Origin of the sequence: Streptomyces sp. NBC_00285 (assembly GCF_036174265.1) — a bacterium.
Lineage (GTDB): Bacteria > Actinomycetota > Actinomycetes > Streptomycetales > Streptomycetaceae > Streptomyces.
Genome location: NZ_CP108055.1, coordinates 2,116,287 through 2,229,670, shown reverse-complemented (window position 1 = coordinate 2,229,670; position 113,384 = coordinate 2,116,287). Strand labels below are relative to the sequence as shown.

Annotated in this window: 103 protein-coding genes, 7 tRNA genes and 1 pseudogene; 75 read left to right on the top strand and 36 right to left on the bottom strand. The window is 70.8% G+C overall.

All coding sequences use genetic code 11. The features are described 5' to 3' along the window. Positions 1-620 precede the first annotated feature (620 nt). Both OHT57_RS10180 and OHT57_RS10175 read left to right on the top strand, forming a co-directional pair. Positions 621-1,670, top strand: coding sequence for a terpene synthase family protein (locus tag OHT57_RS10180; RefSeq protein WP_328745780.1), 1,050 nt, complete (start codon positions 621-623; stop codon positions 1,668-1,670). Between the two features lie 58 nt (positions 1,671-1,728). Beyond that, positions 1,729-3,090: a cytochrome P450 gene (locus OHT57_RS10175; RefSeq protein WP_328745779.1), complete on the top strand. Its 1,362-nt coding sequence runs from the start codon at positions 1,729-1,731 to the stop codon at positions 3,088-3,090. Between the two features lie 96 nt (positions 3,091-3,186). Here OHT57_RS10175 and OHT57_RS10170 read toward each other — a convergent pair whose 3' ends face one another. Continuing rightward, positions 3,187-4,767, bottom strand: coding sequence for an amino acid permease (locus tag OHT57_RS10170; RefSeq protein WP_328745778.1), 1,581 nt, complete (start codon positions 4,765-4,767; stop codon positions 3,187-3,189). A gap of 212 nt (positions 4,768-4,979) precedes the next feature. Here OHT57_RS10170 and OHT57_RS10165 point away from each other — a divergent pair, with 212 nt between their 5' ends. The 3 genes from OHT57_RS10165 (at position 4,980) to OHT57_RS10155 (ending at position 7,535) form a co-directional block, all read left to right on the top strand. Then, positions 4,980-5,594: a PadR family transcriptional regulator gene (locus tag OHT57_RS10165; protein ID WP_328745777.1), complete on the top strand. Its 615-nt coding sequence runs from the start codon at positions 4,980-4,982 to the stop codon at positions 5,592-5,594. A 178-nt stretch (positions 5,595-5,772) separates the two neighbouring features. Then, a complete protein-coding gene (locus OHT57_RS10160) occupies positions 5,773-6,762 on the top strand; it encodes an ATP-binding cassette domain-containing protein (RefSeq protein ID WP_328745776.1) in 990 nt (329 codons plus the stop codon). Beyond that, positions 6,759-7,535, top strand: coding sequence for an ABC transporter permease (locus OHT57_RS10155; protein ID WP_328745774.1), 777 nt, complete (start codon positions 6,759-6,761; stop codon positions 7,533-7,535). The genes OHT57_RS10160 and OHT57_RS10155 overlap by 4 nt, the downstream gene beginning before the upstream one ends. 54 nt (positions 7,536-7,589) lie before the next feature. On the opposite strand, the gene OHT57_RS10150 is transcribed toward OHT57_RS10155, so the two are convergent. After that, on the bottom strand, positions 7,590-8,435 hold the full coding sequence (locus OHT57_RS10150) for a siderophore-interacting protein (RefSeq protein ID WP_328745773.1): 846 nt from the start codon (positions 8,433-8,435) through the stop codon (positions 7,590-7,592). A 91-nt stretch (positions 8,436-8,526) separates the two neighbouring features. Next, positions 8,527-9,456 carry a 5'-3' exonuclease gene (locus tag OHT57_RS10145; RefSeq protein WP_328753165.1) on the bottom strand — a complete coding sequence of 310 codons (930 nt, stop codon included), beginning with the start codon at positions 9,454-9,456 and terminating at the stop codon, positions 8,527-8,529. Positions 9,457-9,652: 196 nt separating this feature from the next. Here OHT57_RS10145 and OHT57_RS10140 point away from each other — a divergent pair, with 196 nt between their 5' ends. From OHT57_RS10140 to OHT57_RS10125, 4 genes are all read left to right on the top strand, one after another. Continuing rightward, positions 9,653-10,702 (top strand): quaternary amine ABC transporter ATP-binding protein, encoded by a 1,050-nt coding sequence (locus OHT57_RS10140; protein ID WP_328745772.1) that lies wholly within the window; start codon positions 9,653-9,655, stop codon positions 10,700-10,702. Further along, the gene (locus tag OHT57_RS10135) at positions 10,695-13,310 is read left to right on the top strand and encodes an ABC transporter permease/substrate binding protein (RefSeq protein ID WP_328745771.1); all 2,616 of its coding nucleotides are present in this window, start codon (positions 10,695-10,697) and stop codon (positions 13,308-13,310) included. The genes OHT57_RS10140 and OHT57_RS10135 overlap by 8 nt, the downstream gene beginning before the upstream one ends. 292 nt (positions 13,311-13,602) lie before the next feature. Continuing rightward, on the top strand, positions 13,603-14,172 hold the full coding sequence (locus OHT57_RS10130) for a helix-turn-helix domain-containing protein (RefSeq protein ID WP_328745770.1): 570 nt from the start codon (positions 13,603-13,605) through the stop codon (positions 14,170-14,172). Continuing rightward, positions 14,169-14,885 carry a helical backbone metal receptor gene (locus tag OHT57_RS10125; RefSeq protein WP_328745768.1) on the top strand — a complete coding sequence of 239 codons (717 nt, stop codon included), beginning with the start codon at positions 14,169-14,171 and terminating at the stop codon, positions 14,883-14,885. Before OHT57_RS10130 ends, OHT57_RS10125 begins: the two co-directional genes overlap by 4 nt. On the opposite strand, the gene OHT57_RS10120 is transcribed toward OHT57_RS10125, so the two are convergent. Next, positions 14,797-15,921: a TDT family transporter gene (locus OHT57_RS10120; protein ID WP_328745767.1), complete on the bottom strand. Its 1,125-nt coding sequence runs from the start codon at positions 15,919-15,921 to the stop codon at positions 14,797-14,799. The two genes, OHT57_RS10125 and OHT57_RS10120, sit on opposite strands and share 89 nt — an antisense overlap. Positions 15,922-15,991: 70 nt before the next feature. Between OHT57_RS10120 and OHT57_RS10115 the strand changes: the two genes are divergently transcribed. Next, a complete protein-coding gene (locus OHT57_RS10115; RefSeq protein ID WP_328745766.1) occupies positions 15,992-16,918 on the top strand; it encodes a LysR family transcriptional regulator in 927 nt (308 codons plus the stop codon). A 67-nt stretch (positions 16,919-16,985) separates the two neighbouring features. Here the strand turns inward: OHT57_RS10115 and OHT57_RS10110 are convergent, their stop codons facing one another. Together OHT57_RS10110 and OHT57_RS10105 are read right to left on the bottom strand one after the other, a co-directional pair. Continuing rightward, on the bottom strand, positions 16,986-17,690 hold the full coding sequence (locus OHT57_RS10110; RefSeq protein WP_328745765.1) for a gamma-glutamyl-gamma-aminobutyrate hydrolase family protein: 705 nt from the start codon (positions 17,688-17,690) through the stop codon (positions 16,986-16,988). Positions 17,691-17,757: 67 nt separating this feature from the next. Next, on the bottom strand, positions 17,758-18,495 hold the full coding sequence (locus OHT57_RS10105; protein WP_328745764.1) for a FadR/GntR family transcriptional regulator: 738 nt from the start codon (positions 18,493-18,495) through the stop codon (positions 17,758-17,760). A 95-nt stretch (positions 18,496-18,590) separates the two neighbouring features. Here OHT57_RS10105 and OHT57_RS10100 point away from each other — a divergent pair, with 95 nt between their 5' ends. The 4 genes from OHT57_RS10100 to OHT57_RS10085 are packed head-to-tail and all read left to right on the top strand — an operon-like array spanning position 18,591 to position 22,907. Then, a complete protein-coding gene (locus OHT57_RS10100) occupies positions 18,591-19,949 on the top strand; it encodes a glutamine synthetase family protein (protein WP_328745763.1) in 1,359 nt (452 codons plus the stop codon). A 10-nt stretch (positions 19,950-19,959) separates the two neighbouring features. Further along, positions 19,960-21,342: an aldehyde dehydrogenase family protein gene (locus OHT57_RS10095; protein WP_328745762.1), complete on the top strand. Its 1,383-nt coding sequence runs from the start codon at positions 19,960-19,962 to the stop codon at positions 21,340-21,342. Continuing rightward, entirely contained in the window at positions 21,339-22,130 is a 792-nt protein-coding gene (locus OHT57_RS10090) for a 3-oxoacyl-ACP reductase (protein WP_328745761.1), read from the top strand. The genes OHT57_RS10095 and OHT57_RS10090 overlap by 4 nt, the downstream gene beginning before the upstream one ends. A gap of 21 nt (positions 22,131-22,151) precedes the next feature. Further along, positions 22,152-22,907 (top strand): DUF2510 domain-containing protein, encoded by a 756-nt coding sequence (locus OHT57_RS10085; RefSeq protein WP_328745760.1) that lies wholly within the window; start codon positions 22,152-22,154, stop codon positions 22,905-22,907. Here OHT57_RS10085 and OHT57_RS10080 read toward each other — a convergent pair whose 3' ends face one another. After that, positions 22,908-24,110: an amino acid deaminase/aldolase gene (locus tag OHT57_RS10080; RefSeq protein ID WP_328745759.1), complete on the bottom strand. Its 1,203-nt coding sequence runs from the start codon at positions 24,108-24,110 to the stop codon at positions 22,908-22,910. Positions 24,111-25,560: 1,450 nt separating this feature from the next. Between OHT57_RS10080 and OHT57_RS10075 the strand changes: the two genes are divergently transcribed. Both OHT57_RS10075 and mycP read left to right on the top strand, forming a co-directional pair. Continuing rightward, a complete protein-coding gene (locus OHT57_RS10075) occupies positions 25,561-26,418 on the top strand; it encodes a hypothetical protein (protein ID WP_328745758.1) in 858 nt (285 codons plus the stop codon). Then, positions 26,415-27,599 (top strand): type VII secretion-associated serine protease mycosin, encoded by a 1,185-nt coding sequence (gene mycP / locus OHT57_RS10070; protein WP_328745757.1) that lies wholly within the window; start codon positions 26,415-26,417, stop codon positions 27,597-27,599. The genes OHT57_RS10075 and mycP overlap by 4 nt, the downstream gene beginning before the upstream one ends. A gap of 16 nt (positions 27,600-27,615) precedes the next feature. Here mycP and OHT57_RS10065 read toward each other — a convergent pair whose 3' ends face one another. Beyond that, the gene (locus tag OHT57_RS10065) at positions 27,616-28,596 is read right to left on the bottom strand and encodes a serine hydrolase (protein WP_328745756.1); all 981 of its coding nucleotides are present in this window, start codon (positions 28,594-28,596) and stop codon (positions 27,616-27,618) included. A 150-nt stretch (positions 28,597-28,746) separates the two neighbouring features. Between OHT57_RS10065 and OHT57_RS10060 the strand changes: the two genes are divergently transcribed. Next, on the top strand, positions 28,747-29,478 hold the full coding sequence (locus OHT57_RS10060) for an SseB family protein (RefSeq protein ID WP_328745755.1): 732 nt from the start codon (positions 28,747-28,749) through the stop codon (positions 29,476-29,478). Between the two features lie 30 nt (positions 29,479-29,508). Here OHT57_RS10060 and OHT57_RS10055 read toward each other — a convergent pair whose 3' ends face one another. Beyond that, entirely contained in the window at positions 29,509-29,874 is a 366-nt protein-coding gene (locus OHT57_RS10055; protein ID WP_328745754.1) for a DUF1844 domain-containing protein, read from the bottom strand. A 339-nt stretch (positions 29,875-30,213) separates the two neighbouring features. Here OHT57_RS10055 and infC point away from each other — a divergent pair. From infC to OHT57_RS10005, 10 genes and pseudogenes are all read left to right on the top strand, one after another. Beyond that, positions 30,214-30,934, top strand: a pseudogene (gene infC / locus OHT57_RS10050) (translation initiation factor IF-3). 109 nt (positions 30,935-31,043) lie between these two features. Next, the gene (gene rpmI, locus OHT57_RS10045; RefSeq protein WP_328745753.1) at positions 31,044-31,238 is read left to right on the top strand and encodes a 50S ribosomal protein L35; all 195 of its coding nucleotides are present in this window, start codon (positions 31,044-31,046) and stop codon (positions 31,236-31,238) included. A gap of 101 nt (positions 31,239-31,339) precedes the next feature. Further along, positions 31,340-31,723, top strand: coding sequence for a 50S ribosomal protein L20 (gene rplT / locus OHT57_RS10040; RefSeq protein WP_328745752.1), 384 nt, complete (start codon positions 31,340-31,342; stop codon positions 31,721-31,723). Between the two features lie 98 nt (positions 31,724-31,821). Continuing rightward, the gene (locus OHT57_RS10035) at positions 31,822-32,673 is read left to right on the top strand and encodes a TrmH family RNA methyltransferase (RefSeq protein ID WP_328745751.1); all 852 of its coding nucleotides are present in this window, start codon (positions 31,822-31,824) and stop codon (positions 32,671-32,673) included. Between the two features lie 49 nt (positions 32,674-32,722). Beyond that, entirely contained in the window at positions 32,723-33,841 is a 1,119-nt protein-coding gene (locus OHT57_RS10030) for a sensor histidine kinase (protein WP_328745749.1), read from the top strand. A gap of 217 nt (positions 33,842-34,058) precedes the next feature. Then, a complete protein-coding gene (gene pheS / locus OHT57_RS10025) occupies positions 34,059-35,180 on the top strand; it encodes a phenylalanine--tRNA ligase subunit alpha (RefSeq protein ID WP_328745748.1) in 1,122 nt (373 codons plus the stop codon). Beyond that, positions 35,180-37,678 carry a phenylalanine--tRNA ligase subunit beta gene (gene pheT, locus OHT57_RS10020; protein ID WP_328745747.1) on the top strand — a complete coding sequence of 833 codons (2,499 nt, stop codon included), beginning with the start codon at positions 35,180-35,182 and terminating at the stop codon, positions 37,676-37,678. Before pheS ends, pheT begins: the two co-directional genes overlap by 1 nt. Positions 37,679-37,898: 220 nt before the next feature. After that, positions 37,899-38,972 carry a PP2C family protein-serine/threonine phosphatase gene (locus OHT57_RS10015; RefSeq protein ID WP_328745746.1) on the top strand — a complete coding sequence of 358 codons (1,074 nt, stop codon included), beginning with the start codon at positions 37,899-37,901 and terminating at the stop codon, positions 38,970-38,972. A 279-nt stretch (positions 38,973-39,251) separates the two neighbouring features. Then, a complete protein-coding gene (locus OHT57_RS10010) occupies positions 39,252-40,592 on the top strand; it encodes a transcriptional regulator (protein ID WP_328745745.1) in 1,341 nt (446 codons plus the stop codon). A gap of 73 nt (positions 40,593-40,665) precedes the next feature. Further along, complete coding sequence (locus OHT57_RS10005) at positions 40,666-41,211, top strand: NUDIX hydrolase (protein WP_328745744.1); 546 nt, start codon at positions 40,666-40,668, stop codon at positions 41,209-41,211. A 24-nt stretch (positions 41,212-41,235) separates the two neighbouring features. On the opposite strand, the gene OHT57_RS10000 is transcribed toward OHT57_RS10005, so the two are convergent. Together OHT57_RS10000 and OHT57_RS09995 are read right to left on the bottom strand one after the other, a co-directional pair. Next, positions 41,236-41,493 carry a hypothetical protein gene (locus OHT57_RS10000; RefSeq protein WP_328745742.1) on the bottom strand — a complete coding sequence of 86 codons (258 nt, stop codon included), beginning with the start codon at positions 41,491-41,493 and terminating at the stop codon, positions 41,236-41,238. 225 nt (positions 41,494-41,718) lie between these two features. Continuing rightward, positions 41,719-42,594: a 3-hydroxybutyryl-CoA dehydrogenase gene (locus OHT57_RS09995; RefSeq protein WP_328745741.1), complete on the bottom strand. Its 876-nt coding sequence runs from the start codon at positions 42,592-42,594 to the stop codon at positions 41,719-41,721. 182 nt (positions 42,595-42,776) lie between these two features. Between OHT57_RS09995 and OHT57_RS09990 the strand changes: the two genes are divergently transcribed. Beyond that, complete coding sequence (locus OHT57_RS09990; RefSeq protein ID WP_328745740.1) at positions 42,777-44,003, top strand: glycoside hydrolase family 10 protein; 1,227 nt, start codon at positions 42,777-42,779, stop codon at positions 44,001-44,003. A 1-nt stretch (position 44,004) separates the two neighbouring features. On the opposite strand, the gene OHT57_RS09985 is transcribed toward OHT57_RS09990, so the two are convergent. Beyond that, a complete protein-coding gene (locus OHT57_RS09985; protein ID WP_328745739.1) occupies positions 44,005-44,199 on the bottom strand; it encodes a DUF1918 domain-containing protein in 195 nt (64 codons plus the stop codon). A 90-nt stretch (positions 44,200-44,289) separates the two neighbouring features. Then, the gene (locus OHT57_RS09980; protein WP_328745738.1) at positions 44,290-45,201 is read right to left on the bottom strand and encodes a DMT family transporter; all 912 of its coding nucleotides are present in this window, start codon (positions 45,199-45,201) and stop codon (positions 44,290-44,292) included. Between OHT57_RS09980 and OHT57_RS09975 the strand changes: the two genes are divergently transcribed. The 3 genes from OHT57_RS09975 (at position 45,200) to OHT57_RS09965 (ending at position 47,791) form a co-directional block, all read left to right on the top strand. Then, positions 45,200-46,663 carry an aminotransferase-like domain-containing protein gene (locus OHT57_RS09975; RefSeq protein ID WP_328745737.1) on the top strand — a complete coding sequence of 488 codons (1,464 nt, stop codon included), beginning with the start codon at positions 45,200-45,202 and terminating at the stop codon, positions 46,661-46,663. The two genes, OHT57_RS09980 and OHT57_RS09975, sit on opposite strands and share 2 nt — an antisense overlap. Before the next feature lie 19 nt (positions 46,664-46,682). Beyond that, on the top strand, positions 46,683-47,123 hold the full coding sequence (locus tag OHT57_RS09970; protein ID WP_328745736.1) for a GNAT family N-acetyltransferase: 441 nt from the start codon (positions 46,683-46,685) through the stop codon (positions 47,121-47,123). Positions 47,124-47,197: 74 nt separating this feature from the next. Next, positions 47,198-47,791 (top strand): histidine phosphatase family protein, encoded by a 594-nt coding sequence (locus OHT57_RS09965; protein ID WP_328745735.1) that lies wholly within the window; start codon positions 47,198-47,200, stop codon positions 47,789-47,791. Between the two features lie 70 nt (positions 47,792-47,861). On the opposite strand, the gene OHT57_RS09960 is transcribed toward OHT57_RS09965, so the two are convergent. Beyond that, entirely contained in the window at positions 47,862-48,332 is a 471-nt protein-coding gene (locus OHT57_RS09960; protein WP_328753163.1) for a DUF6314 family protein, read from the bottom strand. A 149-nt stretch (positions 48,333-48,481) separates the two neighbouring features. Between OHT57_RS09960 and OHT57_RS09955 the strand changes: the two genes are divergently transcribed. Next, the gene (locus tag OHT57_RS09955; protein ID WP_328745734.1) at positions 48,482-50,959 is read left to right on the top strand and encodes an alpha-L-arabinofuranosidase C-terminal domain-containing protein; all 2,478 of its coding nucleotides are present in this window, start codon (positions 48,482-48,484) and stop codon (positions 50,957-50,959) included. Here OHT57_RS09955 and OHT57_RS09950 read toward each other — a convergent pair. Then, positions 50,946-51,386, bottom strand: a complete 441-nt coding sequence (locus OHT57_RS09950; RefSeq protein WP_328745733.1) for a carboxymuconolactone decarboxylase family protein — start codon at positions 51,384-51,386, stop codon at positions 50,946-50,948. The two genes, OHT57_RS09955 and OHT57_RS09950, sit on opposite strands and share 14 nt — an antisense overlap. A 260-nt stretch (positions 51,387-51,646) precedes the next feature. Between OHT57_RS09950 and OHT57_RS09945 the strand changes: the two genes are divergently transcribed. Further along, positions 51,647-54,292, top strand: a complete 2,646-nt coding sequence (locus OHT57_RS09945; protein ID WP_328745732.1) for a YfhO family protein — start codon at positions 51,647-51,649, stop codon at positions 54,290-54,292. Between the two features lie 113 nt (positions 54,293-54,405). Here OHT57_RS09945 and OHT57_RS09940 read toward each other — a convergent pair whose 3' ends face one another. Then, on the bottom strand, positions 54,406-54,789 hold the full coding sequence (locus OHT57_RS09940) for a hypothetical protein (protein ID WP_328745731.1): 384 nt from the start codon (positions 54,787-54,789) through the stop codon (positions 54,406-54,408). A 167-nt stretch (positions 54,790-54,956) separates the two neighbouring features. Between OHT57_RS09940 and OHT57_RS09935 the strand changes: the two genes are divergently transcribed. The 6 genes from OHT57_RS09935 to OHT57_RS09910 all read left to right on the top strand — a co-directional run bounded on the left by OHT57_RS09935 (position 54,957) and on the right by OHT57_RS09910 (position 61,433). Next, positions 54,957-56,474, top strand: coding sequence for a hypothetical protein (locus OHT57_RS09935; protein ID WP_328745730.1), 1,518 nt, complete (start codon positions 54,957-54,959; stop codon positions 56,472-56,474). Between the two features lie 128 nt (positions 56,475-56,602). Then, positions 56,603-57,631 carry an N-acetyl-gamma-glutamyl-phosphate reductase gene (gene argC / locus OHT57_RS09930; RefSeq protein WP_328745729.1) on the top strand — a complete coding sequence of 343 codons (1,029 nt, stop codon included), beginning with the start codon at positions 56,603-56,605 and terminating at the stop codon, positions 57,629-57,631. After that, positions 57,628-58,779: a bifunctional glutamate N-acetyltransferase/amino-acid acetyltransferase ArgJ gene (gene argJ, locus OHT57_RS09925; RefSeq protein WP_328745728.1), complete on the top strand. Its 1,152-nt coding sequence runs from the start codon at positions 57,628-57,630 to the stop codon at positions 58,777-58,779. The genes argC and argJ overlap by 4 nt, the downstream gene beginning before the upstream one ends. After that, entirely contained in the window at positions 58,776-59,684 is a 909-nt protein-coding gene (argB, locus tag OHT57_RS09920) for an acetylglutamate kinase (protein ID WP_328745727.1), read from the top strand. The genes argJ and argB overlap by 4 nt, the downstream gene beginning before the upstream one ends. After that, positions 59,681-60,868: an acetylornithine transaminase gene (locus OHT57_RS09915; protein ID WP_328745726.1), complete on the top strand. Its 1,188-nt coding sequence runs from the start codon at positions 59,681-59,683 to the stop codon at positions 60,866-60,868. The genes argB and OHT57_RS09915 overlap by 4 nt, the downstream gene beginning before the upstream one ends. A 19-nt stretch (positions 60,869-60,887) precedes the next feature. After that, positions 60,888-61,433, top strand: coding sequence for an arginine repressor (locus tag OHT57_RS09910; protein WP_328745725.1), 546 nt, complete (start codon positions 60,888-60,890; stop codon positions 61,431-61,433). Between the two features lie 75 nt (positions 61,434-61,508). Here OHT57_RS09910 and OHT57_RS09905 read toward each other — a convergent pair whose 3' ends face one another. The 5 genes from OHT57_RS09905 to OHT57_RS09885 all read right to left on the bottom strand — a co-directional run bounded on the left by OHT57_RS09905 (position 61,509) and on the right by OHT57_RS09885 (position 66,424). Continuing rightward, entirely contained in the window at positions 61,509-62,309 is an 801-nt protein-coding gene (locus tag OHT57_RS09905; RefSeq protein WP_328745724.1) for an FAD:protein FMN transferase, read from the bottom strand. After that, positions 62,302-63,108: an FMN-binding protein gene (locus OHT57_RS09900; protein ID WP_328745723.1), complete on the bottom strand. Its 807-nt coding sequence runs from the start codon at positions 63,106-63,108 to the stop codon at positions 62,302-62,304. The genes OHT57_RS09905 and OHT57_RS09900 overlap by 8 nt, the downstream gene beginning before the upstream one ends. 29 nt (positions 63,109-63,137) lie before the next feature. Then, a complete protein-coding gene (locus OHT57_RS09895; protein WP_328745722.1) occupies positions 63,138-64,520 on the bottom strand; it encodes a ferredoxin reductase family protein in 1,383 nt (460 codons plus the stop codon). A gap of 76 nt (positions 64,521-64,596) precedes the next feature. Then, on the bottom strand, positions 64,597-65,055 hold the full coding sequence (locus OHT57_RS09890; protein WP_328745721.1) for an FMN-binding protein: 459 nt from the start codon (positions 65,053-65,055) through the stop codon (positions 64,597-64,599). A 19-nt stretch (positions 65,056-65,074) separates the two neighbouring features. Beyond that, positions 65,075-66,424, bottom strand: coding sequence for a ferredoxin reductase family protein (locus OHT57_RS09885; protein ID WP_328745720.1), 1,350 nt, complete (start codon positions 66,422-66,424; stop codon positions 65,075-65,077). Between the two features lie 150 nt (positions 66,425-66,574). Here OHT57_RS09885 and OHT57_RS09880 point away from each other — a divergent pair, with 150 nt between their 5' ends. Both OHT57_RS09880 and OHT57_RS09875 read left to right on the top strand, forming a co-directional pair. Next, complete coding sequence (locus OHT57_RS09880; protein ID WP_328745719.1) at positions 66,575-67,315, top strand: response regulator transcription factor; 741 nt, start codon at positions 66,575-66,577, stop codon at positions 67,313-67,315. After that, positions 67,312-68,790 carry a sensor histidine kinase gene (locus tag OHT57_RS09875; RefSeq protein WP_328745717.1) on the top strand — a complete coding sequence of 493 codons (1,479 nt, stop codon included), beginning with the start codon at positions 67,312-67,314 and terminating at the stop codon, positions 68,788-68,790. The genes OHT57_RS09880 and OHT57_RS09875 overlap by 4 nt, the downstream gene beginning before the upstream one ends. A 53-nt stretch (positions 68,791-68,843) precedes the next feature. Here the strand turns inward: OHT57_RS09875 and OHT57_RS09870 are convergent, their stop codons facing one another. After that, positions 68,844-69,431, bottom strand: coding sequence for a pyridoxamine 5'-phosphate oxidase family protein (locus OHT57_RS09870; protein ID WP_328745715.1), 588 nt, complete (start codon positions 69,429-69,431; stop codon positions 68,844-68,846). Between the two features lie 130 nt (positions 69,432-69,561). Beyond that, positions 69,562-70,440 (bottom strand): hypothetical protein, encoded by an 879-nt coding sequence (locus OHT57_RS09865; protein WP_328745714.1) that lies wholly within the window; start codon positions 70,438-70,440, stop codon positions 69,562-69,564. Positions 70,441-70,637: 197 nt separating this feature from the next. On the opposite strand from OHT57_RS09865, the gene argH reads away from it, so the two are divergent. From argH to OHT57_RS09845, 4 genes are all read left to right on the top strand, one after another. Further along, positions 70,638-72,080, top strand: a complete 1,443-nt coding sequence (gene argH, locus OHT57_RS09860; protein ID WP_328745713.1) for an argininosuccinate lyase — start codon at positions 70,638-70,640, stop codon at positions 72,078-72,080. Positions 72,081-72,237: 157 nt separating this feature from the next. Further along, positions 72,238-73,209, top strand: a complete 972-nt coding sequence (locus OHT57_RS09855; RefSeq protein ID WP_328745712.1) for an aldo/keto reductase — start codon at positions 72,238-72,240, stop codon at positions 73,207-73,209. A gap of 82 nt (positions 73,210-73,291) precedes the next feature. After that, complete coding sequence (locus tag OHT57_RS09850; protein WP_328745711.1) at positions 73,292-73,843, top strand: TetR/AcrR family transcriptional regulator; 552 nt, start codon at positions 73,292-73,294, stop codon at positions 73,841-73,843. Continuing rightward, positions 73,840-75,363, top strand: coding sequence for an MFS transporter (locus OHT57_RS09845; protein WP_328745710.1), 1,524 nt, complete (start codon positions 73,840-73,842; stop codon positions 75,361-75,363). The genes OHT57_RS09850 and OHT57_RS09845 overlap by 4 nt, the downstream gene beginning before the upstream one ends. A gap of 112 nt (positions 75,364-75,475) precedes the next feature. Here the strand turns inward: OHT57_RS09845 and OHT57_RS09840 are convergent, their stop codons facing one another. Further along, positions 75,476-76,147: a lysophospholipid acyltransferase family protein gene (locus tag OHT57_RS09840; RefSeq protein ID WP_328745709.1), complete on the bottom strand. Its 672-nt coding sequence runs from the start codon at positions 76,145-76,147 to the stop codon at positions 75,476-75,478. 379 nt (positions 76,148-76,526) lie between these two features. Here OHT57_RS09840 and OHT57_RS09835 point away from each other — a divergent pair, with 379 nt between their 5' ends. From OHT57_RS09835 to OHT57_RS09825, 3 genes are all read left to right on the top strand, one after another. Then, positions 76,527-77,699 (top strand): glycerophosphodiester phosphodiesterase, encoded by a 1,173-nt coding sequence (locus OHT57_RS09835; protein ID WP_328745708.1) that lies wholly within the window; start codon positions 76,527-76,529, stop codon positions 77,697-77,699. A gap of 74 nt (positions 77,700-77,773) precedes the next feature. Then, complete coding sequence (locus tag OHT57_RS09830; RefSeq protein WP_328745706.1) at positions 77,774-78,280, top strand: sigma-70 family RNA polymerase sigma factor; 507 nt, start codon at positions 77,774-77,776, stop codon at positions 78,278-78,280. Positions 78,281-78,325: 45 nt separating this feature from the next. Continuing rightward, positions 78,326-78,823 (top strand): GNAT family N-acetyltransferase, encoded by a 498-nt coding sequence (locus OHT57_RS09825; RefSeq protein ID WP_328745704.1) that lies wholly within the window; start codon positions 78,326-78,328, stop codon positions 78,821-78,823. 34 nt (positions 78,824-78,857) lie between these two features. On the opposite strand, the gene OHT57_RS09820 is transcribed toward OHT57_RS09825, so the two are convergent. Together OHT57_RS09820 and OHT57_RS09815 are read right to left on the bottom strand one after the other, a co-directional pair. Beyond that, a complete protein-coding gene (locus OHT57_RS09820; protein ID WP_328745702.1) occupies positions 78,858-79,289 on the bottom strand; it encodes a hypothetical protein in 432 nt (143 codons plus the stop codon). Next, positions 79,270-79,629, bottom strand: coding sequence for a hypothetical protein (locus OHT57_RS09815; RefSeq protein ID WP_328745700.1), 360 nt, complete (start codon positions 79,627-79,629; stop codon positions 79,270-79,272). The genes OHT57_RS09820 and OHT57_RS09815 overlap by 20 nt, the downstream gene beginning before the upstream one ends. A 69-nt stretch (positions 79,630-79,698) precedes the next feature. Between OHT57_RS09815 and OHT57_RS09810 the strand changes: the two genes are divergently transcribed. From OHT57_RS09810 to OHT57_RS09770, 9 genes are all read left to right on the top strand, one after another. Beyond that, the gene (locus OHT57_RS09810; RefSeq protein WP_328745699.1) at positions 79,699-80,349 is read left to right on the top strand and encodes an HAD family hydrolase; all 651 of its coding nucleotides are present in this window, start codon (positions 79,699-79,701) and stop codon (positions 80,347-80,349) included. A 318-nt stretch (positions 80,350-80,667) separates the two neighbouring features. Then, on the top strand, positions 80,668-81,699 hold the full coding sequence (locus OHT57_RS09805) for a methionine ABC transporter ATP-binding protein (protein WP_328745698.1): 1,032 nt from the start codon (positions 80,668-80,670) through the stop codon (positions 81,697-81,699). Further along, the gene (locus tag OHT57_RS09800; RefSeq protein ID WP_328745696.1) at positions 81,696-82,421 is read left to right on the top strand and encodes a methionine ABC transporter permease; all 726 of its coding nucleotides are present in this window, start codon (positions 81,696-81,698) and stop codon (positions 82,419-82,421) included. Before OHT57_RS09805 ends, OHT57_RS09800 begins: the two co-directional genes overlap by 4 nt. Positions 82,422-82,486: 65 nt before the next feature. After that, entirely contained in the window at positions 82,487-83,311 is an 825-nt protein-coding gene (locus OHT57_RS09795; protein WP_328745694.1) for a MetQ/NlpA family ABC transporter substrate-binding protein, read from the top strand. A gap of 151 nt (positions 83,312-83,462) precedes the next feature. Beyond that, positions 83,463-84,101 (top strand): GNAT family N-acetyltransferase, encoded by a 639-nt coding sequence (locus tag OHT57_RS09790; protein ID WP_328745693.1) that lies wholly within the window; start codon positions 83,463-83,465, stop codon positions 84,099-84,101. A 94-nt stretch (positions 84,102-84,195) separates the two neighbouring features. Further along, complete coding sequence (gene cbiE / locus OHT57_RS09785; RefSeq protein WP_328745692.1) at positions 84,196-85,407, top strand: precorrin-6y C5,15-methyltransferase (decarboxylating) subunit CbiE; 1,212 nt, start codon at positions 84,196-84,198, stop codon at positions 85,405-85,407. A 366-nt stretch (positions 85,408-85,773) separates the two neighbouring features. Continuing rightward, positions 85,774-89,706, top strand: a complete 3,933-nt coding sequence (cobT, locus tag OHT57_RS09780; RefSeq protein ID WP_328745691.1) for a nicotinate-nucleotide--dimethylbenzimidazole phosphoribosyltransferase — start codon at positions 85,774-85,776, stop codon at positions 89,704-89,706. Positions 89,707-89,918: 212 nt separating this feature from the next. Further along, positions 89,919-91,160, top strand: coding sequence for a uroporphyrinogen-III C-methyltransferase (gene cobA, locus OHT57_RS09775; protein ID WP_328745689.1), 1,242 nt, complete (start codon positions 89,919-89,921; stop codon positions 91,158-91,160). Positions 91,161-91,224: 64 nt separating this feature from the next. Next, positions 91,225-92,043 carry a TrmH family RNA methyltransferase gene (locus tag OHT57_RS09770; RefSeq protein WP_328745688.1) on the top strand — a complete coding sequence of 273 codons (819 nt, stop codon included), beginning with the start codon at positions 91,225-91,227 and terminating at the stop codon, positions 92,041-92,043. Between the two features lie 91 nt (positions 92,044-92,134). Here the strand turns inward: OHT57_RS09770 and OHT57_RS09765 are convergent, their stop codons facing one another. After that, complete coding sequence (locus tag OHT57_RS09765) at positions 92,135-93,544, bottom strand: serine/threonine-protein kinase (RefSeq protein WP_328745687.1); 1,410 nt, start codon at positions 93,542-93,544, stop codon at positions 92,135-92,137. Positions 93,545-93,740: 196 nt separating this feature from the next. On the opposite strand from OHT57_RS09765, the gene OHT57_RS09760 reads away from it, so the two are divergent. The 4 genes from OHT57_RS09760 to OHT57_RS09745 all read left to right on the top strand — a co-directional run bounded on the left by OHT57_RS09760 (position 93,741) and on the right by OHT57_RS09745 (position 96,142). Next, the gene (locus tag OHT57_RS09760) at positions 93,741-94,016 is read left to right on the top strand and encodes a hypothetical protein (RefSeq protein ID WP_007380750.1); all 276 of its coding nucleotides are present in this window, start codon (positions 93,741-93,743) and stop codon (positions 94,014-94,016) included. Between the two features lie 197 nt (positions 94,017-94,213). Then, positions 94,214-94,393, top strand: coding sequence for a hypothetical protein (locus OHT57_RS09755; RefSeq protein ID WP_328745686.1), 180 nt, complete (start codon positions 94,214-94,216; stop codon positions 94,391-94,393). Positions 94,394-94,802: 409 nt separating this feature from the next. Then, positions 94,803-95,750, top strand: a complete 948-nt coding sequence (locus OHT57_RS09750; RefSeq protein WP_328745685.1) for a phosphotransferase family protein — start codon at positions 94,803-94,805, stop codon at positions 95,748-95,750. A gap of 80 nt (positions 95,751-95,830) precedes the next feature. Then, entirely contained in the window at positions 95,831-96,142 is a 312-nt protein-coding gene (locus OHT57_RS09745; protein WP_328745684.1) for a TFIIB-type zinc ribbon-containing protein, read from the top strand. A gap of 48 nt (positions 96,143-96,190) precedes the next feature. Here OHT57_RS09745 and OHT57_RS09740 read toward each other — a convergent pair. The 5 genes from OHT57_RS09740 to OHT57_RS09720 all read right to left on the bottom strand — a co-directional run bounded on the left by OHT57_RS09740 (position 96,191) and on the right by OHT57_RS09720 (position 96,660). Next, a tRNA-Val gene (locus tag OHT57_RS09740) sits at positions 96,191-96,262 on the bottom strand. Positions 96,263-96,294: 32 nt separating this feature from the next. Next, a tRNA-Val gene (locus OHT57_RS09735) sits at positions 96,295-96,366 on the bottom strand. 34 nt (positions 96,367-96,400) lie between these two features. Continuing rightward, positions 96,401-96,472 (bottom strand) — tRNA-Val (locus OHT57_RS09730). A 1-nt stretch (position 96,473) separates the two neighbouring features. Next, positions 96,474-96,547, bottom strand: a tRNA-Cys gene (locus OHT57_RS09725). A 40-nt stretch (positions 96,548-96,587) separates the two neighbouring features. After that, positions 96,588-96,660 (bottom strand) — tRNA-Gly (locus tag OHT57_RS09720). A 178-nt stretch (positions 96,661-96,838) separates the two neighbouring features. Here OHT57_RS09720 and OHT57_RS09715 point away from each other — a divergent pair. The 3 genes from OHT57_RS09715 (at position 96,839) to OHT57_RS09705 (ending at position 99,592) form a co-directional block, all read left to right on the top strand. Next, positions 96,839-97,885, top strand: coding sequence for a chorismate-binding protein (locus OHT57_RS09715; protein ID WP_328745683.1), 1,047 nt, complete (start codon positions 96,839-96,841; stop codon positions 97,883-97,885). Continuing rightward, the gene (locus tag OHT57_RS09710) at positions 97,882-98,703 is read left to right on the top strand and encodes an aminotransferase class IV (RefSeq protein ID WP_328745682.1); all 822 of its coding nucleotides are present in this window, start codon (positions 97,882-97,884) and stop codon (positions 98,701-98,703) included. Before OHT57_RS09715 ends, OHT57_RS09710 begins: the two co-directional genes overlap by 4 nt. Before the next feature lie 61 nt (positions 98,704-98,764). Continuing rightward, the gene (locus OHT57_RS09705) at positions 98,765-99,592 is read left to right on the top strand and encodes a GNAT family N-acetyltransferase (protein WP_328745681.1); all 828 of its coding nucleotides are present in this window, start codon (positions 98,765-98,767) and stop codon (positions 99,590-99,592) included. A 7-nt stretch (positions 99,593-99,599) separates the two neighbouring features. On the opposite strand, the gene OHT57_RS09700 is transcribed toward OHT57_RS09705, so the two are convergent. Then, complete coding sequence (locus tag OHT57_RS09700; RefSeq protein ID WP_328745680.1) at positions 99,600-100,121, bottom strand: DsbA family protein; 522 nt, start codon at positions 100,119-100,121, stop codon at positions 99,600-99,602. A gap of 272 nt (positions 100,122-100,393) precedes the next feature. Here OHT57_RS09700 and OHT57_RS09695 point away from each other — a divergent pair, with 272 nt between their 5' ends. Both OHT57_RS09695 and OHT57_RS09690 read left to right on the top strand, forming a co-directional pair. Next, complete coding sequence (locus OHT57_RS09695) at positions 100,394-100,843, top strand: hypothetical protein (protein WP_328745679.1); 450 nt, start codon at positions 100,394-100,396, stop codon at positions 100,841-100,843. Between the two features lie 156 nt (positions 100,844-100,999). After that, entirely contained in the window at positions 101,000-101,152 is a 153-nt protein-coding gene (locus OHT57_RS09690) for a hypothetical protein (protein WP_328745678.1), read from the top strand. 68 nt (positions 101,153-101,220) lie between these two features. Here OHT57_RS09690 and OHT57_RS09685 read toward each other — a convergent pair whose 3' ends face one another. After that, on the bottom strand, positions 101,221-101,781 hold the full coding sequence (locus OHT57_RS09685) for a CGNR zinc finger domain-containing protein (RefSeq protein ID WP_328745677.1): 561 nt from the start codon (positions 101,779-101,781) through the stop codon (positions 101,221-101,223). A 304-nt stretch (positions 101,782-102,085) separates the two neighbouring features. Beyond that, positions 102,086-102,499 carry an SsgA family sporulation/cell division regulator gene (locus tag OHT57_RS09680; protein ID WP_004002642.1) on the bottom strand — a complete coding sequence of 138 codons (414 nt, stop codon included), beginning with the start codon at positions 102,497-102,499 and terminating at the stop codon, positions 102,086-102,088. A gap of 191 nt (positions 102,500-102,690) precedes the next feature. Between OHT57_RS09680 and OHT57_RS09675 the strand changes: the two genes are divergently transcribed. The 7 genes from OHT57_RS09675 to OHT57_RS09645 all read left to right on the top strand — a co-directional run bounded on the left by OHT57_RS09675 (position 102,691) and on the right by OHT57_RS09645 (position 110,301). Beyond that, entirely contained in the window at positions 102,691-103,152 is a 462-nt protein-coding gene (locus OHT57_RS09675; RefSeq protein ID WP_328753162.1) for a TIGR02611 family protein, read from the top strand. A gap of 77 nt (positions 103,153-103,229) precedes the next feature. Beyond that, a tRNA-Val gene (locus tag OHT57_RS09670) sits at positions 103,230-103,301 on the top strand. A gap of 436 nt (positions 103,302-103,737) precedes the next feature. Next, the gene (locus tag OHT57_RS09665) at positions 103,738-105,027 is read left to right on the top strand and encodes an extracellular solute-binding protein (RefSeq protein ID WP_328745675.1); all 1,290 of its coding nucleotides are present in this window, start codon (positions 103,738-103,740) and stop codon (positions 105,025-105,027) included. 14 nt (positions 105,028-105,041) lie between these two features. Beyond that, positions 105,042-105,998 carry a carbohydrate ABC transporter permease gene (locus OHT57_RS09660; RefSeq protein WP_328745673.1) on the top strand — a complete coding sequence of 319 codons (957 nt, stop codon included), beginning with the start codon at positions 105,042-105,044 and terminating at the stop codon, positions 105,996-105,998. Beyond that, positions 105,995-106,867, top strand: coding sequence for a carbohydrate ABC transporter permease (locus OHT57_RS09655; RefSeq protein WP_328745672.1), 873 nt, complete (start codon positions 105,995-105,997; stop codon positions 106,865-106,867). The genes OHT57_RS09660 and OHT57_RS09655 overlap by 4 nt, the downstream gene beginning before the upstream one ends. Before the next feature lie 10 nt (positions 106,868-106,877). Next, entirely contained in the window at positions 106,878-107,474 is a 597-nt protein-coding gene (locus OHT57_RS09650) for a hypothetical protein (RefSeq protein ID WP_328745671.1), read from the top strand. Positions 107,475-107,565: 91 nt separating this feature from the next. Then, positions 107,566-110,301: an exo-rhamnogalacturonan lyase family protein gene (locus OHT57_RS09645; RefSeq protein WP_328745670.1), complete on the top strand. Its 2,736-nt coding sequence runs from the start codon at positions 107,566-107,568 to the stop codon at positions 110,299-110,301. Positions 110,302-110,371: 70 nt separating this feature from the next. Here OHT57_RS09645 and OHT57_RS09640 read toward each other — a convergent pair whose 3' ends face one another. Continuing rightward, the gene (locus OHT57_RS09640; RefSeq protein ID WP_328745668.1) at positions 110,372-112,723 is read right to left on the bottom strand and encodes an SCO7613 C-terminal domain-containing membrane protein; all 2,352 of its coding nucleotides are present in this window, start codon (positions 112,721-112,723) and stop codon (positions 110,372-110,374) included. 95 nt (positions 112,724-112,818) lie between these two features. Between OHT57_RS09640 and OHT57_RS09635 the strand changes: the two genes are divergently transcribed. After that, a complete protein-coding gene (locus OHT57_RS09635; RefSeq protein WP_328745667.1) occupies positions 112,819-113,265 on the top strand; it encodes an SRPBCC family protein in 447 nt (148 codons plus the stop codon). Positions 113,266-113,304: 39 nt separating this feature from the next. After that, positions 113,305-113,376, top strand: a tRNA-Val gene (locus tag OHT57_RS09630). Positions 113,377-113,384: the final 8 nt, after the last annotated feature.

Genomic DNA, 113,384 nt, shown 5'->3' with positions numbered 1-113,384 from the left:
GATTGCGTGATCACCTTCGCGCTCCCGTGCGCCCCCACGCGATCACTTGTAGGTGCGTGAGGGCCTTGCGTCTACTGGGAGTCGTCCGCGCCACTCCATGGTCCTGTCTCGCGGGAGTCGCCATGGTCATCGCTCAGCTGCCAGCCTCCCCTCTCGACTTCCCCCGGATTCATCCGATGCCGTGTGTCCTGTGCGGGTGCACGGTCGACGGCCGCGGTGGTCCGGAACAGCCGTCCGGTGGTCCGGACCTCGGCCGATCCGGCCCGCCGAGCGGTCATTGTCGTTCCGGCGGCCGTCCGGTCGGGCATTGACACCCTCGCGGCCGGATCGACGGCGCCCACTTCCGATGGGGACCGAACTGCGATGTGATTAAAGGGCGTACGACTTGAGCCGGCGCGTTCAGTTCGCGCCGTCACGGAAGGGGGAACCCATGCCGTCGCCCACCGTGGACGTCCGCTCGGAGGCCTCCCGTGAGCGGCCGCGCCAACAGTGCGGACGGCGACGTCCTCGCGCGGCCCCGCTCGCCCAGCAGCTCTCCGGATTCTCCCCGCGAGAACCGACAACCTCCCAACCATCAGCCCGCGTCAGTCAGTTCCGGCGCGACAGACTTGGAGGACCCAGTGCTCGCCACGATTCCGACGTATGCGGAGCCAACCCCGCCGGCCGTCAGCCCTTACGCCCAAAGGATCGAGGAATACGTCCACTCACTCGGGTGGAGCCTCGGGCTGACAGAGACAGAGGGTGGCCGGGAGCGGCTGGGGGCGGGTTACGGGAACTTTGTCGCCTGGACCTATCCGGAAGCCTCGTTCCGCGATCTCTGTCTCTGCGCGGAATGGCTTTTCTTCACCTTCATCCTGGACGACCTGCACACGCTGAAGGTCTATGACGCTCCGGAAGCCTGGGTGCCGGTCCACCGCCGCCTGATGGACATCATCACCGACGGAGAAGACCCCGCCCCGCCACGGGAACGAACTCCTTTCACCAAGGCGCTCACCCATCTGTCCATTCGCACCCGCGAAAGGCTTTCGCCAGGGCTGCGCGGGCGGCTGAACCGGCACCTGGACCTGTTCTTCCAGGGATTCGCCGAGGAATCCGCGAACCGGTTCCGTGGCACTCCCCCCGGGATCGACAGTTTCACCCATACCAGGCGACTCTCCGTGGGTATGGAGTTCGGCTTCGATCTCGTCGAACTCAGCCAGCGGGTCGAGGTGCCTCAGGACATATACGAGACAAGCCTGTTCAGGGAGATCGTCGACGCCGCGAGCGATGTGGTCGCGTGGCAGAACGACCTGCACTCCATTCACCTGGACAAGCGGCGCGGTGACTTCCACAACGTGGTCATCGTCATGCAGCACGCCGACAAAATGTCCTTCCAGGAAGCCGTCGACGTGACCGTCGCCAAGGTGCAGGAGCGAGTGGCCGACTTCCTGGCGGCGGAGGAGCAGTTGTTGCCCTTCCTGACGGGCCGTGGCGTACCGCGCGGCGCCTGCGAGGACATTCTGCGGGTCACTGCCGGAATGCGGCAGTGGACGAACGGATGCCTGCACTGGTACCGGAACACCACCCGTTATGTGATCCCCACCGCGTCGGGTGAGCTGGATCAACAGCACGACCACCTGCAGGTGTTGCTCCCGAGCCTGGACGACGTACCCCACCAGAGTTGTGGTTGACCAGCCGCTCCACGATCCCGGCACCATCCTCGATCGACGAGAAGGGGAACAACGCGCTATGGCCAAGAACCATGGAGGCATCACCCGCGCTCCGGGGGCACTGCCGGTCGTCGGACATCTCTTCCCGCTGCTGCGTGACCCGCTGCGTTTCCTGAACACCCTTCCTGCCCACGGCGATCTGGTGCAGATCCGGCTCGGGCCGCAGACGGCCGTCGTGGTCTGCAAGCCCGAACTCGTTCAGCAGGTCCTGCTGAACGACCGAATATATGACAAAGGCGGCCCCATCATAGAGCGGGTCGGAAACGCGCTCGGGGACGGCATCGCCTCCTGCCCGCACAGTGCGCACCGGCGCCAACGACGCAGCTTGCAGCCGGCTTTCTCACGCACGTGCCTGCGTGAGTACGCCGACATCATGACCGACCGGATCGATACGCTCACCACCGGCTGGAGCGACGGGCAGACCATCGAAGTGGGCGAGCAGATGTACGCCCTCGCGAGTGACACCATCGCCCGGACGCTGTTCACGGCCGAAGCGGCGGCGCCCGCTGTGGACACCGTGAGCGCCTGCCTCCCGGACATCTTCCGAGGCATCTACCAGCAGGCTGTCCTCCCGCCGCTGCTGCGCCGTCTGCCCCTTCCGTCGAACGTCCGCTACGAACAGGCCCGCAACCGGGCGTGGGCCGCGGTCAGCAAGACCATCAGCCTGTACCGACAGGACGGTGAGGCCCACGGCGACGTCCTGTCGATGCTCCTCGCGACGCGTGACGACGCGGGAGAGGGCCTCGGCGACGCGGAGATCCACGCCCAGATCATGACGCTGCTCGTCGCCGGCATCGACACCACCGCGGTGGCCCTCACCTGGGCCGTCCATCTCCTGTCCCAACACCCCGATGTCCAGGAGCGACTGCGCGCCGAGACGGCCGAGGTCCTCGGTGCCCGAACCGCCACCTGGGACGATCTCCCCCGGCTCGACCTGGCACGCAGGGTCATCACGGAGACCCTGCGCCTGTATCCCCCCGGGTGGATCTTCACTCGGACGACCAGTGCCGAAGCCCGGCTGGCGGACGCCGTGATCCCGCCCGGGACCACCCTCGTCTACAGCCCGTACCTCATTCACCACGACGCACGGTTCAATCCGCGGCCCGACAGTTTCGATCCCGACCGATGGCTTCCGGAGCAGGAACACGAGCGAGGCACACTCATCCCGTTCGGGGGCGGTGCCCGCAAGTGCCTCGGCGACAACTACGCGATGACCCTGGCGACACTGGCCCTGTCCACGATCGTGACCCACTGGCGACTCGCGCGCGGTGGCCTTCAGGAGCCGACCATCGAACCCCGTATGACCCTGACCCCTCACAGGGTCCAGGTCCGGGTGGAGGGCCTGAGGAGTGAGCAGGCGGCTGAGAGCGTCCGCCAGTAGGCCACGGACTCGGTGGTGCGGGCGGCTGCCGTCGCCGGTCCGTCCGGACTCCGCCCTTCCGCCCGGGTCGGGGTGAAGGGCGGAGCCGTGCCCCCGCTACGGCTGTGGAACCGATGCCGCAGGAGGCACAGGGAGTGCCGTCTCCGGCGCGGCGTGCCCTCGTCGTGACCCCCAGAGCCGGTACAGGGCTCCGAGTCCGACCGTGACCACCAGGAACAGCACCGTGAACCACTGGAAGTACCAGTGCCCGCCCGCCGGGTCGTACACCTCCGCCCGGGGCCAGGCCAGGTTGACGGTCATGAGGAGGCCGTAGAGCAGGGCCAGGGCGTTGACCGGGATGCCCCAGCGGCCCAGGGAGAAGAGGCGGGCGCCTGTCTCGTCGGTGCCCTCCGAGGTGAACTCGCCTCGTATGCGCCGGATCAGCAGCGGCCCGGTGACCATCGCGTACGCCAGGTACAGCATCACGATGCACGTCGTGCCGATGGCCAGGAACGCCTCGGGGGACGCGAAGTTGAGCAGGAGCAGGGCGGCGGCGAGGACGCCGACGGCGAGTGCGGGCGCGGTGGGCATGCCCGTGCGGGGGTTCACGCGCGAGAGGCGGGCGCCGAACGGGAGCCGGCCGTCGCGGGCCATGGAGAAGAGCATGCGGCAGGCCGCCGTCTGGATGGCCAGGGTGGCCACCGCGATCGCCACCACCACGTCGGCCAGCAGGACCTTGCCGACCCCGTCGCCGAGGCTGCTCGTGAGGACGTAGCTGAGGCCGTCGACCGACAGGTGGCCGTCGCTGAGGCTGGGGGCCGCCAGCAGGCCGGCCAGGACGATGAGGCCGCCGAGGAGGCCGGCCGCGGCGAGTGCGGTGAGGATCGTGCGGGGTGCGGTGCGGCGCGGGTCGCGGGTCTCCTCGCTCATCTCGCCCGCGCTGTCGAAGCCGATCATCACGTAAGCCGCCGTGAAGGAGCCGACGAGCAGGGCGCCGAGCAGGCCCGACTGGGCCGCGCCCGTGGTGTGGAAGGTGATCGTGGGCGTCCGCTCGGAGTGGGTGAGCAGCAGCACGATGATGAGGACCGCGCCGATGATCTCGGCGGTGACGCCGACCCGGTTGATCAGGGACATCACCCGGTTGTCGACGACGTTCACGACGGTCGTGAGGACCAGCAGGATCACGCCGAGGACCGCCGCGTTCGCCGCGCCGTCCGCCGACGTGGGCGCCGGGTCGGTGCCGATCAGCTGGAAGCCCGGCCAGATCGCCGGCAGCACCATCTGCAGGGCCAGCGCGGCCGCTCCGACGACCACGATCTGGCCGATCACCATGATCCAGCCGGCGAACCAGCCGAAGGTGGCGTTGGAGAGCCGGGACGACCACTGGTAGATCGCGCCGGAGATGGGGTAGCGCGCCGCCAGTTCCGCGAAGCACGCCGCCACCAGCAACTGCCCGGCCAGCACGATCGGCCAGGCCCAGAAGAAGACGGGGCCGCCGAACGCGTACCCGAAGGCGAAGAACTGGAAGACGGTCGTCAGGACCGAGATGAAGGAGAACCCCGCCGCGAAGGACGCGTACCGGCCCAGGCTGCGGTGCAGCTCCTGGGGGTAGCCGAACTCGGCGAGGGAGCGGTCGTCGGAGGGGGCGGAGGAGTGCGGGGGATCGGGGCGGACGTCGGAGGGGGTGGTCGTCGTCACGGCGGCACCTGCCTTGGGCGCGGAATTCCTGTCGGGTGACAGAAATTAGGGAGAGGCTGTTTCGGGTGCGTGACGTGACCGTGTCCAGGTCGCACCCAAGTCCTCACGCCGCTGCGCGAGGCCTCTCAACGCGATACATCGTGTCTATTGACGACCTCTCGGAACTCGCGATATGTTCGGCCACGGATATTCGGATACGAGGTGAATCGGCGATGCAGCGACGCAAGCTCCGCAACCCCCTGGCTCTCGCCGTGCTGGCCACGCTGTGGCAGAAGCCGATGCACCCCTACGAGATCGCCCAGACCCTGCGCCGCCAGGGCAAGGACTCCAGCACGAAGATCAATTACGGCTCGCTCTACACGGTCGTCCAGAGCCTTGAGAAACACGGCTTCGTCGAGGTCACGGACGTGGAGCGGCAGGGCAACCGGCCCGAGCGGACCGTCTACGGCATCACCGAGGCCGGGCGGCAGGAGACGACCGAGTGGATGTCCGACCTGGTCGCCTTCCCGGCCAAGGAGTTCCCGATCTTCGAGACCGCGCTCTCGCTGCTCGGCGTGCTGCACCCCGACGAGGTGGTGCCGCTGCTGGAGGAGCGGCTGGACGCGCTGGAGGTCCAGGCGGCCGGCGGCCGGGGCGCGCTGGAGAAGCTGTACGAGACGCTGCCCCGGCTCTTCCTCGTGGAGAACGAGTACCAGCTCCACATGGTCGAGGCGGAGGCGGCGTGGGTCCGCGGCTTCCTCGACGAACTCAGAAAGGGCACGCTGTCCGGCATCGAGGAGTGGAAGGGATACCACGAGCCGGGATCCGGACAGGACGTCGTGACCTGAACAAGAACAGGCCCCGGCACGGCTGTTGGAGCAGCCCGCCGGGGCCTCGAACCCCGAACTGAATCCGCCGTGAGGCACATCCAGGCCATCGAGGTGCGGCACACCCAGGATAGCCCGGTGCTCCTCACGCGGATCAGTTGTCATCCGCTCAGCCAGGAGACCCAGGAGACCAGCTGTCATGAACACCCGTGCGCCCGCGATCGAGGCGCGTCAACTGATCAAGACCTACGGCGCTGAGGTCACCGCCCTCAACGGCATCGACGTCGTCGTCGAGCGGGGCAGCGTCTTCGGCCTGCTCGGACCGAACGGCGCCGGCAAGTCCACCACCGTCAAGATCCTCACCACCCTGGCCCGCCCCGACTCCGGTTCGGCCACCGTCGCGGGCCACGACGTGCTGCGCCACCCGGACCGGGTCCGCCGGGCCATCGGCGTGGTCGCCCAGGGCTCCGGCACCGACCCGGTCGCCACCGGCCGCGAGAACCTCCAACTCCAGGGCAGGCTCTACGGATTGAAGGGCGCCGCGCTGGACCGCCGGGTGGACGAGCTCCTGGAACGCTTCACGCTCACCGAAGCGGCCCGGCGTCCGGTCAAGGGCTACTCGGGCGGCATGCGACGCCGGCTCGACGTCGCCCTGGGCCTGGTGCACCGGCCCGAGGTGCTCTTCCTCGACGAGCCGACCACCGGCCTCGATCCCGAGGCCCGCTCCGCGATGTGGGACGAGATCGGCCGGCTCGCGGGGGAGGAGGGGCTGACGATCCTGCTCACCACGCACTACCTCGAAGAGGCCGACCGGCTGGCCGAACGCGTGGCCGTCGTGGACCGCGGCCGGATCGTCGTCGAGGGCACCCCGGACGCGCTCAAGGGTGAACTCCGCGGCGACGCCGTGCACCTGGAGCTGCGCGACGCGCTAGGTGACGCGGGCGGCACGCTGCTGACCGCCGCCCTGCGCGCGGTGCCGGGCGTCCACGAGGTACTGGCCGACGGACACCGCGTCAGCGTCCGCGCCGACGACGGGGCGGCCGCCGTACCCGCACTGCTTGCCGCCCTGGAGCGGGCCGGGGTCAAGGTCGCCAGCGCGACCGTCGCCCGTCCGTCCCTCGACGACGTCTATCTGCGCTACGCGGGCCGCCGATACTCGGACGCCGCAGACCTGGTGGGTGCCCGATGAGCATCGCCGTCTCCCAGACCTGGTACATGACGCAGCGTCAACTCATGGTGTTCGTACGGCAGCCCGCGTACGCGATCATCACCCTGATCCAGCCGGTGATCTGGCTGTTCCTGTTCGGCAGCCTCTTCAGGAAGGTCGTCGAGCTCGGCGGCTTCGGCACCACCTCGTATCTCGACTACCTCGTCCCCGGTGTGGTCGTGATGAGCGCGCTCGGCTCCAACATGTGGGCCGGCATGGGCACGTTGGAGGAGATCCAGCGCGGGACCCTGGACCGCTTCCTGACCACTCCGGTCAGCCGGGGCGCCCTGATGAACGGCAACGTCGTCAACAACGGGCTGGTCACCGCCTTCCAGTCGGTGGTCATCGTGCTGCTCGGGCTGCTGGGCGGCGCCGACTACCCGGGCGGCATCGCCGGGATCGCCGTCCTGGTGCTCGCCGCGGTCCTGCTGGGCACCGTGTTCGGGGCGCTGTCCAACGCGCTCGGCATGCTGGTGCGGGAGCGGGAGTCGATCATCGGGATCAACACCTTCCTGCTGCTCCCGCTGACCTTCCTGTCCAGTGCCTTCATGGCGCCCTCGCAGATGCCGTCCTGGATGCGGCACGTCGCCGACTTCAATCCGCTGAACTGGGCGATGGTGGCGGGCCGTTCGGCCCTGTCCGCCGACCCCGACTGGGGTGTCGTGCTGGGGCGCGGGGGAGCGCTGCTCGGCCTCGCGGTCGTGGCGGTGTGGCTGTCGATCCGGACGTTCAGGTCGTATCAGCGGTCCGTGTGAACGCGCGAAAGGGGCGGCACCCGCAAAGGTGCCGCCCCTTTCGGGAACCTGTGTCTAGGCGGCCGGTGCCGACCCCTCCTGCTCCGCCTCGATGCGCGCGTTCCACTCCCGCTTGGACTCCTGCCAGCCGTCCTCGTTGTGGCCCAGGCGCCAGTAGCCGGAGATCGACAGGTCCTCGCGCGGGATCTCACGCTCGACCCGCAGCAGATGACGCAGTTGCTTCACGAAGTGCGCCTCGCCGTGGACGAAGGCGTGCGGCCGGCCCGCCGGGAACTCCAGGGCACGGACCGCCTCCACCAGAGCCTCGCCCACAGGCCTGGAGCCGCGGTGCAGCCAGACGACGTCCACGTCGGAGTCGATCTTCTGCTCCTCCTCGGGCCCGGAGACCTCGATGAAGGCGTGTGCGCGGGCGCCGTCGGGCAGCGACTCCAGGGAGCGGGCGATCGCCGGCAGCGCGCTCTCGTCACCGACGAGCAGATGCCAGTCGGCGTCGAGGTCGGGGGCGTAGGCCCCGCCCGGGCCCATGAAGCGCACGGTCTCGCCGGGCTGCACCCGCATCGCCCAGGGGCCGGCGAGGCCCTCGTCGCCGTGGATCACGAAGTCCAGGGACAGTTCGCGGTGCTCGGGGTCGAAGTGGCGCACGGTGTATGTGCGGGTCACGGGCCACTGCTCGCGCGGCAGTTCCTCGCGGATCCGCTGGATGTCGAAGGGCTCGGGGTAGGTGACACCGTCGGGCGGGAACAGGAGCTTGACGTAATGGTCGGTGCAGGTGTCCGCCGCGAAGTCGGCGAGTCCGTCGCCGCCGAGCACCACGCGCTGCATGTGCGGCGTGAGGCGTTCGGTGCGGACGACCTGCGCGGAGCACGGTTTCCGCGGCTTGCGTCCTGGTCCTTCTGCCATGGCGGCCTCCCGAATCAATGCTTAGGCTTACCTAAGTTAGCATCCGCCCCCCTGGCGATGGCATGCCACTCGTGGAAAGTGAAAGCAATATCTACGTGTTGAGCGTCGCCATCAGCCGCTGCAATGATCCCCCCAACCCCCAGCGGGCTGCCAGCTTCTCCAGTTCCGCGAGGTCGCGTGGCGTGCGCGGCAACGCGGTGTCCACCCGCGGCAGCGGGACGTCGTCGGCGACCTTGATCACCTTCGGTGCGACCGCGACGTACGGCCGCGACTCGTCCAGCCGCTTGCGCTGCGACGGCGTGAGCTTCGCCTTCGGGTCGTCGACCGCGGCCATGATCCCGGCCACGTCGCCGAACTCGGCGAGCAGCTTGGCCGCCGTCTTCTCCCCGATGCCGGGCACGCCCGGCAGGCCGTCGCTCGGATCGCCGCGCAGCAGCGCCAGATCCGCGTACCCGCGGCCGTCGACGCCATACTTCTCGCGCAGCCACGCCTCGTCGGTCAGCTGGAGCGTGGCGACACCCTTGAGCGGATACAGCACCCGCACCCCGCGCGCGTCGTCCACCAGCTGGTACAGGTCGCGGTCGCCCGTGACGATGTCGACCGGGCCCTCGGCCAGGCCGGTGAACGTGCCGATCACGTCGTCCGCCTCAAATCCGGCCACGCCCACGCGCGCGATGCCGAGCGCGTCCAGGACGGCCTCGATGACCGGCACCTGCGGCGAGAGCGTGTCCGGCACCTCCTCCTCGTCCGGGCCGCTCTCGCGCTCCTCGGCGACGCGGTGCGCCTTGTAGGAGGGGATGAGGTCGACCCGCCACTGCGGGCGCCAGTCGGCGTCCATGCAGGCCACCAGCGCGTCGGGACGATGGTCCTTGACCAGCCGGTCGATGAATTCGAGGAGCCCGCGCACGGCGTTCACCGGCGTGCCGTCCGGCGCCTTCACCGACTCCGGTACGCCGAAGTAGGCACGGAAGTAGAGCGAGGCGGTGTCGAGAAGCATCAGTCGTCCGGTCACGTCTCGCATCATGCCGTACGCCACTGACACAGGCCGTCGGCGCGCAGTTCGACGGGCGGGTGTGAGCGTCCTGTGAACTGGAACACCTGTGTGTTTGGCCGAAAGGCATCAGGGCAGGCGCCGCCTCGGAGCGAGGCAGGTTGCAATTTCAACTGTTTCCGGCCCTTCGTGTCCCCCCCCAGTGGTCGAGAGGCGAGAGGTGTCCGTGTCGTCACGGCTTGAGGCAGAGCAGTTGTACAAGGTCTTCGGAAGACGGCCGCAGGAGGCCGTCGAACGGCTCCGCGAGGGCGCCGACCGGGAGGGACTGCGCGCCGACGGCACCACCGCCGCCGTGATCGACGCCTCGTTCACCGTGGACCCGGGCCAGATCTTCGTGGTCATGGGACTGTCCGGCTCCGGCAAGTCCACCCTGCTGCGGATGCTCAACGGCCTCCTGGAACCGACCGCCGGCCATGTCCGCTTCGACGGCCAGGACCTCACCGCGCTCACCGACCGCGAACTGCGTGCCGTACGTGCCCGGAAGATCAGCATGGTCTTCCAGCACTTCGCGCTCTTCCCGCACCGCAGTGTCCTGGAGAACGCCGCCTACGGCCTCGCCGTGCAGGGCGTCGCCAAGGCCGAGCGCATCGAGCGGGCCACGCAGGCCTTGGAGATGTGCGGCCTGGGGGGCTGGGAGAAGTCCTGGCCCGACGAGCTCTCCGGCGGCATGCAGCAGCGCGTGGGACTGGCCCGCGCCCTCGCCACCGACGCCGACCTGCTCCTCATGGACGAGTCCTTCAGCGCGCTCGACCCGCTGATCCGCCGTGACATGCAGGACCAGCTCCTCCAGCTCCAGCAGACCCTGAAGAAGACCATCGTCTTCATCACCCACGACCTGAACGAGGCCATGCGCCTCGGCGACCGCATCGCCGTCATGCGCGACGGCCGGATCGTGCAGACCGGCAGTGCGGAGGACATCCTGGTGCGGCCCGCCGACGACTACGTCGCCTCCTTCACCAAGGATGTCGACCGCTCCCGCGTCCTGACCGCGTCCGCCGTCATGGACATCGACGTCCGCGGCGACGAGGCCGACTGCGGCTGCGCGAGCGACTGCGAGACCGCGACGCCCGACACGCCGTTCACCGAACTCTGCGCGATCAGCGCCCGCTCGACACACCCGGTGGCCGTCCTGGACGAGCACCGCGCACTCGTCGGCGTGGTCCGGCAGCAGCGCCTGGTCGGTTTCATCGGCGACGCGGAGGCGGCCCATGCCTAGGATCCCGCTCGGCGACTGGGTCAACGACACCGTCGACTGGCTGCTCGACCACGTGTCCTGGTTCTTCGACTTCCTCAAGACCGTCTTCACCGGCACCTACGACGGCATCGACGCCGTCCTCCAGGCGCCCCATCCCCTGCTCCTCGCAGGCATCTTCGCCGTGATCGCCTTCTGGCTGCGCGGCACCCTCGCCGGCCTGCTCACCTTCGCGGGATTCGCCTTCATCGACTCCCTCGAACTGTGGGAGGACGCGATGACGACCCTCTCGCTGGTCCTCGTCGCCACGATCATCGCGCTGGTGATCGCCGTCCCCGTGGGCATCTGGGCGGCCCGCTCCGACAGGGTCAGCGGAATCGTCCGCCCCGTCCTGGACTTCATGCAGACGCTGCCCGCGATGATCTACCTCATCCCGGCGATCCTCTTCTTCGGCACCGGCGCCTCCGCGGGCATCGTCGCCACCCTGATCTTCGCGCTCGCCCCCGGCGTCCGCATGACCGAGCTCGGCATCCGCCAGGTCGACAAGGAACTCGTCGAGGCCGCCGAGGCGTTCGGCACCAGCCCCCGCGACACCCTCCTGCGCGTCCAGCTGCCGCTCGCGCTGCCCACCGTCATGGCCGGCGTCAACCAGGTCATCATGCTCGGCCTGTCCATGGCCGCGATCGCCGGCATGGTCGGCACCGGCGGCCTCGGCGGCGACGTGAACGAGGCCATCGGCCAGCTCAACGTCGGCCTCGGCTCCGAGGCCGGTGTCGCCATCGTGATCCTCGCCATCTACCTCGACCGCATGACCGGCGCCCTCGGCACCCAGGTCTCCCCGCTGGGCCGCCGCGCCGCCGCCAAGGCACGCGTCGCGCACGGCGGGCTGAAGATCTGGTCCTACCGTCCGCACCCCCGGATCGCCGCGATCGGCGTCGTGGTGCTCGCCCTCGTGGCGGGCGGCATGGGGATCTTCGGCGGCACCTCCGGCGAGGCCACGGCCGTCTCCGACGGCAAGGACGTCGGCCAGGGCAAGAAGATCAGCATCGGCTACGTCCCCTGGGACGACGGCGTCGCCTCCACCTTCCTCTGGAAGGAGATCCTGGAGCAGCGCGGCTACCAGGTGGACGCCAAGCAGCTCGACGCGGGCCCGCTCTACACCTCCCTCGCCGCGGGCAACGTCGACTTCATGACGGGCGCCTGGCTGCCCACGACCCACGAGCAGTACTGGAAGAAGTACGGCGACAAGCTCGACGACCTCGGCTCCTGGTACGACAAGACGTCTCTCGAGCTGAGCGTCCCGTCGTACATGAAGGACATCGACTCCCTGGCCGACCTGAAGGGCAGGGCCTCCGAGTTCGGCGGGAAGATCACCGGCATCGAGTCCAGCGCCGGTGAGACGGCGCTGCTCAAGAGCAAGGTCCTGAAGGCGTACGGCCTGGACAAGGAGTACAAGGTCGTCGACAGCTCCACGCCGGCGATGCTGGCCGAGCTCAAGCGGGCGTACGCGCAGAAGGACCCGATCGTCGTCACGCTCTGGTCGCCGCACTGGGCGTACAACGACTACGACCTGAAGAAGCTCAAGGACCCCAAGGGCGCCTGGGGCTCCGGCGACGGCATCCACACCGTCGGCCGCAAGGGCCTCGCAGCCGACGACCCGGTCGTCGCCCAGTGGCTGAAGGACTTCAAGCTGGAGGAGAAGCAGCTCACCGGCCTGGAGGCCGAGATCAACAAGGCCGGTCAGGGCAGGCAGCAGGACGCCGTCCGCACCTGGCTCAAGCAGAACCCCGGTGTGGTCGACAAGCTGGCACCCGTCAAGGACACCGGTACACCGGCCGAGGCCAAGCGCCCGATCGACGTGGCCTGGTTCCCCTGGGACGAGGACATCGCCGTCACGTATCTCTGGAAGAACGTCCTGGAGGCCCGCGGCTACCGGCTGAACCTCAAGCAGATGGACGTCGGCCCCGTCTACACCGGCCTCGCCTCCGGCGACCTGGACCTCAACTTCGACGCCTGGCTGCCGTACGCCCAGAAGAACTACTGGGACGAGAGCAAGGACAGTCTGAAGGACCTCGGCACCTGGTACCGACCGACGTCCCTCGAAGTCGCCGTGCCGTCGTACGTCAAGGGCGTGAAGAGCTACGAGGATCTCAAGGGCAGGGCCTCGGAGTTCGACGGGAGGATCATCGGGATCGAACCGGGCACCGGCGAGATGAACCTCCTCAAGAACAAGGTCCTGCCGGGCTACGGCCTCGACAAGGAGTACGACGTCGTCGACGGCTCCACGCCGGCGATGCTGGCCGAGCTCAAGCGGGCCTACGCCAGGAAGCAGCCCGTCGCGGTTGTCCTGTGGTCGCCGCACTGGGCGTACAGCACGTACGACCTCACCAAGCTGAAGGACGACAGGAAGCTCTTCGGCGAGGGCAACACGATCCGCACCATCTCCAACGAGAAGTTCCCCGGCCGGTACCCGCAGCTCACCCGGTGGATCAAGGGTTTCCACATGAGCGAGGACGAGCTGGGCACCCTGGAGAGCGAGATCAACACGTACGGTCAGGGCCACGAGGAGCAGGCGGTCGCCGCCTGGCTCAAGAAGCACCCCGGGGTGGTCGCGCGGATGACAGGGTCATAACCGCTCCGAGACCACGGTAAGGATCCGGCCAACCACATAGAGCTACGCCATCGCCCGAACTCCGATGCCGACTAGGGCACTTGGACGGCTCGCGGTGGACGAGTGACCGAAACCCGGCCCCCTGGCAGTTTGCAGGGGGCCGTTCGGCTGGCGTGAACTGTGAGGTACGGTCGCACGCCGTATGACGTCGATGTGACGGCCGCGTGAAACGGTTTGCCGAACATGCGTAGGGTGCAGACAACTCATCAGGAGACGTGTCACAGGACCGACGAGCGTAGGAGGGAGCCGGGCCATGGGCGACCACAAAGAACAGCCCCTTCGGGTGGGCGCGGCCGTGCGCCGCAGGCGCCGCGCGCTGGAACTCACCCTCGCCGTCGTGGCCGAGCGCAGCGGCCTCTCGGTCCCCTTCCTGAGCCAGATCGAGAACGAACGCGCCCGGCCCAGCCGTGGCTCCCTGGAGAAAGTCGCCGACGCCCTGCGCACCACGGCCGTCGAACTCCTCGCCGCCGCCGACCCGGCGTGCAGCGTCGACGTCGTGCACGCGGAGGGCCCGGAGCCGGACTGTGCGCCCCGGATGCGCTCCCTGGTGCGCGGCCACCATCAGATGCACGCCCAGGAGTTCACCGGCGACCACGACGCGGGACGCGAATTCCAGTACCGCAACGACCAGTTGATGTACGTCGCCGACGGCGCGGTGGATGTCGAGGCCGAGGGCCGCGCCTACCGCCTGGGCCGCGGCGACACCCTCTACCTCACCGGCGGAGTGCGGCACCGCTGGCGCGCGACCGTGCCGGACACCCGGGTGGTCGTCGTCGCCGTGGCCGAGAACGTCGAGGCGGTCCAGGACCGGCCGCGGCAGTGAGGGTCGTCTCGCTGGTCCCCTCGCTGACCGAGGCGATCGCCCGCTCGGCACCGGACGCCCTCATCGGCGCCACCGACTGGTGCACCGAGCCCGCGGACCTCGACGTCACCCGGATCGGCGGCACCAAGAACCCGAAGCTCGACCGGATCGTCGCCCTCGCCCCCGACCTGGTGATCGCCAACGAGGAGGAGAACCGGGAGCCCGACCTCGCGGCACTGCGGGAGGCGGGTCTTGAGGTCCTGGTCACCGAGGTGCGGGACGTCCCGCAGGCATTCCGGGAACTGGCGAGGGTCGTGAAGGCGTGTGGCGCCCTGCGACCGCGCTGGCTGGACGAGGCGGAGGAGGCCTGGTCGGCCTTGGCGGCCCCCTCGCGCCGGACGACGGCGGTCGTGCCGATCTGGCGGCGGCCGTGGATGGTGCTGGGCCGGGACACCTTCGCCGGCGACGTGCTGTCCCGCCTGGGCGTGGACCACGTGTACGCGACGCACACGGACCGCTATCCGCGGATCCCGCTGGAGGAGCTGCGGGCGGCGGCACCGGACGTGGTCGTCCTCCCCGACGAGCCGTACCGCTTCACGCCCGACGACGGCCCCGACGCCTTCCCCGGCCTGCCCTGCGCACTCGTCAGCGGACGGCACCTGACGTGGTACGGACCCTCACTGGCACAGGCGCCGAAGGCACTGGGCGAGGCCCTGCGAGCAGCGCACCGCTGAGGACTCCGCGCGCGGTGTGCACGGCGGCCGTGAGCCAGGCGGCGACGAGGACGCCGTACAGCGCGACGGCGAGCGCGTCGTAGACGACGAGCCCCGTGTGCCGGGCCAGCGCCTCCGCCCCCGTGACACACGTGCCGACCGGGAAGGTGAACGCCCACCAGGTCATCGAGAACCCCATGCCGCGCCGCCGGGCCCTGATCACATGCGCGGTGGCGAGCCCCAGCCACAGCAGCGCGAACCCCATGACGGGGACGCCGTAGAGGACCGCGAGGACGGCGAAACCCTGGCTGCAGGGGGCCGGTACGACACCGGGGGCCACATCGGCGAACCTGCCGACAGCGGTGGTCGACTGACCGAGCGGGCCGAGGACCAGGAACAGGGTCGGGGTGAGGGCGAGGGGGAGCGGCCCGCCGGTGACGATTCGCGCGAACACCAGCGGCAGCATGGCCCAGGTCGCCAGCAGGCTGAGCCCGAACATCGCGACACAGGCCATGAGCAGGGTTGCGCGGGCCTGACCGGCCGGCAGATGCGGCACCAGGAGTGGGCCGAGCGCGGCCGACACCATGGGCGCGACGAGGGGCAGCAGCCACACCGGCGTGGCGTGCTGCGCCTGCGCCTTGTGTCCTGTGGCCATGAGGTACGGCACGGCGACGGCGGCCGCGAGCCCCACGACCGTGCCGGCGGTGAACAGCACGGTGTCGAGAGCGACCGCGGCCCCGGTGCCGATCCAGTACCGGCCGACGGTGAGGGCGCCCCCGCCGACGGCGAGCAGGGCCATCGCGAGGCAGCCGTAGAAGGGGGCGACCGTAGGGTCCAGGAGGTGGGCGCGGGCCTGGTCGGCGTGGTGGCGCCAGTGCAGGGCGCGGGCGCACAGCAGGGTGACGAGCAGCAGGAGCGACAGGAGCCAGACGGCGGCGCAGATCGTGCGCAGGCCGGGGAGGTGCACGGGGAGCGAGTTGCCCGCGGTGGCGACGATCGCGGTGCCCATGACGGCGGCGTACCAGTTCGGCCCGAGGTGACGGACGGCGGTGACCATGACTCCACACTCCCGTGGGGAGAGGGCCGGGACCAGGGAGTATGGCTCTATGAGGGCATAAGCTGTCTTTATGAGCGGTGTGGAGGAGCGCGGGACGGCCGGGGGCGGCGGGCTGTCCCATCGGGTGCCCGATCTCGGGGCGCTGGAGCTGCTGCTGGCCGTGGCGCGGCTGGGGAGCCTCGGCGGGGCCGCCCGGGAGCTGGGGATCACCCAGCCCGCGGCGAGCAGCCGGATCCGTTCCATGGAACGGCAGTTGGGGGTGGCCCTGGTAGACCGCTCGCCCCGCGGCTCACGCCTCACGGACGCCGGGGCGCTGGTGACGGACTGGGCGCGACGCATCGTGGAGGCTGCGGCGGCCTTCGACGCCGGGGCGCAGGCGCTGCGGGTCCGCCGCGACTCCCGTCTGCGGGTGGCGGCGAGCATGACCATCGCGGAGTACCTGCTGCCGGGGTGGCTGCTGGCGCTGCGCGCGGGGCGTCCCGACACGGCGGTGTCCCTGCAGGCCGGCAACTCCTCGACGGTGGCCGAACGGCTGCTCGCCGACGAGGCGGACCTCGGCTTCGTGGAGGGCCTGACGGTACCGACCGGACTGGACTCCGTGGTGATAGCCCACGACCACCTCATCGTGGTGACGGCACCGGGGCATCCATGGGCCCGCCGCCGGCGTCCCGTGGCGGCGGCCGAACTGGCCACGACGCCGCTGATCCTGCGCGAGGAGGGCTCCGGTACACGTCAGGTGCTGGACGCGGCCCTGGGGGGCCTGGCGCGCCCCCTCATCGAACTCTCGTCCACCACGGCGGTGAAAGCGGCCGCGGTGAGCGGAGCGGGCCCCGCGGTGCTGAGCGAACTGGCGCTGGGTGAGGAGCTGGCGATGCGCCGGCTGGTCCGGGTGCCGGTGGAGGGGGTGTCGCTGGCCCGGGATCTGCGGGCGGTGTGGCCCACGGGACACCGGCCGGTGGGACCGGCGAGGGATCTGCTGTCGCTGACGCGCGCGTGACCTTTTCTCGCCCCCGCCGCCCCTGCCCGTCCCGTCCTTCGGGGCTCCGCCCCCGGGCCCCCGCTCCTCAAGCGCCGGAGGGGCTGACCTCGGCCGAAGCTTTGACGAGGGCCTGCATCACCCGAAGGTCCTCGCCCATCTCCGGATGCCACTGCACCCCCAACACCCAGTGCGGGTCAGGGAGTTCGACGGCCTCCACCGTGCCGTCCGAGGCGTGTGCCGACGGGAGCAGGCCGGCTCCGAGGCGGTCCACCGCCTGGTGGTGGAAGGTGGGTACGGAGGTCTCCTCCGGGGCGATGTCGCCGTACACCGTGCCCGGTACGGGCTTGACCGGGTGCCGGCCGAAGACTCCCGGCACCTCCGCGTGGCCGTCGATGTGCTGGACGAGTGTGCCGCCGAGCGCGACGTTCAGGAGCTGCATGCCCCGGCAGATGCCCAACAGCGGGACGCGGGCCGCCAACGCCGCCTCGATCAGGGCCAGTTCCCAGGCGTCCCGGGCGCGCGCGGGCGGACCGGTGCGCGGGTGCGGTGCGGCGCCGTAGCGGACCGGCTCGACGTCGGGGCCGCCCGCGATCACCAGACCGTCCAGCCGGGCCACCGTCGCCGCCGCGTGCTCCGGGACGTCCGGTGGGAGCATCGCGGCCAGTCCGCCCGCCTGCTGCACCAGCCGCGGATACCCCGCCGGCAGCAGCGCCGCCTCCAGCTCCCAGACGCCCCAGCGCGCCCCGGCCTCCAGATACGTGCTGACGCCGATCAGCGGTCGTACGGTCACACGGCCCTCCCAGGCTTGCAATGGCGCACGACCATACCTTTGCGCCTCGGGGCGGCGAGAAGCAAGGTCACGCCAGGAACCCGCGCAACAGTGCCGCCGTCCCCGCGCAGTGCTCCCGCATCATCTCCCGCGCGCCGTCGGCGTCCCCGTCGAGCACCGCCTCGACCAGCGCCGCGTGCTGGCGCTGGGAGTGCTCCAGATTGCGGACCAGGAGCGGGATGCAGTCGAGGAGGTCGTTCACCGAGGCCCGTACGGCCGCGTACTGCGCGGTCAGGGTCGGCGATCCGCACAGTTCGGCGATCGTCAGGTGCAGCAGCGTGTCCAGGCGCCGGTAGTCGGCCAGCGGCGCCTCCTGGGTGGCCGACAGCGCCTCCCGCAGCCGCTGTGTCTGCTCGGCGGTGAGGCCGTGCGTCGCGCACAGCCCCGCCGCGCCCACCTCCAGCACCTCCCGGAAGCGCAGCACGTCCTCGATGTCCGCCTCGGCGATCCGGCGCCGCAGCTCGTCCTCGCCGACCGCGTCCCGCGCGCGGGGCAGCACGAACGTGCCCCCGTACCGGCCGCGCCGCGACTCCACGAGCCCCTGGTCCTGCAGCACCTTCAGCACCTCGCGCAGCGTCACCCGGCTGATCCCGAGCCGTTCCGCGAGCTCCCGTTCGGCCGGCAGCCGCTCACCCCCCGGTACCAGCCCCAGTCGCACGACCTGCAGGATCTGCTCCAGCGCCTCCTCGAAGCCGTTGCCCGCCCTGACCGGCCGCAGTACCGGCGCCAACAGGTCGTCCGGGCCGCCGTCAGCGTCCACCGACATATGGCCGAGCCCCCTTCCCAAGCAATGGTTCAGAGCAATACCTTATGGCTCCCGGCCCGGTCGGAAAAACGCGCAGCAGCCGAAGGAGCTCTCCCGTGGCAGACCGCACACCCCCGCTCAGCGTCGAGGAGCTGCACGCCCTCGTCGCGAGCGGCGAGATCGACACCGTCGTCCTGGCCTTCCCCGACATGCAGGGCCGGCTCCAGGGCAAGCGGATCGCCGCCCGCTTCTTCCTCGACGAGGTACTCCACCACGGCACCGAGGGCTGCAACTACCTCCTTGCCGTCGACACCGAGATGAACACCGTCGACGGCTACGCGATGTCCTCCTGGGACCGCGGCTACGGCGACTTCGCCATGCACCCCGACCTCGGCACCCTGCGCCGCGTGCCCTGGAACGCCGGTACGGCCATGCTGATGGCCGACCTCGGCTGGAACGACGGCTCGCCCGTGGTCGCCGCCCCACGGCAGATCCTGCGCCGCCAGCTGGAGCGCCTCGCCGAGCACGGCTTCACCGCCCAGGTCGGAACCGAGCTGGAGTTCATCGTCTTCAAGGACACCTACGAGCAGGCCTGGGACGCCAACTACCGGGGGCTGACGCCCGCGAACCAGTACAACATCGACTACTCGGTGCTGGGCACCGGCCGCATCGAGCCCCTGCTCCGCCGAATCCGCAACGAGATGGCCACCGCAGGCCTCACCGTCGAGTCCGCCAAGGGCGAGTGCAACCCCGGCCAGCACGAGATCGCCTTCCGCTACGACGAGGCCCTGGTCACCTGCGACCAGCACGCCGTCTACAAGACCGGCGCCAAGGAGATCGCCTCCCAGGAGGGCGTGTCCCTCACCTTCATGGCCAAGTACAACGAGCGCGAGGGCAACTCCTGCCACATCCACCTCTCGCTCGCCGACGCCGCAGGCAACAACGCGATGGCGGGCCCGGACGGCATGTCCGACGTGATGCGGTACTTCCTCGCCGGACAGCTCGCGGCCCTGAGGGACTTCTCGCTGCTCTACGCCCCGAACATCAACAGCTACAAGCGGTTCCAGCCGGGCTCCTTCGCCCCCACGGCCGTCGCCTGGGGCCACGACAATCGCACCTGCGCCCTGCGGGTCGTCGGCCACGGCCGCTCCATGCGCTTCGAGAACCGGCTGCCCGGCGGTGACGTCAACCCGTACCTCGCGGTCGCCGGACTGGTCGCCGCCGGCCTGCACGGCATCGAGCAGAAACTGGAGCTGCCCGAGGCGTGCCCCGGCAACGCCTACACCGCCGACTACGCCCACGTCCCGACCAACCTGCGCGAAGCCGCCGAACTCTGGGAGAACAGCCCGATCGCCCGGGCCGCCTTCGGCGACGAGGTCGTCGCGCACTACCGCAACATGGCCCGCGTCGAGCTCGAAGCCTTCGACGCGGCGGTCACCGACTGGGAGCTGCGCCGCTCCTTCGAACGTCTGTAGAGGTCCTTCGTTGTCCCCGTCGCCTTACGAGCATGAGCTGACCGTCCTCAACCCGGCCACCGAGGAGGTCGTCGCCACCGTCCCCGCCGCCACCGCGGCCGACGTGGACGCCGCCGTCACCAGAGCCGCCCGGGCACAGGTGAAGTGGGCCGCGGCGGCCCCCGCCGACCGGGCCCGGCTGCTGCGCCGGTTCGCCGACGTCGTCGACGGGCACGTCGAGGAACTGGCCCGGCTGGAGGTCCGCGAGGCCGGCCACCTCCTCGGCAACGCCCGCTGGGAGGCCGGCAACGTCCGAGACCTCCTCGCCTACGCGGCCGGGGGAGTGGAGCGGCTCAGCGGCCGCCAGATCCCGGTGCCCGGCGGCCTCGACATCACGATCCTCGAACCGCTCGGCGTGGTCGGCGTCATCGCGCCCTGGAACTTCCCCCTGCCGATCGCGGCCTGGGGCACGGCCCCCGCACTCGCCGCCGGCAACGCCGTCCTCCTCAAGCCCGCCGAGACGACCCCGCTGACCGCCCTGCGGCTCGCCGAACTCGCCCTGGAGGCAGGGCTCCCGGAAGGGCTGTTCCAGGTACTGCCCGGCCACGGCCCGGTCGCGGGCACCGCCCTCGTCGAACACCCCGGCGTCGCGAAGATCGTGTTCACCGGGTCCAGCCGCACCGGCCGCGACGTCATGGAACGCTGCGCCCGCCAGATCAAGCCGGTCACCCTCGAACTCGGCGGCAAGAGCCCCAACATCGTCTTCGCGGACGCCGACCTCAAGACCGCCGTGGACCCCTTCTCCTTCCTCGACAACTCCGGCCAGGACTGCTGCGCCCGCACCCGCATCCTCGTCCAGGAGTCCGTCTACGACGAGGTCCGGGAACTGCTCGCCGACTCTCTGCAGGCAGTGGTCGTGGGCGACCCGGCCGACGAGAAGACCGAGATGGGACCGCTGATCTCCCGCCAACAGCTGGACCGGGTACGGTCGTTGGTGCCCGCCGACGCCCCCGGCCTGCGGGGCAGCGCGCCCGACGGACCCGGCTTCTGGTTCGCGCCGACCGTCCTCACCGGCGAGGCACCCGACTCCGAGGCCGCCCGCGAGGAGATCTTCGGCCCCGTCGCCGTCCTGCTGCCCTTCACCGACGAGGCGGACGCGATCAGACTCGCCAACGACAGCCCCTACGGCCTCTCCGGTTCCCTGTGGACCCGCGACCTGGGCCGCGCCCTGCGCCTCTCCCAGGCCGTCAAGGCGGGCAACCTGTCCGTCAACTCGCACTCCAGCGTCCGCTACTGGACCCCCTTCGGCGGCTACAAACAGTCCGGACTCGGCCGTGAGCTCGGCCCGGACGCCCTGACCGCCTTCACCGAAACCAAGAACGTCTTCATCAGCACGGAAGGCCCCGCCCAGTGACCTCTTCGACCGATCAGATCGTGTGCCGTCGCCTTGTCGGCCGTACGGCCGTCATCACCGGAGCCGGCAGCGGCATCGGTCTCGCCACCGCCCGCCGGCTCGCCTCGGAGGGCGCCCACGTCGTCTGCGCCGACGTCGACGAGACCCGCGGCAAGGCGGCCGCCGACGAGGTCGGCGGGCTCTTCGTCAAGGTCGACGTCACCGACCCGGAGCAGGTCGAGGCCCTGTTCAAGACGGCGTACGACACCTACGGCAGCGTCGACGTCGCCTTCAACAACGCGGGCATCTCCCCGCCCGACGACGACTCCATCCTGGAGACCGGCCTGGAGGCGTGGAAGCGCGTCCAGGAGGTCAACCTGACCTCCGTCTACCTCTGCTGCAAGGCCGCGATCCCCTACATGCGGCAGCAGGGCAAGGGCTCCATCATCAACACGGCGTCCTTCGTGGCCCGGATGGGCGCCGCCACCTCGCAGATCTCCTACACCGCCTCCAAGGGCGGGGTGCTCGCCATGTCCCGTGAACTGGGAGTGCAGTTCGCCCGCGAAGGCATCCGCGTCAACGCCCTGTGCCCGGGCCCCGTCAACACCCCGCTCCTCCAGGAGCTGTTCGCCAAGGACCCCGAGCGGGCCGCCCGCCGCCTGGTCCACATCCCGGTCGGCCGGTTCGCCGAGCCCCAGGAGATCGCCGCCGCCGTCGCCTTCCTGGCCAGCGACGACTCCTCCTTCGTCAACGCCAGCGACTTCCTCGTGGACGGCGGCATCTCGGGGGCGTACGTCACCCCGCTGTAGGTCTCGTCCTACAGTGCCAAAATGAGCAGGACGCTCCCGCCCGGCTGGTACCCGGACCCAGGCGCTCCCCATCTGGAGCGCTGGTGGGACGGGACGGCCTGGACGGACCACCGGCGCGCCCCTGAGGCCCCCGGCCCGCCGAGAGCGGCCGGCGGGGCCTCGGGGCGCGCCAAGGCCGTCGCCCTGACGGTCTCCGGAGTCGTCCTCGTCACCGCGATCGTCACCGGGGCGTACTCCCTGGCCCGGGGCGACGGGGACGTCGTCGTGGCGGACCCGCGCCTCGTGGTCGACAAACTCGACGGCATCAGCCTGCCGTTGCCCGACGGCTGGGCCCCGTCGAAGTACGTCACCCGCGACAACGTGGTGATGACCACCGGCGGCGGCAGGATCTTCACCCGCACCCTGCCCGCGAACTCCGGGAAGTCCCCGGCCTCCCTCGCCACGAAGGACATACCGCAGGCCGCCGCCACCGCCTACGGCGACCATGAGCCCGGCCGGGGCCCCGGCGGCGGTATCGAGAGCCGCCGGGTCCTCAGATCGGAGCGGGTCTCGGTCGCGGGATGCGCCGGATACCTGGTGCGCCGGCGGGTGAGGACGGCCGAGGGGCCCGGTGGTTACGTCCAGTCACTGGCCTTCACCCCCGGCACCGGCCGAGGCTCCCCGGCCGCGGCCGCCGTCATCGTCCGCTTCGCCTTCGACGACGGTCCGGACGGACCGCCGCTCACCGACATGGACCGGATCACCGAGGGGATCCGGCCGGCCGGCCACGAACGCTGACTACAGGAAGGTGTGACCTTCCCCGCGGTACGTCGGCACGGTCGCCGTCACCACGTCCCCCTCGACGAGCCGCAGCACCTCGAACCGCTCGCACAGCTCACCGGCCTTGGCATGCCGGAACCACACCTTGTCGCCCAGCAGCAGATCGTCGGCGGGCGCGCCGAGCAGCGGGGTCTGCACCTCGCCGGGCCCCTCCTGCGGGTCGTACTTCAGCCCCTCCGGCAGATACGGCACGGGCAGCCGGTCCGGGCCTGCCGCGCCGGAGGCCGGGTAGCCGCCGCCGAGGACGGTCACGACACCCACCCCCGGCCTGCGCACGACCGGCATGGCGAAGAGGGCGGCCGGACGCCCGCTGAAGGACGTGTAGTTGTCGAACAGCCTCGGCACGTACAGCCCCGACCCGGCACCGATCTCCGTGACGGAGTCCTCCGCGGCGGTGTGCTGCACACTGCCGGTGCCGCCGCCGTTGACGAACTCGAGGTCCGGCACGACGGCCCGCACCGCGCGCACCACCGCGGCCCGCCGCTCGGCGAGTTCCCGGCGGGCGGTGGCCTGCATCAGCCGTACGGCCCTGGAACGCAACGGCCGTCCGGCGACCGCGTCCCCGACACCGGCGATGTGCCCCTCGTAGGCCATGATCCCGACGACCTTGAAGCCGGGGCGCCGGGCCACCGCGCGAGCCATGTCGGCGACCTGGGCGGCGGAGTGCAGCGGCGAACGCCGGGCACCGACCCGCACCCTGCCGCCGAGAAGCTTCAGCGAGGTGTCCAACTCCAGGCAGACCCTGATGACTTCGGTGCCGCCGGTGCGGGCCTCGTCGATGAAGGCGAGCTGGGAGGGGTCGTCGACCATCACCGTCACGGCGGCGGCCAGCTTGGGGTCGGCGGCGAGTTCGGCGTATCCGGCACGGTCGGCGGACGGGTAGGCGAGCAGGATGTCGTCGAAACCGCTCCGGGCCAGCCACAGGGACTCGGCGAGGGTGAAGGACATGATCCCGGCGAATCCGTCCTTCGCCAGGACACGTTCGAGCAGTGCCCGGCAGCGTACGGACTTGCTGGCGACGCGAATCGGTTTGCCCCCCGCCCGGCGGACGAGGTCGTCCGCGTTGGCATCGAAGGCGTCCAGGTCGACGATCGCGAGAGGAGCGTCGAGAAGAGCGGTGGCCCGGTCGTACCGGGCTCGGTCGGCGGCGCGCGCAGTCATGAACGCAGCCTGCCAGACAGGATTACCGCAGGGTAGGGGGACGTTCCGGGCAGATGCCCCCGGCCTGGCGGACTGGTTCCCGTTCGCCCAGGAACAACCCGTAGAGTGACGCGCACGCACGCAGGGCTGTTCGCCCCCCGTCGCCGCCGCGCCGGGATGTCGGCCCTCCCGTGCGGGTATGCGTGCCCGGACGGCCGTCTTCCATGTCGGTGACACCGGCGAGGGGCCCGCGCACGACAGAACGGCCCGGACATGAGGAAACGGGGGGCGCATGAGCACGGAAGCACGCCGCGCCTCCATTCCCCCGCGCCCGACGACACCGCCACGGCCGGCTCAGCCGCCGACGGCCGGCGAGGGCGAGCCGGGTTTCGGGGCGTCCGGGGAGCCGGGTGGGCGTGTGACGAACGACTCCGACTGGCAGGCGTTCGGCGAGCGCGGCCGACGGAGCGCCGGGGCGCCTGGCCGGCCGGTGTTCGCAGGGTTCGACTGGCAGGGGTCCGGTGACGATGCGGGGGAGCGGGCCGCCGGTGACTCCGGTCGACAGGACGCCGACGCCACGGCGCCCCGCACATTCGCCGACATGAACAGGGGACGGGAGTTCGGCGTACCGAACGCCGAGCCGTTCCGGACACCGTCCTCCGCGGGCCGGCCTCCGATACGCGCGACGAACGACGCCGGCTCCGTCCCGACGCCGGCCGCCGGTGACGCGTCCGCCCCTCGGCGTCCCGGCTCCCCGAACCCGCAAACCCCACCGCCCGGCAGCGTTCCGCCTCCGCCCCCGGCCTCGGCCCGCTTCCCTGACACCGCCCCGGACGCCGAGTCCCGTCCGACGAACGCGGCGCCTCCCGCCGGGCCCGGTCAGAGCACCGGCAGCCCGTCCGGTGCCGTGCCGCCCCGGCCGAGTTCCGAACCCTCGGTCCCCCCACGCCGTACCGGCGGCGCCCCCGCCGAGACCGCGTCGGAGACGACCTTCCGGATAAGGCCCGTTCCGGCGGGACCGCCGTCCGGTACGAAACGCACGGGCTCGGCCTCTGGCGGCACCCCCGTGCCCGAGTCCCGTCCCGGTTCCGGGCCCGGCCGTATCGGTGGCTCCGCCTCGACGGGTCGGCCGCCCGCGCCTCCCGCCTCGGGTGGCACCGCGGTACCGCCCGTGCCCGAGTCCCGTCCCGGTTCCGGGCCCGGTCGTGCCGGAGCCGTATCCGAAGGGCGGCAGCCGGGTGCGCCCGCTCGTCCCGGGTTCCCGCCGCGTTCCGCACGCCCGGCGTCGGCCTCCGGCGCCCCGCGCACGCCTTCGGTCGGCCCGCCGACCACACCTCGCGCCCCGGCGGGCTCCCCTTCCGTACCCCCGGCCCCCGCAGCCCCGCCCCGCACGCCCCCGGCGGCGCCCGGTGGAGGCTCCCAGAACGCGGCCCCCCTGTCTCCCGACCCCTCCCTCTCGTGGAGCGCCCCCATGCCCCCGCATGCCGGAACTCCCGGCAACGGACGGCCTGTTGTGTCGTTCGGGGAGCCCGAGGTGGGCTACGAGGACCGGCCGCGTCCGCGACCGTGGGGGCTGCGGATTCCGGCACGGATCGTCGCCGTGGCCGCCTGTGTCGTGCTCGGTCTCGGTCTCATCGGCGGTGCCGTGACCGGGAGTTGGCTGATCGGGGACTCGGGCGACGACAGCGGGCGCGACAGCTTCGCCGAGGCCGGTGAGCTGTGGCACAGCGTTCCCGTCGACAAGCTGTTCCCGCCGACCGTCGACGGCCAGGGCGCCGGACCCGGCGGAGCCGACCGCACATGGACACGAATCGCCGTCGCCCCCGACAGCGGCTGCAAGGACGCCTTCGACCCCCTGCTGCGCAAGGCCCTCGCCCCCGTCGGCTGCGAACGCCTGCTGCGCGCCACCTACACGGACGCCACCCAGAGCTACGTCACCACCGTCGGCCTCCTCTTCACCGATGCCGACGCCACCGTCATGCGCGCCCTCGGCGCCCGCTTCAGCAAGGAGGGCCTGGACACCCGCGCCGACCTGATGCCCCTGCCGTACGCGGCGAAGAACAGCCTCGCCGCCGACTTCGGGGCCCGGCAGCGGGCCTCCTGGACGATCTCCGTCCTCACCGACGCCCCCGTCGTCGCCTACGCCGTCTCCGGCTGGGCGGACGGCCGTACCGTCGACTCCCCGGAGCCCGCCGAGAAGGCCATGACCTCCGGTGACACGAGCCCCACCGCCCAGGCGGGCCTCGGCAACGAGGCCCAGGGCCTGGCCGACCGCGTCGAACGCGCCCTGCGCAAGATCGTCACCTCGCCCCCGGAGCAGTCCTCATGAGCGCAACCCCCCGCCGGGCAGGTCTTCTGAGCGTCCTCCTCGCCGCCTCCGTCGCCCTCGTCCCGCCCACCGTCGCGCACGCCGACGGCATACGGGCCAAGCAGTGGGCCCTGGACGCCATGCACACCCAGGAGGCCTGGCGGACGACCAAGGGGGCGGGCGTCACCGTGGCCGTGCTGGACACCGGCGTCGAAGCCGACAACCCCGACCTCGTCGGCAACGTCCTCGCCGGCAAGGACATGATCGGCTTCGGGGCCACCGAGGGCGACCGCACCTGGGCCCGGCACGGCACCGCCATGGCCGGCATCATCGCCGGTCACGGACACGGCGTCGGCAACGGCGACGGCGTCCTGGGCATCGCCCCCGAGTCCAGGATCCTCCCGGTCCGCGTGATCCTGGAGGACGGCGACCCCGCCCGTACCAAGGCCCGCAACACCCGCGGCAACGCCCTCGCCGAGGGCATCCGCTGGGCCGCCGACCACGGCGCCGACGTCATCAACCTCTCCCTCGGCGACGACTCGGCCTCCGCGCACCCCGAGGCCGGCGAGGACGACGCCGTCCAGTACGCGCTGAAGAAGGGCGTCGTCGTCGTGGCCTCGGCCGGCAACGGCGGCGACAAGGGCGACCACATCTCCTACCCGGCCGCCTACCCGGGCGTCATCGTCGCGACCGCCGTCGACAAGTACGGCACTCGCGCCTCCTTCTCCACCCGTCGCTGGTACGCCACGGTCGCCGCCCCCGGCGACGACGTCGTCATCGCCGACCCCGACCACAAGTACTACGAAGGGTGGGGGACCAGCGCCGCCTCCGCGTTCGTCTCCGGCGCCGCCGCCCTCGTCAAGGCGGCCCACCCGAACCTGACGCCCGCGCAGGTCAAACGGCTCCTGGAGGACACGGCCCGCAACGCCCCCTCCGGTGGCCGCGACGACTCCCGCGGCTTCGGTTTCATCGACCCCGCGGCGGCGCTCAAGGCCGCGGACCGCCTCAAGCCGGAGGACCTGCAGGCGGCCTCCTACGGCGACAAGTACTTCGGCTCCGGCCCCGACACCGCCGACTCGCAGGACGACACGGCCAGTTGGGCGGCCCCCCTCGCGGGCAGCTTCGGCGGCCTCCTGCTGATCGCCGCGGTACTCCTGTGGCGCGCCCGCCGCGGCCCCCGCCGCTCCTACGAGGGTTTCTAGGCAGGGCGCACCTCGGTCACCGGACGACGGCCGCGGACGTGGCGTTCGGCGACGCGGACGCACCGGTGAACACCGACACGGCCGCCTTCGCCGCCGCCTCCACCAGCGAGATCCCCTTCGCCTGCGTCGCGTTGCCGTTCGACAGCACGGCCACCAGATAGTCGTGGCCGTCCACCGTGACCCGTCCGACGCTGTTGATGTCCCACAGCCCGGTCGTGCTGCGGGGCAGCCAGCCGTTCTTCAGCGCCCAGCCGGAGCCGTCCGCCGCGGCCGAGACACCCCAGTGCTGATCGGCCTCTATCCGACCCATCAGGCCCTGGAGATACGACCGTGAGCCCTCGCTCAGCTCCGAGTCGTCCCCGAACACCTGCTGGAGCAGGGTGAGCTGGTCGGCCGCCGTGGTCTGGGTGAGCCCCCACAGCGCGCCGTCGCCGCCCTCGGTGCCGGTCAGCCCCAATGTCTCGTTGGCGGCGTCGAGCCCTGAGGCCTTCCCGATGATGCTCCACAGCGCGGACGCCGACGCGTTGTCGCTGTTCTCGATCATCGTGGTGGCGTACGCCTTCTCCTGCGTGCTCAGCTTCGTGCCCGCCTCCTGGTGCCGGAGCAGCAGCGCCGCCAGGATGTCGACCTTGACGATGCTCGCCGTGTCGAAGACGCCGTCGCCGTACACCGCGCTGTCGCCCGACCCGAGGTCGAGGACCGCCGCCGACACCTTCGCGTGGCCCGTCACACTCACCGACTTCATGGCGTCGGCGAGCAGCGCGTCGAGATCCACCGGCTCCGTCACGGCCGCCTCCTGAGTCGTGGCCGCCGGGGAGGACGAGACCGGCGCCGCCGCCGACGATACGGCGCTGCCCGCGGAGTGCGCCTGCGCCTTCACATAGACCGTCCCCCCGGCCGTGACGCCGACGACGGCGACGGTGGCGAGCGCGGTGTACATCAGGGACCGGCGCGGGACACTGCGGGCCCGGCGTCTGGCGGCTCTGGAGGACTCCATGCCGCCGATCGTCGGGCCGCCGACTGTGCGGGCCGTTAGACGGACGTTAGAGCTGTGTCAGGGAACTCTGAAAAACCCGTGAAAGCCGTCACGGGCGGGTTTCCGGGCCCGCACAAGCCCAGCAGCAAGCCCCCTATAGGGTCGGTGACCGTGGCGAACAAGAACATTCCCGACCCCGGCTTCTCCGACGACGACGGCTCCGCCGATCCCCGGCTGAGCGCGGCGCTCGCGGCCTGGGCCGAGGACCGCGCCGCCGTGGGCCCCGTGCTGGAGGCGCTGAAGGGGGCCCGGCTGCTCGTCCCGGTCGTGGCCGTGCTCGGCGAGGTGGAAGAGGACGAGGACGGGCTGCGCCGCGAGAAGACCAGCGACATGGCCGTCCCCACCCTCAAGGCAGGATCCCGGACCGCCCTGCCGGCCTTCACCTCCACCGGCTCGCTGGCCCGCTGGGACCCGGAGGCCCGCCCCGTCGCCGTACCCCTGCACCAGGCGCTGCAGGCCGCCGCGCACGAGAAGGCCGACACGGTCGTACTGGATCTCGCGGGTCCGGTGCCCTTCGAACTGACCGGCCCCGCGCTGCTCGCCCTCGCCGAGGGGCGTACCACCACGGACCCGCTCGCCGACCCGGCGGTCGTGGACGCGGTGCGTGCCGTGGTCGCCGACGTGCGCGCGGTGCTGCGGGCCTATCTCGGGCCGGGCCGGGCCGACGGCACCCTCGCCCTGGTGTTCGAGCCGGCCGTGCCGCACGACGCCGGCGTCCACGCGGTCGCCCGGCGCCTGGCCGCCGACGAAACACTGAGGGCCCGCCTGTTGCGCGGCCTCGACCTGGCAGTCCTGCCGGCCGGGGCCACGCCTCCGGGCGAGCCCTTGTACGTACGAGGGTGACCTGGTTCCGCGAACCTCGCCGGTCTACGGCTAGCCGTAGACCGGGCCGGTGTACTTCTCGCCGGGGCCCTGGCCAGGCTCGTCCGGGACCAGGGAGGCCTCGCGGAACGCCAGCTGGAGCGACTTGAGACCGTCGCGCAGGGGGGCCGCGTGGAAGGAGCTGATCTCGGTCGTGCTCGCGTCCAGCAGACCGGCCAGGGCCGTCACCAGCTTGCGGGCCTCGTCCAGGTCCTTGTACTTGTCGCCCTCCTCGGTCAGACCGAGCTTCACCGCGGCGGCGCTCATCAGGTTGACGGCGACCGTCACGATCACCTCGACGGCGGGCACCTCGGCGATGTCGCGGGTCATGTCGTCGAAGTCGGGGGAGGCGGGAGACGCGGGAGGGGTGTCACTCATGTCCCACACGATAGGGCCCGGTGCACGACGGTTCGCACCACCCCCAGGTAACTGCTAACCTTGTGTGACGACCGGCCGGACATTCATATGCCCGGCCCACAAGTGGAGGCTCCGATCTCCCACCTGACTGTCCTCCGGGACGGCGGGTCACCCCGGTCAGGCGGCCACCATCGTTCCGTACGGACGATGGAGTCGCCCGAAAGCGCGCCCCACGATCATCGTGGCGGTGCTCCGGCAGTGTTCTGGAGCCCCGTCTTGTGATCGTCCGGGGCATTTTTTGTGTCTCGGAGCGGTTAGGTCGGTCGAACACAGACAAGCGCGACCGTCCGCCAGATGGCCGTGTGGTGCTAACCGAGGAGGATCCATCAGCACCGAACCCCGTATCAACGACCGGATTCGCGTTCCCGAGGTGCGACTTGTCGGTCCGAGCGGCGAGCAGGTCGGCATTGTTCCGCTTGCCAAGGCCCTGGAGCTTGCGCAGGAGTACGACCTCGACCTGGTCGAGGTTGCGGCGAGCGCGCGTCCGCCGGTCTGCAAGCTCATGGACTACGGGAAGTTCAAGTACGAGTCGGCCATGAAGGCCCGTGAGGCGCGCAAGAACCAGGCGCACACGGTCATCAAGGAGATGAAGCTCCGGCCGAAGATCGACCCGCACGACTATGACACCAAGAAGGGTCACGTCGTCCGGTTCCTCAAGCAGGGCGACAAGGTCAAGATCACGATCATGTTCCGTGGTCGCGAGCAGTCCCGGCCCGAACTGGGCTACCGACTGCTGCAGCGTCTCGCGACGGACGTGGAGGACCTCGGCTTCATCGAGTCGAATCCGAAGCAGGACGGCCGAAACATGATCATGGTTCTCGGCCCGCACAAGAAGAAGACCGAGGCGATGGCCGAGGCACGCCAGGCGCAGGAAGCCCGCAAGGCTGACGCGAAGGCGAACCCCGGCAAGTCGCAGAACGTCGCGGAGTCCGAGGACGGCGAGTTCGCCGAGGACGACGAGTTCACCGTGGACGACGAGGCTCCGGCCGAGGCGCCCGTGGAGGCTCCGGCCGAGGCGTGACCCCTGGGGACGCGAGTCCCCGGGACGTAACCGATACAACAGCGCGTCCCACCGTGCCCGGTTTCACGACCGGGCACCGGAACGCCACCGACGAGGAGAGAACGGCGCTATGCCGAAGAACAAGACGCACAGCGGTTCCAGCAAGCGCTTCAAGATCACCGGCTCCGGCAAGGTGCTCCGCGAGCGCGCCGGCAAGCGCCACTACCTCGAGCACAAGTCGTCCCGCGTGACGCGTCGCCTCACCGGCAACGCCGAGATGGCCCCGGGCGACGCCAAGAAGATCAAGAAGCTTCTCGGCAAGTGACGTACGCGGCGCTCGACCTGAGCGCCGCACGCCAGGACCGGGACCCCATCGATTCCGGGCCGTGTGAGTCCAACCACGGCCCCGCTACAAGGAGTTAACAAGTGGCACGCGTCAAGCGGGCAGTCAACGCCCACAAGAAGCGCCGGGCGATCCTCGAGGCCGCCAAGGGCTACCGCGGTCAGCGTTCGCGCCTGTACCGCAAGGCCAAGGAGCAGGTCACCCACTCCCTGGTCTACAACTACAACGACCGCAAGAAGCGCAAGGGCGACTTCCGTCGGCTGTGGATCCAGCGCATCAACGCCGCTGCCCGCGCCAACGGCATGACGTACAACCGCCTCATCCAGGGTCTGAACGCCGCCAACATCGAGGTGGACCGCAAGATCCTGGCCGAGCTGGCCGTCAACGACGCGCCCGCCTTCGCGGCGCTCGTCGAGGTCGCCCAGAAGGCCCTCCCGGCGGACGTGAACGCCCCCAAGGCCGCCTGACGCCGCGCCGGCGCTGTCGGCCGGATGTGACGTGACGGACCCGCAGGCTCACAGAGCCTGCGGGTCCGTCGTTTCCTGAACTCCCGAAGGTGACCCCGATGCCCACCGCCTCCCCCGAACCGATCTCCCCCCGCTCCCCTCGCGTCTCGGCCGCCCGACGGCTCGCCAAGCGGAACTTCCGGGGCAAGGAGCGGCTGTTCCTGGCCGAGGGACCGCAGGCCGTGCGCGAGGCGGCCGGGCACAAGGACACGCTCGTCGAACTGTTCGCCACGATCGAGGCCGCGGAGCGGTACGCCGACATCGTGGGGGAGGCCCGGGAGGCCGGGGCGCGGGTGCACCTCGCCGCCGAGGACGTCGTCGCCGACATCTCGACCACCGTCACCCCGCAGGGTCTCGTCGGGATCTGCCGGTTCGTCGACACCCCCTTCGAGGAGATCCTCGCCGCCCGGCCCAGGCTCGTCGCCGTCCTCGCCAACGTGCGGGACCCCGGGAACGCGGGCACCGTGCTCCGCTGCGCCGACGCCGCCGGTGCCGAGGCCGTCGTACTGACCGACGCCTCCGTCGACCTCTACAACCCCAAGGCCGTACGGGCCTCCGTGGGCTCCCTGTTCCACCTGCCCGTCGCCGTCGGGGTGCCGGTGGAGCAGGCCGTTCAGGGGCTGAGGGACGCCGGGGTGCGCATCCTCGCCGCCGACGGGGCCGGCACCGACGACCTCGACGACGAGCTCGACCGGGGGACCATGGGCGGGCCGACCGCGTGGGTGTTCGGGAACGAGGCGTGGGGGCTCCCGGAGGAGACCCGCGCGCTCGCGGACGCCGTGGTGCGCGTTCCGATCCACGGGAAGGCCGAAAGCCTGAACCTCGCCACCGCGGCCGCCGTATGTCTCTATGCGTCAGCCCGTGCACAGCGCGCCTCCGGAGGGTGCCGCTCCGTCACCGATAACCAGTAGGGTGACCAGCTCGGGGGCCCCTCAGACGCCTGAGAGGTGGGGTGCGGGGATGAGTGTCGGCACGAGGAGCGCGCAAGGCGTGTCCGAGGCCTGTACCGGTGGTCCCGCCGAGCTCGGCATCGATCCCGACCAGCTGCCCGACGGCCTCGTCGTCGCGGACGAGCAGGGCCGCGTGATCTGCTTCAACGCCGCCGCGGCCCGGATCACCGCACTTCCCGCCGAGGACGCCCTCGGACAGCGGCTGGAGAAGGCCCTCCCGTTAGAGGACCTGGAGGGGCGGCGCTGGTGGCAGCTGACCGACCCGTACGGCGGCCTCGCCATCCGCAGACGGCAGCCGGAGCGGAATCTGCTGCTGCCCGGCGGCCGTGAGGTCCTCGTCTCCGCCACCTATGTGCGCACCGAACCCACCGGACCCGTCCACCGCGTCGTCGTCAGCCTGCGTGACACCGAGGCCCGCCGCCGTACCGAACGCAGCCACGCCGAGCTGATCGCCATCGTGGCCCATGAGCTCAGGTCCCCGCTCACCTCCGTCAAGGGCTTCACCGCGACCCTCCTCGCCAAGTGGGAGAGGTTCACCGACGACCAGAAGCGGCTGATGCTGGAGACCGTCGACGCGGACGCCGACCGCGTCACCCGGCTCATCGCCGAACTGCTGGACATCTCCCGCATCGACTCCGGGCGCCTCGAACTCAGGCGCCAGCCCGTCGACATCGGCGCCGCCGTCGGACGCCACATCCAGGCCTACGTCGCCGCGGGCCTCGCCGCCGACCGGTTCCTGCTGCGTCTGGAGCAGCCGCTGCCCGCCCTGTGGGCCGATCCCGACAAGATCGACCAGGTGCTCAGCAACCTGCTGGAAAATGCCGTGCGGCACGGCGAGGGAACCGTCACTATCGACATCACGCCCACGGCGTCCCCCCGCGAGGGCGAGGACATCGGCACGTCGGTCACGGTGAGCGACGAGGGCCCCGGCATCCCGGAGGAGTCCATGAACCGCGTCTTCACCCGCTTCTGGCGGGGCAGCAAGCGCGGCGGCACCGGACTCGGGCTGTACATCGTCAAGGGCATCGTCGAAGCCCACGGCGGCACCATCACGGTCGGCCGCGCCCCGGGCGGCGGCGCCGAGTTCCGATTTACGTTGCCCGTGAGCGTTCCGGCCTATCTCACCTGAGATCCGCCCGAGCCGCCCGCGGGCGCATCCGTCCCCCTGAGGACCGCTCCGGATCGGGTACCGGACGCCGCACGCCGATCGGCGCCCGTTCCGGGAGCGGCCCTCGACCCCGTTAGACTCGGCCTTTGGCACCTTCGTGTCCCATGGACGGCCCTCCGACCTCTGAGCGAGTCGGTGACGGGGACCTTCAGCCAGCCAATCGGAAGCACGGGAAGAGATGTCGGCACCGAACAAGTCGTACGACCCTGTAGAGGTCGAGGCCCTGAAACCGGAAGAGATCGAGCGCATGCGGGACGAGGCGCTCGCCGCCTTCGCGGCCGCGGACTCGCTCGACGCGCTCCAGGAGGCCAAGGTCGCCCACACCGGCGGCACCTCGCCGCTGGCCCTCGCCAACCGCGAGATCGGCGCCCTGCCCCCGCACGCCAAGGCGGCCGCCGGCAAGCTCGTCGGCCAGGCCCGGGGCGCGGTCAGCAAGGGCCTCGCCGCTCGCCAGAGCGAGCTGGAGGCCGAGCGGGACACCCGAGTGCTGGTCGAGGAGGCGGTGGACGTCACACTGCCGTACGACCGGGTACCGGCCGGCGCCCGCCACCCGCTCACCACCCTCTCCGAGCGCATCGAGGACGTCTTCGTGGCCATGGGCTACGAGGTCGCCGAGGGCCCGCAGGTCGAGGCCGAGTGGTTCAACTTCGACGCGCTCAACATCGGCCCGGACCACCCGGCCCGCGGTGAGCAGGACACCTTCTTCGTGGCGGGCCCCGAGGGCGGCACCGAGTCCGGCGTCGTGCTGCGCACCCACACCTCGCCCGTGCAGATCCGCTCGCTGCTCTCCCGCGAGCTGCCGGTGTACGTGATCTGCCCCGGCGTCGTCTACCGCACCGACGAGCTGGACGCCACCCACACCCCGGTCTTCCGTCAGGTCGAGCTGTTGGCCATCGACGAGGGCCTCACCATGGCCGACCTCAAGGGCACCCTGGACCACATGGTCCAGTCCCTGTTCGGCGAGGGCATGACGACCCGGCTGCGCCCGAACTTCTTCCCCTTCACCGAGCCGTCCGCCGAGATGGACATGGAGTGCTACGTCTGCCGCGGCGAGTCCGTCGGCAACCCCGACCGCCCCTGCCGCACCTGCTCCTCCGAGGGCTGGATCGAGCTGGGCGGCTGCGGGATGGTCAACCCCAAGGTGCTCACCGCCTGCGGCGTGGACCCGGAGAAGTACAGCGGCTTCGCCTTCGGGTTCGGCATCGAGCGGATGCTGATGTTCCGCCACAACGTCGAGGACATGCGAGACATGGTCGAGGGTGACGTCCGGTTCACCCGGCCGTTCGGGATGGAGATCTGATGCGGGTCCCGCTTTCTTGGCTGCGGGAGTACGTCGACCTGCCGGCGACCGAAACCGGCCGTGACGTCCAGGCCAAGCTCGTTTCCGCGGGCCTCGAGGTCGAGACCGTCGAGCACCTCGGCGCCGACCTCAAGGGCCCCCTCGTCGTCGGCCGGGTGCTGACCATCGAGGAACTGACGGAGTTCAAGAAGCCGATCCGCTTCTGCACCGTCGACGTCGGCACCGCCAACGGCACCGGCGAGCCCCAGGAGATCGTCTGCGGCGCCCGCAACTTCGCCGTCGGCGACAAGGTCGTGGTGGTCCTCCCGGGCGCCGTCCTGCCCGGCAACTTCGCCATCGCCGCACGCAAGACCTACGGCAAGACGTCCCACGGCATGATCTGCTCCGGCGACGAGCTGGGCATGGGCGACGACGGCAGCCACGGCATCATCGTGCTACCCCCGGAGTCCGAGGTCGGCAAGGACGCCATCGAGCTCCTGGAACTGGTCGACGAGGTCCTGGACATCGCCGTCACCGCCAACCGCGGCGACTGCCTGTCCATCCGGGGCGTGGCCCGCGAGGTCGCCATCGCCTACGGCCTCCCGCTGAGCGACCCGGCCCTCCTCGACGTGCCCGGGCCGAACGCCTTCGGCTACCCGGTCCAGGTCTCCGACCCGTTCGGCTGCGACCGCTTCACCGCGCGCACCGTCACCGGTCTGAGCCCCGAGGCCCGCTCCCCGCTCTGGCTCCAGCGTCGGCTCCAGAAGGTCGGCATGCGCTCGATCTCGCTCGCCGTCGACGTCACCAACTACGTGATGACGGAGCTCGGCCAGCCCCTGCACGCCTACGACCGCACTCTGGTCCAGGGCTCCATCCGGGTCCGCCGGGCCGCCGAGGGCGAGCAGATCAAGACCCTCGACGGCGTGACGCGCAAGCTGCACGCCGAGGACCTGGTGATCGTGGACGACCGCGGGCCGATCGGCCTCGCCGGGGTCATGGGCGGCGCCAACACGGAGATCGCCGATCACGCGGAGGGTGAGGGCACCACCGACGTCGTCATCGAGGCCGCCCACTTCGACGCGGTCTCCATCGCCCGTACGGCCCGTCGCCACAAGCTCTCCTCCGAGGCGTCCCGGCGCTTCGAGCGCGGTGTCGACCCGCAGGCCGCCGCCGCTGCAGCCCAGCGCACGGTCGACCTGCTGGTGCTGCTCGCGGGCGGCACTGCCGAGGCCGGTGTCACCGAGGTCGTCGCCCCGTCCGCCCCGCACACCATCAGCATCCCGGCGGACCACCCCGACAAGGTCGCGGGTGTCTCCTACGGCCGCGAGACCGTCGTACGGCGTCTGCAGGAGGTCGGCTGCGACGTGTACGGACAGGACGAGCTGATCGTCACCGTGCCGTCCTGGCGTCCCGACCTCCAGGAGATCAACGACCTGGCCGAAGAGGTCATCCGGCTGGAGGGCTACGAGAACCTGCCCTCCACGCTGCCCAGGCCGCCCGCAGGCCGTGGCCTGACCCGGCGCCAGCGGCTGCATCGCCGGGCGGGCCGGGTGCTGGCCGGTGCCGGGTACGTCGAGGCGCCGAGCTACCCCTTCGTCTCCGAGCAGGTCTTCGACCAGCTGGGCCTCGCGGCCGACGACCCGGCCCGCCGGGTCGTGAAGCTGACGAACCCGCTGAACGACGAGGAGCCCGCGCTCCGTACGTCGCTGCTGCCGGGTCTGCTCGGTGCGCTGCGGCGCAACAACGGCCGGGGCTCGCACGATCTGGCGCTGTTCGAGACCGGGCTGGTCTTCCTGCCGCGCGAGGAGCAGCGCGTCGCCACGGTGCTGCCCGTCGACCGGCGTCCCACGGACGAGGAGATCGCCGAACTGGACGCCGCGCTGCCGGAGCAGCCGCGCCATGTCGCCGCCGTGCTCGCCGGCGCGCGTGAGCAGGCCGGCTGGTGGGGCGCCGGCCGTCCGGCCGGGTGGGCCGACGCCGTCGAGGCCGGACGCCTGGTCGCGCGTGAGGCCGGGGCCGAACTGGTCGTGCGGGGCGGCCGGTACGGGCCGTGGCACCCGGGGCGCTGCGCCGAGTTCGTGGTCGGTGACACCGTCGTGGGGCACGCCGGTGAGCTGCATCCGCGGGTGGTGAAGGCGTTCGGGCTGCCTGCGCGTACCTGCGCGATGGAGCTGGACCTCGACCTGCTGGAGCGGGTCGGCGACGACACTCCGCAGGCGCCGAGCATCTCGACGTTCCCGGTGGCCACGCAGGATGTCGCGCTGGTCGTCTCCGGTGAGGTTCCGCATGCCGATGTGGAGGCCGCGCTGCGGGAAGGCGCGGGCGAACTGCTCGAGGGCATCCGGCTGTTCGACGTGTACGAGAACGCTGCGCAGCTGGGCGAGGGCAGGAAGTCGCTGGCGTACGCGCTGCGGTTCCGCGCGGGTGACCGGACGCTGACGGTCGATGAGGCGTCCGCGGCTCGGGATGCGGCTGTTGCCCTTGCGGGCGAGCGGACCGGGGCCGTACTGAGGGCCTAGTCGCCGTGGGGCCGCGGGTGCGTCGTGGCTTGTCGCGCAGTTCCCCGCGCCCCTGGGGGTGTGGGGCTGCGCCTGCACACCCCCATATCCGGTCACCTCACTCGATAGGGTGAGTTCTACCGGCGATCTGGCCCTTTTGGCCCATGCGGTCGACACAATCGGACCGGCCTTTCGAGGCCGGTCCGATTGCGTGTGCAGGGCCTGGTTGGGGGCCATCGGCATGATGTGCATCAAGGCTGCGGTCCCCCGGGTGGGGTCGCTGCGCCGTGTGCTGGTGACGGGGCTGCCCACCATGTGGGGCGCTGTCGCCGTCACCTACAAGTTGACCTGCCCGCTCGCGCAGCAGGACGCGCTGGGCGCGCGGGTCGTCACCAGTGCCGTGTTCTTCGCGGTGGGCACCGGACTGATCATCCATGTCCGGCATGCCCTGCTGCGCGAACTGCGGCAGGCCCGCCGGGTCGCCGGCCTCGCCCAGAGGGTGCTGCTGCGGCCGCTGCCCCCGCGCATCGACGGGCTGGCCGTCGCCGCGGCCCAGCTCTCCGCCGACCGGGGCGCAGTCATCGGCGGTGACCTGTACGAGGCCGTCGCCACGGAGCACGGCGTCCGGGTCGTCATGGGGGACGTCCGAGGACACGGACTGGCCGCCATCGGTACGGCCGCCGCCGTCCTCGGCAGCTTCCGCGAGGCCGTGCACGACGAGCCCGAACTCGGCGGGGTGCTGCGCAGACTGGACCGCGCGCTGGGCCGTCACCTCAGAGAGCTGCACCGCGCCGAACACCCCGCCGCCGGACCGGAACCTGACGGTTCGGTCGCCGAGGAGTTCGTCACCGTACTGCTCCTGGAGATCGGCAGGGACGGCGAGATGCGCGCCCTGAACTGCGGCCATCCCTGGCCGTACCTGATCAGTGGCGCGGTGGTCGAGCCTCTTTCGGGCGCGGATCCCCTGCCGCCGCTGGGCCCGTTCCCGCTGCCCGGCGATCTGTCGGGGCTGCGGTGCGGCCCGCTGCGGCCGGGCGAGACCCTGGTTCTGCACACGGACGGCGCGGAGGACGCGAGGGACGCGCGTGGCCGGTTCTTCTCCCTGACAAAGGCGCTCCAGGAGGCCGTGGGCGCCCCGCCCCAGGCGGTGTTGGGCGCGGTCTTCACGGCACTGCTGAACCACACGGGAGACACACCGAAGGACGACGTCGCCTTACTGGCGCTTCGCAACGACCGTCAGCACATACACCCCGCAGGCGCGCGGGGAACCGCGCGACAAACCGCGACGCACCCGCAGCCGACCAGGCACCTGTGACCGCACATCGGCGCACGGGACGCCATCGACACGTGCCGTCGCCGTCCGCCGAGCCACGGAGTGTCGGGCAGGCGGCACGGCGGACGGCGCGGATACGGGCCGCCGCACTGTACGAGGGGGAGCCGGCGGCCCGGCCGGCCTCTTGCGAGGCATTTCAGTCAACCGGCTGGAAACTCTCCGCAACAGCGCGCACACCCTGCGGATTTGAGCACTCCGTTCACACCCCGTGTGAGCCCGCACGCACTACTCTGTCCGCACCGAGCCACCCGGGGGGCATATATGCAGCCCAATACTCTGCTCGACGCGATCCTCGACGAAGCCGGGATCTCGCACGCGGGGCTTGCCGCACATGTGAATCAGGCCGGGAGGGCACGCGGCCTCGCGCTTAGGTACGAACACACCGCCGTGGCACGGTGGTTGAAGGGCCAGCGCCCCCGAGGTCAGGTCCCCGACCTGATGTGCGAGGTGCTCGCGGGCCGGCTCCGACGCCCCGTCACCCTCGACGACATCGGCCTCGGCGTGCCCGGCGAACCGTCCGTCCCGCACGGCACCTCCCTGTCCGGTTTCGTCGAGCGGGCCACCGCCCTGTGGCGCTCCGACGAACAGCAGCGCCCGCACATCCTGGGCGCCCCCGCGGTCACCGGCACACCCGCCGTCATGCCCGTGTGGGAGTGGGAGAACCCGCCGGAGGACGTCGACGTGTCGCGCGGCGGCCGGCACCGGGTCACCGCGGCCGACCTCGAGATGCTGCGCTCGGCCCGCACCCACTACGAGCAGATGTACCGCAAGGCCGGCGGCATCGCGACCCGCGCCCGGATCGTCGGCTTCCTCAACGCCGAGGCCGCCCCACTGCTGCGCGGCAGCTACACCGACGAGACGGGCCGTCAACTGCACCGCGCCACCGGCGGACTCGTCGCGGTCGCCGGCATCTGCGCCTACGACTCCGACGCGCACGGCCTGGCTCAGCGCTACTTCCACCAGGCGCTGCGGCTCGCCAAGGCCAGCGGCGACCGGGGACTCGGCGCGTACGTCATCGCGCTGCTCGTCAACCAGTCCCTGTTCATGCGGGAGTACCGCCAGGCCGTCGCCTTCGCCGAGGCCGCGCTGCGCGCCGCGGGCAAGCACATCACCCCGGCGCTCGCCTGCGACCTCTACGCGATGCAGGCCAAGGCGTACGCCCACCTCGGCGACGGCACGACCGCCATGTCCTGCATCAGGCGGGCCGAGCAGGCCGCCGAACGCATCCGGCGCGGATACGAGCCGGACGAGACCGGCTATGTCCAGCCGGGCCTCGTCAACGTCCAGGTGGCGGAGGCGCTCCTCAGCCTCGGCGAACTCGCCGCCGCGGCCGCGCATGCAGCGGCCGCCGTGGGCAACCCGGCCCACGACCGCGGCCGGGTGCACCGGCTCGCCATGCTCAGCACGATCGAACTGCGCCAGGGCAACGCCGACAAGGCGGTGGCCACCGCCGTGCAGATGGCGGAGCAGGCGCGGGGAATGGAGTCGCAGCGCCTGCGCGACAGGCTCAGAGCGGTTCGCGAGCATCTGCTCCGGAGCGGCTGCGCGGGAACGGCCGAGGCAGCCGAACTGATCGACGGGGCGCTGCGCGTACCGATGTAGGCCGGCACGAGACCCCCGACCTCATAGTCCCTGCTGCGATATTGCCACTTACTCGACGGAAGGTGGCAGAACCGTGCAGTGGACGAAACAGAACGAACAAACTGTGTATGAAAACCGCTGGTTCAGCGTCAATCTCGCCGATGTCGAGCTGCCGGACGGCCGGCACCTCGACCACTTCCTGATACGGCTGAGGCCGGTCGCCGTCGCCACGGTGGTGAACGGGGCGGGCGAGGTCCTCCTGTTGTGGCGCCACCGCTTCATCACCGACAGCTGGGGCTGGGAACTCGCCGCGGGTGTGGTCGAGGACGGCGAGGACATCGCCGTCGCGGCCGCCAGGGAACTCGAGGAAGAGACCGGCTGGCGGCCGGGGCCGCTCCAGCACCTCATGAGCGTGGAGCCCTCCAACGGGCTCACCGACGCCCGGCACCACATCTACTGGGCCGACGAGGGCGAGTACATCGGGCACCCTGTGGACGACTTCGAATCAGACCGCCGGGAATGGGTCCCCCTGAAGCTCGTTCCCGACATGGTCGCCCGTGGGGAGGTCCCGGCCGCCAACATGGCGGCCGCGCTACTGCTGTTGCACCATCTGAGGCTCGGTCAGGACACCCTGCCCTGATCCCCACCCGGATGTCCCGGAGCCTCAGTGTCCCAGGGTCTGCCAGATCGCCACCACGAGCGCGCCCACGGCAGTGATCACCGAGATCGCGGGCAGTGGCCAACGGGCGTGCTCCAGGGCGATGAGTCGTGCGCTCAGATCGTCGATCTCCTTGTCCGTCTCCTCCGTACGATGACTCAGCAGAGCCAGTCCGCCCTCGACGCGTGCGTACGCGACATCGAGGCGTCGTCGTAACTCTGCGAGTTCTCCATGGATCACGGGATGCTCCGGGTCGGCGGTCACGAGTTCGCTCCTTTCCGTAGTCGTCACATCCCTTGCATGCGCATGAAGAGTCAACTCGCCTGGTGGGCGCAGAGGGAGAGTGTGCGACAGGCATATGCGGGCCCGGGGCGCACACGGTGTGTGAATGACACGGGCCCGGCGCTCGAAAAGCGCCGGGCCCGCCATGGTCGCACTGTGTCATCAGCACCCTGGAACGGGCACTGTGCAATCTGCTGTGAGCCGTGCTCAGTTGTACGTGTAGAAACCCGACCCGGACTTGCGGCCCAGCCGGCCCGCGTCGACCATGCGCTGGAGCAGCGGGGGAGCGGCGTACAGGGGCTCCTTGTACTCCTCGTACATCGAGAAGGCGACCGAGGCGACGGTGTCGAGGCCGATCAGGTCGGACAGCTTCAGCGGGCCCATCGGGTGGGCGCAGCCGAGTTCCATGCCGTTGTCGATGTCCTCGCGGCTGGCGATGCCCGACTCGAACATCCGGATCGCGGACAGGAGATACGGGATCAGCAGCGCGTTGACCACGAAGCCCGAGCGGTCCTGGGCGCGGATCGCGTGCTTGCCGAGCAGCTTCTCGGCGAACGCCTGGGCGCGGGCCAGCGTGCCCTCGGAGGTGGTGAGCGCCGGGATCAGCTCGACGAGCTTCTGCACCGGGGCCGGGTTGAAGAAGTGGATGCCGACGACCTGGTCGGGCCGCGAGGTGGCGACCGCCAGCCGCACCAGCGGGATGGAGGAGGTGTTGGAGGCCAGGATCGCGTCCGGGCGGGTCACCACCTGGTCCAGCACCTGGAAGATCTCGGTCTTGACCTGCTCGTTCTCGACGACGGCCTCGATGACCAGGTCGCGGTCCGCGAACTCGCCGAGGTCGGTGGTGAAGCTGAGGCGCGCCTGCGTCGCCGTCAGCTCGTCCGCCGAGATCTTGCCGCGCTCGGCGGCCTTGGCCAGGGAGTTGAGCAGCCGGGTGCGGCCGAACTCCAGGGCCTCGCCGGTGGTCTCGGCGACCTTCACGTCCAGACCGGCGCGGGCGCACACCTCGGCGATGCCCGCCCCCATCTGGCCGCAGCCCACCACTCCGACGCGCGCGATGTCTCCCGCCGGGAAGTCCGTCACATCGTCCCTTTCACTGGTCTTCGCCTCGTGGCAGGTCGGCCGTGGTCCGGTTCCTGCTCCGTTCGTGCACGTTACTCCCAAGTATCGATGATCGATCACCGGGGTCCGTCATCCGTCGGGCATCCTGGGCCGCGGAGAGGATCCGTGACCGAGCGGATCCATGGTGTGGGGGGAGTGTGCACATGGGACGTCTGTCGCGTCGGGCCTTCGCGCTGGCGGCGCTGTCGACCCTGACCACGGCCTCGGAGGCGGCGGCGACGCCGTGGCATCCGAGGCGGGCGGCGCCGGAGATGCGGGGGGTGTGGCTCGCCACCGTGTCCAACCGGGACTGGCCGTCGAAGGCGGGACTGACCGCGGCACAGCAGCGCGCGGAGCTGATCGCCCACCTCGACCGGGCGGTGGCGGACCGCCTGAACGCGGTGATCTTCCAGGTACGGCCCACCGCCGACGCCCTGTGGCCCTCGCCGTACGAGCCCTGGTCGCAGTACCTCACCGGCACCCAGGGCAAGAACCCCGGCTGGGACCCGCTCGGCACGGCGGTCGCCGAGGCGCACCGCAGGGGCCTGCAACTGCACGCCTGGTTCAACCCGTACCGCATCGCCAACCACACGGATCCGGCGAAGCTGGTCGCCTCCCACCCCGCGCGCAGACACCCGGACTGGGTGGTGCCGTACGGCGGGAAGCTGTACTACAACCCCGGGCTGCCCCAGGTGCGGGCCTTCGTCGAGAACGCGATCCTCGACGCGGTGCACAGGTACCCGGTGGACGCGGTCCACTTCGACGACTACTTCTACCCGTACCCGGTGGCCGGCCAGACCTTCGACGACGACGCGGCCTATGACCGGTACGGCGGGGACTACGCGAACCGCGCCGACTGGCGGCGGAACAACATCGACCAGCTGGTCCTGGAGACCGCGGCCCGCATCAGGCAGGTCCGGCCCGGCACCCGGTTCGGCATCAGCCCCTTCGGGGTGTGGCGCAACGCCGCCACCGACCCGCTCGGCTCGGACACCCGCGCGGGAGTGCAGTCCTACGACGACAACTTCGCGGACACCCGCAAGTGGGTGCGCGAGGGCTGGATCGACTACATCGTGCCGCAGCTCTACTGGAACATCGGCTTCGCCGCCGCCGACTACGCCGAGCTGGTGCCCTGGTGGGCCGAGCAGGCGCAGGGCAGCAGGACCAAGCTGTACCTGGGCGAAGCCCTGTACAAGGCGGGGGACCCGGCGCAGCCCGCGGCCTGGCGGGACCCCGCCGAACTGTCGCGGCACCTCACGCTCGCGCGCGGGTACAAGCAGGCGCGCGGCCATGTCTTCTTCGCCGCCCGCGAGGTCGCCTCCGATCCGATCGGGGCCATGGCACGGGTGGTCGCCGACCACTATCAGAAGCCGGCGACCGCGCCGCGCTGAGTCACCGGCCGGTCTGCTGGTGCCGGATCTCGGTGTCGGGGCCGGGTGAGCAGACGCCCTCGTGCCCGTCCTCGAAGCGGACGCGGTACGGGGGATCGCCTGCCTGGCCCATCACTTCGACGATCTCGCCGACCTTGTCCTGCTGTCCGACCACCCTGCCGTGCTGGACAAGCTGGTCGCCCACGGTTGCGCGCATCAGCGGTGCCTCCTCACCAAGCGGGAGTAGCGGTCCGTGGCCCCGAGCTTACGGCCCGGAGGCCGGTTGGGACCGGCGCGTGCACGCCGGTCAGCTTCGCGCCCGCTGGGTGACGGCGATGCAAACAAGCACCGCCGCGGCCGTCAGCGGGGCGGCCACCGTCAGGTGTTCGCCGAGCAGCAGCACCGACCACACCAGTGTGAGCAGGGGCTGGGCGAGCTGCAACTGGCTGGCCTTGGGTATCCCGATCGCGGCCATGCCCCGGTACCAGACGACGAGGCCGAGGAACTGCGAGCCCACCGCCACCCACAGCAGCCCGGCGACGCTGTGCGCGGTCAGGTGCACGGGCTCCTGCGACAGCGCGATCACCGCCGCGGGCACGCTGAACGGCAGGCACAGCACCAGCGCCCAGGCGATGACTCGCCAGCCCGGCATGACCCGGGCCAGCCGGCCGCCCTCGGTGTAACCGGCCGCGCACACCAGGAGGGCGGCGAAGAGATACAGGTCGGCGCCGGTGAGGGCGCCACCGCTCTGCTGCACGGTGAAGGCGACCACCGCGGCGGCGCCCGCGAGGGCGGCGGCCCAGAAGGTGCGCGAGGGGCGGGTGCCCATGCGCAGCGCGGACAGCAGTGCGGTCGTCAGGGGGAGCAGACCGACCACGACGGCGGCGTGCGCGGTGGTCGAGGTGCGCAGGGCGAGCGTGGTCAGCATCGGGAAGCCGACGACGACTCCGGCGGCGACGACCGCGAGCCCGGGCCAGTCACGGCGGCGCGGTACGGGCACGCGCAGCGCCAGCAGACAGCCGCCCGCGATCAGTGCCGCGAGGACACTGCGGACCGCGACGAGGGACCACGGCCCGAAGCCCTCCAGGCCCCACGCCGTGGCGGGGAACGTGAGGGAGAACGCGGCGACGCCGAGGGCGGCCTGGAGGGTGCCGAAGCTATGCGTGGGGCTGCCGACCGCTATCCTCATGGGCGCAGTAGCGCTACTGTCTGCTCTCATGCAAGAGCGTAGCAGCGTCGATGAACTGGCCATGCGGATCAGGCGGGAGCTCGACCGCTACTCTCCCGATGGAAAGCTCCCCTCCAGCCGGGCTCTGGTCGACCGCTTCCGGGTCAGCCCGGTCACCGTGTCCCGCGCCCTCGCCCAGCTCGCCGCCGAAGGTCTGGTGATCACCCGGCCCGGCGCGGGTGCCTTCCGCGCACCGGCGCGCGCCGCCGCGGCTCCGGCCGGGGACACCTCGTGGCAGGAGGTCGCGCTGAGCGCGGACGGCGCCGCCGACCTCGTACCGCGCTCGGTGGACGCGTCCGGCGTCCTGGTCTCGCTGGCCGCCCCGCCGCCGGGCGTGATCGAGTTCAACGGCGGCTATCTGCACCCCTCGCTCCAGCCGGAGCGCGCGATGTCCGCGGCCCTGGCCCGCGCGGGCCGCCGCCCCGGCGCCTGGGGACGGCCGCCCACGGAGGGCCTGCCGGAACTGCGCGAGTGGTTCGCGCGGAACATCGGTGGCGCGGTCACGGCGGCCGGGGTGCTGATCGGCTCGGGCGGTCAGTCGGCGCTCACGACGGCGTTGCGCGCCCTGGCCCCGCCCGGCGCACCCGTGCTAGTCGAGTCGCCCACCTACCCGGGCATGCTGGCCATCGCCCGCTCGGCGGGTCTGCGGCCGGTCCCCGTCCCGGTGGACGCGGACGGTGTGAAGCCGGGTCTGCTCGCCGACGCGTTCCGGGCGACCGGAGCCCGGGTGTTCGTCTGCCAGCCGCTGTTCCAGAACCCGACCGGCGCGGTGCTGGCCCCCGAGCGCCGGGGCGAGGTGCTGCGGATCGCCCGCGAGGCCGGTGCGTTCGTCGTCGAGGACGACTTCGTACGACGGCTCGTGCACGAGGACGCCGGCCCGCTGCCGCGCCCGCTGGCCGCCGACGATCCCGACGGAGTCGTCGTCCACGTCGGCTCCCTGACCAAGGCGACCTCGCCCAGCTTCCGGGTGAGCGCCCTGGCCGCGCGCGGCCCGGTCCTGGAACGCCTGCGCGCCATCCAGATCGTCGACACCTTCTTCGTCCCCCGTCCCCTCCAGGAAGCGGCCCTCGAACTCGTCGGTTCACCGGCCTGGCCCCGCCATCTGCGGTCGGTCTCGACGGAGCTGAGGGCCCGCCGCGACGCGATGACCACCGCCCTGCGCCTCGATCTCCCCGAACTCGCCCTCCCGCACATCCCGTCGGGCGGCTACCACCTGTGGCTGCGCCTGCCCGACGGCATGGCCGAGACGGCTCTGACCGCCGCGGCTCTTCGCGCGGGCGTCGCGATCAATCCCGGGCGCCCGTACTTCAGCGCGGAACCCACGGCGGGACACGTGCGGTTGAGCTTCGCGGCTGTCGCGGGCCCCGGCGAGATCGCCGAAGGGGTACGGAGGCTGCGGGCGGCCTGCCATGAAGTGCTCCCGGCGAAAACCGCTCGACCCCGGCTTCCCTGACCTGCGAGGGTCGCGTTTCATGACCGACACCCCGCCCCTCGCCGAGGGCTACGAGATCTCCACCGACCCGGGCCGCGTCGACGCCGGGCGCGTGCACCGGTGGCTGTCCACCGACGCGTACTGGGCGCTCGGGCGGTCATGGGAGAAGCAGGACCGGGCGATCGCCGGATCGCTGAACTTCGGGGTGTACGAGGTCCTTTCAGGGGATCAGGTGGCTTATGCCCGAGTGATCACCGACCTGGCGAGCTTCGCGTGGCTGTGCGACGTGTACGTGGACCGTTCCGTGCGGGGCAAGGGGATCGGCACGGCGCTGGTCGGGACTGTACGCGAGCACCTGCGGCCCTACGACCTCCGGCGCATCCTGCTCGCCACCCACGACGCCCACGGAGTGTACGAGAAGCTGGGGTTCGCGCCCCTGGCCGAGCCGGATCGGTGGATGGCGCTCCTCTTTGACCAGTGAGGCCGCACGCCTTCACGGTAACTCCCCGGTAACACCTCTTGACCTGCGCACTTTCAACGGCTCACGATCGCCGCATGCCACTTCGGGTCACGTTCGTCGCCGCCGCGCGAAGCTCCTCGCTGCTCGCCGAACGCTTCGAGGACGACCGTCCGCTCGACCAGGCCGGGTGGGACGACGCCCTGGCTGCGGCCCGCGACCTGCTGCCGCTCGCTGCGGCCGAACTGCGCTACTGCTCGCCGACACCCCGCAGCCGTGCCACCGGGGACGCCCTCGGCTACTCCCCGCTGGTCCAACTCGCCCTGCGGGACTGTGACATGGGGCGCTGGCGCGGGCTGACGCTCGGCGAGGCGATGGCCCGGGAGCCGGAGTCCGTGGACGTCTGGCTCGCGGACCCGCGGGCGACCCCGCACGGCGGTGAGTCGCTGCTCGACTTCATCACCCGCGTCGGTGAGTGGCTCGACACCCGGCCCGTCGGTGACGGCGGCCGGATCGTCGCCGTCGCCGAACCCGCCGTGATCCGCGCCGCCCTGGTGTACGCCCTGAAGGCGCCACCGGCGAGCTACTGGAACATCGACGTACGTCCCCTGTCGGCGACCACCGTCACCGGGCGCGCCGGCCGCTGGAGCCTGCGCTTCGAGGGGGCACCGGCCCAGCCCGCGCGGTCCTAGGCCGGTCGTCACTTCCCGCCTGCCTCCGGGCGGTGGGCGGGCGCATGTGACGACGGGCCCCGGGCCGGCCCTAGGCCGGGGTGCCGCGCATGTGGCCGGCGGTCTCGCGTGAGTAGTACGTCGTCAGGACGAGGTCCTTGGCCGGGCCGCCGACCCGCCACACCGTGCGCCAGCGGTCCGCGTCCAGGACGGTGAACTCGCCGCGGTAGAGGTCGGCCGCGCACGGGTGGTCGGCGACATGGTGCCCGTGGGTCAGATCCAGGCCGTGGAAGGGGCGCCCGTCGGAGAAGCGGACGTCCGCCGTACCCGGTGTCGCGCCCGGCAGGAAGCGGAGGGTCCGTTCCGCGGGGCGCGGTACGCCCCGCCAGGTGAAGGTGCCCGACTCCTCGGACAGCAGGCCACCGCCCTCCAGTTGGCCGAAAGCGGTCGTACCGGAGAACTGCCCTTCGTCACCGCTCGCCAGATCCCGAACGGTTCGCTCGGTCCGCCAGCTCCCGGCCAGATAGGTCAGCGCATCGGCAACTGGCCAGAACCCTTCCACCGGTCCCTCACTTCCGATCACTTCCGACACTTTCGGTACCACGCGCCCCGTTGACGCTCCGGAATCCCTCTCCCTATGTTGCCGTTCGAAGCGCTGATCGCAGTCCGATATCTCGAACGCCCCTTTCGACAGAGAGCCGCGGAGCATCCATGTCACGCACCCGCTGGAGACTCGGTCTCGGCGCCACCGCCCTGCTGGTGGCCGCCGGTCTGGTCCCCGCCCCCGCCCATGCCGAGGACGTCACCGACTACGCGATCACCGTCGACCCGTCCGCCAAGGGCGCGAAGATCGACGACACCATGTACGGCGTCTTCTTCGAGGACATCAACCGGGCCGCCGACGGCGGTCTGTACGCAGAACTCGTGCAGAACCGGTCCTTCGAGTACTCGGCCGCCGACAACTCCTCGTACACCCCGCTGACCTCGTGGACGGTCGACGGCACGGCCCAGGTCGTGGACGACGACGGACGGCTGAACGCGCGCAACCGGAACTACCTCTCCCTGGCCGCCGGTTCGTCCGTCACGAACGCCGGATACAACACCGGTGTCCATGTCGACGAGGGCAAGAAGTACGACTTCTCGGTGTGGGCCCGCGCCGCGGCCGGCAGCGCGTTGAACGTGTCGCTCAAGGACGCCGACGGCACCCTGGCGACCGCCCGCAAGGTGACCGTGACGAAGAGCGGCTGGGCCCGGTACAGGGTCACCTTCACCGCGACCCGCACCAGCTCCGAGGGCCGCCTCACCGTGGCCTCCTCCTCCGCTGCCGCGCTCGACATGGTGTCGCTCTTCCCGCGCGACACCTACCGCGGTGAGTCCAACGGCCTGCGCAAGGACCTCGCCGAGAAGATCGCCGCCCTGCACCCGGGCTTCGTGCGCTTCCCCGGCGGCTGCCTGGTGAACACGGGCTCCATGGAGGACTACAGCGAGGCCTCCGGCTACCAGCGCAAGCGCTCGTACCAGTGGAAGGACACCGTCGGCCCGGTCGAGCAGCGCGCCACCAACGCCAACGTCTGGGGCTACAACCAGAGTTACGGCCTCGGCTACTACGAGTACTTCCGCCTCTCCGAGGACATCGGTGCCATGCCGCTGCCCGTCGTCCCCGCCCTGGTCACCGGCTGCGGCCAGAACAAGGCCGTCGCCGACGAGGCACTGCTCAAGCGGCACATCCAGGACACCCTCGACCTCATCGAGTTCGCCAACGGACCGGCGAACTCCACGTGGGGCAAGGTGCGCGCCCGGATGGGACACCCCAAGCCGTTCCACCTCACGCACATCGAGGTCGGCAACGAGGAGAACCTGCCGAACGAGTTCTTCGCCCGCTTCAAGGAGTTCCGCGCCGCCATCCAGGCGAAGTACCCGGACATGCAGGTGATCTCCAACTCCGGCCCGGACGACTCCGGTACGACCTTCGACACGGCCTGGCAGCTCAACAAGGACGCCAAGGTCGACATGGTCGACGAGCACTACTACAACAGCCCGCAGTGGTTCCTCCAGAACAACGACCGCTACGACTCCTACGACCGCAACGGCCCGAAGGTCTTCCTCGGCGAGTACGCCTCCCTCGGCAACACCTTCAAGAACGGTCTCGCCGAGGCGGCCTACATGACCGGCCTGGAACGCAACGCCGACGTCGTCGAACTCGCCTCCTACGCGCCGCTGTTCGCGAACGAGGACTACGTCCAGTGGCGTCCGGACCTGGTCTGGTTCAACAACCACGCCTCCTGGAACTCCGCCAACTACGAGGTCCAGAAGCTGTTCATGAACAACGTCGGCGACCGCGTGGTGCCCTCGACGGCCACCGGGACCCCGTCGCTGCTCGCCCCGATCAGCGGCGCGGTCGGCCTGTCGACCTGGGCCACGACAGCCGCGTACGACGATGTGTCGGTCACCGGCGCCGACGGGAAAACGCTGCTCACCGACGACTTCAGTGGTGACGCCTCCCGGTGGACGCACACCGGCGGCGGCAGCTGGAGCGTCCAGGACGGGCAGTACGTGCAGAGCGACGTGAACGCCGAGAACACCATGGTCTCGGCCGGCGACCCGAGCTGGCACGACTACGACCTCCATGTGAAGGCCACCAAGAAGTCCGGCAAGGAGGGCTTCCTGGTCGCCTTCGGCGTCAAGGACACCGGCACCTACTACTGGTGGAACCTCGGCGGCTGGAACAACACCCAGTCCGCCGTCGAACAGGCCGTCGACGGCGGCAAGTCGACGGTGATCTCCAAGGCCGGATCGGTCGAGACGGGCCGGGCCTACGACATCGACGTCAAGGTGCGGGGCCGCCAGGTGACCCTCTACCTCGACGGACAGGAGTGGAGCAGCTTCACCGACGACAAGCCGGCCGAGCCGTTCCGCCAGGTCGTCACGGAGGACCAGAAGACCGGCGACCTGATCGTCAAGGTCGTCAACGCCCAGAACTCGGCGGCCCGTACGGCCATCGACCTGGGCGGCGCCAAGGTCGCGTCCAGGGCCCGGGTGACCACACTCGCGGCCGCCCCGGACGCTGTGAACAGCGAGACGTCGACCGCGGTCGCCCCGGTGAGGTCCACCGTCGACGGGGTCGCCGGGACGTTCTCGTACACCTTCCCGGCGAACTCGGTCACCTTCCTCAGGATCAGGCTGAGGTAGCCGGTCCGTCCGCCGTGGGCTGCTGTCCGACGGGCAGCAGCCCACGCTCGGCGAGGACCTTCCTCGCCACCGCCATCGCGTTGAGGGCCTTCGGGAAACCGCAGTAGCCGGCCGACTGCAGCAGCGCCTCCACGATCTGCACGGGTGTCAGACCCACGTTCAGGGCCGTGTGGATGTGCACCTCCAGCTGGTTCTCGCAGCCGCCGAGCGCGGTGAGCATGCCCAGCGTGACCAGTTGGCGGTCACGGGGCACGAGCTCCGGCCGGGAGTAGATCTCGCCGAACCCCCAGGCGACGATCTGGTGGCCCATCTCCGGGCTGATGTCGGCGAGCGAGTCCAGAACCTGCTGACCGACCTCAGGGTTGACGCTCCCCAGCACTTCCAGGCCCCGCTCGAAACGCTCTTCGCGGGTGGTGCTCTCGCTCATGTCGACTCCAGGGTTGTCGGTTGTCGGGCGTCGGTTGTCGGGCGCCGGTCGCGCGTCCAGGGACGGGGACCGCCGTCCGAGTATTCATGAGCGGCCGGGGCCTCCCCGGCCGGAGTGTCCCTCCCGACGACCGTTGGCCTCCGGGTCGTCCGGAGTTCACTTCACCGCCATCGGCGGTCGCACAACCAACCGTATTCACCCCCCGTCTAAGTCGGCGCAGCAACAACGCACGGGGTGAGAACCCCGGACGGGGGCTTGAATTGACCACCAGTGACCAGGGCGTACGACCGACCGTCCCGCCCGGACCGAAGACCGCCGACGACCTCGTCGACGACCATCCGCACCCACCCGCACCGCGACCGGCGCCCGGCTCGGGGCGGGCCGCCCTGTTCGCGGCGGCGATCACCGTCGTCGTGCTCTGCGCGGCCGACGCCGTCGCCCGCAGCTACCCGTTCGGCCCGCGCACGCGGAACGTCAACGACCTGGGCAACCAGTACGTCCCGTTCCACGCACACCTCTGGGACCTGCTGCACGGGCAGGCCACTGGCGGGCTCCTCGTCAACTGGCAGTCGGGATTCGGCACCAGCTTCCTGCCCGACCTCGGCACCTACCTCACCAGCCCGTTCGCCCTGCTCGTCGCGGTGTTCCCGAGGGACGAGATCGACCTCGCGGTGTACGTGATCACCGTCCTGAAGATCGCGTGCGCCGGGGCCGCCATGGCGTGGCTGCTGCTGCGGCTGCGTCCCGGGCGCTGGTGGGCGGCAGGCCTGCTGGGCGCGTCGTACGCCCTGTGCGGATGGACCGTGGCGACCGCCTCGTACAACCTCATGTGGCTCGACGGGCTGATCGCCCTGCCCCTGCTGTGCATGGTCGGCGAGTGGGTGCTGAACGGCCGGCGACCCCTCGTCGGGGTGCTGGTCGTGACGGCCGTCTGGGTCGCCAACTTCTACACGGCGTACATGGCCACCCTCGCGGCCGCTCTCGTGTTCCTGCTGCGGCTGTGGCTCGCCGGTCTTCCGCGCCGCCGCGGGCTCACCGCGGCGGGCCGTGCCGTCCTGACCTTCGCGCTCGGCATGGGACTTGCCGCACCCCTGGTGACGGTCGTGTACTTCGGCAGCGCGCACGCCTCCGTGGGCAGGTTCACCCAATTCGCGCCGGTGGGCACGGAGGACCTGCTGGCCCGGCTGCTGCCGACGACGTACAGCTTCGGCTCCCCGGCGCTCTTCGTCGGCACCACGGCGTTGCTGCTCGCCCTCGCCCTGCCCTTCCACCGGGCGGCTCCCCGCCGGGTGCGTGCCGGGTGGACGCTGCTGGTGGTCGTCGTGACCCTGTCGATGCAGTGGGGTCCGACCCATCTGCTCTGGCACGCCTTCGCCGAGCCGCAGGGCAGCTCCTACCGGCAGGCCTTCGTGGTGTGCGCCCTGCTGGTGATCGCGGCCTGGCACACGCTTTCCTACGGCCCTCTCGACCGGCGGGCCCTGGGGGCGGCCGCCGCGCTGCTCGCCCTGATCGCGGTCGTCGCGAGCGGCAGTCAACTGGTCCGTTCCTTCGCCTGGCCGGTGTTCCTCCTGGCCGCCGTGGGCGCACTGCTCGGGCTGGTCCTGCTCGGCCGTGAACGCCCGGTGCTGCGCATGGCGCCGGCCGCGCTCGCCGCCGTACTGCTTCTCGGAGCGCAGCTCGGTGAAACCACCGCCACCTCGGCTGTGGCCACCCGGATGCGCGTCGGGCACATGGACGACTACGCCCCCTGGGGCGACCGGCAGCAGCAACAGGCGGACGCTGTCGCGCGGGCCGACGGCTGGCCCCGCTACCGGACCGATCCGGGCCGGGAACAGACCGTCGGCAACGACCCGTTGGAGGTCGGCGGGCAGGGCGCCCAGTACTACAGCAGCCACACCTCCGCCGTGCTCAGCAGCACGCTCACCGCCCTCGGCGGCGGCTGGACCTCCGGGGGCCGCAGCCTGCAGAGCCTGGACAACGCGGTGACGGACGCGATCTTCTCCGTCGGCGCCCGGGTGCACTCCCCGCCCGACCCGCACCAGAACTGGTTCCCCCAGGACGGCAGCGGGGTGACCGTGACGAGGGAGACCGTCCCGCCCCTGGTGACGGTACGGCCGTCCGCCGCCGGGTCCGCGTTCGGGCCGTCGCCCTACCGCAACCAGGAGCTCCTGCTGGGCTCCCGCGTCTACACCGTGCCCCGCCTCACCATCCGCAACAGCGCCGGGAGACAGCCGTACCGCAGCACCGACCGGCGGCAGGGTGTGCGCATCGGCGCAAAGGCGACGATCACCGCGCAGTGTCCGAAGGGGAGCGAGGTGTACCTCTGGGCGCCGTACTTCGCGGGCACCGCACGGCTCACCGGCCCCTCCGCCCATGGTCCGACCGGCCTGTTCCGGGCCGACTGGCGGCCCCTCACCAAGATCGCGGCCATGGCGCGGCTCGGTACGGTCCCGGACTCCGGGCGCCTCACGGTCGAGCTGTCCGCGAGCCGGCTGGGCGTCGTGCCGGACCAGGCGGTCGGCTGCCTGGACACCGGCCGTCTGCACACCGCCGTACGACAGCTCAGGGCCACCGGAGCCACCAAGGTGACCGTCTCCGGCTCCGGCGGCACGGTCCGTGCCGAGCTTCCTGCGGGCAGCCGGGGGATCGCCGTCCTGGCGGCGCCCCGGATCGCGGGCTGGCGCTGTGCCGCGGGCGACGGTCCCGCCGTTCGTGCGGGGGAGTACCACGGGCTGATCGCCGTGCCCCTGGCCGGCGAGCCGAGGAGTGTCACCTGCACCTTCCACCCGCCGGGTCTTCGGCTGGGGACGGCCGTCGGCGGTGGCGCACTCGCGTCTCTTGTCGCGCTCGGCGTCTTCGGTGCGGTTCGCCGACGACGGGAGACGGGACGGTCAGGGGTTACGTAGTCCTCGGTCGTTCCGGGCTCAGGGCTCAGGGCTCAGGGCTCCGGGCTTCGGGTCAGGCCAGGGCCAGGACGCAGTCGCAGGGCCACGCGGCGATTCCAGGGTGCGGTCGGGGGTCAGGCGGTCGCCGCGCGGAAGAGGGCGAGGAGTGCCTGACCCGGTGGAGTGTCCGCGTCGAAGAACTGGGTGGTCAGCGAGGGCGGGACGGCTGTTCCGTGCATGCGGACCTCGTGGCAGCGGAAACAGAACGCCGCCTCGAAGAGAGGAAGACCGAGGGAGTCGTCGTAGGCGCGAATGCTCCAGCCCGGGGAGAAGCCGCAGCGGTGCTGTGCACTGCCGGGCAGGGACCCGATCAGGGTCAGGGCGTCCACCGCTTCGTCCCCGGCCCAGTGGGCGACCGCCGTCCCGGGATACGGGGTGCCCTGTCCGACGGGGAGGGCGGAGATCCGTACGACCTCGATCAGCGAGGTGGCGGCCATGGCGTCGGCGGGGATCTGCATGGGAACAGTTTCGCCGCCGCGAGCGGCACACATGCTGTGACCGAGCGCTTCGGCCGACGGGTTTCGCCAGGTGCCCGGCCGAGCAGGTGCCCGGGCGTTGTGCCGGCAGCTCTTCGGTATCGGGAAAATCCCGAACCCGTCCGTCACGTTCCCGGCAGGATGCCTGTGTGCATCACCTTCTGTGCGGGCTCGCCGCCAATCCGGCCCTGTCGTCCGAGCTGGTCGACCGGCTGATATCCATCGCGGACGACGACATCGCCATGAGCCTCGCCGATCGCGCGGACCTCAGCCGTGCACAGGCACGCGCCTTGGCCGAACGTGTCGACGGGAGCGCGGTGCAGCTCGCGTTCGAGGGTCGGCTGACGGCCGCCGACGTCAGTCCCTGCGTCCGGCCGGATGCCGCCCTCGCCCTGCTCGACCAGGGGCTCGGCCGCCCGGAGTGGGCGCGTCTCCTCGCGGCGGACCCGGTCCGTGAGCGCCGGGAGAAGCTCGCGGCCTGCCCCGGCCTCCCGTCCGACGTGATGGACACACTCGCGGCGGACCCGGACGTACGTGTCGTCGCCGAGCTCGCGTTGTGGACCACACCGGACATGGCCGCGAGGCTCGCGGCGCACCCGCATGCCGAGGTCCGCCGCGCTGTCGCGTGCAACGAGGCGACGCCCCCGGCCGTATTGGCGGCGTTGGTGACCGGGAAGGGGCTGCCCGCGGCGCGACACTGCCTGGTCTGTGACGGCGAGGAGACTCCCTTCGTTCACGATCCGCATTGCCCACGGCTCGACTGCGACCTTCCGCCGGGCGCCCGCTGCGACGGCTCCCACACATCCACCGTCCACGCCATGCTGGAGGCGGCGTTCCGTAACCCCGCCACCCCCGTCGAAGCCGTCGTCGGCTTCGTGGACCATCCGTCGGTGTTCCTGCGCTGGGCGCTCGCCACCCGCCGGGACCTCCCCCGACAAGCGTGTGCACGGCTCGCTTCGGACCCCACGGCCGGCGTCCGCGCCGACCTTGCCGAAAATCCCGCGATCGACGTCTCCCTGATCCGGACGCTGGCCGACGACCCTGACCCCGACGTGCGCCGCAGGCTCGCGCACAACCCCCGAGTGCCGCTCGACGTGCTCATCCGCCTGGCCCGAAATGCCAGAATCGGCGCCACCCTTGTGCCCCGTGTCGCCGCCTGCTCTCCCGCCGAGGTCGAGGAACTGGCCACGTCACCGGACCCGGCTGCGCGCATGCTCGTGGCCCAACGACGCGATGTGCCGCCCGAGACGCGAGACCGGCTGGCCGCCGACCCGGACGCCAAGGTGATCAAGGCGCTGGCTCCCCACCCCGGCCTCACCGAAGCGCAGCTGCGCGCCATGGTCGACCGACACGGCGTCCACGTCCTCGCCAAGGTGGCGGCCAACCCGGACGCGTCCCCGGCGCTGCTGGAGGACCTGGTCCGGCACGAACCGGCGGTGCGGAAGGTGTTCCGCGAGGTTGCCCGGCACCGCGGGGCGACGTACCCGGCACTGCTCCGCTGCCTGGCGGACGAACGCGCGAGACCCGTGGCCGCCGGCCACACGGCGCTCCCGCCATCGGTCATCGAAGAGTTGCTCGCCGACGCGGACGCGCAGGTGGCGGAAGCAGCGGCGGCCAACCCGTCCCTGTCACCGGCCGTGATGGCGGATCTGGTGCGCCGGCAGTGAGCGCCGGGCCTGCCAGGTCGACGGTCCACCCGCCAACCGAAACGGTCAGCCACGCCTGCTCCAGGGCCCCCGTTCTTGCATAAACGTGCATAGCTACGTATAGTCATGCCGTCCAGGAGGAGGATGACATGGCGGTACGTGCGGCAGTGGCCGGAGCGAGTGGATATGCGGGCGGTGAGGCCCTGCGGCTGCTCCTGGCGCACCCCGAGGTCGAGATCGGCGCCCTGACCGGCAACTCCAACGCCGGACAGCGGCTGGGCGCGCTCCAGCCCCATCTGCTGCCGCTGGCCGACCGGGTCCTTCAGGAGACCACGGCCGACGTCCTCGCCGGACACGACATCGTATTCCTCGCCCTTCCCCACGGACAGTCCGCCGCCGTCGCCGAGCAGCTCGGCCCGGACGTCCTCGTCGTCGACATGGGTGCCGACTTCCGGCTCCAGGATGCAGCCGACTGGGAGAGGTTCTACGGCTCCCCGCACGCCGGCACCTGGCCCTACGGCCTTCCGGAACTGCCGGGTGCCCGAGCCGCGTTGGAGGGGTCCAAGCGCATCGCCGTGCCCGGCTGCTACCCGACCGCCGTCACGCTCGCCCTCTTCCCGGCCTACGCCGCGGGCCTCGCCGAGAACGAGGCCGTGATCGTCGCCGCCTCCGGCACCTCCGGCGCGGGCAAGGCGCTCAAGCCCAACCTGCTGGGCAGCGAGGTCATGGGCTCCATGTCGCCGTACGGCGTCGGCGGGGGACACCGGCACACGCCCGAGATGATCCAGAACCTCAGCGCGGCGGCCGGTTCGAAGGTGAGCGTCTCCTTCACCCCGACCCTCGCGCCGATGCCCCGCGGCATCCTCGCCACCTGCTCCGCGCAGGCCAAGGCGGGTGTCACCGCCGAGTCCGTGCGTGCCGCCTACGAGAAGGCCTTCGCCGACGAGCCCTTCGTCCACCTGCTCCCCGAGGGCTGGTGGCCCGCCACGGCGTCCGTCCACGGTTCGAACGCTGTTCAGGTGCAGGTCGCCCTCGACGAGTCCGTGGGCCGCATCATCGCGATCAGCGCCATCGACAACCTGACCAAGGGCACCGCGGGCGGTGCCGTCCAGAGCATGAACATCGCCCTCGGACTTCCCGAGGAGCTCGGTCTTTCCACGATCGGAGTCGCACCGTGAGCGTCACGGCAGCCAAGGGATTCCAGGCGGCGGGCATCGCCGCCGGAATCAAGGAGAACGGCAACCCGGACCTGGCCCTCGTGGTCAACACCGGGCCCCGTCGCGCCGCCGCCGGCGTCTTCACCTCCAACCGTGTGAAGGCCGCGCCGGTGCTGTGGTCCGAGCAGGTTCTCAAGGCCGGCCGGCTGTCGGCGGTCGTCCTCAACTCCGGTGGCGCCAACGCCTGTACGGGACCGAAGGGCTTCCAGGACACGCACGCGACCGCCGAGAAGGTCGCCGAGGTGCTGGACATCGGCGCGGGCGAGGTCGCCGTGGCCTCCACGGGGCTCATCGGCCTCCTGCTCCCGATGGACAAGCTCCTGCCCGGAGTCGAGGCCGTCGCGGCCCAACTGTCCGAGCACGGCGGTGAGAAGGCCGCCATCGCCATCAAGACCACCGACTCCGTCCACAAGACGTCGGTCGTGACCAAGGACGGCTGGACCGTCGGCGGCATGGCCAAGGGCGCCGGCATGCTCGCCCCCGGGCTCGCCACCATGCTCGTCGTCCTGACCACGGACGCGGACGTCGACAGCGAGACCCTGGACGGGGCCCTGCGGGCCGCCACCCGGACCACCTTCGACCGGGTCGACTCCGACGGCTGCATGTCCACCAACGACACCGTGCTGCTGCTTGCCTCCGGTGCCTCTGAAGTCACCCCGGAGCACGGGGAGTTCGCGGAGGCCGTACGGCAGGTCTGCGACGACCTCGGCCAGCAGCTGATCCGGGACGCCGAGGGCGCCAGCAAGGACATCAAGGTCGAGGTGGTGGGCGCCGCGAGCGAGGACGACGCCGTCGAGGTCGGCCGCTCCATCGCCCGCAACAACCTCCTCAAGTGCGCGATCCACGGCGAGGACCCCAACTGGGGCCGCGTGCTCTCCGCGATCGGCACCACGAAGGCCGCCTTCGAGCCCGACCGGCTCAACGTCGCCATCAACGGCGTCTGGGTCTGCAAGAACGGCGGCGTCGGCGAGGACCGCGACAAGGTCGACATGCGCTACCGCGAGGTGCACATCGTCGCCGACCTCGCGGCCGGCACCGAGACCGCCACCATCTGGACCAACGACCTCACCGCGGACTACGTCCACGAGAACAGCGCCTACTCCTCATGAGCACCACGCGAAAGCACACCGCGCTCCCCAAGGCGCAGATCCTCATCGAGGCGCTGCCCTGGCTGGTCCGTCACAACGGCAAGACCGTCGTCATCAAGTTCGGCGGCAACGCCATGATCGACGAGGACCTCAAGGCCGCGTTCGCCCAGGACGTCGTCTTCCTGCACCACGCCGGTCTCAAGCCGGTCGTCGTGCACGGCGGCGGCCCGCAGATCAGCGCCGCCCTCGACCGGCACGGCATCGTCAGCGAGTTCAAGGCCGGCCTGCGCGTCACCACCGAGGACGCCATGGACGTCGTACGCATGGTGCTCGCCGGACAGGTCCAGCGCGAGCTGGTCGGACTGCTCAACCAACACGGGCCGCTCGCCGTCGGGTTGACCGGCGAGGACGCGCACACCATCACCGCCACCAAGCACCAGCCCGAGATCGACGGCGAGTTGGTCGACATCGGGCGGGTGGGCGAGATCACCGCGATCGACACGGGCGTGATCGAGGCACTGCTCGCCGACGGCCGCATCCCGGTCATCTCGTCGATCGCCCGGAGCCAGGACGACGGACATGTCTACAACGTCAATGCTGATACGGCGGCTGCGGCACTCGCTGCTGCGCTGGGCGCCGAAACCCTCATGGTCCTCACGGACGTCGAGGGCCTCTACGAGGACTGGCCCAACAGCGACGAGGTGATCAGCCGCCTCACCGCTTCCCAACTGGAGAAACTGCTGCCGGAGTTGAGCGCCGGCATGGTCCCGAAGATGGAGGGCTGCCTGCACGCCGTGCGGGGCGGAGTGACGACGGCCCGGGTCATCGACGGGCGGGTCCAGCACTCGATCCTGCTGGAGATCTTCACCGACGAAGGAATCGGCACGATGGTCGTGCCGGACGCGCAAGAGGGGGATGCCGTATGACCGGAAATCAGGAGCTCACCCAGCGCTGGCAGGGCTCGCTCATGAACAACTACGGCACCCCGCGGCTCCCTCTCGTCCGGGGCGCCGGCCTCAAGGTCTGGGACAGCGAGGGAAAGCAGTACCTCGACTTCGTCGGCGGCATCGCCACCAACGCGCTCGGCCACGCCCACCCGGCCGTCGTCGAGGCCGTCGGCAAGCAGATCGCCTCCCTGGGGCACATCTCCAACTTCTTCATGGCCGAGCCGACCGTCACGCTCGCCGAACGGCTGCTCCAGCTCTTCGGCCGGGAGGGCAGGGTCTTCTTCTGCAACTCCGGAGCCGAGGCCAACGAGGCCGCCTTCAAGATCGGCCGGCTCACCGGACGCACCCACATGGTCGCCACCGAGGGCGGCTTCCACGGCCGGACCATGGGCGCCCTCGCGCTCACCGGCCAGCCCGCCAAGCAGACCCCCTTCCTGCCGCTGCCCGGTGACGTCACCCACGTGCCGTACGGCGACGCACAGGCGCTGGACGCCGCGGTCACCGAGGACACCGCCCTGGTCGTCCTGGAGCCGATCCAGGGCGAGAACGGCGTCGTGATGCCCCCGGCCGGCTATCTGAAGGCGGCCCGGGCGATCACGGCGGCCAAGGGCGCGCTGCTGGTCCTCGACGAGGTGCAGACCGGAATCGGCCGCACCGGGCACTGGTTCGAGTACCAGGCACACGAGGGCGTCCTGCCGGACATCGTCACCCTCGCCAAGCAGCTCGGCGGCGGGCTGCCGCTCGGCGCGACCGTCGCCTTCGGGCGGGCCGCGGAGCTGCTCCAGCCGGGGCAGCACGGGACGACCTTCGGCGGGAACCCGGTCGCGTGCGCCGCCGGTCTCGCCGTCCTGGACACCATCGTGAACGACGGGCTGCTGGAGAACGTCAAGCAGCAGAGCGAGAGGCTGCGGGACGGGATCGACTCACTGGGACACCCGCTGATCGACCGTGTCCGGGGCGCGGGGCTCCTCCTGGGTATCGTGCTCACCGAGCCGCTGGCGCCGCAGGTGCAGCAGGCGGCTCAGGACGCCGGCTTCCTGGTGAACGTGCCCGCCCCCGATGTCGTACGGCTGATGCCGCCGCTGAACCTCGGCGACGACGAGGTGGATGCGCTTCTGCAGGCGCTGCCCGGCATCCTCGACGGGGCCAACGGGGCCGGATGATCCGGGGAATGGGACGACGATGAGTCATGCGCAGGAACACGAGCACAACGGGGCCACCGGGCCTGCCGTGCCGCAGACGCGTACCGCGCGCCACCGCCGGATCGTGGACATCCTCAATCGGCAACCGGTGCGGTCGCAGAGCCAGTTGGCGAAGCTGCTGTCCGACGACGGGCTGAGTGTCACGCAGGCGACGCTCTCCCGGGACCTCGACGAGCTCAACGCGGTGAAGATCCGCAACAACGACGGCGACCTGATCTACGCGGTGCCGAGCGAGGGGGGTTTCCGCACCCCCCGTGCTCCGCTGGGGGAGTCGGCGAAGGAGGAGCGGATGCGGCGGCTGTCGCAGGAGCTGCTGATCTCCGCGGAGGCCTCGGCGAACCTCGTGGTCCTGCGGACTCCTCCGGGGGCCGCGCAGTTCCTGGCGTCGGCGATCGACCAGGCCGAGCTGCACGACATCCTCGGGACCATCGCCGGTGACGACACGCTGATGCTGATCAGCCGGAACCCTACAGGGGGTCAGGCGCTGGCCGAGCATTTGTTGCGGTTGGCTCAGAACGGGCACTAGAGGTGCACTAGAGGTCGTCTGTCGGGCGCGGGCCGGTGGGGGCTTGTCGCGCAGTTCCCCGCGCCCCCAAGAGACTCACCCGAGCCTGGCTGCCAGGCCCCCGGTGCATCGCACCTCATCCCCCGCCGTGATCAGCAACGCCTCCACGTCCGGCAACGCCTCCAGCCACGCCAGGCCCTCCCGTGAACCCATCGCGAAAGCCGCCGTCGCCCAGCAGTCCGCCCAGGTGACGGTCGGCGCGACGACCGTCACCGCCACCAGGTCCGTGACCGCGGAGCGGCCCGTGCGGGGGTCGACGATATGGGCGCCTCTTTCGGCCGTGCCGGAGGTCGCCACCGCCAACTCCGCAGCGCCCGCCGCCGAGACCACCGCCGCCAGGCCACCCGGGCGCAGGGGGTCCGAGACCCCTACGCGCCAGGGGCGTTCGGGGCCCGGTACGCCCAACAGCTGGACGTCTCCGCCGCCGTTGACGCTGACCCCGGTCGCCCCGGCGAGAGCCAAGTGGCGGGCCGCGCGTTCCACTGCCCAGCCCTTGACGATGCCGGTGGGGTCCAGGCGGCCCTCGTAGCGCATGCTGAACCAGCCGTCGCTCAACCGCTCGGCCTCGGCGCCGAGTTCGAGGATCTCGGCCACCTCCGGATCGCACTCGGCGACCGTCAGTTCGCCACGGGCCAGGCGGGAGACCTGGCTGTCGTCGCGGTAGGTGCTGAACACCTCGTTCACGCGGTGCAGCCCCGCCACCGCCTCCCGCAGTGCCGTCTGCACGGCAAGGGGATCCCCGCCGCGGACGTCGAAGGAGAAGACCGTCCCCATGGTCTCTTCCGCGTGACGCACCGCGGCGGGAGCTTGCGCCGGCTCGGCCACCGTGTCAGCCACCGGTCTGGTCCAGCGCCGACTGCAACGACTTCTTGTAGCCCTCGCTGGTGTATGTGGCCCCGGAGACCGAGTCGATGTCCGCGCTGCCGGCCGCCACGGCCTCCTGGTTGAGCTTCGGCACGGACAGCGCCGTCTTCTGGTCGCTGGTGCCGCCCTTGGGGGCCTGCACGGCCTCGGCCTTGGTGATCTTGCCGCCGCTGACCGTGATCCGGACCTGGACCGGGCCGTACTGGGTCTGCGAGACCGCGCCGGTCACCGTCTTGGCAGCCGGCGCGGCGGCGCTGCCGCCCGCCGTCTGCGACGGCTGAGCCGAAGGCTGCGCAGGGGCCGCCGGGGCGGCGGGGGCCTTGTTCGCCTTGTCGATCGCCGACTGGAGCGACTTCTTGTAGCCCTCGCTCGTGTAGGTCGCCCCGGACACCGTGTCGACCTGCGGGCTCTGTTTGGCGACCACGTCCTGGTTGAGCTTGGGGACCGACAGCGCCGTCTTCTGGTCGCTGGTGCCGCCCTTGGGCGCCTGGACCGCCTCGGACTTGGTGATCTTGGTGCCGCTGACGGTGATACGGACCTGGACGGGACCGTACTGGGTCTGGACCACGTCGCCGGTGAACGTGCTGCCGGCGGCCGCCCCGGTGCCGCCCTGGGCCGACTCCTGGGCAGCCGAAGTCTGCTGCGGGATCGTTCCGCCCGCCTGGGCGGACGCCGGGTCCGAGGAAGGCTTCAGCGACAGCAGCAGCACGACACCGGAGACGGTGGCGGCGGTCGCGAGCACGACTCGACGGACGGGGTGAGACTTCCTCATCGCTTCAACAGCTCCTGGATTCCCGTCGCTCACATCTCGAACGACTCGTGATGGATGCGGCGGGCAGGCACACCCGCGCCGCGCAGTGCTTCGAACACGGACTGCGCGAAGCCGTTCGGCCCGCACATGAACACGTCGTGCTTGTCGATGTCGGGGAGCTTGCGCTGGAGGGACTCCGCGGAGATGTCCGGGCGCTCCCCGTCCGGGCTGTTCACCGCGTACATCAGGCGGGCGCCGCGCTCGTCCGCGATGGCGGACAGCTCGTCCCACAGGGCCAGGTCCTGGGTGGTGTTGGCCCGGTACAGGAGGGTGATGTCACCGGCCGCGCCCGGCAGCGTCTCGAACAGGGCCCGCATCGGGGTGATCCCGACACCGCCGGCCACCAGCAGCACCTTGCCGCGGCTGCGGCGCTGGGCGGTGAGCGCGCCGTACGGCCCCTCGGCCCACACCTTGGTGCCGGGCACCAGCTCGCGCAGCCGTTCGCTGTGGTCGCCGATCGCCTTCACCGTGATCCGCAGCATCCCCGGCCGGGGTGCCGCCGACAGCGAGTACGGGTGCGAGCTGAACCGCATGCCCGGCGCGAGGAACCGCCAGCGGAAGAACTGGCCCGCCTCCGCGCCCATCCGGTGCAGCTTGCGTCCCCCGATCAGCACCGACACCACACCGGGTGTCTCCTCGACGACGGCCTCGACATACATGCGGTGACGCATGTTCAGCCTGATCGGCGTGAGGATCCGGTACCAGACGACCAGCGCGGTGACCGACCCGTACAGGGCGTACCAGACGGTCTTGGCGACCGGCTCGACCGCGAAGTCGTTGCCCGTGGTCAGCTGGTGCCAGAAGGTCAGGAAGACCGAGGCGTACGTCAGCAGGTGGACGTGGTACCAGGTGTCGTACGGGATCCTGCGGCGCACCCCGCCGATCGACATCAGCCCGATCACGAACAGCAGACCGGTGCCGATGGCCGCCTTGCCCATGTCGGGCAGCTGGTTGATGGAGTCCATCGTCTGCTGGACGATGTCGCCGAGCCCCTTGCCGGCCTGGAGGGCGTAGCCCCACATGATCAGGAAGACGTGGGCGAGGACCAGGCAGAGCGTGTAGCGGCCGGTCATCGCGTGCCAGCGGGCGACCCGGTCGGAGCCCACCCGGCGTTCCAGCGCGGGCACCCGGGCCATCTGGAGCACCACGAGCGCCATCAGGTACCCGGCCAGCAGACCGGTGATCCGGCCCGCGTTGAGGATCTTGCTGTTGTCGTCGGCCACGGACGGCGTGTTGTGCCACCACAGCCACAGCACACCGACCGCCCCGGCCCATACGGCGAGCAGCAGGACGGTCGCCGGGGAACGGCGCGGGCGGATGCGGCGCATCGTCTGGCGACGGGCGGCGCGGCCGCCTGCGAGCGTCGTGGTCACGTTTCCTCCGGGGACGGGAGCGAGGGGGTCGTCGTGGTCCCTCGGTCCTCAGATACGTGCCGTGACGCCAGTGTGTTCAGCTGCGAGCGGAGTCCAGTGCGGACTGGAGTGACTGGCGGTAACCGTCGCTCGTGTAGGTGGCCCCCGAGACCGTGTCGATGTCCGCGCTCTGGGCCTGGAGGGCCTCGCTGCGCAGCCTGGGGAGCGCGTAGCTGTTGATCTCCTGGTCCCGCGGGTTGTCCGTCGGGTAGGTGACCGCCGTGACCTCGGTGAGCCTGCTGTCCTTGATCGTGATGCGGACCTGGACCGGTCCCCAGCGGGTCTGGACCGTGTCGCCGGTGACGGTCCTCGTGCCGGTGGTGGCCGATCCGGAGCCGCCGGCCGCGCTCGCGCTGCCGGCGGGCGCGGGCAGCACCAGGGTCGCCTGCGCCGACGTGTGCGGCTTCAGCGACAGCAGCATCACCGTCCCGCAGACGGTGGCGGCGCTCGCCAGGACGATCCGGCGCAGTGGGCGGTTCTTCTTCAACGCGTGCACTTCCACGGCCTCCCGGCACTCAGAGTTCGAACGACTCGTGATGGATCCGGCGGTCCGGGACACCGGCGGCGCGCAGCTCCTCGTACAGGTCCTGGGCGAAGCCGTGCGGACCGCAGAGATAGACGTCGTGGCCGGCCAGGTCGGGGACCGCCGCCCGGAGCGACCCGGCGGTGATGCTCGGCCGCTGTCCGTCGGGCCCGTTGAGCGCGTAGTGCACCTTCGCGCCGCGCCACCGTGCGACGGCCTCCAACTCCCCGCCCAGCGCGAGGTCCTCGACCGTGCGCGCCCGGTACAGGAGGGTCACCTCGCCCGGCAGCGTCTCGAACAGCGCCCGCAGCGGGGTGATACCGACCCCGCCCCCGATCAGCAGTGCCTTCGACGAGGTCCGCCGGTCCCCGGTCAGCGAGCCGTACGGCCCCTCCGCCCACACTCGCGTGCCCGGCCGCAGCAATGCCACGGCCGCACTGTGATCGCCGAGCGCCTTGACCGTGATCCGCATGCGGTCCGAACGGGGCGGCGCCGACAGGGAGTACGGCGTGGACGTCCAGCGCAGACCTTCGGCGAGGAACCGCCAGCGGAAGAACTGCCCCGCCTGCGCACCGAGTTGATCGAGCTTCCGGCCCGCCACGACGACGGACCACACGCCCCGCGCCTCCTGGTGCACCGACTCCACCCGCAGCCGGTGCCGGAGGTTCAGCCGCACCGGGGTGAGGATCCGGAACCACAGCACCAGTGCCGCCACGCCCAGATACAGCGTGTACCAGGCGGCCGTGGCCACGGCGTTGCCGCTCAGGTCGTTGCCGAGGGCCAGTTGGTGGCCGAAGGCGAGGAACACGGCGGCGTAGGTGAGGAGATGGAGGTAGTACCAGAACTCGTGGCCGGTACGGCGGCGCACCGCACGCGCGGAGGTGACGCCGACCGCGAGGAGGATCACCGTGCCGGCGGTCGCCTTGAGCATGTCGGGATAGTCCAGGACCACCGTGACCGCCTCGTGCCACAGCGAGGCGCTATCCTGGGCGGCGTATCCGGTGAGGATCAGCCCGATGTGCGCGAGCAGCAGGCAGACGGTGTAGCGGCCCGCCATCGCGTGCCAGCGCGCGACCCGGTCCGAGCCGACCCGCCGCTCCAGCAGCGGAACCCGCGCCATCAGGCCGACCAGCACCGCGCAGGAGTACCCGCACAGCAGCCCGGCGATCCGCCCGGCCCCGGTCAGCCACCCCGCCGCACCGACCACCGAACCGGTGCCCGTCCACCACAGGACGAGCACGGCGGCCGCCCCGGCCCACAGCAGGGCCAGTACCGGGCCGGCCGGGGAGCGCCGGGCGGCGAGCGGCACGGGCGGTGCGGCCCGCTCGTACAGGGTGGTCATGGGTGCGTCCTTTCCTTCGTCCGGGACGCCACTGTGCGGGCCGAAGCTCTGAGCGCGCTCTGAAGAGGCACCCCGCAGAGCGGACTCAGAGGAAACTCAGAGCCGGCGGCGCCCCCGGTCACCCCCGCGAGGGGCGATCCTGGGAAGGACATGAACACAGCCCGCTCCGGCCGCCCCGCCCTCACCCGCCCCGACGGCACCGCGCTGCGCGTCCTCGTCGTCGACGACGACCCCGACCTCGCCGAGGTCCTCTCCGGCGCTCTGCGCTACGAGGGCTGGCAGGTCCGCACGGCCGGCGACGGCGCCTCGGCGGTGGCCGCGGCCCGGGAGCTGCTGCCCGACGCCGTCGTCCTCGACGTGATGCTCCCCGACACCGACGGCTTCACCGTCCTGCGCACCCTGCACACCGTGAAGTCCGACGTCTGCGTGCTCTTCCTGACCGCCCGGGACGCCGTCGAGGACCGCATCAAGGGCATCACGGCGGGCGGTGACGACTACGTCACCAAGCCGTTCAGCCTGGAGGAGGTCGTCGCCCGGCTGCGCGGACTGCTGCGCCGCGCGGGCATGGCCCGGCAGCTCGACGAGGGCCCGCGGCTGACCGTCGGCGACCTGGTCATGGACGAGGAGGCCCGCGAGGTCACCCGCGGCGGCGAGCTGGTCGAACTGTCCCCGACCGAGTTCGAGCTGCTGCGCTTCCTCATGCGCAACCCCCGCCGCGTGCTCAGCAAGACGCAGATCCTCGACCGGGTGTGGTCCTACGACTTCGGGGGCCGCGCCCATGTCGTGGAGCTGTACATCTCGTATCTGCGCAAGAAGGTGGACGCGGGCCGCGAACCGATGATCCACACCGTGCGCGGGGCGGGCTACGTGATCAAACCGGTGACGCGATGAGGACCCTGCGGCCGTACACGCTGCGGGCCCGTCTCACCCTCGGCCTCGTGGTGCTGCTCGCGGTCAGCTGCGCGGCGGTCGGGCTGGCCGCCGTACTGGAACTGAACGGCTTCCTCACCAGCCGTCTCGACGAGCAGCTGACGGACGCCGGCAACAAGTTCGCGGTGAGCCTGGAACACAAGGGGGAGCAGGCGAAGGACGACCTCCCCCAGTCTCGAACGGACTCGACCGGGGGGACCCCCATCGGCGACGAACACGGCGACACCCGCAGACAGGCCACCGGCACGTTCGGCGCCCGGCTGGTGGATGGCACGGTCACCAATGCCGCGGTGGTCCGCCCCAGCGGCACGCTGAACGTCGACCTGACCGCCGCCGACCGGGACCGGCTCGCGGCTGTCCCGGCCGACGGCCGGGGACACAACGTCGGCCTCTCCGCCCTGGACGACTACCGGGTGCTCGCCTCCCGGGGACTGGACGGTGACGTCCTCATCACGGGGATGCCCCTGGAGCCCGTCGAGGCCGCCGTCCACCGCCTCGAACTGGTCGCCGGGATCGTCTTCGGTGCCGCCCTCACCGCCGCCGGTGTCGCGGGCGCCCTCTGGGTGCGCTGGTCGCTGCGCCCGCTCAGCCGGGTCGCGGCCACCGCCACCCGGGTCAGTGAGCTCTCGCTGGCCAGCGGAGAGGTGGCCCTGCCGGCCCGGGCCCCCGAGTCCGACCCGCGCAGCGAGGTGGGGCAGGTCGCCGGCGCCTTCAACCGGATGCTCGGCCGTGTCGAGGACGCCCTCACCAAGCGCCACGCCAGCGAGGAACGGCTGCGCAGCTTCGCCGCCGACGCCAGCCACGAACTGCGCACCCCGGTCGCCTCCGTACGCGGCCACGCCGAACTCGCCCTGCTGCACCCCGGCCCGGTCCCGGCCGAGGTGACCCGTTCCCTGGAACGCATCGCCGCCGAGTCGACCCGCATGGGCGCGATGGTCGACGACCTCCTCCTGCTGGCCCGCCTGGACGCGGGCCGCCCGCTGGAGTCCCGGCCCGTCGACCTCACCCGGCTGGTCCTGGACGCGGTGACGGACGCGAGGGTCGCCGGCCCCGGCCACCGCTGGTCCCTGGACCTCCCCGAGGATCCCGTGACGGTGACGGGCGACGAACACCGCCTCCAGCAGGTGGTGTCCAACCTGCTGGCCAACGCCAGGCTGCACACACCGGGCGGCACCAAGGTCACGGTGACCCTGGAGAGCGACGGCGGGGCAACCACCCTGACGGTCCAGGACGACGGCCCCGGCATTCCCGGGGACATCCAGCCGGGCGTCTTCGAACGCTTCACTCGGGCCGACCGCCGCACCAAGGCGGAGACCGGCGGCGCGGGCCTCGGCCTGTCGATCGTGGCGGCGGTGGTGGAGGCACACGGGGGAGACGTGGCGATGGAGAGCAGGCCGGGATCGACGACCTTCACCGTCCGGATCGGCAGCCGGTGACGTCCCTGGGTCCGCCCCGTCACCTTCGGTGTCCGGCTCGTGAACGACACGGCTCAGACCGTGGAGGGCGGCAGTGGCAGCGGCAGCCCTGGCAGTCCGTCCAGGCTCGTCGCGATGTGGTCCTTCTTCGCGAAGTACTCGCTGAGCGACACGTCGTCCTCGCGCGCGAACCGTCTGCCGTGCAGCTCCCGGTCGCTCTCGTAGGCCATGTACGGCACCGCGTAACCGCAGGAGTCGCGGATCAGCTCGGCCGTCACGACGATGATCGCCCGCAGTCCGTGGTCCGTCGGGTCGATGTCCGGGAAGTGGGAGAGCAGTTCCCGAAAGCGCGGGTCGTCCCGGAAGACCGGCTCGCCGCGCCCGTGCACCCGGACGATGTTCGGCGGCCCCTGGAACGCGCACCACATGAGTGTGATCCGGCCGTTCTCCCGCAGATGAGCGACCGTCTCGGCGTTGGAGCCGGCGAAGTCGAGGTAGGCGAGGGTGAGTTCGTCGAGGATGGCGAAGGAGCCGCGCAGACCCTTGGGGGAGAGGTTGACCGTGCCGTCGCCCGACAGGGGAGCGGACGCGGTGAAGAAGAGAGGCTGTGCCTCGATGAACGTGCGGAGCCGGCCGTCTATGCGCTCATAAGTCTTTCCCATGTCTAACGATTATGGGTGCAAGCCTTTCGCATGTCTAAGGAATTCGGGCGTCCGCCTGAGTGAAGCTCAGGCAGACGCCCGTGGCCGCCCCGGCCGGCGCTCACACGGGGCGGCCACAGCGCCTGTCACGTCACTTGGTGAGCGTGCAGGCGGCCAGGGAGTCGAGGCCCTGCGGCTTGGCGGCGGTGCGGCCGATGGAGATGGCGATGCGGTCGATGGTCGACTTCCGCTTGTCGGCCAGCGGGCCGAGGATGGCGTTGTTGACGAAGTTGGCGCCGCCCTGGCCGACGGTGTCGACGAGCCGCTTGTTGGCCTCGGCGATCTGCGTGTTCAGCAGCGTCAGGTTGCGGGTGACCTCCGCCTGGGCGGTGGCGGGGATCGCGGGCAGCTTCGAGGCCACGTCCGGGCACGAGATCGTGCCGGCGGCGGTCGCAGCGTTGCCCCCGGCGTTGGCGTTGGCATTGCCTCCGGCGTTGGCGTTGGCGTTGCCGTTGCCCGCGTTGGCGTTCCCGTTGCCTGTGTTGGCGTTGCCGCCCGCGTTGCCGGTGTTGGCGGCCGCGCCCGCGCCGTTCAGCGTGCAGGGCGCGAGCGCGTCCAGGCCGGTCGGCTTGGCCGCCGTACGGCCGATCGCCGTGGCGATGCGGTTGACCGTGGCGACGCGCTTGTCCTTCAGCGGGCCGAGGATGGCGTTGTTGACGAAGTTCGGGCCGCCCTGGCCGACGGTGTCGACGAGCCGCTTGTTGGCCTCGGCGATCTGCGTGTTCAGCAGCGTCAGGTTGCGGGTGACCTCCGCCTGGGCGGTGGCGGGGATCGCGGGCAGCTTCGAGGCCACGTCCGGGCACGAGATCGTGCCGGCGGCGGCGAGGGTGCGGGCGGTGGTGCTGCTGCTCTTGGGGGTCTCCCCGGCGAGGGCGGTACCGGCCACGATGGCCCCGGTCAGTGCCACGGCGGCGGCGCCGCCGATGATCGCCACGCGGCGCTGGTTGTACTTCGGAAGAGCCCTGGACATGCGGATGCCTCGCTCGGGGTCGGGAGTGGTCTTCGTTTACAAACGCGGCGCCTGCGTTCGGCGTGGAATACGGGCAAGCGGTTTCCGATGTTCAAAGAGACTTCAAATTCTCCGCCGCCCCTGTCTGGATTGACGAATCATGCATGACTCTGCATAATCATGCATAAGGTTGAGTGCAGCGGTGAGGAGCAACGCAAGTGAGCAGCAACAGCGGTGACGTCCGGCTCTGGGGCGGCCGTTTCGCCGACGGCCCCGCCGAGGCCCTGGCCAAGCTGTCCGCGTCCGTCCACTTCGACTGGCGGCTCGCGCCGTACGACATCGCCGGTTCGCGTGCCCACGCGCGTGTGCTGCACAAGGCGGGACTCCTGAGCGAGGACGAGCTCCAGCGCATGCACGCGGGGCTCGACGAGCTCGAGGCGGACGTGGCCGACGGCTCCTTCGTGGGCACGATCGCCGACGAGGACTGCCATACGGCCCTGGAGCGGGGCCTGTTGGAGCGTGTCGGCCCCGACCTCGGCGGCAAGCTCCGCGCCGGCCGCTCACGCAACGACCAGATCGCGACCCTCTTCCGGATGTACCTCCGGGACCACGCCCGGATCATCGGCGGCCTGATCGCCGAACTCCAGGACGCCCTGATCGGGCTGGCCGAGGCCCACCCGGATGTGGCGATGCCCGGCCGCACCCACCTCCAGCACGCCCAGCCGGTCCTGTTCGCCCACCACGTCCTGGCCCACGCCCAGTCCCTGTCCCGGGACGCGGAGCGACTGCGCCAGTGGGACGAGCGGACCGCGGTCTCGCCGTACGGCTCGGGCGCCCTGGCCGGCAGCAGCCTCGGCCTGGACCCCGAGGCGGTGGCGAAGGACCTGGGCTTCGAAAACGGCAGCGTCGGCAACTCCATCGACGGCACCGCCTCCCGTGACTTCGTCGCCGAGTTCGCCTTCATCACCGCGATGATCGGGGTGAACCTCTCCCGGATCGCCGAGGAGATCATCATCTGGAACACGAAGGAGTTCTCCTTCGTGACCCTGCACGACGCGTTCTCGACCGGCTCGTCGATCATGCCGCAGAAGAAGAACCCGGACATCGCGGAGCTGGCGCGCGGCAAGAGCGGCCGGCTGATCGGCAACCTGACGGGCCTCATGGCCACGCTCAAGGCGCTCCCGCTGGCGTACAACCGCGATCTCCAGGAGGACAAGGAGCCGGTCTTCGACTCCTGCGACCAGCTGGAGGTCCTGCTCCCCGCCTTCACCGGCATGATGGCCACCCTCACGGTCCACGCCGACCGCATGGAGGAACTGGCCCCGGCCGGTTTCTCCCTCGCCACCGACATCGCCGAGTGGCTGGTCAGGCAGGGCGTGCCCTTCCGTGTGGCCCACGAGGTCGCCGGCGAGTGCGTCAAGGCGGCGGAGGCCGAGGGCAAGGAACTCGCCGACCTGACGGACGACCAGTTCGCCAAGATCTCCTCCCACCTGACCCCGGAGGTCCGTACGGTCCTCAACGTCCCGGGCGCCCTGGCCTCCCGCAACGCCAGGGGTGGCACGGCGCCCAGCGCGGTGGCGATCCAGCTGGCAGAGGTGAAGGCGAACGTGGCGGGACAGCACATCTGGGCCAAGGCCAAGGGCCAGGCCAAGGACCTGTAGGGGCGCGGGGCCGTATCGATCTGCGGCTCCGCCGCGTGGGCACGACAAGCCACGCCACCGCACGAACCGAGCTCCTGGGCGCACGGCTCAGTCGTCGAAGGTCATCGCGGGTACGTTGGTCGGGAACCGTCACCGGACCGACCGAACGGAACCTGCGATGCCCTTCGCCCGACTGGCTACAGCAACGACCCCCACCTGCCACCTCGGACTGGGCCTCGCGGCGATCGCCCGCCCCGGCTACATCAACCTCGGCCGGGACGAGGACCTCGGAGCGAACCGCAGTGTGGAAGCGCTCCGCGCCCGCACCCACGAACTCCTCGACGCCGCCTACTTCCAGGGCGTCCGCTACTTCGACGTGGCCCGCTCCTACGGCCGCTCCGAGGAGTTCCTCGCGGACTGGCTCACCAGGAACCCCGGCGTCGACGACGTGGTCATCGGCAGCAAGTGGGGCTACACGTACACCGCCGACTGGACGACCGACGCCGAGCGCCACGAGGTCAAGGACCACGGCGTCGGGACGTACGACCGTCAGCGCGCCGAGACCGCCGAACTGCTCGGCGACCGTCTCGACCTCTACCAGATCCACTCGGTGACCCCGGACAGCCCGGCCCTCACCGACAAGGAACTCCACGCGAGGCTCGCGGAAGCGGCCGCCCAGGGCACCACCATCGGCTTCTCGACCAGCGGCCCCGCCCAGGCCGACGCGATCCGCACCGCGCTCGCCGTGACGGTCGACGGTGAACCCCTCTTCCGTACCGTCCAGTCGACGTACAACGCCCTGGAGACCTCGGCCGCCCCCGCCCTCGCCGAGGCCCATGACGCCGGGCTCACGGTGATCGTCAAGGAGGGCATGGCCAACGGCAGGCTCGCCGGGCCGCACGCGCCGGGTGCCCTGAAGGCCGTGGCGCAGGAGACATCCCTGGGGTGTGACGCCGTGGCCCTCGCGCTGGTCCTCCGGCAGCCGTGGGCCGGAGTCGTCCTCTCCGGAGCCGCCACCGCGGGCCAGCTCGCCTCCAACCTGCACGCGGCCGTCGTGGACCTGGACGACGATCAGCTGGCCAGGCTCGCCGGACTGGCGGAGGAGCCGCAGGCGTACTGGGGGCGGCGCGGTCAGCTGCCCTGGCACTGACGAAAGCCCCGACGACCGTCGACAATGAGACGCGTGCGCCCAGCATGAGACATCAATGTCTCATATGGGTTATCGTTGTCTCATGGCTGTCGATCGTGACCACGTGCTGCGCAGTGCCGCCGCCCTGCTGACCCGCCGATCCACCGCGACCATGGACGAGGTCGCCAGGTCCGCCGGGATCAGCCGCGCCACCCTGCACAGGCACTTCGCCGGACGCGACGCTCTCGTACGGGCGCTGGAGGCGCTCGGTATCGATGAGTGCGAGGCCGCGCTCGACTCCGCCCGCCTGGACGAGGGGCCGGCGGGCGACGCCGTACGGCGTCTGGTCCGTGCGGCCGAGCCCGCGGCCGGACTCCTCGCCTTCCTGTACACGGAGAACCAGCTGTTCGAGGGCGAGGAGCAGAACGAGGGCTGGGGCCGGATCGACGCCCGCATCTCCGCACTGTTCCGGCGCGGTCAGGACAACGGCGAGTTCCGCATCGACCTCACGCCCGCCTGGCTCACCGAGGCACTGTTCGGCCTGCTCGCCTCCGCTGTCTGGATGCTCCAGAGCGGCAAGGGCGCCCCCAAGGACTTCCATCACATGACCGTCGAGCTGCTGCTCGGCGGAGCACTACGGAGAGAGGAATCATGACCAGCACCCTGCAGTCGGCGGCCACGACCGAGGCGGTGCAGCGTCCCGGCCGGTGGCTCGCGCTGTCCGTCCTGGTGCTCGCCGTGCTGCTGGTGGCCGTCGACGCGACCGTCCTCGGCCTCGCGACCCCGTACATCAGTGAGGACCTCAGGCCGACCGGCACCCAGCTCCTGTGGATCGGTGACGTCTACTCGTTCGTCATCGCGGGCCTGCTGGTGTCGATGGGCAGTCTCGGCGACCGCATCGGCCGCAAGCGGATCCTGCTCGTCGGCGCGACGGCGTTCGGCGCGATCTCCGTGCTCAACGCCTATGCGACGACACCGGAGTTGATGATCCTGGCGCGAGCGTTGCTCGGCGTCGCCGGCGCGACCCTCATGCCCGCCACGCTGGCCCTGATCCGCAACCTCTTCCACGACCCGCGCGAACGCAGCCTCGCCGTCGGCATCTGGGGCGCGACCGCCTCCGCCGGTACGGCGGTCGGTCCCATCGTCGGCGGGTTCCTCCTCGAACACTTCTGGTGGGGTTCGGTCTTCCTGATCAACCTGCCGGTGATGGCGGTCCTCGTCCTCGTCGGCATCAAGCTGCTCCCCGAGTCCCGCAACCCGAACCCGGGACCCTGGGACCTGAGCAGTGTCGTGCTGTCGCTGGTGGGCGTGATCGCGGTGGTCTACGCCGTCAAGGAGTTCGCCGCACACGGCGTCACCTGGGAGCCGCTCGCCGCGGGCGCCCTGGGCGCGACGGCTCTGTACGCCTTCGTCCGCCGCCAACTCACCCTGCCGGCACCCCTCCTGGACATGCGCCTCTTCCGCAACCGCGGCTTCAGCGGCGCCGTCCTGGCCGACCTCCTGACCATCCTCGGCCTGTCGGGCCTGGTCTTCTTCCTCTCCCAGTACCTGCAACTCGTGCAGAGCAGAGGCCCGTTGGAGGCTGGTCTGGCCGAACTCCCGGCGGCGGTGGGCGCGGTGGCGGCGGGCCTGCTCGCGGGCACGCTCGCCCGCCGCTACTCGGTACGCGCGGTGGTTGCCGGAGGTCTCGCCGCCATCGGCCTGGCCCTGGCATCCCTGACCCTGCTCGACCAGTCCACGGGCTACCCGATGCTGGGCACCGCCCTGCTGATGGTGGGCGTGGGCGCCGGCTTCTCGTTCACGGTGACCGCGGACGTCATCCTGTCGAGCGTCCCGAAGGAACAGGCGGGTGCGGCGTCGGCGGTCTCGGAGACGGCGTACGAGCTGGGCGCGGCCCTCGGCATCGCCGTACTGGGCTCGATCGTGACGGGTGTCTACCGGGGCTTCGCGGCCCCGGCCGGGACCCCGGCAGGGGCGCACGAGTCACTGGGCGGCGCGGTGGAGGCGGCATCCGCAATGCCGTCGCCCACGGCTCAGGAACTGCTGTCCTCGGCCCGGGAGGCCTTTGTGGACGGCCTCGCCATCGCGGCAGGCGCGGGAGCGGTGGTCCTGCTGGCGACGGCAGTGGCGGCCTGGTTCATGCTGAGGAACCAACGGCTGGAAAGCCGCCTTTAGAGGTCCTTGAGAGGTCCTTTAGAGGTCCTTCAGAGGGGCGCGGGGCTGTGTCACTGCGCGGCTCCGCCGCGTGGGCGCGACCAGCCCCGGGACCCCGTCCCACGACGGACCGTTACGCGGCCTTCGCCTTGGTGGCGTACATGTCCACGTACTCCTGCCCGGACAGCCGCATGACCTCCGTCATCACGGAGTCCGTCACCGCGCGCAGGACATAGCGGTCCCGGCCCATCCCGTCGTACCGGGAGAACTCCATCGCCTCGCCGAACCGCACGGTGACCCGCCCGGGGCGGGGCATCCCCGCACCCCCCGGCTGCAGCTTGTCCGTCCCGATCATGGCGAAGGGGACCACCGGCGCCCCCGTCATCAGCGTGAGCCGGGCGATCCCGGTCCGTCCCCGGTACAGCCGGCCGTCGGGCGACCGGGTTCCCTCGGGGTAGATCCCGAAGACCTTGCCCTCCTCGAGGACACGCCGCCCGGTCATCAGTGCGGCGACACCGCCGCGTCCGCCGTCACGGTCGACGGGGATCATGCCGACGCCGGTGAAGAACCACGCCATCAGCCGGCCCTTGAGGCTCTTGCCGGTGACGTACTCGTCCTTGCCGATGAAGAACACCTGCCGGTCGCACACCAGCGGAAGGATCATCGAGTCGATGAAGGTCAGGTGGTTGCCGGCCAGGATCACCGGACCGTCACCCGGGATGTGCTCCACGCCCTCCACCTGGGGGCGGAACATCAGGCGCATGATCGGTCCGAGCACTGCCTTGATGAGCACGAAGCGGGACAACGAGCCCTCCGGTGTCAAGAGAACGGCCAGGGAAACTGTATGAGTCTGTGCAGGTGAGGACATTACTCGCGGCTCGGGGGATCGTGCACATCCAGCACCCGGGGTTCACCGAGGTCTTACGCATTGTTGACGCTCGTTCACCTGCGGAGGGTCCTCGTTGCGTGCCGGAAACCCGGGCGGAACGATGTGACGGACGTCGCCCCGACCTACGCGTACCCCGGCCTTACGCCATGAAGCCGACGAGTCGTCAGACATCTGTTCCCACGCGACATCCCACGTCACCCGCGTGTTCCGCCGCAGGTCTCCCCTCCGTCATGGACACGGACCTACGATCGGCGCGCACTGAAGAACTGAAGAGGCGACGGCAGGAGGAGTCCTCATGGGAACGCAGGACGAGCAGACGAGTGGCACCGGGCGGCGGGCGCTTCTCGGGGCCGCGGTGCTCGGCGCCGGGGGAGCGGTCCTCGGGCTGTCCGGCACGGCGAGAGCCGCCGGGCCGACCGGATCCGCCGGACCCGGGAAGGGCGGACTGAAGAGCCTGCCCGTGCCGACGATCATCGGTCACCGGGGCGCCAGCGGCTACCGCCCCGAGCACACCTTCGGCTCCTACGAACTCGCCCTGGACCTGGGCGCCGACGTGGTCGAGGCCGGCGACCTCGTCCCCACCAGGGACGGCCACCTCGTCTGCCGTCACGAGCCGGAGATCGGCGGCACCACGGACGTCGCCGACCACCCCGAGTTCGCCGGCCGCAAGGCCACGAAGGTCCTCGACGGCGTGTCCACCACCGGCTGGTTCACCGAGGACTTCACGCTCGCCGAACTCAAGACGCTGCGCGCGATCGAGCGCATCCCGGCCAACCGCCCGCACAACACGCTCTACAACGGCCGCTGGGAGATCCCCACCTTCGAGGAAGTCCTGAAGTGGCAGGACGAGCAGACCCGCAAGCGCGGCAAGCAGGTCTGGATCTACCCCGAGACCAAGCACCCCACCTACTTCCGCAAGCTGGGCCTCGGTCTGGAGGAGCGGGTCGCCAAGCTCCTGCACAAGCACGGCAAGGACAGGCGGAACTCCCCGGTCATCCTGCAGTCCTTCGAGCCGACCAGCATCCAGCGCCTGAACAAGCTGGTCGACAACCCCCTGGTCGTGCTCCTGTCCGCCGCGAACACCCGCCCCTGGGACTTCGTCTCGACGGGCGACCCGCGCACCGTCGCCGACCTGATCACCCCCAAGGGCCTCAGGGAGATCGCCGGTTACGCCCAGGGCATCGGTCCGACGCTCGACCTGGTCATCACCAAGAAGGCGGACGGCAGCCTCGACAAGGAGACGACCCTGGTCGCCGACGCGCACAAGGTCGGGCTGATCCTGCACCCCTACACCATGCGCAACGAGAACCCCTTCCTGCCCGCGGAGTACCGCAGGGGCACGGACGCGGACGCCTACGGAGACGCCTTCGGCGCCTTCGGGAGGTACTTCGCCACCGGCATCGACGGCGTCTTCACCGACAACGCCGACACCGGCGTCCTCGCCCGCGCGGACTTCGTCAACCGCTGAGCCACCGGCCCCGGATGGGGTGACTTCCGGCCGTCCGGGCAACCCGCAGCCCGGACGGCCGTGTCGTACCGCATATGACGCACGACTTGGTCACGACCCTGCGCCCGCTGCTCACCGCCGAGGCCTCCGCCGAGGCACATGCCACCGGTACGGAACCGGGCGACCTGGAACAGGCGGTCTGGCTGCGCCTCCTGGAGCGACTGGAGACGCAGGGGCCGCCCCTCGACCCGCCCGGCTGGCTCCGCCGCGCCGTCCGCTCGGAGTCCCGCCGCAGCCGTCGTACCGCCCGCTTCGAACGGCCGTACGGCACCGAACCCGCGGCTGACGGCGACCACACTCCCGAACAGCTCACCCTCGCCGCGGCCCGGCGCGGGGCGCTGCACGACGCGGTGCGCCGACTTCCCGGCCGGTGCCCCTCCCTCATGGCCGCGCTGCTCTCCCCGAGAGACCTCACCTACCGGGAGATCGCGGGCGAGTTGGGTATCTCACAGGGCAGTCTCGGTCCGGAACGTTCCAGATGCCTGGGTTGTCTTCGCCGAATGCTCACACCGGAGGTTGCGACACGCCGTGCGCGGGGATAGGAGTGGGGGACAACAGGCGATCAGGTGAGCGGGAGGCGTGCGCACATGGGCATGAGCGTGACCATCTCTGCGGCGGCCGTGCAGGACGCGGAGCAGATCTTCAGGCTGCAGTACCTGTGCTTCCAGAGTGAGGCGGCGCTGTACGGCAACTACCGCATCGATCCGCTCGTCCAGAGCCTCGACTCGGTCCGTGCGGAGGTGGTCTCGGACTGCGTGTTCGTGGCCCGCCTGGGCGAAGAGGTGGTCGGCTCGGTCCGCGGCCATGTCACCGAGGACGGCTCGGCCGCCATCGGCAAACTCTGCGTCCACCCCCGCCTCCAGGGCCACGGAATCGGTGCCCGTCTCCTCAGGGCGGCCGAGTCCGCCCTCGCGGACGAGCGCGGCGCCACCAGCTTCCGCCTCTTCACCGGCCACCGCAGCGAGGGCAACCTCCGCCTCTACCGCAGGGTCGGCTACCAGACGGTGGGCACGTCAAAGGGTGCCGACGGAGTACCGATGATCGTCCTGGAGAAGCCGGCAGGCACGTACGCCGCCACGGCTTGAGCAGCCGCAACCGGCCGGATGCCGCCCGACAGACTCAGGCGGCATCCCTGGCAGGCGCACCCTTGCGCAACCAGTAGATGGCGGAAAGCGGCAACAGCACCGGGATGAAGACGTACCCCATCCCGAAGTCCGACCACACGGTCGCATCGGGGAACGCGGACGGTTCGATCAACGTCCACGTGCCCACGGTCAGTACGCCGAGCAGCTCGGCCCCGCAGCACACGAGCGCCACCTTGCGCGCCGTCTCCCCGCCGCGTACCAGCGTGTACGTGATGAACCCGTAGACCACCCCGGCCACCGCGGACAGCGCATACGCGAGCGGCGCCCGGTCGAACTCCGTGGAGATCTGGTACGCGGAGCGCGACACCGCCCCCACGACCATCACGCCGTAGAGCCAGACGAGCAGCGTCCCCGGCCCACTGGCCAGGCTCCGTCGCCGGCTCACCTCAGCCTCCCCAGATGTCATAGAGCCGCACCTCCAGAACGGCCAGCACCACACCGCCGGCGGCGACCGTCGCCGACCCCCACCGCGTCCGCTCCGCGAGCGACATGAATCCCGCCGCCGGCACACACGCGAACGCCCCCAGCAGATACGCCACGAAGATCGCAGTGCCCTGCTCCGGCTTCTCGCCCTGCGCGAGCTGCACGATCCCGATCACGAGCTGGACCGACGCCAGCACCGACACCGCGGCCATCCCGATGAAGTGCCAGTCCTTGGTCGACTGATCCCGGTACGCGGCCCAGCCGCACCAGGCGGCCAGCAGCAGCGCGGCGACGCCGGTCACCAGCGTCAGGACATCAAACATGCGGCGAGCCTATTACGGGCCAAAAGGCCTGAGGCGGCCGCCCCCGCCTCGCACCGTAGGGTCGGGGGCATGAAGATCCACGCCGAAGCCCTTCTGTTCGACAACGACGGAACGCTTGTCTCCTCCCTCGAATCCGTCCACCGCTGCTGGACGCGCTGGGCCGCGGAGTACGGCATCACCGCGGAGGCGTTCGCACAGGTCGAACTGCACGGGCGGCCGGCCGTGGAGATAGCCGCCGACCTGCTGCCCGCCGACGTCGTACCGGGGGCCCTCTCGCGGATCGAGCGGTTGGAGGTGGAGGACGTACCCAACGGCGGGGTCCAACTGCTCCCCGGGACCAAGGACTTCCTCGGCGCCCTGCCCGCCGACCGCTGGGCCGTCGTCACCTCCGCCACCCGCCGTCTCGCCGAGGCCCGCCTAGACGCCGTCGGCATCCGCCCCAAGACGCTGGTCGCCGCCGACGACGTCACGCGCGGCAAGCCCGACCCCGAGCCCTATCTCCTCGCCGCCCGCGAACTCGGCGTCGACCCGGCCCGCTGTGTCGTCTTCGAGGACGCTCCCGCGGGCCTGCGCGCCGGCCGCGCCGCCGGCATGATCACCGTGGCGTTGACCACAACCCACCAGGCCCACGAGCTCGACGCCGATCTCGTGGTCGAGGATCTGTCCGCTCTGTCGGCGCTGGTCACCGCCGCAGGCGTGGAGATCTCCGTCCGCGGCTGACGTTGTCCACCGCTGTCCGTCATGCGGACAGCGGGTTCTTGGTCGGTTCCATACGTCTGCTTTACTGATCGCATGACCACGACGAGCTGCCGCATCCTGGCGACCGAGGCGACCATGACGCCCGGTGCTCGTTGTATGTGTCGAATGCGCGCCTGTTAGAGGGCCCCCGCACCACCCCTGAGCCTCGCGCCCCGAAGCGAGCCGCCGTGGCATGTCCGTACGCCCATGAACGCGTACGTGACCGACAGCCCGCACACGAATCTCCTCCCGTACCCGGGCACACCCACGCCCGCGTACTCGACTGTGACGGAAACCTCTGTGATCACGACCTCAGGCCTGACCAAGGTCTACCGCTCCCGTGGTCGGGAGATCACCGCCCTCGACGGCGTCGATCTCCACGTCCGCGAAGGCGAGGTGTACGGCGTCATCGGCCAGTCCGGCGCCGGCAAGTCCTCGCTCATCCGCTGCGTCAACCTGCTGGAGCGCCCCACCTCCGGCACGGTGACCGTCGCCGGGCAGGATCTCACCGCCCTCGCGGGACGCGGCCCGCGCGCCGGCCGGGAACTGCGGCAGGCACGCAGCCGTATCGGCATGGTCTTCCAGCACTTCAACCTGCTGTCCACCCGGACCGTCCAGGACAACGTCGAGCTGCCGCTCGAAATCCTCGGCAAGTCCGGCAAGGAGCGCTCCCGCAAGGCACTTGAGCTGCTGGACCTCGTCGGGCTCTCCGACAGGGCAGGCGCCTACCCGGCCCAGCTCTCCGGCGGCCAGAAGCAGCGCGTCGGCATCGCGCGCGCCCTGGCCGGCGACCCCAAGGTCCTGCTGTCCGACGAGGCCACCAGCGCCCTCGACCCGGAGACCACCCGCTCGATCCTCCAGCTGCTGCGCGACCTGAACCGCCGGCTGGGCCTCACCGTCCTGCTCATCACGCATGAGATGAGGGTCGTGAAGTCGATCTGCGACTCGGCCGCCCTGATGGACAACGGGCGCGTCGTCGAGTCCGGCACGGTCAGTGAACTGCTCGCCACCCCCGGCTCCGAGCTGGCCTCCGCCCTCTTCCCGGTCGGCGGCGAGGCGACCGGCGAGGACCGGACCGTCCTGGACGTCACCTTCCAGGGCGAGGCGGCCACCCAGCCCGTCATCTCCCAGCTGTCGCGCACCTACAACATCGACATATCGATCCTCGGTGCCGCCATCGACACCGTCGGCGGCTTCCAGGTCGGCCGGATGCGCCTCGAACTGCCCGGCCGCTACGAGGACAACGTCGTACCCGTCGGCTTCCTGCGTGAGCAGGGGCTGCAGATCGACATCGTCGGCGAGTCCCAGCCGGTGAAGGAAGGTGCCAAGTGACCTGGTCCGAGATGCAGCCCCTGCTCACGCAGGCGTGTTGGGACACCCTCTACATGGTCGGCTGGGCCACGCTCATCGCCGTCCTGGGCGGTCTCCCGCTCGGTGTCCTCCTCGTCCTCACCGACCGGGGCGGCCTCCTCCAGAACGTCGTCGCGAACAAGGTCATCGGGCAGGTCGTGAACGTCGCACGCTCGATGCCGTTCATCATCCTGATGGTCGCGCTGATGGGCTTCACCCGCTCGATCACCGGGACGACCATCGGCCGCGAGGCCGCCATCGTGCCGCTCGCGATCGGGGCGATCCCGTTCTTCGCGCGCCTCGTCGAGACGGCTGTCCGCGAAGTGGACGGCGGGCTCGTCGAGGCCGTGCAGTCGATGGGCGGCAACACCTGGACCATCGTCCGCAAGGTCCTCGTACCGGAGGCGCTGCCCTCGCTGATCGCCAGTACCACGACCACGATCGTCGCCCTCATCGGCTACTCCGCGATGGCCGGCACGGTCGGCGCGGGCGGCCTCGGCGACATCGCCATCCGCTACGGCTACCAGCGCTTCGAGACCCAGCTCATGTGGATCACCGTCGCGATCCTCGCCGTCGTCATCTCGCTCATCCAGTTCGCCGGAGACCTCGCGGCCCGCTCGCTGCACACCCGAAGCGGACGCTCGGGCCCCGCGCCGAAGCTGCGTCTGCTGAAGGCGTCCACGGCGGACACCAAGACCGTCTGAGCCCCGCCGATCTTCCCGTGCACCCCATCACGGGATCGCTGCACCCAAAAGGAAAGGCACTTTTCGTGCGTAACACCATAAAGATCACCACTGTCTTCCTCGCCGCCGGAGCCCTCACCCTCGGGCTCAGCGGCTGCGGTTCGTCCGACTCCGCCTCCGACACCAGCGGACCGCTGGTCGTCGCCGCGAGCCCGACCCCGCACGCCGAGATCCTGAACTACATCAAGGAGAACCTGGCGAAGAAGGCGGGCCTCGACCTGGAGGTCAAGGAGTTCAGCGACTACACGACGCAGAACCCGGCGACCGAGGACGGCTCGGTGGACGCCAACTACTTCCAGAACCAGCCATACCTCGACGACTTCAACAAGAAGCGCGGCACCCACATCGTGCCCGTCGTCACGGTCCACCTGGAGCCGCTCGGCCTCTACTCCCACAAGGTCAAGAGCGCCGACGCCCTCAAGAGCGGCGCGACGATCGCCGTCCCCAACGACAGCGTGAACGAGGCGCGTGCCCTCAAGCTGCTCGCCGCGAACGGGCTGATCACCCTCAAGGACGGCGCGGGCACCGAGGCGACCCCCACGGACATCGTGAAGAACCCGAAGAACCTGAAGTTCAAGGAGCTGGAGGCGCCCCAGACCCCGCGCTCCCTGGACGATGTCGACGCCGCGGTCGTCAACGGCAACTACGCCATCGAGGCCGACCTCAAGCCCGCCTCGGACGCCCTCGTCCTGGAGTCCGCCAAGAACAACCCGTACGGCAACTTCCTCGCCGTCAAGGACGGCCACGAGGACGACCCGCGCGTGCAGAAGCTCGCCAAGCTGCTCACCTCCGCCGAGGTCAAGAAGTTCATCCAGGACAAGTACGCCGGCTCCGTCATCGCGTCCTTCTGAGCGGCATACGGTTACCGGCGCGTAAACGGCGTATCGCCACGGACGGGGTCCACTCGCTCACCATGAGTGGACCCCGTGCTGCCGTTGCGTGCCGCCATGCTGCATGCTGGGCAGTTCGCACTGAAGGTTTCCGACGGTTACGGAGTGGCGCATGACTGGCACCTTCCCCAACATCTCCATCAGCACGGAGCGGTTGGTGCTGCGCGCCCTCGACGAGGACGACGTGCCGGCGTTGGCCGAGATGATGAACGACGAGCAGGTCGGGGCGTGGACCGACATCCCCCAGCCCTTCAGCGAGGACCGGGCGCGCGGCTGGATCACGGAGTACGCGCCGACCGAGCGGGAGGCCGGCCGCGGACTCGGTCTCGCCGTCACCGAGTTCCTCACACAGCGCCTGGTCGGTGTCATCCAGCTCGGCAGGACCGACTGGCACATCCGCTCCACCGAACTGTCGTACATCGTCGCCCCCTGGGCCCGCGGCGAGGGCTACGCCTCCGAAGCCGCCCTCGCCACCGCCCAATGGCTGTTCACCGACCAGAAGTTCGAGCGGATCGAGCTGCGCACGGCGGCCGACAACACCGCCTCCCAGCAGGTCGCCCAGAAGATCGGCTGTATCAGCGAGGGCGTCCTGCGCGGTGCCTGCATAGCGCACGTCCGCGCCGAGGACGGCACATGGAGCGACGTGCGCACCGACTTCATCGTGTGGAGCCTGCTGCCCGAGGACCTCGACGGCGCGGGCGGTCAGTTGGCCGACGCGGACGGTTTCACGCCGTACTCGGACTGGAACTGACCGCGCTCCGGCGGCGGCCGGTGAAACCGCTTCCCCGCCGTACCGGGTACCCTCCCGACGACCACCTGCGTACACCTCTGGAGACTGAGACACGATGGCCGACCGGGTCACGGTGATCGGCTGGGACGGCTCGCCGCTGACCGCCACGGCACGTTCCGCCCTCGCCGCCGCCACGCTGGTGGCGGGTGCCGGCCACCATCTGGCACTCCCCGAGGTGCCCCCCGCCGCCGAACGCATCCGCCTCGGCAGCGTCGCCCTCGTCGCGCGCCGGATCACCGGCCACCGCGGCACCGCCGTCGTGCTCGCCGACGGCGACCCCGGATTCTTCGGCGTCGTACGGACCCTGCGCGCACCCGAGTTCGGCCTGGAGGTCGAGGTCGTCCCCGGTGTCTCCTCGGTCGCCGCCGCCTTCGCCCGCGCCGGTATGCCCTGGGACGACGCACAAGTGGTCGTCGCACACCGCCGCACCCTGCGACGTGCGGTGAACGTATGCCGAGCCCACACCAAGGTCGCCGTCCTCACCTCACCGGGTGCCGGTCCCGCCGAACTCGGCCTGCTGATGGACGGCGTCCACCGCACCTTCGTCATCTGCGAGGAACTGGGCACCGACCGCGAGCAGCTCACCGTCGTCACCTCGGACAAGGCCGCCGACCACACCTGGCGCGACCCCAACCTCGTCATCGTCATCGGCGGCACGGCCGCCGTCTCCGAGGACGGCGGCTGGATCGCCGGCCGTGACCCGGCCGCCGCCCCGCGCGGCTGGACACAGCCCGCCGAGGCCTACGGCGGTCTCATGGGCGAGGGCGAGCTGGAACCGCTCCGCGCGGCCCAACTCGCCAGGCTGGGCCCGCGCGTCGGCGACCTGGTGTGGGACATCGGCTGCGGCAGCGGCGCCTTCGCCACCGAGGCCGCCCGGGCCGGGGCCGCCGTCATAGCCGTCGACCGCGATCTGCGGGCCTGCGAACGCACCGAGGCCAACGCGCGCGCCTTCGGGCTCCAGGTCCAGATCGTCGCCGGCACCGCCCCGCACGTCCTGGAGAACCTTCCCGAGCCGGACGTCGTACGTGTCGGCGGCGGGGGAGTGGCCGTGGTCTCCGCGGTCGCGGACCGGCGTCCGCAACGCATCGTCGCCCACGCGGCCACCCGCGACGAGGCCGAACTCGTCGGCCGGGACCTCACCGAGCACGGCTACCGCGTCGAGTGTTCCCTCCTCCAGTCCGTCGAACTGGACACCCGGGCCTGGACGGAGACGGAACGGAGCGTCGCGTTCCTGCTCAGCGGGGTGCTGCCGGACCGTACGGTCTGACCCGGTTCGCCGTCCCCGTGATCCTGTTGTCGTACTGCGCGCGGTAGGCTGGCCGACTGTTGCACCGCACCGGGTGGCCCGGCATTCGTTCGCCAATGTCCGGAAAGCGCGCCCGTTTTGGGGTGGGTGTGGTACGGCAGAACCGGAGGACGCGCAACGTGGCGCAGTCCACAGCGGGCCGTCGCGGATCAACCTGTCGCGACGGGTGAACGGCCGGGACAATGCCAGTTAATGGCTTTGTCGTCTTTCTCGGCGGGCCGTTCGTGCCGCTGGGCACGCACGCTCGTTCTTGACTGCGGGGGCGGTCGGTGCGCCGTCCCCGGTGAGCTGGACGTAGAAGCACTAACCGATGGGCGAGGGGTACGCATGACCGACACCGGCCAGGTCCCGGCCGAGGGGCTGCCGGAGAACGCAGGCATGGTGGAGCAGCCGGGCGTTCCTGGTGCGTACACCTACCTCTCCGAGACCACCGCAGAGGACGAAGACCTGTTGCTGCTGCCGGGCGCCCAGAGCCCCTGGGGCAACGAGGTCGCCCCGCCCGCGCCGGAGCCGGTCGTCGAGACCGTCCATGAACCGGGACCGCACGAGATGTCCGGCCGTGACAGCGGAGCGCACGATCTGAGCGCCGTCCGCAGGCCCCAGCTGCAGGCACCCTCCGTTCCGATCCCGCCCATCACACCTCGCCGGCCCCTGCATCTCGGCCCGCCGATCCCCGACGCCTCCGCGAGCCCGGTCCGCTCTCTCGCCGACCGCGGCCCCGCGGGCGTACCGGTACGGCAGCCGGCCGCGGCCCCGGCCGGCACCGAGTACTTCGAGACCCCGCAGCCGCAGGGCGCGGTGCCGTGGGGCGCCCCGCTGCAGGCCGCCGTCCGGACGCCGATGAGCACGGTGGCCACGGCTGCCGAAACGGTTGTTCCGGAGCCGGAGCCCGAGCCGGTGAGTGCGGCGCAGGCGACGATGGCGCGGCTCGCCTCCGAGGCGGGGACCGCCGGATATGCGGTGCAGGCGGAGGCCCCGGCGGCCCGCGTCCCGTACGCCGGGCTCGAGACGGAACCGGCGCAGGTTCCCCTCGCCGACGCGGACCGACTTCCGACTGACGGATTCCTCCCGGACGCGGTTCACGTGGCGGACGCGGACGCGGCTCCGGCCGCCGATGCCGGCCCGGCCGGTGACGGTTCCGTGCCCGACGCGGATGTCCCAGCGGGGCAAGGGCCGGTCGACGCGGCTCAGGCTCCTGAGGCCGCCCCGTTCGATGACGCCGGACAGAACGTGGCAGATGTTCCCGGGGTCGAGCAGGCGCCGGAGTCCGACCTCGCCGTCGGTGCCGAGCCGGAGCCGGACGCCGGGCACGCCCAGGATCAGGTCGAGGCCGGCGTGGAAGCCGTGCCGGTGGCCGAGGACGTACAGGCCGGTGAGACGCCCGAACCCGAGGCCGCGCCGACCGCCGAACTGGTCGACGTGGACAGTCCCGTTCCCGGCATCGAGCCCGGAGTCGCGGCCGACGAGGCGGCGGACGCCGGGCAGGTCTTCGACGCCACGGACGACGCTGACGGCGTGCATGGACAGATGTCCGGAGCCGTGGTTTTCCCCGAGGCCGCAGCCGCGCCGCAAGCAGTGGCTGCTCAGGACGTGACCGCCGCCCCCGAGGAGGGGGTCATCCAGGACGAGGCCGTTCCCCTGGCGGGGCTCGCCCCTCAGCACCCGGCTGCTCAGCACCCGACTGCTCTCCCGGACCCGGCTGCCGCCCCGGCCCTGGAGCCCGTGGCAGCTCCGCGCACCGAGCCGACGCCCGACCACATCGCCGCTGAGGCCCCCGCGCCGGACGCCCCCGAGGACGTGACACTCGAAGCCCCGGTGGAGACCGAGCACGCCCCGCACCCGACGGACGTAGGCGCCCCCGCCGAGGTTCCCCTGCCGCACGCGGAGCCGGAACCGCTGCTTGCCGAGCAGGCAGCTCCCGCGCCGGAGCCCTTCCAGGAGCCCGCTCAGGACGCACCGGCGCCGGTCGCGCCGGTCGCGGAGTACGTGGCCGACATCGACGTACAGCCGATCGACGTACACCCGATGGAGCCGGCGGCTGCCTTCCCGGCGGAGGAATCCCGGCTGTCGGACCACGAAGTCCATCCCTCGGACACGGCGACACCGGAGGGATTCGCCGCCCCGGACCAGGCACCACAGGGCCCGCAGCCCGCTCCCCAGCAGCCGTTCACGGCCGAACTCGCCGACGCCCAGCCCTGGTTCGTGGCCACCGAAGCCGACGAGGCCCCAGCCGTCCTGCCCACCGGAGTTCCCCCGGAGCCCCGGCCAGCCGGGCCTGTGGGCGAGTTCGTGGAGGTGGACGGCTCGGTGCCGACGACCCCACACCTCGCGCCGACCCCGCCCCACCCGCTGTCGTTCCCCGCGGACGAGGCGCAACCCGTGGTCCCCGCCCCGCGCGAGGCCGACGGTGACCCCGAACTCGTACAGCAGGCCGACGACCTCGACACCCGGGCGGCCGATCAGGAAGACCAGGAAGTGCCGGAAGAAGTGAGCACGGCCCCCGTGGAAGAAGTACGACAGTCCACGGGCCCCGCCGCGCCCGCCTACGACGACGTCGAACGCGAGGCCGTCCTCAAGGTCATGCGGGAGCGCCGCGACATCCGCAACGGCTTCCGCAGCGACCCGATCCCGCACGAGGTGCTGCTCCGCGTCCTGGAGGCCGCCCACACCGCGCCCTCCGTGGGCCACTCGCAGCCCTGGGACTTCGTCGTCATCCGCTCCGCCGAGACGCGCGGCGCGATGCACGAACTGGCCCAGCGCCAGCGCGACGCGTACGCCAAGTCGCTGCCGAAGGGCCGGGCGAAGCAGTTCAAGGAATTGAAGATCGAGGCCATCCTCGACACCCCGGTGAACATCGTCGTCACCGCCGACCCGACCCGCGGCGGCCGCCACACCCTCGGCCGGCACACCCAGCCGCAGATGGCCCCGTACTCCGCCGCGCTCGCCGTCGAGAACCTGTGGCTCGCAGCCCGCGCCGAAGGCCTCGGTGTCGGCTGGGTCAGCTTCTTCGACGAGCGCGAAATGGTGCGCGTGCTCGGGCTGCCCGACCACCTGGAGGTCATCGCCTACCTGTGCGTCGGGTACGTCGACGAGTTCCCGGACGAGCCCGAGCTGATGCAGGCCGGCTGGTCCAAGCGCCGCCCGCTGTCGTGGGTCGTGCACGAGGAGACGTACGGCCGACGCGCCCTGCCCGGCGAGGAGCCGCACGACCTGCTCAGCGAGACCGTCGCCCAGATCCGACCGCTGGACGCCAAGGCGCTCGGCGAGGCCTGGGAGCGGCAGAAGCGGATGACCAAGCCGGCCGGTGCACTCGGCATGCTGGAGATCATCTCCGCCCAGCTGTCCGGGCTTTCACGGCAGTGCCCGCCGCCCATCCCGGAGCCCGCGGCCGTCGCGATCTTCGCCGGTGACCATGGAGTCCACGCCCAGGGAGTCACCCCCTGGCCGCAGGAGGTGACGGCCCAGATGGTCGCCAACTTCCTCGGCGGCGGCGCGGTCTGCAACGCCTTCGCTGCTCAGGTCGGCGCCGAGGTGTGCGTGGTGGACGTCGGCGTCGCGGCCGAACTCCCGGCCACGCCCGGCCTGTTGCCCCGCAAGATCCGTGCCGGTACGTCCGACATGACCACCGGCACCGCGATGACCCGCGAGGAGGCCAAGCAGGCCATCGAGGTGGGCATCGAGACCGCCCGCGACCTGGTCGCCGCCGGCAACAAGGCCCTGCTCACCGGCGAGATGGGCATCGCGAACACCACCGCGTCCGCCGCCCTGATCTCCGTCTTCACCGACACCGACCCCGCCGAGGTCACCGGCCGCGGCACCGGCATCAACGACGAGACCCTGGCCCGCAAGACCGAGGTGGTCCGCCGGGCGATCGAGCTCCACCAGCCGGACCCCGCCGACCCGATCGGCGTCCTGGCAGCGATCGGCGGCTTCGAACACGCGGCGATGGTGGGCCTGTTGCTGGGCGGGGCCTCCCTGCGCACCCCGGTCATCCTGGACGGCGTCAGCGCTGGCGCCGCGGCTCTCGTCGCCCGTGCGATCGCCCCGGAGGTCCTCGCGGCCTGCATCGCGGGCCACCGCAGCGCCGAACCGGGCCACGTGGCCGCCCTGAACAAGCTCGGCCTGCGCCCCCTGGTCGACCTCGACCTCCGCCTGGGCGAGGGCACCGGCGCACTGCTGGCCCTGCCCCTGGTGCAGAGCACGGCGAGGGCGATGCACGAGGTGGCGACCTTCGACTCCGCAGGGGTGACCGAGAAGTAGGTTCGGGGAGGGGGACTCGGGGATGCCGTCCCCGAGTCCCCCTCGCACGTGGGTGCCTGTGCACCCGTCCCGCATGGGAGGGGCGCCCACGGACCCGCGCCCGCACCCGCCGATGACGCCCAGTAGCCGGACACCTGATCCGCCCGCCCCGTCGGCCCCGTAAAATCCGCACGTCAGGGCCACTGCACGAGTACCCGGAGGAGCCGCCCCTCATGGCCGAGAACCCCGCCTACCCCGTAGGCCTCCGCCTCACCGGCCGCAAGGTCGTCGTTCTCGGCGGCGGTCAGGTGGCCCAGCGCCGCCTCCCGGCCCTGATCGCGGCGGGCGCGGACGTCCTGCTCGTATCCCCCGAGGCGACCCCCTCCGTCGAGGCCATGGCGGACGCCGGCGAGATCACCTGGGACAAGCGCCCCTACGCCGAGGGTGACCTCGAAGACGCCTGGTACGCGCTCATCGCCACCAGTGACACGCAGGCGAACACACAGGCGTCCGCCGAAGCCGAGCGGCACCGCGTGTGGTGCGTCCGCTCCGACGACGCCGACGCGGCCACCGCCTGGACCCCGGCGACGGGCCACAGCGAGGGCGTCACGGTCGCCGTCCTCACGACGAGGGCCAAGGGCCGCGACCCCCGCCATACCGCGGCCATCCGGGACGCCGTGGTCGAGGGCCTGCGCGACGGCACCCTGGTCGCCCCCCACCACCGGACCCGCGCCCCCGGCGTCGCCCTCGTCGGCGGCGGCCCCGGCGACCCGGACCTGATCACGGTCCGGGGCCGTCGCCTCCTGGCCGAGGCCGACGTCGTCATCGCCGACCGTCTCGGCCCCCGCGACCTCCTCGCCGAACTCCCGCCGCACGTCGAGGTGATCGACGCGGCGAAGATCCCGTACGGCCGTTTCATGGCCCAGGAGGCCATCAACAACGCCCTGATCGAGCACGCCAAGCAGGGCAAGTCGGTGGTCCGGCTGAAGGGCGGGGACCCCTATGTCTTCGGCCGTGGCATGGAGGAACTGCACGCTCTCGCCGAGGCCGGCATCCCCTGCACCGTCGTCCCCGGCATCTCCAGCTCGATCTCGGTACCGGGCGCGGCCGGTATCCCGGTCACCCACCGCGGGGTCGCACACGAGTTCACCGTGGTCAGCGGCCATGTCGCCCCTGACGACGAGCGCTCGCTGGTCGACTGGCCGGCGCTCGCCAGGCTCACCGGCACGCTGGTGATCCTCATGGGCGTCGACAAGATCGGCCGGATCGCCGAGACCCTGGTGGCCCACGGCAAGTCGCCCGACACGCCGGTCGCCCTGGTTCAGGAGGGCACGACGGCCGCCCAGCGCCGGGTCGACGCCACGCTGGCGACGGTCGGCGAGGTGGTCGTCGCCCAGGACGTGAAGCCTCCTGCCGTCATCGTCGTCGGCCAGGTCGTCGCCGTGGGAGCGCCGCAGTCGGAGCCATTGGGGTAACCCGGGGTAACCCAGTTCGTTCCCAGCCGTTGGCACCGCTCCCAGGACAAGGCAGTATCACCCTGTGGCCGATCTCATCACCGTCGAGGACCCCGACGACCCGCGCCTTCACGACTACACGGGCCTGACCGACGTCGAACTGCGCCGCAAACGCGAACCCGCCGAGGGCCTGTTCATCGCCGAGGGCGAGAAGGTCATCCGGCGGGCGAAGGACGCAGGGTACGAGATGCGCTCCATGCTGCTGTCCGCCAAATGGGTCGACGTCATGCGCGATGTCATCGACGAACTCCCGGCCCCGGTGTACGCCGTCACCCCGGAACTCGCCGAACAGGTCACCGGTTACCACGTGCACCGCGGCGCGCTCGCCTCCATGCAGCGCAAACCGCTGCCCACGGCAGCCGAGTTGCTCCAGAGTGCCCGTCGGGTGGTGGTCATGGAGTCCGTCAACGACCACACCAACATCGGCGCGATCTTCCGCTCGGCGGCGGCCCTGGGCATGGACGCCGTCCTGCTCTCCCCGGACTGCGCCGACCCGCTGTACCGCCGTAGCGTCAAGGTCTCGATGGGCGCGGTCTTCTCCGTCCCGTACGCCCGCCTCGACACCTGGCCCAAGGGCCTGGAGTCGGTGCGCGAGGCCGGCTTCACCCTCCTCGCCCTCACCCCGGACGCCAAGGCCAGAACCCTCGACGAGGCCGCCCCGCACAAGATGGACCGGGTCGCCCTGATGCTCGGCGCCGAGGGCGACGGCCTGACCACCCAGGCCCTGGTCGCCGCCGACGAATGGGTCCGCATCCCGATGGCCCACGGCGTCGACTCCCTCAACGTGGGCGCTGCGGCCGCGGTCGCCTTCTACGCGGTAGCCACCGGACGCCCACAGGGCTGAGCTCGCCGCCGTCCACATCCAGGAGCCGGATCGACGTCCGACTCCCGGGCCGGGACGGTGGCATCGACCACGGCGGTACCGCGCGCGGCGCTCAGTCGGTGCTGTCGCCGCTCGCCCGCAGCGCCGGTGCCTGGTCCGGCGACGCCTGTCCCCGATGCTGTTCCCGTACGACACCGCTGTCGCCGCCGAGTCCCCGCGAGGGCCCCTGACAGCCCTGGGCAGCGGCGATGCCGAGTGCCACGAACAGGGTCACGACGACGAACACGAACAGCCGCTGGCGCAGCAGGCGCGGGTTCGCCGGGCGCAGCCCCGTCTTGGTGTTCCTGGGGGCGGGGCGTCCGGTGCCGCTGCGCGGCGCGGGACGGCTTCCGCTGCCGGAGCGGGTTGCGTCGCGGGAGGAGGAAGGGGCGGACCGGGGGCCGGGGCGGGAGGAGGGCACGCCGTTGCCGCGCGGGGTGCTGCCATCGCGTGAGGGGGCCCCGCCGCGCGCGGGACCCTGGCCCCGGGACGGTCCGTTACCGCGTGCCGAGGGAGTTCCCGGCGAGCCGGCCGGACCCGACTGCCCCTGCGTGCGCCGCTGGGGGGCCCGGTCGGGGTAGGTGTCGGCGATCCGTCCGGTGGGCCGGTCCGCCTCACTGCCGCGCGGCCCGGGCGGACGCAGATCTGAGAGGCCCTGGGTCTCGCGGGCGGCGATCTCCTTGAGCCGCAACGACAGTTGGAGCGTGCTCGGCCGCTCCTCCGGGTCCTTCGCGAGACAGGCACGGATCAGAGGGGCCACGGCGTCGGGCACGCCGTGCAGCTGCGCCTCCTCGTGCACCACGCGGTACAGCATCACCTCGGAACTGCCGTGCCCGAAGGGCGAGTCGCCCATCGACGCGTACGCCAGGGTCGCACCGAGGGAGAACACGTCCGTGGCCGGTGTCACCGCGGCGCCGCGCACCTGCTCGGGCGCGAGGAAGCCGGGGGAGCCGACGGCGGTGCCGACATGGGTGAGGGTCGAGGCCCCGGTCGCCCAGGCGATACCGAAGTCGATGATTCGCGGGCCCTTGGGGGAGAGCAGGATGTTCGACGGCTTGAGATCGCGGTGCACCACCCCGGCCTCGTGCACCGCGACGAGCCCCTCCGAGAGGGCGGCACCGATGCCGGCGACCTCGGCCGCGCCCAACGAGCCCTCGTCGGCGACCTTGTCGTGGAGGGAGGGGCCGGGCACGTACTGGGTGGCGAACCACGGACGGTCCGCCTCCAGGTCGGCCGCGACGAGCCGGGCGGTGCAACCACCGCGGATCCGCCGGGCCGCGGAGACCTCGCGTGCGAACCGGGAGCGGAACTCCTGGTCCTCCGCGAGATCGGGCCGGATGACCTTGAGGGCGACCCGCTGCCCCTTGCGGTCGGAGCCCAGGTAGACGACGCCCATCCCACCCGCGCCGAGCCGTCTGTGAAGCCTGAACGAGCCGACGACGCGCGGGTCCTCGCGCCTCAGGCGCATCATCGCCATGTTCATCCCCGCTGCCCGGTCCGTCTGACGAGCGACAGCTTACGTTTCCGCGGCCCGCCGCGCGCAGAGGCCGCGCCCTCTCGTCCCGATGGATTGTCAGTGCCGGGTGGGAGACTTGAAAGGTGGTCAGGGGGTCGGCGGACAGGGCGGTTTCGAGTCGACTGTGATCCCAACCACCCATCACAGAAGGGGGATTGAACCCGTGAAGGGTGATCGCGTGGAGATAGTCGTGGACGCGGGGGACACGACGCGTACCTACGAGGTGGTGGCGAGCAGGGCGGGCCGCCGGGTGGAGACAGCGGTACGCCGAGGTGTCGTGGAAGTGAGCGAAGTCACGCGGAACGGATCGGTGGTGCGGACGGCCCGCTTCATGGCGACCCGGGTGCTGGCCCTGGTCGAGCAGCCGGTGCCGCGGGAGGACAGCTCGGAGAAAGCAGGGCAGACCGGGCGACCCCTCCGGGAAGACCCGGAGACCTAGGTCCTCGTCTCCACCCACGGGAGTACTTCGCCGGTCATGGCTCATCCTCGGGGAGGCCCGGGAATCGGTACGAGGGCATGACGTGCGCAGAGCCCGTGAAGCCTAGATTTGAGGTCAAGCGGCGGGTGCAGCACTCGTCCCCCGAGGTCAGACACCCGCCGCTGCCAAAGACAACCGACACGGTCAGGAGAGGGACCATGGCCTACACGGCACCGCGGACCCTGGTTCGTACGCGAAAGCGCCGTCAAGGTCGTCGCCACCCACTGGTGGCGACGCTCATGGCCCTTCCCCTGGCGGTCCTGCTCCTCGTCGTCTTCGACGGCTGGGAGACAGTGGCCACACAGGCGTCGTCCGTGGGAGTGATGCTGGGGCGCTGAGCGGCGACCCCAGGCCCGGAAGAGCGGTCCGGGCGGGGACATCCACCTATGAAACCCCGTGGGGACGGGGGTGCGGCGGACGGCAAAATGCCGGCGCAGCTGGGGAGCTGCGCCGGCATTGCTTTGCCCTCAGACCTGAGGACAGGACGCTCAGGTGACCGGGTCCCGGTCGGGTTGGCGCCCCGGTGCCCTTCCCGTCGTGCGTGACCAACGGCCCGTCCCGGCCGGCACCACCTGCAACTCCCCGAGCGAGGCCACTTCGGCGACCGGCCCCGCAACTCCTCAGGGGCGCGGGGAACTGCGCGACCAGCCACAGCGGACCCGCACCCGTCCGACAACCCACCCCGGCACCCCGGTCGCCCACACCTGCGTAGTCTCGCGAGGAGACACCGCACGCCCAGGGAGCCCCGTGACCACCCACCCCCTGCTCACCGAGCTGACCCTCAGAGCAAGAACCGAGGCTCACTCACGTACCTCGACGGCGTGCCCCTGCGGAGCGACAATCCTCGCCGACCGCCCCGACGCCACAGTCGTCCGGCACGCGGACACCGTCGCCAAGGCCCACGCCCCCGGCACCACCCCCACCGACCTGACCCCCCGCCTCACGACGGCCGCCGACCTCCCCGGCGTCCTGCTCCCCCCACTCACCGGCACGCCCGTCGACCTGCACGGCAGACTCGTCACCTTCTGGCCGTACGGCACCCCCGTGGACCCGGACGACCCCGACGCCGCCCCGTGGGAACCCGCCGCCACGCTCCTCGCCCACCTCCACCGCACCCCCGCCCCACCGGGTCTGCCGCCCATGCGCGGCCCCGTCAAGGCGGCCCTCGCCGTGGCCCGCCTCCTCGCCGCCGTCCGGCACCACCACACCCCGGCCGTCGTGCCCGTCCTCCGCGCCTGGGCCACCCTCCCGGCATGGGCGCGCGCCGAGACCCCCATGTCCGACACGTCGACCCTGTGCCACGGCGATCTCCACCTCGGCCAGCTCGTCCGCCACCCGGCGCCCGACGGCCCCTGGCGCCTCATCGACGTGGACGACCTCGGCGTGGGCGAACCCGCCTGGGACCTGGCCCGGCCCGCAGCCTGGTACGCCTGCGGTCTGCTGTCACCGGACGACTGGACCCGGTTCCTCGGCGCCTACCGTGCGGCCGGCGGTCCGGCGGTCCCCATCGACGGGGACCCCTGGCCGTTCCTGGACGTCCCCGCCCGCGCCCTCACCGTGCAGACCGCGGCCAGAGCGATCGCCAAGGCGATCGAGGCGGACCGTCCGCTGGACGACGTGGAGCAGGCGGTCGTGGACGCCTGTGACCGAATGGGTTCCACCCCGCCGCAGTTGGCGGGCGGTTTCGCGAAGTAGGGTGCAACCGACGGGAGCCGGACGGAGTCTGTCCTGGCGTAACCCGAAGCAGGACCAACGGGCGAGGAGTTGAGCCGACGATGCAGTGTCCGAAGTGTCACGCACCGATGCACACGTACAACCGCAATGGTGTCCAGATCGAGCAGTGCAGCGGCTGCCGCGGGATCTTTCTCGACTACGGCGAGCTGGAGTCGCTGACCCGGCTGGAGGGCCAGTACGGCGGCGGCCCGGCCGTGCCACCGCCGCCGGCCGCTCCGCAGTACCCTGCCGCGCCCGGCGCACCGGTCTGGGGCGCGCCGCAGCACGGGGGCGGCCACTACGGCGGCCACGGTGGTCATCACGGCGGGCACCACCGCAACCGCGGCTTCGGCCACATGCTGTTCTCCAGCTGACCGGACAACGAGGAAGCCCCCGGCCGCAGGGCCGGGGGCTTCGATGTGTGCGCGATACTGGGATTGAACCAGTGACCTCTTCCGTGTCAGGGAAGCGCTCTCCCGCTGAGCTAATCGCGCGGGAATCCACGATCAAGATCGTGCGTACTGCGTGCGCGATACTGGGATTGAACCAGTGACCTCTTCCGTGTCAGGGAAGCGCTCTCCCGCTGAGCTAATCGCGCGGGTCAGACCTTCGATGATCTGTCGAAGATCCAGTGGACGATACTGGGATTGAACCAGTGACCTCTTCCGTGTCAGGGAAGCGCTCTCCCGCTGAGCTAATCGTCCTTGGAGGTGGAGACGGGATTTGAACCCGTGTAGACGGCTTTGCAGGCCGTTGCCTCGCCTCTCGGCCACTCCACCAGGAGTGAGGGGGCTCGGGAAGATCCCCCTGCTTCCTACGAGCGGACGACCAGGTTCGAACTGGCGACCTCAACCTTGGCAAGGTTGCGCTCTACCAACTGAGCTACGTCCGCGTGTCGTTTCGATCCGCTCTCACGGCTCGGCGACGTGTTGAACTCTAGCGGATTCCGGGGCCAGCACAAAAACGCGTTTGCGCAGCGTGCTGCGGTGCGTATGTCGACGTACGTGGTCAGCGCGCCCCGAAGGACATGGCCAGGTCACCCGCAGGACACCCGCCATAGACTCGGCGGCGTGCCCGACCTCGCTCCTCTTGCCCGTTTCGGCGACCGCGTCGCCACCGGTCTCCTCGATGTCACCAGCGATCCCACGGCCCTGGACGCCACCGGCTTCTGGGCCGTCGCCGCGGACTTCGAGGGTGGTCTGACCTGTGCCCGCTTCGCCGACGTGCGCCGGGAGCCGGTGCCCGCGCCGCGGCCCGGAGCGTGGCGGGGTCCCGCGGCCGGTGACTGGACGTCATCGCTGGATCGCGGTGCGTACATGGAGGGTGTACGGCGGATTCGCGCGCACATCGCCACCGGCGAGGTCTATCAGGCCAACCTCTGCCGCGTGCTGACCGCGCCCCTGCCGCCCGGAGCCGACGTGGACGCGCTGACCGCGCTGCTGGCCCGCGGCAACCCGGCGCCGTATGCAGGAACGATTCGGCTGCCCGGACACGGGGTGGAGATCGCCACCGCGTCGCCCGAACTGTTCCTGCGCCGGGAGGGGCGGGGCGTGGAGTCGGGGCCCATCAAGGGGACCGGGCGGACCGAGGACGACCTGCTGGCCAAGGACTACGCCGAGAACGTGATGATCGTGGACCTGGTCCGCAACGACCTGGGGCGGGTGTGTGCCACCGGCAGCGTCACCGTCCCCGACCTGTGCGCCGTCGAGAAGCACCCGGGCCTCGTCCACCTCGTGTCGACGGTCCGGGGCGAGCTGCGCGAGGACGCCGGCTGGGCCGATCTGCTGGACGCCGCCTTCCCGCCCGGGTCGGTCACCGGCGCGCCCAAGTCCAGCGCCCTGCGGATCATCGACGCGCTGGAGACCGTGCCCCGCGGGCCGTACTGCGGTGGCATCGGCTGGGTCGATGCCGACCGGGGCACCGGGGAGCTGGCCGTCGGCATCCGCACTTTCTGGGCCGACCGTGCCGAAGGTGTGCTGCGTTTCGGCACCGGCGCGGGGATCACCTGGGGTTCCGACCCCGAGGGGGAGTGGCGGGAGACCGAGCTGAAGGCGGCCCGGCTGCTCGCGGTAGCGTCGGGCATGTACGAGGTGAGCGGAGAGGGACTGCAACCGTGAAGATCTGGCTCGACGGCGGGCTCCAGGACAGCGAGACCGCCCGCGTCTCCGTTTTCGACCACGGGCTGACCGTGGGCGACGGCATCTTCGAGACCGTGAAGGCAGTGGAGGGCCGTCCCTTCGCGCTCACCCGGCATCTCGACCGGCTGACCCTGTCGGCGCGGGGTCTGGGGCTGCCGGACCCCGATCACGACGAGGTCCGCCGCGCCTGCACGGCCGTACTCGAAGCGAATCCGACGCCGCTCGGGCGGCTGCGCATCACCTACACCGGCGGTCACGGCCCGCTGGGTTCGGACCGGGGCGAGCAGGGGCCGACCCTGGTGGTCGCCCTCGGCGGATCCGACCCCCGCCCCGACTCCACGGCCGTGATCACGGTCCCGTGGACGCGGAACGAGCGCGGGGCCCTCACCGGCCTCAAGACCACCTCGTACGCCGAGAACGTCGTCGCTCTCGCACGCGCGCGTGCGCAGGGTGCCTCCGAGGCCCTGTTCGCCAACACCGTCGGGCAGCTGTGCGAGGGGACCGGGTCGAACGTCTTCGTCGTCCTCGACGGCGAGATCCACACCCCGCCGCTCGCCTCCGGCTGCCTTGCAGGCATCACGCGCGCGTTGACCGTCGAATGGACCGGGGCCAGGGAGACCGACCTGCCGCTCGACGTCCTGGACCGGGCCGACGAGATCTTCCTCACCTCGACCCTGCGGGACGTCCAGGCGGCGCACCGGGTCGACGCACGCGAACTGCCGGGCGCGCCCGGCCCGGTGACCGCCAAGGCCATGCGGATCTTCGAGGAGCGGTCCGGGGACGACCTCGATCCGTAAAGGTCGTGGACATGTCGGGGATATTGGGCTGCCTCGATGCCCTAGGACGGGTAGAACTCCGTTGATGACCACCACTCTGCGGCCCACCGAGCCGCTCCAGCGCGGCGCCGACGAAGCGCTGTCCCGCCACTACACGGTGTGCGTGAACAGCCGTCCCGTCGGGGCGATACATCTCGCGACCCACCCGTCCTTCGGGCTTGCCGTCGCCCAGATCCGGGACCTGCGGATCGAGGAACCGGATCGCAGACGCGGCCGGGGCACGGTCGCCGCGCTCGCCGCCGAGGAGGTGGCGCGCGGCTGGGGCTGCACACAGGTGGAGGTCAGGGTCCCGGCCGCCGCCGAGCCCGCGCTGCGGCTCGCCACCATGCTCGGATACGTCCACCGCAACCGCGGCATGGAGAAACTGATGGGCGACACCCCGCCCCGGCTGCCCGACGGCAGCCGCGCCAGGCCCATGACGGAGGCCGAGTTCGGGCCGTGGGCGGAGCGCGGCATCTCCGAGTACGCCCGCGACTGGAGCGAGCGCGGAGTGCCGGAGGCCGAGGCTGCGGCGAGGGCGAGGAAGGACCACGAACTCCTGGTGGAGCGTGGCCTGGCGACGGAGCACGCCGTGTTGAGCGTGCTGGAGCACGACGGTGTCCGGGCCGGAATCCTGTGGGTGGAGTTCGTCGGTGACAAGGCGTTCGTCTACGACGTCGAGACCGACGAGGCCCTGCGGGGCCGCGGACACGGTCGCTCCCTGATGCTGCTGGCAGAGGCCCAGACGATCGCCTCCGGGAGACGGGTCCTGGGCCTCAACGTCTTCGCGGGCAACACCCCTGCCGAGCGGCTGTACGAGTCGCTGGGCTACACGAACGTGGGGTACTCGATGTACAAAAGCCTGCTCTGAGTCGGGTTCACTCCCGCCCGTCGAGCAGCCGGTCCGCGATCTCCTCGATCCGCTTCCGCAGCCCGTCCTGGCTCTTGCCGCCGTCGAGACGCTCACCGTCGATGACGTACGTCGGCGTCCCGGTGACGCCGATCGCCTTGCCCTCCGCCTGGTCGGCGTCCACGATCAGGATGTGCCGGCCGTCGATCAGGGCGGTGTCGAACTCCTCGGCGTCGAGCCCCAGTTCACGGGCGACCTCGACCAGAAGGGCTTCTCCGGCGCGGTCCAGCTCCTCGGCCCGCCCCAGCACGGCCTCGACGTACTCCCATCCCTTCCCCTGCTCCAGCGCCTCCTCGGCGGCCTGCGCGGCGGCGAAGGAGTGCTTGTGCTTCTCCAACGGGAAGTGCCGCAGCCGCAGTTCCAGACGGTCGCCGTAACGGGCGCGCAGGGCCCGGACATCGTCCAGAGCGCCGCGGCAGTCGGTGCACTGCAACTGGCACCAGACGTCGAGAACGGGCACGGGGGGACGGACGGGGGAGGGGTCGCTCATGACCCCAGTCTTCCAGCTCCGACCAGGTCGACGGCACCGGCCCCGGTCGAGCCCCGGCCCGCCTCGCCGCGCCGCCTCCAGTGACGTCCGATGACGTCTGACGGCATCCACGCTCGGCCTCCGGTACGCCCCCTCGACCGGCACCTCCGGAGGAGACGACCCGGAGATGTCCCTGATGTCCTGCCGGAGCATGGCCCGGTGGGGGTCGGGAGGTGCAGGATGGATAGGGACGAAGCGGCACCTGGCCGATCGAGCCCCGCATGGAGGACCGGATGATTGCCGAGACCGTCTGTTCCGCCGTCGCCGCGGCCGGCCTGGGCATCGCGGCGGTCACGGCGTACCGAAAGCGATTCCTCGCCGCCACCCGCATCGCCGCCTACTCTCTCGTCCCGCTCGGTCTCGTGATGACCGGCGTCGTCGACTGGCTCGCGGACACCGCGCTCAGCCCGACGGCCTGGGCGGGCTTCGGTGTGCTCGGCCTGTCGTGGGTGCTGTTCTCGACCACCCGCGCGGTGGAGCGCCGCCGCGGTGGCACCCGCAAGGAGCGCAGGGCGGCCCGTGGCGCCCAGCAGGAGGCGGTGGCCCCTACGGCCTCCGCGCCGTCCCTCGGCCCGGCCGTCCGCACCCCGTCGGCCCGCCCCGCGGGCAGGCCCGGCGCCACCGGATCCGCCACGGAGGACTTCAGTGACATCGAGGCCATCCTGAAGAAGCACGGCATATGACGGTCGCATGATGGACTGAAACGTTCGCAGTGGGACCCGTCCTGATCTGTAAGCGGTCAGGATGTGAAACGGACATGAGGGAATCCGGCGAACTCCCGCCCATTCCGGGCGTGTTGATCGCGCCGGGGGTGTCGGCTGCGCCATCATCACCACGAGATGCTGGACACGCAACAGAGCGACACCGCGCCGCCGCAGGACGAGCCGCGTGGATGCCTTTTCGCCCTTTCCCAGCCACCGCTGATGATCTTCCTTGCGGTGATCGGGTGTCTGCTGCTCATGGCTGCGCTGCACGACCTGCTGCTGCTCTGAGCCATACCCGTGGTCCCCGGCGTCACCCGTCGGGGATCACGTCGCCCCCTCCGCCTCCGCCCGGTGCGTCAGCCCGCGGCTTCCTTGCGTCGCGCCCGGTACGCGGCCACATGCAGACGGTTTCCACAGGTGCGGCTGTCGCAGTAGCGCCGCGAGCGGTTGCGGGAGAGGTCGACGAAGGCCCGTCGGCAGTCGGGGGCCTCGCAGCGCCGCAGCCGCTCCTGCTCGCCGGCCACCACGAAGAACGACAGCGCCATCCCGCAGTCGGCGGCCAGGTGATCGGCCACGGAGGCGCCCGGCGCGAAGTAGTGCACGTGCCAGTCGTAGCCGTCATGGTCCGTGAGCTGGGGAGTGGTGCCCGCGGCGGCGACCAGGTCGTTGATCAGGGCAGCGGCGGCCCGGGCGTCCGGGGCGGCGAAGACCGAGGTGAACCGTCCGCGGATCCTGCGCACGGCCGACAGATCGAACTCCGAGAGCGTCCCGACATCACTGATCTCGTGGTTCCGGACGAAATCCTCGAGCGCCGCGACATCCGGCAGCGCGTCCGTCGCCGCGTCGTCCTCTGGTGCGGTGTTCACCAGATCGACCACGGTGTCGAGGGCACACCGGGTGTCGTGGGTGATCAGCACGATTCGCTCCCTGGCCTGGAGGTCGGGCGGACGCCCGCCGATGCTGGCCGATGGTAGTGGCTCACGGCACCGGAATGCCGGGTCCGGCGCCCACCGCCCCGACCGACACGGCCAGGCGGCCCCGGTCGGGACGAGCGTGGCGGCTCCAGCGGGGCGCAGTCGGCCGTCGAGGCCGGAAACGCGGCAGGTGCCGTGGCTGCGGAGCGCTCCGCAGCCACGGCACCTGCCGTTCTCTATTCGGTTGTGGGTACCCGAGCCGTCTCCCCGAGTGGACGGCGCCGGGCGGCTCTGTGCGGTCTCGCGCCTAGCTTTCCGCCAGGATGTGCGAGAGCTCCTGATCCAGATCGAAGTGGCGGTGCTCGGTGCCCGGGGGCACGGCGGCGTCCGTCCGCTTCAGGAAGGACTCCAGGGCCCGCGCAGGGGCCTCGAGCAGCGCTTCGCCCTCAGGGGAGCTCAGGGCGATGCATACGACGCCCTGACCGTGACTGCGCGACGGCCAGACTCGGACGTCGCCGGTTCCGGTGGGCCGGTGGAGGCCCTCCGCGAGGAGGTCGCGGGCGAACACCCACTCGACGGTCTCCTCGGCTCCGGTGTGGAAGGTGGCGTGCACGGCGTAGGGGTCGGCCGTGTCGTACCGCAGGCCTGCGGGGACAGGCAGGGAGGACTCGCTCGACACAACGAGGCGCAGGTGCAGCTCGCAGCTGACCGTGGTGTTCATAAGCGCCAGGGCCTTTCGCTCAGTGTGCGCTCGGGGATTCGCACGTCGGCGAAATCGACATGCCACCTACGGTGTCGTTGTAAACCCCTCTGAGTGTTTTGCGTGCCTTTACGTAACTCTTCCGGCCGAGACCCCGTTCGCGAGCTACGACCATTCCGGTGACCGGTTTCTCTCCGGTAGGGTTTGGCTGTATGAATACGGGGAGTGACGATCGGGGCGAGGTCGCCGTGGCATCCGATGAGAAGGCCGACGGCAGGGCGGACGGGGCGCAGGACGAGCAGGGTCTCGGTTCCAAGGCGCCGGAATTCATCAAGTCACGTCGGCTGCTGCACCTGAGCTGGCAGGTCTGCATCTTTGTCATCGGCCTCGCGGTCGTGGTCGCCGGAATCATCATGCTGCCGCTGCCGGGACCCGGCTGGGTCGTGATCTTCGGTGGAATGGCGATCTGGGCGACCGAGTTCGTCTGGGCCCAGCTCGTGCTGCGCTGGACCAAACGCAAGGTGACGGAGGCGGCCCACCGCGCCCTCGATCCCAGGGTGCGCCGGCGCAACATCACCCTGACTGCGATCGGCCTGGTGGTCATCGCCGCGATCCTCGGGGTCTACCTCTGGAAGTTCGGCTTCGAAATGCCCTGGAACATCAAGAACCAGTGAGCCGTGCGGGGGGTGCCGTGGCTGTCACCGCTGGTCACAGCCACCCTCTGACATGGGGTAATCTTCTTCCTGCGCCCGGGCGATTAGCTCAGTGGGAGAGCGCTTCGTTCACACCGAAGAGGTCACTGGTTCGAACCCAGTATCGCCCACCCGGACCGACGGCCCGTCTGCGAGAACGCGGACGGGCCGTCGGCGTGTGTACGTCCACGGACCGTCGTGCACGGCCGATGTCCCCCGCCGCTCTCGCGTGATCCGGCGACCCGCGTCCCGCGTGACCTCCGGGTCGCCCCGCGTCACCGTCCGCAGCCAAGACTCTCCCCGTGGCCCGTCCATTTTCGGCCGCCCGCCGATCTCGTGCGGTGGGATGCGCCATGTTCGGCCGGTCGACTGCGCGTCTCTCACCTGGGGCGTCGTCAGTTTCCTGGCCGTGCCCGGCTGTTGGGCGCGGCCCCAGCTCTCACCACACTCACAATAAATTCCTGCCCGAATCATTGACGCACCCCCGAGCCCTCCGTAGCTTGTGCCAGCAAGCGCTTACTTGAAACGATTCATGCAGGCGGCGACGCTGCGGGGAGGGGACCGACTGTGGGAACCAGCAGGAATGTTGAGAGGCGAACGATCCTGAAGACGGCCGGGGCTACAGCGGCGACGCTGGGGCTGGCGGCGACAACCGGGTGTGGTGGGGACAGTGGCAGTTCCGGAGACGGAACCGTGACACTGCGTTACGCATGGTGGGGTGGAGAGCCGCGCACCATCGCCATCAAGAAGACGATCGCGCTCTTCGAGAAGAAGTATCCGAAGATCAAGATCAAGCCTGAATTCACCGACTACGAAGCGTTCTGGGAGAAGTTCCAGACCCAGGCCTCCGGCGGTAATCCTCCGGACGTTTTCCAGAATGCGGTCGGTTTCCTGCGCAAGTACGACAAGCGCGGTGTTCTGCTGGATCTCAAGACGCAGGCGGACGCCGGGAATCTGAGCCTGGACAACTTCCGCAACGGCATTCTGGCGAACGGTCAGGTCGACGGCAAGCAGATCGGCATACCCGTCGGCGCCAACACCATGGCGCTCGTCATCGACCTCAAGGCCTTCAAGAAGGCGGGCGTGGAGGCGAAGTTCGGCTGGACGTGGGACGAGTACTTCGCCGCGCTCCAGACGATCCAGGACAAGCTGAAGATCGCCGGTGACACCGGCTACTTCGCGATCATGTACCTCTACGACCTGTATCTGCGTCAGAACGGCAAGGCCTTCTTCACCGACTCCGATCTCGGTTTCACCGAGGACGATGTGACGCAGTGGTGGACGGACGGCTACAAGCGCGTGAAGTCCGGCCTTGTCGCCGACCCGAAGAAGATCGAGCAGGTCAAGCCGAAGTCCGGTCTCTCGGCGGGACTCGCCGCGTCCGAGTTCACCTGGGACAACTTCTCCATCCGCTACGAGGGCGAGGGCACCTCGGACTACGGGCTCGCGCCGATCCCCACCGTGGACGGGAAGCAGACCGGCCAGTACCTCGGTTCGCTGATGCTCAGCGGTTTCTCCGGGACCAAGCACCCCAAGGAAGTCGCCCAGTTCATCAGCTTCATGGTCCACGACCCCGAGGTCGGCAAGATCATGGGCTACGACCGCGGCATCCTCGCCACGACCGAGCAGTACGACGCGTTCAAGCCGGCCGACGCCCAGAACAAGGGCGTCGCGGCCTACGAGGACGAGGTCGCCAAGGCGGGCGTGCTCGGGAAGATCACCCCGCACCCGTCCGGCGCGGACGTGATCGAGGCGGCGTTCCTGCGTATCGGCGGCGAGGTCGCCCAGGGCAAGACCAAGCCGGCCGACGCCGCGAAGGCGCTGTTCAGCGAGGCCAAGGCCGCGTTCGCGGGCTGAGGGGACGTACCACCATGACGCTCGTCAAGGAAGCGCCCGTGCGCCCGGCGAAGAAGCGGTCCGCCGCTCCTGTCGCCGGGCGGCGCGGGCGGCGCCGCGAGAACCTCGCCGGCTACCTCTTCATGTCTCCGTGGATCGCGGGATTCCTGGTTCTCACGGCGGGACCGATGATCGCGTCCCTGTACTACGCGTTCACCCGGTACAACCTGTTCACGCCGCCCGAGTGGGTGGGGTTCGACAACTTCACGACGATGTTCCACGACCCGCGCTGGCAGAAGTCGGTGGAGGTCACGCTCAAGTACGTCGTCGTGGCCACTCCGCTGAAGCTGCTGCTCGCGCTCGGCGTCGCGCTGCTGCTCGCGCAGCAGCGGCGCGGGCAGGGCCTGTACAGGGCCGCGTTCTACATGCCCTCGCTCATCGGCGCCAGCGTCTCCGTCGGGTTCGTCTGGCGGGCGCTGTTCTCCGACGACGCGATCGTCGACCGCACGCAGAAGATCTTCGGTGTCGACGTGGGCGGCTGGATCGGCGACCCGGACTACGTCCTGTACTCCCTGGTGGCCCTGAGCATCTGGCAGTTCGGTGCGCCGATGGTCATCTTCCTGGCCGGTCTCAAGCAGGTCCCGCGGGAGCTGTACGAGGCCGCCGAGGTGGACGGAGCCGGCCCCTTCCGCCGGTTCTGGAACATCACGCTGCCGATGATCTCCCCGGTGCTCTTCTTCAACGTGCTGTTGGAGTCCATCCACGCGTTCCAGGTGTTCGGCTCGGCGTACGTCGTCTCCGACACCCGGTGCGGGCCCGCCGACGCGACGCTCGTCTACACCTGTTACCTCTACCAGAAGGGCTTCAAGGAGGCCCAGATGGGCTTCGCCTCCGCGATGGCCTGGTCACTGGTGGTCGCGGTGGCGCTCGTCACGGCGGTCCTGTTCTGGTCGCAGAAGAAGTGGGTGCACTACGAGGAGGCGGCCAAGTGACCACGGTAAGCACCCCTGTGGTGCGCACCCCGAACGAGCGGCGGCGCACGGGATCGATCGCCTGGCACGTCGGCTCGCTCGCCGTCCTGGCGGTCGTCCTGTACCCCGTGATCTGGGTCCTCGGCGCCTCGTTCAAGCCGAGCAAGGACATCATCGCCAGCATCGACCTGCTGCCGTCCAAGCCGGTCTGGGCGAACTTCTCCGGGCTCGCCGACGGTATCTCCGGCATCTCCATCGGCACCTTCTTCACCAACTCGCTGATGTACGCGGGCCTCGCCGTGGCCGGTGTCGTGATCTCCAGCTCGCTGACGGCGTACGCCTTCGCCAAGATCCGGTTCGCCGGGCGGAACCTGCTGTTCACGCTGATGATCGGCACGCTGCTGCTGCCGTACCACGTCCTGCTGATTCCGCAGTACGTGCTGTTCCGCAAGCTGGAACTCGTCGACACGCTGGTGCCGCTGGTGGCGGGGAAGTTCCTTGCCACGGAGGCGTTCTTCGTCTTCCTGATGGTGCAGTTCATGCGCGGGCTGCCGCGTGAGTTGGACGAGGCCGCCAAGCTCGACGGCTGCGGGCACCTGAGGACCTACTGGTCGATCGTGCTGCCGCTGTGCCGCCCGGCCCTCATCACCAGCGCCATCTTCACCTTCATCAACGCGTGGAACGACTTCATGGGGCCGTTGATCTACCTCAACAGCCCTGACAAGTACACCGTCTCGCTCGGTCTGATGATGTTCCGCGACCAGGAGGGCATCTCCAACTACGGCAGCATGATCGCGATGTCGCTGGTGGCGCTGGTGCCGGTCATCGCCTTCTTCATGGCCTTCCAGCGCTATCTCATCGACGGCATGGCGACCTCCGGACTGAAGTGAGGCGGTCAGCATGGCGCAAGCGCGTGTGAAGGCTCGTCGTAGGGCGTCCGTGTTCGGCGGCGAGCGCTTCGCCCTTTTCGCCGAGGCGCTCCTCACCGGTGTGTGGATCGCCGTGGCCTGTCTCGGCCTCGTCACCTACCCCGCGGCCTTCGCCGCCGGGGCACGGCATCTGCGGCGGCGTGCCGGCCATGAGGCGGGCGGCTGGCGGGAGTTCGTCGCGGACTTCCGTACGGCCGTGCGCCGCGGGTGGCTCGTCGGGGTCGCCGGGTGGGCGGCGGGGGCCGCGGTCTGGGTGGACGTCCAGGCCGCGCGGGCCGGGATCCCCGGCGGCCCGTTCGTCGGGGCCGTCGGACTGCTGGCGCTGATGGCGCTGGCGGTGGCCGGGCTGCGCGCGGCTGCCGTGTGGACGCCGGGCGCCTCCTGGCGCGCGCTGCTCGCGGGCGCCGTACGCAGGACCCTGCGCGATCCCGCCGGATCCTTCCTGATCGTCGCCGGTCTGGCCGTCGTGGCCCTGTCGGCGGGGTTCGTCGCACCGCTGGCGGTCCCCGTCCTCGGGGCTGTAGCGGCGGCGGCCGTCGCCGTGGAGGAACGCCACCGGCGCCGCTGACGGGCGGTGCCCCCGACCTGGGTCGGCGCCCCGGGCGCCGTACCTCTCTCTGTCATGCCCCTGACCAGCCTGTCCATGGAAAGGAACGGCCATGTCCCCCATCCCCCGCAGGTCCATCCTCAAGGCGGCCGCCGTCGCCGGTGCCGCCGCGCAGTTCAGCTGGGCGTTGGGCACCAAGGACGCGCAGGCCGCGCCGAGAGCCGCCGAGGCCGACGACGCTCCCGTGACCCTGGACTGGCTGGAGGACGGCGGCCTCGGTGCCGCGCCCGGCTCCACCGTCGGTGTCCCCTGGCCGAAGGGCGTCCATCAGGAGGGCCAGAAGTTCGCGGTGACGGACGCGGACGGCAAGGGCGTTCCGGTCCAGTCCTGGCCGCTCGCCTACTGGCCCGACGGCTCGCTCAAGTGGACCGCCCACGCGCTCAGTTCGGGCAACGGCAAGCTGTCGCTGAGCGCCGGCGACACGGCCGTACCCGACAAGAAGGTCACCGTCGACAAGAGCGGTGGCGCGATCACCGTCTCCACCGGTGTCATCACCGCGAAGATCGGCAAGTCGGGCGCCACGCTCATCAAGTCGGTGACCCGCGGCTCCACCGAGATCGCCAAGAACGGGCGGCTCGTGCTGATCCGCCAGCCCGAGATCGAGGACGAGGACCAGGGCGCGGTCAGGACAGAGCGCTTCGAGGGGGCCATCTCGGCGGTGACCGTCGAGCAGGAGGGCCCGGTCCGTGCCGTCGTCAAGATCGACGGCAAGCACCGCAAGGGCAGCCGGAGTTGGCTGCCGTTCTCCATCCGCCTCTACTTCTACGCGGGCGCCGACTCCTTCCGCATGGTCCACACCATCACCTACGACGGCACCCAGGAGCCCGGCAAGGCGAGCGGCGACTTCATCCGCGGCCTCGGTGTCCGCTTCACCGTGCCGATGCGGGACCAGTCCTACGACCGCCACATCCGCATCGGCGGCGAAGGGACAGGCCTGCTGCGCGAGGCCGTCAAGGGCATCACCGGTCTGCGCCGCGATCCCGGCATCGCCGTGCAGGAGGCCCAGTACGCGGGCCGGAAGCTGCCCGACCCCGCCACCTGGGACCAGCGGGTCACGACCCGGCTCCAGTACATCCCCGAGTGGGGCGACTACACCCTCTCGCAGCTCTCCTCCGACGGCTTCAGTGTGCGCAAGCGCACCAAGAAGGGCCACAGCTGGATCGGCGCCGGCGGCGGCGGGCGGGCGTCCGGGTTCGGGTACGTCGGTGGTGCGAGCGGCGGATTCTCCTTCGGGCTCCGGGACTTCTGGGAGCGCCACCCCTCCCAGCTCGACATCCGTGGCGCGCAGACTGACGAGGCCGAGGTCACCCTCTGGCTGTGGTCGCCCGAGGCCCAGCCCATGGACCTGCGCTTCTACCACGACGGCATGGGCCAGGACACCTTCGCCGAACAGCTCGAAGGCCTCAACATCACCTACGAGGACTACGAGCCCGAGTTCGGCACGCCCTATGGCATCGCCCGTACGTCGGAACTGCTGTTCTGGGCCAACGAGTCGACGCCCACGCCGGAGGTCCTGGCCCAACAGGTCGAGGCCGTAAGGGTGTTGCCGCAGCTCGCCGCGCCGCCCAAGCAGCTCGTCAAGGCGAAGGTCTTCGGACCGGGCCTGTACTCCGAGCCGGACCGCTCGACCCCGGCCAAGGCGAAGATCGAGGACCACCTCGACTTCCTCTTCACGTACTACAAGGGCCAGGTGGAGCAACGCCGTTGGTACGGCTTCTGGGACCACGGCGACATCATGCACACCTATGACACCGTCAGGCACCAGTGGCGGTACGACATCGGCGGCTACGCCTGGGACAACTCCGAGCTCTCGCCCGACCTCTGGCTCTGGTTCGCGTACATCCGCAGTGGCCGCGCGGACATCTTCCGGTTCGCCGAGTCCATGACCCGGCACACCGGTGAAGTGGACGTATACCACCTGGGGCAGTGGGCCGGACTCGGTACCCGACACGGTGTGCAGCACTATGCCGACAGCGCCAAGCAGCAGCGCATCGCCAACACGACGTACCGCCGCTACTACTACTTCCTCACCGCCGACGAGCGCGTCGGTGACCTCATGCACGCCAACGTCGACTCCGACGAGACGTTCCTGGTACTGGACCCGCTGCGCAAGATCCGCACCGACCCGTACACGCCCGACCGGCACGCGCTGTCGGTCGGATTCGGCACGGACTGGAGCGGACTGGTGTCGGCCTGGCTGACCGAGTGGGAACGCAAGGGACCCAAGTGGGAGAAGGCCAAGGCCCGGGTGCTTTCGACGATGGAGGGCATCGCCGCCCAGCCCAACGGCTTCGTGCAGGGAAGCGGACTGTACGACCTCGACACGGGGAAGTTCGCGGTCGCTCCGGCGCCGGTGGTCGGGGTCTCGCACCTGTCCGCCGTGTTCGGGCTCAACGAGTTGTGCGCCGAGCTCATCGACCTGGTCGACATGCCGAAGTTCAACGAGGCGTACTTCGACTACTGCCGCTACTTCAACGCGACCAAGGCCGAGCAGGCGGCACGGTACGGGTCCAACTTCGGGTCGCTGCTGCTGTTCCAGGGGCACTCGCGGCTGGACGCGTACGCGGCCGTCAAGACTGGGGACGCGAAGCTGGCCACGCGTGCGTGGGACAAGTTCTACAACTCCGACGGGTACAAGGAGTCGGCGCCCTGGAAGACCGAGGCGCTGAGCGGGCCGGTCGCGTTGGTGGCGGGTAGCGAGGCGGCCTGGGTGTCGTCCAACGACACCGCGCTGTACGGACTGGCCGCGATCGAGAACCTGGCGCTGCTCGGGGACAAGATGCCGTAGCGGCTTGTGCCGTGGGGAACTGCGTGGCCGCCTTGGCTGGTCACGCAGTTCCCCACGCCCCTGGGTGGGTTCAGTGCATGCTTCCCAGGAAGTCCCGCATCTTTCGCGCGTTCCTCAAGCGGTGTTCGTATGTTGCGCCGAGCGCGAGCAGAAGGAGGCCGGCCAGGGCCGGGAGCACCCAGCGGGGGAGGGCGTCCGCCACCTGGACGAGGTACGGGGCCAGTTCGTGCAGGGCGTCCAGGACCAGGACACCGCCGCCCAGCAGGAGCGGGGCCTGGAGACGGTGGCCGGCGCCTGCCAGGGTGACCGACAAGGCCGCCGTGCCCAGCAGCAGAGGACGGGCCCAGTGGGGATCGCTCCAGGCCGCGACGAGGCTCGGCACCAGGGTGATGGCCAGCCCGGGGGCGTACGCCGTCCAGGACGAGATCCGCGGGTCACGACGATGGCGCAGGACGCCGACCAGCAGCGCAGGAATCGTGACCGGGAGCGTGTACGCCTCCGGGGTGCCCACGTCCCACGCCGCGAGGCGGACCCAGGTGGCCGCGAGGAACAGGGCGGCGGCCGCGTACCCGACCGGCCGGCGGTCCGTACGGATCGCCGTGCCCGCCGTGATCACCCCGCACAGGGCCAGGACCGTGGCGAGCAGGGGAACGTCGGTCGACGCGAGCACGATGGCGAGCAGTCCGGCCGCCGCCCCGGCCGCCTCGACCGACACGATGGCCTTCGGGTCACCGAGTCGCGGCGCCAGCAGAGCCGCGGCCGCCGGGATCGCGAGGACCAGGAGGGCCGTGTATGCCGGCGACCAGTCCACGGCGGCACCGGTCGCACCGGCGAGCGCGGTGCCGTAGACCAGGGCGGACGGGGCCGTGAACGGGGCGAGGCGCCAGGAGGCCGCCGTGAACAGTGCGACCAGACCGGAGAGCACGACCAGGGTCGCGGTCTGGGACGCGAGGGCGAGGAGAGCGAGGCTCGCGGAGGTCACCAGTGCGAGGGCGAGGGCCGTCAGGTGCTGTCGTAGGAACACGGCGGCCGCGAGGGCCCCGACCGTCACGGTTCCCTGGACCGACAAGCCTGCGGTGTAAGGGAGTTCGAGCACCGCCGGGAGCGTGAGCGCGGTGGCCCAGACCAGGCCCAGGGCTCCTGCCAGGGCCCGCGGACGCCAGGTCGTGTCCCGTACCGCCAGGGCGAGCACCCCCGCGACGGCGGCCAGGACGACCGGCACGGCCCCCGAGTGCGGCGGCCAGGTCATGCCGACGGTCACCGCGGCGCGGGCGTCCGACGGGGCGCCGGTCCAGACCTGTGAGACCCAGGCGAGCGGACCCACCACGACGGCACCGACGACCGGCAGGGCCCACAGCAGGGCCAGTGCCTGTACGGCGCCGGAGGCCCATACGAGACCTCGTCGTACCGCGTCCGGCAGGCGGCTGAGCCGCAGTGCCGCCAACAGTGCGATGCCGAAGGCCAGATGGACCGGGACCGTCCACGGTTCGGGCAGTGCGGATCGGGTGGCACCGCCGAGGGCCGCCACCGTGAGCAGCCCGGAGGCCACGGCCAGGCCGAGCGACTGCTTCTGCCGGGCCGCAGCCAGGGCGATCGCCGCCGCGAGGAGAAGGAGCGCCGCCGCACGGGCGGCGGCGCTCGGGCCGGTGGCTGTCCAGGTCAGCCAACCGGCGGCCAGTACGCCCCAGGCGCCCGTCCCGTACGCGCCGATCGCGGCGACCACGCGTACGGACCTGGGCGTCACCCGGAGCGCCACAACCGTGTCGGACCCGGCCGTCACCAACAGTGCGGTCGTGAGGCCGTAGGCGCCCGCGTCGGCGGCGATCGCCCAGAAGAACAGCGGGAGTTGGGCCGCGACCAGGGCGGCGGGGCGGGGCAAACGCAGCCCGGCGGCGCGCGGCAGCAGCCCGTACGCCGTCCAGAGGCCGGCCAGGAGGGCCGAGGCGACCGCCGTGTAGGCAGCCCCGGGCGTGTGCGGGAGAGCTGCCCCGTGCAGGGCGTAGGCGTCCAGGACGGTCAGTGCCAGACCCAGACCTGCCACCGTCTCGGCCGTCGACCGCAGCTCCCGCTTCAGCAGGAGCAGCGGGGCCCCGAGCGCCGCCGCGGTGACCGCGCCGAGCACCAGGGCCCGGCCGGTGATCCCCAGATGACCCCAGCTGACCAGCGTGAACACCATCGCCGCGACCGTGAGCAGGACACCGCCGAGCACGAGGAGCAGGTTCTGCACACTCGGTCGGCTCGCCTCGGGGCGGGGGAGCGCGGAGGGTGCCGGTCGGGTCGGCTCGGGCGCGCGCCACTTCGGCTGGAGCGCGGCGACCAGCCAGGCCCGGCGGGCCAGCAACTGGGCCCGGCGGGCGTCCAGTTGCCACAGTTCGGCGTCGAGGAGCCGCAGCTCCTCGGCAGGTGGCGGGATGTGGGTCATGCTGTGAAGTGTGGGCTGGGTCACGCGTCGCGACATGAGTACACATACTCAGGACGTACTCGAATCCGATGCCGGGCTTCACCCATACTCAGCGCATGGACTGGACCCGATTCCGCTTCCGCACCCAGTGGTCCCTGCCCGCGAAGCCAGCCGCCGTCTACGCCGCACTGGAACGGGCCGAGGAGTATCCCCGCTGGTGGCCCCAGGTGCGCGAGGTCCGCCGACTCGACGACACCACCGGTCTGATCACGATCCGTGCCGTGCTGCCGTACGACCTGGTCTTCACCGCGCGCGAGGTGCGCCGAGCCCCGGAGGCCGGGGTGCTGGAGATCGCGATGGCCGGGGACCTCGACGGTTGGGCGCGCTGGACGATCACCGCGGACGGCGACGGCAGCCTCGCCCGCTACGAACAGGTCACCGAGGTGAACAAGCCGCTGCTCCGGCGCCTGGCCGTGCCGGGACGGCTGGTCTTCCGGGCCAACCACCGGCTGATGATGCGCGCCGGACGGCGGGGGCTCGTCGCCCACTTGGAAGCGGATTGAAGGAAACCCGCGGGGACCTGTATTGTTCAGTGCGTTCCCGGGCGATTAGCTCAGTGGGAGAGCGCTTCGTTCACACCGAAGAGGTCACTGGTTCGAACCCAGTATCGCCCACCGGGAAA

What these genes read in the sequence shown, in the direction of transcription:
- OHT57_RS09815 (WP_328745700.1), bottom strand. Translation starts at nt 79,629, where the DNA reads ATGTTTGATGTCCTGACGCTGGTGACCGGCGTCGCCGCGCTGCTGCTG.
- pheT (WP_328745747.1), top strand. Translation starts at nt 35,180, where the DNA reads ATGCGGGTCCCGCTTTCTTGGCTGCGGGAGTACGTCGACCTGCCGGCG.
- OHT57_RS09875 (WP_328745717.1), top strand. Translation starts at nt 67,312, where the DNA reads ATGAGGACCCTGCGGCCGTACACGCTGCGGGCCCGTCTCACCCTCGGC.
- OHT57_RS10165 (WP_328745777.1), top strand. Translation starts at nt 4,980, where the DNA reads ATGCAGCGACGCAAGCTCCGCAACCCCCTGGCTCTCGCCGTGCTGGCC.
- OHT57_RS10035 (WP_328745751.1), top strand. Translation starts at nt 31,822, where the DNA reads ATGCCCACCGCCTCCCCCGAACCGATCTCCCCCCGCTCCCCTCGCGTC.
- mycP (WP_328745757.1), top strand. Translation starts at nt 26,415, where the DNA reads ATGAGCGCAACCCCCCGCCGGGCAGGTCTTCTGAGCGTCCTCCTCGCC.
- OHT57_RS09880 (WP_328745719.1), top strand. Translation starts at nt 66,575, where the DNA reads ATGAACACAGCCCGCTCCGGCCGCCCCGCCCTCACCCGCCCCGACGGC.
- OHT57_RS09975 (WP_328745737.1), top strand. Translation starts at nt 45,200, where the DNA reads ATGCAAGAGCGTAGCAGCGTCGATGAACTGGCCATGCGGATCAGGCGG.
- OHT57_RS09830 (WP_328745706.1), top strand. Translation starts at nt 77,774, where the DNA reads ATGACGCACGACTTGGTCACGACCCTGCGCCCGCTGCTCACCGCCGAG.
- OHT57_RS10075 (WP_328745758.1), top strand. Translation starts at nt 25,561, where the DNA reads ATGCCCCCGCATGCCGGAACTCCCGGCAACGGACGGCCTGTTGTGTCG.
- cbiE (WP_328745692.1), top strand. Translation starts at nt 84,196, where the DNA reads ATGGCCGACCGGGTCACGGTGATCGGCTGGGACGGCTCGCCGCTGACC.
- OHT57_RS10130 (WP_328745770.1), top strand. Translation starts at nt 13,603, where the DNA reads ATGGGCGACCACAAAGAACAGCCCCTTCGGGTGGGCGCGGCCGTGCGC.
- OHT57_RS09790 (WP_328745693.1), top strand. Translation starts at nt 83,463, where the DNA reads ATGACTGGCACCTTCCCCAACATCTCCATCAGCACGGAGCGGTTGGTG.
- OHT57_RS09870 (WP_328745715.1), bottom strand. Translation starts at nt 69,431, where the DNA reads ATGGGAAAGACTTATGAGCGCATAGACGGCCGGCTCCGCACGTTCATC.
- OHT57_RS09700 (WP_328745680.1), bottom strand. Translation starts at nt 100,121, where the DNA reads ATGAGCGACCCCTCCCCCGTCCGTCCCCCCGTGCCCGTTCTCGACGTC.
- OHT57_RS10010 (WP_328745745.1), top strand. Translation starts at nt 39,252, where the DNA reads ATGCAGCCCAATACTCTGCTCGACGCGATCCTCGACGAAGCCGGGATC.
- OHT57_RS10105 (WP_328745764.1), bottom strand. Translation starts at nt 18,495, where the DNA reads ATGTCGGTGGACGCTGACGGCGGCCCGGACGACCTGTTGGCGCCGGTA.
- OHT57_RS09660 (WP_328745673.1), top strand. Translation starts at nt 105,042, where the DNA reads ATGACGCTCGTCAAGGAAGCGCCCGTGCGCCCGGCGAAGAAGCGGTCC.
- OHT57_RS09990 (WP_328745740.1), top strand. Translation starts at nt 42,777, where the DNA reads ATGGGACGTCTGTCGCGTCGGGCCTTCGCGCTGGCGGCGCTGTCGACC.
- OHT57_RS09970 (WP_328745736.1), top strand. Translation starts at nt 46,683, where the DNA reads ATGACCGACACCCCGCCCCTCGCCGAGGGCTACGAGATCTCCACCGAC.
- OHT57_RS09635 (WP_328745667.1), top strand. Translation starts at nt 112,819, where the DNA reads ATGGACTGGACCCGATTCCGCTTCCGCACCCAGTGGTCCCTGCCCGCG.
- OHT57_RS09845 (WP_328745710.1), top strand. Translation starts at nt 73,840, where the DNA reads ATGACCAGCACCCTGCAGTCGGCGGCCACGACCGAGGCGGTGCAGCGT.
- OHT57_RS10120 (WP_328745767.1), bottom strand. Translation starts at nt 15,921, where the DNA reads ATGGTCACCGCCGTCCGTCACCTCGGGCCGAACTGGTACGCCGCCGTC.
- OHT57_RS10145 (WP_328753165.1), bottom strand. Translation starts at nt 9,456, where the DNA reads ATGCGAGACGTGACCGGACGACTGATGCTTCTCGACACCGCCTCGCTC.
- OHT57_RS10175 (WP_328745779.1), top strand. Translation starts at nt 1,729, where the DNA reads ATGGCCAAGAACCATGGAGGCATCACCCGCGCTCCGGGGGCACTGCCG.
- OHT57_RS10160 (WP_328745776.1), top strand. Translation starts at nt 5,773, where the DNA reads ATGAACACCCGTGCGCCCGCGATCGAGGCGCGTCAACTGATCAAGACC.
- OHT57_RS09980 (WP_328745738.1), bottom strand. Translation starts at nt 45,201, where the DNA reads ATGAGAGCAGACAGTAGCGCTACTGCGCCCATGAGGATAGCGGTCGGC.
- OHT57_RS10135 (WP_328745771.1), top strand. Translation starts at nt 10,695, where the DNA reads ATGCCTAGGATCCCGCTCGGCGACTGGGTCAACGACACCGTCGACTGG.
- OHT57_RS10065 (WP_328745756.1), bottom strand. Translation starts at nt 28,596, where the DNA reads ATGGAGTCCTCCAGAGCCGCCAGACGCCGGGCCCGCAGTGTCCCGCGC.
- argC (WP_328745729.1), top strand. Translation starts at nt 56,603, where the DNA reads ATGGCGGTACGTGCGGCAGTGGCCGGAGCGAGTGGATATGCGGGCGGT.
- cobT (WP_328745691.1), top strand. Translation starts at nt 85,774, where the DNA reads ATGACCGACACCGGCCAGGTCCCGGCCGAGGGGCTGCCGGAGAACGCA.
- OHT57_RS09675 (WP_328753162.1), top strand. Translation starts at nt 102,691, where the DNA reads ATGAATACGGGGAGTGACGATCGGGGCGAGGTCGCCGTGGCATCCGAT.
- OHT57_RS09680 (WP_004002642.1), bottom strand. Translation starts at nt 102,499, where the DNA reads ATGAACACCACGGTCAGCTGCGAGCTGCACCTGCGCCTCGTTGTGTCG.
- OHT57_RS09910 (WP_328745725.1), top strand. Translation starts at nt 60,888, where the DNA reads ATGAGTCATGCGCAGGAACACGAGCACAACGGGGCCACCGGGCCTGCC.
- OHT57_RS09940 (WP_328745731.1), bottom strand. Translation starts at nt 54,789, where the DNA reads ATGCAGATCCCCGCCGACGCCATGGCCGCCACCTCGCTGATCGAGGTC.
- OHT57_RS09755 (WP_328745686.1), top strand. Translation starts at nt 94,214, where the DNA reads ATGGCCTACACGGCACCGCGGACCCTGGTTCGTACGCGAAAGCGCCGT.
- OHT57_RS09820 (WP_328745702.1), bottom strand. Translation starts at nt 79,289, where the DNA reads ATGACATCTGGGGAGGCTGAGGTGAGCCGGCGACGGAGCCTGGCCAGT.
- OHT57_RS09885 (WP_328745720.1), bottom strand. Translation starts at nt 66,424, where the DNA reads ATGACCACCCTGTACGAGCGGGCCGCACCGCCCGTGCCGCTCGCCGCC.
- OHT57_RS09900 (WP_328745723.1), bottom strand. Translation starts at nt 63,108, where the DNA reads ATGAGGAAGTCTCACCCCGTCCGTCGAGTCGTGCTCGCGACCGCCGCC.
- OHT57_RS10115 (WP_328745766.1), top strand. Translation starts at nt 15,992, where the DNA reads ATGAGCGGTGTGGAGGAGCGCGGGACGGCCGGGGGCGGCGGGCTGTCC.
- argB (WP_328745727.1), top strand. Translation starts at nt 58,776, where the DNA reads ATGAGCACCACGCGAAAGCACACCGCGCTCCCCAAGGCGCAGATCCTC.
- OHT57_RS09695 (WP_328745679.1), top strand. Translation starts at nt 100,394, where the DNA reads ATGATTGCCGAGACCGTCTGTTCCGCCGTCGCCGCGGCCGGCCTGGGC.
- OHT57_RS09865 (WP_328745714.1), bottom strand. Translation starts at nt 70,440, where the DNA reads ATGTCCAGGGCTCTTCCGAAGTACAACCAGCGCCGCGTGGCGATCATC.
- OHT57_RS09965 (WP_328745735.1), top strand. Translation starts at nt 47,198, where the DNA reads ATGCCACTTCGGGTCACGTTCGTCGCCGCCGCGCGAAGCTCCTCGCTG.
- cobA (WP_328745689.1), top strand. Translation starts at nt 89,919, where the DNA reads ATGGCCGAGAACCCCGCCTACCCCGTAGGCCTCCGCCTCACCGGCCGC.
- OHT57_RS09835 (WP_328745708.1), top strand. Translation starts at nt 76,527, where the DNA reads ATGGGAACGCAGGACGAGCAGACGAGTGGCACCGGGCGGCGGGCGCTT.
- OHT57_RS09645 (WP_328745670.1), top strand. Translation starts at nt 107,566, where the DNA reads ATGTCCCCCATCCCCCGCAGGTCCATCCTCAAGGCGGCCGCCGTCGCC.
- OHT57_RS10030 (WP_328745749.1), top strand. Translation starts at nt 32,723, where the DNA reads ATGAGTGTCGGCACGAGGAGCGCGCAAGGCGTGTCCGAGGCCTGTACC.
- OHT57_RS09855 (WP_328745712.1), top strand. Translation starts at nt 72,238, where the DNA reads ATGCCCTTCGCCCGACTGGCTACAGCAACGACCCCCACCTGCCACCTC.
- OHT57_RS09745 (WP_328745684.1), top strand. Translation starts at nt 95,831, where the DNA reads ATGCAGTGTCCGAAGTGTCACGCACCGATGCACACGTACAACCGCAAT.
- OHT57_RS10155 (WP_328745774.1), top strand. Translation starts at nt 6,759, where the DNA reads ATGAGCATCGCCGTCTCCCAGACCTGGTACATGACGCAGCGTCAACTC.
- OHT57_RS09810 (WP_328745699.1), top strand. Translation starts at nt 79,699, where the DNA reads ATGAAGATCCACGCCGAAGCCCTTCTGTTCGACAACGACGGAACGCTT.
- OHT57_RS09850 (WP_328745711.1), top strand. Translation starts at nt 73,292, where the DNA reads ATGGCTGTCGATCGTGACCACGTGCTGCGCAGTGCCGCCGCCCTGCTG.
- OHT57_RS09950 (WP_328745733.1), bottom strand. Translation starts at nt 51,386, where the DNA reads ATGAGCGAGAGCACCACCCGCGAAGAGCGTTTCGAGCGGGGCCTGGAA.
- OHT57_RS09915 (WP_328745726.1), top strand. Translation starts at nt 59,681, where the DNA reads ATGACCGGAAATCAGGAGCTCACCCAGCGCTGGCAGGGCTCGCTCATG.
- pheS (WP_328745748.1), top strand. Translation starts at nt 34,059, where the DNA reads ATGTCGGCACCGAACAAGTCGTACGACCCTGTAGAGGTCGAGGCCCTG.
- OHT57_RS10150 (WP_328745773.1), bottom strand. Translation starts at nt 8,435, where the DNA reads ATGGCAGAAGGACCAGGACGCAAGCCGCGGAAACCGTGCTCCGCGCAG.
- OHT57_RS09690 (WP_328745678.1), top strand. Translation starts at nt 101,000, where the DNA reads ATGCTGGACACGCAACAGAGCGACACCGCGCCGCCGCAGGACGAGCCG.
- OHT57_RS10015 (WP_328745746.1), top strand. Translation starts at nt 37,899, where the DNA reads ATGATGTGCATCAAGGCTGCGGTCCCCCGGGTGGGGTCGCTGCGCCGT.
- rpmI (WP_328745753.1), top strand. Translation starts at nt 31,044, where the DNA reads ATGCCGAAGAACAAGACGCACAGCGGTTCCAGCAAGCGCTTCAAGATC.
- OHT57_RS09985 (WP_328745739.1), bottom strand. Translation starts at nt 44,199, where the DNA reads ATGCGCGCAACCGTGGGCGACCAGCTTGTCCAGCACGGCAGGGTGGTC.
- OHT57_RS10055 (WP_328745754.1), bottom strand. Translation starts at nt 29,874, where the DNA reads ATGAGTGACACCCCTCCCGCGTCTCCCGCCTCCCCCGACTTCGACGAC.
- OHT57_RS10085 (WP_328745760.1), top strand. Translation starts at nt 22,152, where the DNA reads ATGAGCAGGACGCTCCCGCCCGGCTGGTACCCGGACCCAGGCGCTCCC.
- OHT57_RS09825 (WP_328745704.1), top strand. Translation starts at nt 78,326, where the DNA reads ATGGGCATGAGCGTGACCATCTCTGCGGCGGCCGTGCAGGACGCGGAG.
- OHT57_RS09955 (WP_328745734.1), top strand. Translation starts at nt 48,482, where the DNA reads ATGTCACGCACCCGCTGGAGACTCGGTCTCGGCGCCACCGCCCTGCTG.
- OHT57_RS10080 (WP_328745759.1), bottom strand. Translation starts at nt 24,110, where the DNA reads ATGACTGCGCGCGCCGCCGACCGAGCCCGGTACGACCGGGCCACCGCT.
- OHT57_RS09650 (WP_328745671.1), top strand. Translation starts at nt 106,878, where the DNA reads ATGGCGCAAGCGCGTGTGAAGGCTCGTCGTAGGGCGTCCGTGTTCGGC.
- OHT57_RS09765 (WP_328745687.1), bottom strand. Translation starts at nt 93,544, where the DNA reads ATGAACATGGCGATGATGCGCCTGAGGCGCGAGGACCCGCGCGTCGTC.
- OHT57_RS09640 (WP_328745668.1), bottom strand. Translation starts at nt 112,723, where the DNA reads ATGACCCACATCCCGCCACCTGCCGAGGAGCTGCGGCTCCTCGACGCC.